At 57.8% G+C, this 111,710-nt stretch carries 113 protein-coding genes (2 of these 113 only partly in view); 50 read left to right on the top strand and 63 right to left on the bottom strand.

All coding sequences use genetic code 11. The annotated features are described in order from the left end of the window. On the top strand, positions 1-488 hold the 3' portion of the coding sequence (gene yghU, locus ACR0M2_RS04500) for a glutathione-dependent disulfide-bond oxidoreductase (RefSeq protein WP_170547978.1). Its footprint begins 391 nt before the window's first position; 488 of the gene's 879 nt are visible here — the last part of the coding sequence; its start codon lies off the left edge, out of view; the stop codon is at positions 486-488. Positions 489-534: 46 nt separating this feature from the next. Here the strand turns inward: yghU and ACR0M2_RS04505 are convergent, their stop codons facing one another. Continuing rightward, complete coding sequence (locus ACR0M2_RS04505) at positions 535-1,323, bottom strand: SseB family protein (RefSeq protein WP_170547977.1); 789 nt, start codon at positions 1,321-1,323, stop codon at positions 535-537. Next, the gene (locus ACR0M2_RS04510) at positions 1,316-1,903 is read right to left on the bottom strand and encodes a uracil-DNA glycosylase family protein (protein WP_170516559.1); all 588 of its coding nucleotides are present in this window, start codon (positions 1,901-1,903) and stop codon (positions 1,316-1,318) included. The genes ACR0M2_RS04505 and ACR0M2_RS04510 overlap by 8 nt, the downstream gene beginning before the upstream one ends. Before the next feature lie 233 nt (positions 1,904-2,136). Here ACR0M2_RS04510 and ACR0M2_RS04515 point away from each other — a divergent pair, with 233 nt between their 5' ends. From ACR0M2_RS04515 to ACR0M2_RS04530, 4 genes are read left to right on the top strand one after another with little or no spacing between them, the layout of a single operon-like run. After that, positions 2,137-2,796 carry an ABC transporter ATP-binding protein gene (locus tag ACR0M2_RS04515; RefSeq protein WP_170347894.1) on the top strand — a complete coding sequence of 220 codons (660 nt, stop codon included), beginning with the start codon at positions 2,137-2,139 and terminating at the stop codon, positions 2,794-2,796. Next, entirely contained in the window at positions 2,774-4,348 is a 1,575-nt protein-coding gene (locus ACR0M2_RS04520) for a KpsE/RkpR family capsule polysaccharide export protein (RefSeq protein WP_170347893.1), read from the top strand. Before ACR0M2_RS04515 ends, ACR0M2_RS04520 begins: the two co-directional genes overlap by 23 nt. Before the next feature lie 5 nt (positions 4,349-4,353). Further along, positions 4,354-5,187 carry a 3-deoxy-8-phosphooctulonate synthase gene (gene kdsA / locus ACR0M2_RS04525; RefSeq protein WP_170360482.1) on the top strand — a complete coding sequence of 278 codons (834 nt, stop codon included), beginning with the start codon at positions 4,354-4,356 and terminating at the stop codon, positions 5,185-5,187. A 14-nt stretch (positions 5,188-5,201) separates the two neighbouring features. Continuing rightward, positions 5,202-6,698, top strand: a complete 1,497-nt coding sequence (locus tag ACR0M2_RS04530) for a phosphomannomutase/phosphoglucomutase (RefSeq protein WP_480704131.1) — start codon at positions 5,202-5,204, stop codon at positions 6,696-6,698. A gap of 33 nt (positions 6,699-6,731) precedes the next feature. Here ACR0M2_RS04530 and ACR0M2_RS04535 read toward each other — a convergent pair whose 3' ends face one another. Continuing rightward, positions 6,732-8,690, bottom strand: coding sequence for an AsmA family protein (locus ACR0M2_RS04535; RefSeq protein ID WP_480704132.1), 1,959 nt, complete (start codon positions 8,688-8,690; stop codon positions 6,732-6,734). Positions 8,691-8,786: 96 nt separating this feature from the next. Here ACR0M2_RS04535 and rimO point away from each other — a divergent pair, with 96 nt between their 5' ends. Continuing rightward, complete coding sequence (gene rimO / locus ACR0M2_RS04540) at positions 8,787-10,175, top strand: 30S ribosomal protein S12 methylthiotransferase RimO (protein ID WP_480704133.1); 1,389 nt, start codon at positions 8,787-8,789, stop codon at positions 10,173-10,175. Between the two features lie 508 nt (positions 10,176-10,683). Here rimO and ACR0M2_RS04545 read toward each other — a convergent pair. Next, positions 10,684-11,040, bottom strand: a complete 357-nt coding sequence (locus ACR0M2_RS04545) for a diacylglycerol kinase (protein ID WP_480704134.1) — start codon at positions 11,038-11,040, stop codon at positions 10,684-10,686. A 131-nt stretch (positions 11,041-11,171) separates the two neighbouring features. Then, positions 11,172-11,360, bottom strand: a complete 189-nt coding sequence (locus tag ACR0M2_RS04550; protein WP_170347886.1) for a hypothetical protein — start codon at positions 11,358-11,360, stop codon at positions 11,172-11,174. A gap of 229 nt (positions 11,361-11,589) precedes the next feature. Between ACR0M2_RS04550 and ACR0M2_RS04555 the strand changes: the two genes are divergently transcribed. Then, complete coding sequence (locus tag ACR0M2_RS04555; RefSeq protein ID WP_480704135.1) at positions 11,590-11,832, top strand: CDGSH iron-sulfur domain-containing protein; 243 nt, start codon at positions 11,590-11,592, stop codon at positions 11,830-11,832. Here ACR0M2_RS04555 and ACR0M2_RS04560 read toward each other — a convergent pair whose 3' ends face one another. The 4 genes from ACR0M2_RS04560 to ACR0M2_RS04575 form a co-directional block, all read right to left on the bottom strand. Next, positions 11,833-12,093, bottom strand: a complete 261-nt coding sequence (locus ACR0M2_RS04560; protein ID WP_170347884.1) for a DUF6455 family protein — start codon at positions 12,091-12,093, stop codon at positions 11,833-11,835. A gap of 118 nt (positions 12,094-12,211) precedes the next feature. Then, the gene (locus ACR0M2_RS04565) at positions 12,212-12,463 is read right to left on the bottom strand and encodes a DUF6455 family protein (RefSeq protein ID WP_170374306.1); all 252 of its coding nucleotides are present in this window, start codon (positions 12,461-12,463) and stop codon (positions 12,212-12,214) included. A gap of 69 nt (positions 12,464-12,532) precedes the next feature. Then, a complete protein-coding gene (locus ACR0M2_RS04570; RefSeq protein ID WP_480704136.1) occupies positions 12,533-12,901 on the bottom strand; it encodes a YigZ family protein in 369 nt (122 codons plus the stop codon). Continuing rightward, positions 12,898-13,605, bottom strand: a complete 708-nt coding sequence (locus ACR0M2_RS04575; protein ID WP_480704137.1) for a M48 family metallopeptidase — start codon at positions 13,603-13,605, stop codon at positions 12,898-12,900. The genes ACR0M2_RS04570 and ACR0M2_RS04575 overlap by 4 nt, the downstream gene beginning before the upstream one ends. Before the next feature lie 122 nt (positions 13,606-13,727). Here ACR0M2_RS04575 and ACR0M2_RS04580 point away from each other — a divergent pair, with 122 nt between their 5' ends. Beyond that, the gene (locus ACR0M2_RS04580) at positions 13,728-13,976 is read left to right on the top strand and encodes a hypothetical protein (protein WP_170347880.1); all 249 of its coding nucleotides are present in this window, start codon (positions 13,728-13,730) and stop codon (positions 13,974-13,976) included. On the opposite strand, the gene ACR0M2_RS04585 is transcribed toward ACR0M2_RS04580, so the two are convergent. Further along, a complete protein-coding gene (locus tag ACR0M2_RS04585) occupies positions 13,964-14,239 on the bottom strand; it encodes a DUF167 domain-containing protein (RefSeq protein ID WP_480704138.1) in 276 nt (91 codons plus the stop codon). The genes ACR0M2_RS04580 and ACR0M2_RS04585 overlap by 13 nt on opposite strands. A gap of 138 nt (positions 14,240-14,377) precedes the next feature. Here ACR0M2_RS04585 and ACR0M2_RS04590 point away from each other — a divergent pair, with 138 nt between their 5' ends. Continuing rightward, complete coding sequence (locus ACR0M2_RS04590) at positions 14,378-14,956, top strand: nitroreductase family protein (protein ID WP_480704139.1); 579 nt, start codon at positions 14,378-14,380, stop codon at positions 14,954-14,956. Then, a complete protein-coding gene (locus ACR0M2_RS04595) occupies positions 14,956-15,651 on the top strand; it encodes an EI24 domain-containing protein (protein WP_480704217.1) in 696 nt (231 codons plus the stop codon). The genes ACR0M2_RS04590 and ACR0M2_RS04595 overlap by 1 nt, the downstream gene beginning before the upstream one ends. A gap of 3 nt (positions 15,652-15,654) precedes the next feature. Here the strand turns inward: ACR0M2_RS04595 and ACR0M2_RS04600 are convergent, their stop codons facing one another. Beyond that, positions 15,655-15,930, bottom strand: coding sequence for a DUF1467 family protein (locus ACR0M2_RS04600; RefSeq protein ID WP_170347877.1), 276 nt, complete (start codon positions 15,928-15,930; stop codon positions 15,655-15,657). 15 nt (positions 15,931-15,945) lie between these two features. Next, positions 15,946-16,350: a methylmalonyl-CoA epimerase gene (gene mce, locus ACR0M2_RS04605; protein ID WP_170347876.1), complete on the bottom strand. Its 405-nt coding sequence runs from the start codon at positions 16,348-16,350 to the stop codon at positions 15,946-15,948. A gap of 134 nt (positions 16,351-16,484) precedes the next feature. On the opposite strand from mce, the gene ACR0M2_RS04610 reads away from it, so the two are divergent. Beyond that, positions 16,485-17,201 (top strand): response regulator, encoded by a 717-nt coding sequence (locus ACR0M2_RS04610; protein ID WP_480704140.1) that lies wholly within the window; start codon positions 16,485-16,487, stop codon positions 17,199-17,201. Positions 17,202-17,421: 220 nt separating this feature from the next. Here ACR0M2_RS04610 and aspS read toward each other — a convergent pair whose 3' ends face one another. The 4 genes from aspS to ACR0M2_RS04630 form a co-directional block, all read right to left on the bottom strand. Further along, positions 17,422-19,197, bottom strand: a complete 1,776-nt coding sequence (gene aspS / locus ACR0M2_RS04615) for an aspartate--tRNA ligase (protein WP_170347874.1) — start codon at positions 19,195-19,197, stop codon at positions 17,422-17,424. Between the two features lie 78 nt (positions 19,198-19,275). Then, positions 19,276-19,947, bottom strand: a complete 672-nt coding sequence (locus ACR0M2_RS04620) for a CPBP family intramembrane glutamic endopeptidase (RefSeq protein WP_170347873.1) — start codon at positions 19,945-19,947, stop codon at positions 19,276-19,278. After that, on the bottom strand, positions 19,944-20,591 hold the full coding sequence (locus ACR0M2_RS04625) for an aminotransferase class IV family protein (RefSeq protein WP_480704141.1): 648 nt from the start codon (positions 20,589-20,591) through the stop codon (positions 19,944-19,946). The genes ACR0M2_RS04620 and ACR0M2_RS04625 overlap by 4 nt, the downstream gene beginning before the upstream one ends. After that, positions 20,546-21,673: an aminodeoxychorismate synthase component I gene (locus tag ACR0M2_RS04630; RefSeq protein ID WP_480704142.1), complete on the bottom strand. Its 1,128-nt coding sequence runs from the start codon at positions 21,671-21,673 to the stop codon at positions 20,546-20,548. The genes ACR0M2_RS04625 and ACR0M2_RS04630 overlap by 46 nt, the downstream gene beginning before the upstream one ends. A gap of 176 nt (positions 21,674-21,849) precedes the next feature. On the opposite strand from ACR0M2_RS04630, the gene carB reads away from it, so the two are divergent. After that, positions 21,850-25,194 carry a carbamoyl-phosphate synthase large subunit gene (gene carB / locus ACR0M2_RS04635; RefSeq protein WP_480704143.1) on the top strand — a complete coding sequence of 1,115 codons (3,345 nt, stop codon included), beginning with the start codon at positions 21,850-21,852 and terminating at the stop codon, positions 25,192-25,194. A 258-nt stretch (positions 25,195-25,452) separates the two neighbouring features. Then, the gene (locus tag ACR0M2_RS04640; protein ID WP_170347869.1) at positions 25,453-25,863 is read left to right on the top strand and encodes a VOC family protein; all 411 of its coding nucleotides are present in this window, start codon (positions 25,453-25,455) and stop codon (positions 25,861-25,863) included. A gap of 18 nt (positions 25,864-25,881) precedes the next feature. Here ACR0M2_RS04640 and ACR0M2_RS04645 read toward each other — a convergent pair whose 3' ends face one another. From ACR0M2_RS04645 to ACR0M2_RS04655, 3 genes are read right to left on the bottom strand one after another with little or no spacing between them, the layout of a single operon-like run. Beyond that, entirely contained in the window at positions 25,882-28,923 is a 3,042-nt protein-coding gene (locus ACR0M2_RS04645) for an efflux RND transporter permease subunit (RefSeq protein WP_480704144.1), read from the bottom strand. A 10-nt stretch (positions 28,924-28,933) separates the two neighbouring features. Next, positions 28,934-29,971, bottom strand: coding sequence for an efflux RND transporter periplasmic adaptor subunit (locus ACR0M2_RS04650; RefSeq protein ID WP_480704145.1), 1,038 nt, complete (start codon positions 29,969-29,971; stop codon positions 28,934-28,936). Next, positions 29,968-30,435: a MarR family winged helix-turn-helix transcriptional regulator gene (locus tag ACR0M2_RS04655; RefSeq protein ID WP_170347866.1), complete on the bottom strand. Its 468-nt coding sequence runs from the start codon at positions 30,433-30,435 to the stop codon at positions 29,968-29,970. Before ACR0M2_RS04655 ends, ACR0M2_RS04650 begins: the two co-directional genes overlap by 4 nt. 165 nt (positions 30,436-30,600) lie before the next feature. Here ACR0M2_RS04655 and ACR0M2_RS04660 point away from each other — a divergent pair, with 165 nt between their 5' ends. Both ACR0M2_RS04660 and ACR0M2_RS04665 read left to right on the top strand, forming a co-directional pair. Continuing rightward, positions 30,601-31,725, top strand: a complete 1,125-nt coding sequence (locus ACR0M2_RS04660; protein WP_480704146.1) for a beta-ketoacyl-ACP synthase III — start codon at positions 30,601-30,603, stop codon at positions 31,723-31,725. A 180-nt stretch (positions 31,726-31,905) separates the two neighbouring features. Further along, positions 31,906-33,165: a sulfotransferase family 2 domain-containing protein gene (locus tag ACR0M2_RS04665; protein WP_480704147.1), complete on the top strand. Its 1,260-nt coding sequence runs from the start codon at positions 31,906-31,908 to the stop codon at positions 33,163-33,165. A gap of 400 nt (positions 33,166-33,565) precedes the next feature. Here ACR0M2_RS04665 and ACR0M2_RS04670 read toward each other — a convergent pair whose 3' ends face one another. After that, positions 33,566-34,027: a hypothetical protein gene (locus ACR0M2_RS04670; protein ID WP_170347863.1), complete on the bottom strand. Its 462-nt coding sequence runs from the start codon at positions 34,025-34,027 to the stop codon at positions 33,566-33,568. Positions 34,028-34,383: 356 nt separating this feature from the next. On the opposite strand from ACR0M2_RS04670, the gene ACR0M2_RS04675 reads away from it, so the two are divergent. Further along, a complete protein-coding gene (locus tag ACR0M2_RS04675; protein WP_170360506.1) occupies positions 34,384-34,962 on the top strand; it encodes a thymidine kinase in 579 nt (192 codons plus the stop codon). Here the strand turns inward: ACR0M2_RS04675 and ACR0M2_RS04680 are convergent. The 5 genes from ACR0M2_RS04680 to ACR0M2_RS04700 all read right to left on the bottom strand — a co-directional run bounded on the left by ACR0M2_RS04680 (position 34,959) and on the right by ACR0M2_RS04700 (position 38,155). After that, the gene (locus ACR0M2_RS04680; RefSeq protein WP_480704148.1) at positions 34,959-35,909 is read right to left on the bottom strand and encodes a 2-hydroxyacid dehydrogenase; all 951 of its coding nucleotides are present in this window, start codon (positions 35,907-35,909) and stop codon (positions 34,959-34,961) included. The genes ACR0M2_RS04675 and ACR0M2_RS04680 overlap by 4 nt on opposite strands. Beyond that, a complete protein-coding gene (locus ACR0M2_RS04685) occupies positions 35,909-36,247 on the bottom strand; it encodes a tRNA-binding protein (RefSeq protein WP_170395442.1) in 339 nt (112 codons plus the stop codon). The genes ACR0M2_RS04680 and ACR0M2_RS04685 overlap by 1 nt, the downstream gene beginning before the upstream one ends. Continuing rightward, entirely contained in the window at positions 36,240-37,055 is an 816-nt protein-coding gene (gene proC / locus ACR0M2_RS04690) for a pyrroline-5-carboxylate reductase (protein WP_480704149.1), read from the bottom strand. The genes ACR0M2_RS04685 and proC overlap by 8 nt, the downstream gene beginning before the upstream one ends. Before the next feature lie 36 nt (positions 37,056-37,091). Continuing rightward, complete coding sequence (locus ACR0M2_RS04695) at positions 37,092-37,592, bottom strand: type III secretion system chaperone family protein (protein ID WP_170347858.1); 501 nt, start codon at positions 37,590-37,592, stop codon at positions 37,092-37,094. Between the two features lie 314 nt (positions 37,593-37,906). Then, entirely contained in the window at positions 37,907-38,155 is a 249-nt protein-coding gene (locus ACR0M2_RS04700) for an accessory factor UbiK family protein (protein WP_037308471.1), read from the bottom strand. 97 nt (positions 38,156-38,252) lie between these two features. On the opposite strand from ACR0M2_RS04700, the gene lgt reads away from it, so the two are divergent. Genes lgt through pgeF form a run of 3 tightly spaced genes read left to right on the top strand, consistent with a single transcriptional unit; the run spans position 38,253 to position 40,959 of the window. After that, the gene (lgt, locus tag ACR0M2_RS04705) at positions 38,253-39,140 is read left to right on the top strand and encodes a prolipoprotein diacylglyceryl transferase (protein WP_480704150.1); all 888 of its coding nucleotides are present in this window, start codon (positions 38,253-38,255) and stop codon (positions 39,138-39,140) included. Then, the gene (locus tag ACR0M2_RS04710; protein ID WP_480704151.1) at positions 39,137-40,204 is read left to right on the top strand and encodes a class I SAM-dependent methyltransferase; all 1,068 of its coding nucleotides are present in this window, start codon (positions 39,137-39,139) and stop codon (positions 40,202-40,204) included. Before lgt ends, ACR0M2_RS04710 begins: the two co-directional genes overlap by 4 nt. Further along, positions 40,201-40,959, top strand: coding sequence for a peptidoglycan editing factor PgeF (gene pgeF / locus ACR0M2_RS04715; RefSeq protein ID WP_226688770.1), 759 nt, complete (start codon positions 40,201-40,203; stop codon positions 40,957-40,959). The genes ACR0M2_RS04710 and pgeF overlap by 4 nt, the downstream gene beginning before the upstream one ends. Before the next feature lie 242 nt (positions 40,960-41,201). Here pgeF and ACR0M2_RS04720 read toward each other — a convergent pair whose 3' ends face one another. Next, entirely contained in the window at positions 41,202-41,615 is a 414-nt protein-coding gene (locus ACR0M2_RS04720; protein ID WP_480704152.1) for a hypothetical protein, read from the bottom strand. A 74-nt stretch (positions 41,616-41,689) separates the two neighbouring features. Here ACR0M2_RS04720 and ACR0M2_RS04725 point away from each other — a divergent pair, with 74 nt between their 5' ends. Next, on the top strand, positions 41,690-42,472 hold the full coding sequence (locus ACR0M2_RS04725) for a Hint domain-containing protein (protein ID WP_170360515.1): 783 nt from the start codon (positions 41,690-41,692) through the stop codon (positions 42,470-42,472). A 116-nt stretch (positions 42,473-42,588) separates the two neighbouring features. Here the strand turns inward: ACR0M2_RS04725 and ACR0M2_RS04730 are convergent, their stop codons facing one another. Further along, the gene (locus ACR0M2_RS04730; RefSeq protein WP_170360517.1) at positions 42,589-43,089 is read right to left on the bottom strand and encodes an Lrp/AsnC family transcriptional regulator; all 501 of its coding nucleotides are present in this window, start codon (positions 43,087-43,089) and stop codon (positions 42,589-42,591) included. Positions 43,090-43,315: 226 nt separating this feature from the next. Between ACR0M2_RS04730 and trxB the strand changes: the two genes are divergently transcribed. The 5 genes from trxB (at position 43,316) to ACR0M2_RS04755 (ending at position 49,364) form a co-directional block, all read left to right on the top strand. Continuing rightward, positions 43,316-44,257 carry a thioredoxin-disulfide reductase gene (gene trxB, locus ACR0M2_RS04735; protein WP_170547954.1) on the top strand — a complete coding sequence of 314 codons (942 nt, stop codon included), beginning with the start codon at positions 43,316-43,318 and terminating at the stop codon, positions 44,255-44,257. Positions 44,258-44,261: 4 nt separating this feature from the next. Beyond that, complete coding sequence (locus ACR0M2_RS04740; protein WP_480704153.1) at positions 44,262-44,720, top strand: RES family NAD+ phosphorylase; 459 nt, start codon at positions 44,262-44,264, stop codon at positions 44,718-44,720. Positions 44,721-44,789: 69 nt separating this feature from the next. Continuing rightward, positions 44,790-46,460: an adenylate/guanylate cyclase domain-containing protein gene (locus tag ACR0M2_RS04745; RefSeq protein ID WP_480704154.1), complete on the top strand. Its 1,671-nt coding sequence runs from the start codon at positions 44,790-44,792 to the stop codon at positions 46,458-46,460. A 216-nt stretch (positions 46,461-46,676) separates the two neighbouring features. Then, positions 46,677-48,395, top strand: a complete 1,719-nt coding sequence (locus ACR0M2_RS04750; RefSeq protein ID WP_170347849.1) for a bifunctional sulfate adenylyltransferase/adenylylsulfate kinase — start codon at positions 46,677-46,679, stop codon at positions 48,393-48,395. Between the two features lie 120 nt (positions 48,396-48,515). After that, a complete protein-coding gene (locus tag ACR0M2_RS04755) occupies positions 48,516-49,364 on the top strand; it encodes a hypothetical protein (protein WP_480704155.1) in 849 nt (282 codons plus the stop codon). Here the strand turns inward: ACR0M2_RS04755 and ACR0M2_RS04760 are convergent. From ACR0M2_RS04760 to ACR0M2_RS04775, 4 genes are all read right to left on the bottom strand, one after another. After that, positions 49,361-50,236: a hypothetical protein gene (locus ACR0M2_RS04760; RefSeq protein WP_480704156.1), complete on the bottom strand. Its 876-nt coding sequence runs from the start codon at positions 50,234-50,236 to the stop codon at positions 49,361-49,363. The two genes, ACR0M2_RS04755 and ACR0M2_RS04760, sit on opposite strands and share 4 nt — an antisense overlap. Further along, entirely contained in the window at positions 50,233-51,120 is an 888-nt protein-coding gene (locus ACR0M2_RS04765) for a PhzF family phenazine biosynthesis protein (RefSeq protein WP_170347846.1), read from the bottom strand. The genes ACR0M2_RS04760 and ACR0M2_RS04765 overlap by 4 nt, the downstream gene beginning before the upstream one ends. 109 nt (positions 51,121-51,229) lie before the next feature. After that, positions 51,230-51,454: a DUF1150 family protein gene (locus ACR0M2_RS04770; RefSeq protein WP_170347845.1), complete on the bottom strand. Its 225-nt coding sequence runs from the start codon at positions 51,452-51,454 to the stop codon at positions 51,230-51,232. A 5-nt stretch (positions 51,455-51,459) separates the two neighbouring features. Next, entirely contained in the window at positions 51,460-51,873 is a 414-nt protein-coding gene (locus ACR0M2_RS04775; RefSeq protein ID WP_170347844.1) for an Hsp20 family protein, read from the bottom strand. Positions 51,874-52,037: 164 nt separating this feature from the next. On the opposite strand from ACR0M2_RS04775, the gene ACR0M2_RS04780 reads away from it, so the two are divergent. Beyond that, positions 52,038-52,262, top strand: coding sequence for a YdcH family protein (locus tag ACR0M2_RS04780; protein WP_058280035.1), 225 nt, complete (start codon positions 52,038-52,040; stop codon positions 52,260-52,262). 91 nt (positions 52,263-52,353) lie between these two features. On the opposite strand, the gene ACR0M2_RS04785 is transcribed toward ACR0M2_RS04780, so the two are convergent. Next, on the bottom strand, positions 52,354-53,739 hold the full coding sequence (locus tag ACR0M2_RS04785) for an FAD-binding oxidoreductase (RefSeq protein ID WP_480635808.1): 1,386 nt from the start codon (positions 53,737-53,739) through the stop codon (positions 52,354-52,356). A gap of 161 nt (positions 53,740-53,900) precedes the next feature. On the opposite strand from ACR0M2_RS04785, the gene purE reads away from it, so the two are divergent. Together purE and ACR0M2_RS04795 are read left to right on the top strand one after the other, a co-directional pair. Beyond that, positions 53,901-54,389 carry a 5-(carboxyamino)imidazole ribonucleotide mutase gene (gene purE / locus ACR0M2_RS04790; RefSeq protein WP_170347842.1) on the top strand — a complete coding sequence of 163 codons (489 nt, stop codon included), beginning with the start codon at positions 53,901-53,903 and terminating at the stop codon, positions 54,387-54,389. Beyond that, complete coding sequence (locus ACR0M2_RS04795) at positions 54,382-55,449, top strand: 5-(carboxyamino)imidazole ribonucleotide synthase (protein ID WP_425081103.1); 1,068 nt, start codon at positions 54,382-54,384, stop codon at positions 55,447-55,449. Before purE ends, ACR0M2_RS04795 begins: the two co-directional genes overlap by 8 nt. A gap of 1 nt (position 55,450) precedes the next feature. Here the strand turns inward: ACR0M2_RS04795 and ACR0M2_RS04800 are convergent, their stop codons facing one another. From ACR0M2_RS04800 to ACR0M2_RS04825, 6 genes are all read right to left on the bottom strand, one after another. Continuing rightward, positions 55,451-56,602 carry an alpha-D-ribose 1-methylphosphonate 5-triphosphate diphosphatase gene (locus tag ACR0M2_RS04800; RefSeq protein WP_170408978.1) on the bottom strand — a complete coding sequence of 384 codons (1,152 nt, stop codon included), beginning with the start codon at positions 56,600-56,602 and terminating at the stop codon, positions 55,451-55,453. Continuing rightward, the gene (locus ACR0M2_RS04805; protein WP_170374245.1) at positions 56,599-57,372 is read right to left on the bottom strand and encodes an alpha/beta fold hydrolase; all 774 of its coding nucleotides are present in this window, start codon (positions 57,370-57,372) and stop codon (positions 56,599-56,601) included. The genes ACR0M2_RS04800 and ACR0M2_RS04805 overlap by 4 nt, the downstream gene beginning before the upstream one ends. Before the next feature lie 38 nt (positions 57,373-57,410). Continuing rightward, positions 57,411-58,253 (bottom strand): DMT family transporter, encoded by an 843-nt coding sequence (locus ACR0M2_RS04810; protein WP_480704157.1) that lies wholly within the window; start codon positions 58,251-58,253, stop codon positions 57,411-57,413. A gap of 189 nt (positions 58,254-58,442) precedes the next feature. Continuing rightward, positions 58,443-60,086, bottom strand: a complete 1,644-nt coding sequence (gene groL / locus ACR0M2_RS04815) for a chaperonin GroEL (RefSeq protein ID WP_170347837.1) — start codon at positions 60,084-60,086, stop codon at positions 58,443-58,445. Positions 60,087-60,140: 54 nt separating this feature from the next. Continuing rightward, positions 60,141-60,428 (bottom strand): co-chaperone GroES, encoded by a 288-nt coding sequence (groES, locus tag ACR0M2_RS04820; RefSeq protein WP_170347836.1) that lies wholly within the window; start codon positions 60,426-60,428, stop codon positions 60,141-60,143. Between the two features lie 151 nt (positions 60,429-60,579). Next, a complete protein-coding gene (locus ACR0M2_RS04825) occupies positions 60,580-61,254 on the bottom strand; it encodes a DUF2161 domain-containing phosphodiesterase (protein WP_170360541.1) in 675 nt (224 codons plus the stop codon). Between the two features lie 124 nt (positions 61,255-61,378). On the opposite strand from ACR0M2_RS04825, the gene ACR0M2_RS04830 reads away from it, so the two are divergent. From ACR0M2_RS04830 to ACR0M2_RS04865, 8 genes are all read left to right on the top strand, one after another. Next, on the top strand, positions 61,379-62,359 hold the full coding sequence (locus ACR0M2_RS04830; RefSeq protein WP_170360543.1) for a TraB/GumN family protein: 981 nt from the start codon (positions 61,379-61,381) through the stop codon (positions 62,357-62,359). Positions 62,360-62,468: 109 nt separating this feature from the next. After that, positions 62,469-63,389, top strand: a complete 921-nt coding sequence (locus ACR0M2_RS04835) for a manganese-dependent inorganic pyrophosphatase (RefSeq protein WP_170360545.1) — start codon at positions 62,469-62,471, stop codon at positions 63,387-63,389. Between the two features lie 127 nt (positions 63,390-63,516). Beyond that, entirely contained in the window at positions 63,517-64,593 is a 1,077-nt protein-coding gene (locus tag ACR0M2_RS04840; protein WP_170347832.1) for a DUF389 domain-containing protein, read from the top strand. A 106-nt stretch (positions 64,594-64,699) separates the two neighbouring features. After that, entirely contained in the window at positions 64,700-65,575 is an 876-nt protein-coding gene (locus tag ACR0M2_RS04845) for a TIGR01459 family HAD-type hydrolase (protein WP_170347831.1), read from the top strand. Between the two features lie 100 nt (positions 65,576-65,675). Continuing rightward, complete coding sequence (locus ACR0M2_RS04850; protein WP_058275996.1) at positions 65,676-66,119, top strand: MaoC family dehydratase; 444 nt, start codon at positions 65,676-65,678, stop codon at positions 66,117-66,119. Between the two features lie 275 nt (positions 66,120-66,394). Continuing rightward, positions 66,395-67,327 carry a bifunctional riboflavin kinase/FAD synthetase gene (locus ACR0M2_RS04855; protein ID WP_480704158.1) on the top strand — a complete coding sequence of 311 codons (933 nt, stop codon included), beginning with the start codon at positions 66,395-66,397 and terminating at the stop codon, positions 67,325-67,327. After that, on the top strand, positions 67,324-67,797 hold the full coding sequence (locus ACR0M2_RS04860) for a YcgN family cysteine cluster protein (protein ID WP_480704159.1): 474 nt from the start codon (positions 67,324-67,326) through the stop codon (positions 67,795-67,797). Before ACR0M2_RS04855 ends, ACR0M2_RS04860 begins: the two co-directional genes overlap by 4 nt. Beyond that, entirely contained in the window at positions 67,797-68,831 is a 1,035-nt protein-coding gene (locus ACR0M2_RS04865; RefSeq protein ID WP_480687067.1) for a threonine aldolase family protein, read from the top strand. The genes ACR0M2_RS04860 and ACR0M2_RS04865 overlap by 1 nt, the downstream gene beginning before the upstream one ends. Positions 68,832-68,843: 12 nt before the next feature. Here ACR0M2_RS04865 and ACR0M2_RS04870 read toward each other — a convergent pair whose 3' ends face one another. Next, positions 68,844-69,446: a DsbA family protein gene (locus ACR0M2_RS04870; protein WP_480687065.1), complete on the bottom strand. Its 603-nt coding sequence runs from the start codon at positions 69,444-69,446 to the stop codon at positions 68,844-68,846. A 108-nt stretch (positions 69,447-69,554) separates the two neighbouring features. Between ACR0M2_RS04870 and ACR0M2_RS04875 the strand changes: the two genes are divergently transcribed. The 3 genes from ACR0M2_RS04875 to ACR0M2_RS04885 all read left to right on the top strand — a co-directional run bounded on the left by ACR0M2_RS04875 (position 69,555) and on the right by ACR0M2_RS04885 (position 72,112). Then, a complete protein-coding gene (locus ACR0M2_RS04875) occupies positions 69,555-70,574 on the top strand; it encodes a ribose-phosphate pyrophosphokinase (protein WP_170347825.1) in 1,020 nt (339 codons plus the stop codon). 103 nt (positions 70,575-70,677) lie between these two features. Further along, positions 70,678-71,127: a ribose 5-phosphate isomerase B gene (gene rpiB, locus ACR0M2_RS04880; protein WP_480704160.1), complete on the top strand. Its 450-nt coding sequence runs from the start codon at positions 70,678-70,680 to the stop codon at positions 71,125-71,127. Between the two features lie 301 nt (positions 71,128-71,428). Further along, entirely contained in the window at positions 71,429-72,112 is a 684-nt protein-coding gene (locus tag ACR0M2_RS04885; protein ID WP_480704161.1) for a hypothetical protein, read from the top strand. A 61-nt stretch (positions 72,113-72,173) separates the two neighbouring features. On the opposite strand, the gene ACR0M2_RS04890 is transcribed toward ACR0M2_RS04885, so the two are convergent. From ACR0M2_RS04890 to ACR0M2_RS04920, 7 genes are all read right to left on the bottom strand, one after another. Beyond that, positions 72,174-72,524, bottom strand: coding sequence for an H-type lectin domain-containing protein (locus tag ACR0M2_RS04890; RefSeq protein ID WP_226688780.1), 351 nt, complete (start codon positions 72,522-72,524; stop codon positions 72,174-72,176). Between the two features lie 117 nt (positions 72,525-72,641). Beyond that, complete coding sequence (locus ACR0M2_RS04895) at positions 72,642-73,052, bottom strand: F0F1 ATP synthase subunit epsilon (protein WP_058280015.1); 411 nt, start codon at positions 73,050-73,052, stop codon at positions 72,642-72,644. 12 nt (positions 73,053-73,064) lie between these two features. Beyond that, on the bottom strand, positions 73,065-74,489 hold the full coding sequence (gene atpD / locus ACR0M2_RS04900; protein ID WP_170347820.1) for a F0F1 ATP synthase subunit beta: 1,425 nt from the start codon (positions 74,487-74,489) through the stop codon (positions 73,065-73,067). Positions 74,490-74,508: 19 nt separating this feature from the next. Continuing rightward, positions 74,509-75,384 carry a F0F1 ATP synthase subunit gamma gene (locus ACR0M2_RS04905; protein ID WP_058280013.1) on the bottom strand — a complete coding sequence of 292 codons (876 nt, stop codon included), beginning with the start codon at positions 75,382-75,384 and terminating at the stop codon, positions 74,509-74,511. A gap of 15 nt (positions 75,385-75,399) precedes the next feature. Further along, complete coding sequence (gene atpA / locus ACR0M2_RS04910; RefSeq protein WP_170347819.1) at positions 75,400-76,938, bottom strand: F0F1 ATP synthase subunit alpha; 1,539 nt, start codon at positions 76,936-76,938, stop codon at positions 75,400-75,402. After that, positions 76,939-77,499, bottom strand: coding sequence for a F0F1 ATP synthase subunit delta (locus tag ACR0M2_RS04915; RefSeq protein ID WP_170347818.1), 561 nt, complete (start codon positions 77,497-77,499; stop codon positions 76,939-76,941). 311 nt (positions 77,500-77,810) lie between these two features. Continuing rightward, positions 77,811-78,545 (bottom strand): methyltransferase domain-containing protein, encoded by a 735-nt coding sequence (locus tag ACR0M2_RS04920; protein WP_480704162.1) that lies wholly within the window; start codon positions 78,543-78,545, stop codon positions 77,811-77,813. A gap of 61 nt (positions 78,546-78,606) precedes the next feature. On the opposite strand from ACR0M2_RS04920, the gene gloB reads away from it, so the two are divergent. Together gloB and clpA are read left to right on the top strand one after the other, a co-directional pair. Further along, positions 78,607-79,374, top strand: coding sequence for a hydroxyacylglutathione hydrolase (gloB, locus tag ACR0M2_RS04925; protein WP_480704163.1), 768 nt, complete (start codon positions 78,607-78,609; stop codon positions 79,372-79,374). Positions 79,375-79,540: 166 nt separating this feature from the next. Continuing rightward, on the top strand, positions 79,541-81,865 hold the full coding sequence (clpA, locus tag ACR0M2_RS04930) for an ATP-dependent Clp protease ATP-binding subunit ClpA (RefSeq protein WP_170408964.1): 2,325 nt from the start codon (positions 79,541-79,543) through the stop codon (positions 81,863-81,865). A gap of 52 nt (positions 81,866-81,917) precedes the next feature. Here the strand turns inward: clpA and ACR0M2_RS04935 are convergent, their stop codons facing one another. The 4 genes from ACR0M2_RS04935 to ACR0M2_RS04950 form a co-directional block, all read right to left on the bottom strand. Further along, positions 81,918-82,448, bottom strand: a complete 531-nt coding sequence (locus ACR0M2_RS04935) for a phosphotransferase (RefSeq protein ID WP_480704164.1) — start codon at positions 82,446-82,448, stop codon at positions 81,918-81,920. 230 nt (positions 82,449-82,678) lie between these two features. Then, entirely contained in the window at positions 82,679-84,316 is a 1,638-nt protein-coding gene (locus tag ACR0M2_RS04940) for a peptidoglycan -binding protein (RefSeq protein WP_480704165.1), read from the bottom strand. Positions 84,317-84,319: 3 nt separating this feature from the next. Further along, on the bottom strand, positions 84,320-85,498 hold the full coding sequence (locus ACR0M2_RS04945; protein ID WP_170347812.1) for a biopolymer transporter ExbB: 1,179 nt from the start codon (positions 85,496-85,498) through the stop codon (positions 84,320-84,322). A gap of 69 nt (positions 85,499-85,567) precedes the next feature. Further along, a complete protein-coding gene (locus tag ACR0M2_RS04950) occupies positions 85,568-86,098 on the bottom strand; it encodes a gamma-glutamylcyclotransferase (protein ID WP_170374217.1) in 531 nt (176 codons plus the stop codon). A 67-nt stretch (positions 86,099-86,165) separates the two neighbouring features. On the opposite strand from ACR0M2_RS04950, the gene ACR0M2_RS04955 reads away from it, so the two are divergent. Beyond that, positions 86,166-87,167, top strand: a complete 1,002-nt coding sequence (locus tag ACR0M2_RS04955) for a DUF2125 domain-containing protein (RefSeq protein WP_170374215.1) — start codon at positions 86,166-86,168, stop codon at positions 87,165-87,167. Here ACR0M2_RS04955 and ACR0M2_RS04960 read toward each other — a convergent pair. The 4 genes from ACR0M2_RS04960 to ACR0M2_RS04975 all read right to left on the bottom strand — a co-directional run bounded on the left by ACR0M2_RS04960 (position 87,164) and on the right by ACR0M2_RS04975 (position 91,474). Beyond that, positions 87,164-87,994, bottom strand: a complete 831-nt coding sequence (locus tag ACR0M2_RS04960; RefSeq protein ID WP_480704166.1) for an extensin-like domain-containing protein — start codon at positions 87,992-87,994, stop codon at positions 87,164-87,166. The two genes, ACR0M2_RS04955 and ACR0M2_RS04960, sit on opposite strands and share 4 nt — an antisense overlap. After that, positions 87,991-88,911, bottom strand: coding sequence for a prephenate/arogenate dehydrogenase family protein (locus ACR0M2_RS04965; RefSeq protein ID WP_170374211.1), 921 nt, complete (start codon positions 88,909-88,911; stop codon positions 87,991-87,993). The genes ACR0M2_RS04960 and ACR0M2_RS04965 overlap by 4 nt, the downstream gene beginning before the upstream one ends. Then, the gene (gene hisC / locus ACR0M2_RS04970; RefSeq protein WP_170374209.1) at positions 88,908-89,993 is read right to left on the bottom strand and encodes a histidinol-phosphate transaminase; all 1,086 of its coding nucleotides are present in this window, start codon (positions 89,991-89,993) and stop codon (positions 88,908-88,910) included. The genes ACR0M2_RS04965 and hisC overlap by 4 nt, the downstream gene beginning before the upstream one ends. Before the next feature lie 65 nt (positions 89,994-90,058). Continuing rightward, positions 90,059-91,474: an aminotransferase class V-fold PLP-dependent enzyme gene (locus tag ACR0M2_RS04975; protein WP_480704167.1), complete on the bottom strand. Its 1,416-nt coding sequence runs from the start codon at positions 91,472-91,474 to the stop codon at positions 90,059-90,061. Between the two features lie 102 nt (positions 91,475-91,576). On the opposite strand from ACR0M2_RS04975, the gene ACR0M2_RS04980 reads away from it, so the two are divergent. Next, on the top strand, positions 91,577-92,038 hold the full coding sequence (locus ACR0M2_RS04980) for an Lrp/AsnC family transcriptional regulator (RefSeq protein WP_170360571.1): 462 nt from the start codon (positions 91,577-91,579) through the stop codon (positions 92,036-92,038). 124 nt (positions 92,039-92,162) lie between these two features. Here ACR0M2_RS04980 and rpsD read toward each other — a convergent pair whose 3' ends face one another. From rpsD to ACR0M2_RS04995, 3 genes are all read right to left on the bottom strand, one after another. Next, positions 92,163-92,783: a 30S ribosomal protein S4 gene (gene rpsD, locus ACR0M2_RS04985; RefSeq protein WP_480704168.1), complete on the bottom strand. Its 621-nt coding sequence runs from the start codon at positions 92,781-92,783 to the stop codon at positions 92,163-92,165. 203 nt (positions 92,784-92,986) lie between these two features. Further along, a complete protein-coding gene (locus ACR0M2_RS04990; RefSeq protein WP_480704169.1) occupies positions 92,987-93,364 on the bottom strand; it encodes a hypothetical protein in 378 nt (125 codons plus the stop codon). Between the two features lie 315 nt (positions 93,365-93,679). Continuing rightward, the gene (locus ACR0M2_RS04995) at positions 93,680-95,962 is read right to left on the bottom strand and encodes an adenosylcobalamin-dependent ribonucleoside-diphosphate reductase (protein ID WP_480704170.1); all 2,283 of its coding nucleotides are present in this window, start codon (positions 95,960-95,962) and stop codon (positions 93,680-93,682) included. 129 nt (positions 95,963-96,091) lie between these two features. On the opposite strand from ACR0M2_RS04995, the gene ACR0M2_RS05000 reads away from it, so the two are divergent. Continuing rightward, positions 96,092-96,523, top strand: coding sequence for a DUF1489 family protein (locus ACR0M2_RS05000; RefSeq protein WP_170347801.1), 432 nt, complete (start codon positions 96,092-96,094; stop codon positions 96,521-96,523). Here ACR0M2_RS05000 and hisG read toward each other — a convergent pair whose 3' ends face one another. The 3 genes from hisG to hisS are packed head-to-tail and all read right to left on the bottom strand — an operon-like array spanning position 96,524 to position 99,789. Beyond that, positions 96,524-97,213 (bottom strand): ATP phosphoribosyltransferase, encoded by a 690-nt coding sequence (gene hisG, locus ACR0M2_RS05005; protein WP_170347800.1) that lies wholly within the window; start codon positions 97,211-97,213, stop codon positions 96,524-96,526. It abuts the gene before it with no gap. Then, positions 97,210-98,298 carry an ATP phosphoribosyltransferase regulatory subunit gene (locus ACR0M2_RS05010; RefSeq protein WP_480687044.1) on the bottom strand — a complete coding sequence of 363 codons (1,089 nt, stop codon included), beginning with the start codon at positions 98,296-98,298 and terminating at the stop codon, positions 97,210-97,212. Before ACR0M2_RS05010 ends, hisG begins: the two co-directional genes overlap by 4 nt. A 3-nt stretch (positions 98,299-98,301) precedes the next feature. Continuing rightward, positions 98,302-99,789, bottom strand: coding sequence for a histidine--tRNA ligase (gene hisS, locus ACR0M2_RS05015; RefSeq protein ID WP_480704171.1), 1,488 nt, complete (start codon positions 99,787-99,789; stop codon positions 98,302-98,304). 126 nt (positions 99,790-99,915) lie between these two features. Here hisS and ACR0M2_RS05020 point away from each other — a divergent pair, with 126 nt between their 5' ends. After that, on the top strand, positions 99,916-100,110 hold the full coding sequence (locus tag ACR0M2_RS05020; RefSeq protein WP_170347797.1) for a SlyX family protein: 195 nt from the start codon (positions 99,916-99,918) through the stop codon (positions 100,108-100,110). 105 nt (positions 100,111-100,215) lie between these two features. Continuing rightward, positions 100,216-100,974 (top strand): SDR family NAD(P)-dependent oxidoreductase, encoded by a 759-nt coding sequence (locus tag ACR0M2_RS05025; RefSeq protein ID WP_480704172.1) that lies wholly within the window; start codon positions 100,216-100,218, stop codon positions 100,972-100,974. Between the two features lie 44 nt (positions 100,975-101,018). On the opposite strand, the gene ACR0M2_RS05030 is transcribed toward ACR0M2_RS05025, so the two are convergent. From ACR0M2_RS05030 to dnaE, 3 genes are all read right to left on the bottom strand, one after another. Continuing rightward, the gene (locus tag ACR0M2_RS05030; protein WP_170374190.1) at positions 101,019-101,387 is read right to left on the bottom strand and encodes a YmgD family protein; all 369 of its coding nucleotides are present in this window, start codon (positions 101,385-101,387) and stop codon (positions 101,019-101,021) included. A gap of 5 nt (positions 101,388-101,392) precedes the next feature. Further along, positions 101,393-101,614, bottom strand: coding sequence for a YMGG-like glycine zipper-containing protein (locus ACR0M2_RS05035; RefSeq protein WP_170347795.1), 222 nt, complete (start codon positions 101,612-101,614; stop codon positions 101,393-101,395). A gap of 85 nt (positions 101,615-101,699) precedes the next feature. Further along, positions 101,700-105,200, bottom strand: coding sequence for a DNA polymerase III subunit alpha (gene dnaE, locus ACR0M2_RS05040; protein WP_480704173.1), 3,501 nt, complete (start codon positions 105,198-105,200; stop codon positions 101,700-101,702). A gap of 343 nt (positions 105,201-105,543) precedes the next feature. Here dnaE and xdhA point away from each other — a divergent pair, with 343 nt between their 5' ends. The 4 genes in view from xdhA to ACR0M2_RS05060 are tightly spaced (each overlapping or abutting the next) and all read left to right on the top strand, a layout consistent with a single transcriptional unit that may run on beyond the window. Next, complete coding sequence (gene xdhA, locus ACR0M2_RS05045; RefSeq protein ID WP_480704174.1) at positions 105,544-106,905, top strand: xanthine dehydrogenase small subunit; 1,362 nt, start codon at positions 105,544-105,546, stop codon at positions 106,903-106,905. After that, on the top strand, positions 106,902-109,316 hold the full coding sequence (gene xdhB / locus ACR0M2_RS05050) for a xanthine dehydrogenase molybdopterin binding subunit (protein ID WP_480704175.1): 2,415 nt from the start codon (positions 106,902-106,904) through the stop codon (positions 109,314-109,316). The genes xdhA and xdhB overlap by 4 nt, the downstream gene beginning before the upstream one ends. After that, positions 109,316-110,251 carry a xanthine dehydrogenase accessory protein XdhC gene (gene xdhC / locus ACR0M2_RS05055; protein WP_480704176.1) on the top strand — a complete coding sequence of 312 codons (936 nt, stop codon included), beginning with the start codon at positions 109,316-109,318 and terminating at the stop codon, positions 110,249-110,251. Before xdhB ends, xdhC begins: the two co-directional genes overlap by 1 nt. Further along, on the top strand, positions 110,248-111,710 hold the 5' portion of the coding sequence (locus ACR0M2_RS05060; RefSeq protein ID WP_170347790.1) for an ABC transporter ATP-binding protein. It continues 55 nt past the right edge of the window; 1,463 of the gene's 1,518 nt are visible here — the first part of the coding sequence; the start codon lies at positions 110,248-110,250; its stop codon lies off the right edge, out of view. Before xdhC ends, ACR0M2_RS05060 begins: the two co-directional genes overlap by 4 nt.

Raw genomic sequence — 111,710 nt, forward strand, 5'->3', positions numbered from 1 at the left:
ATGCTTTCCTGCCGAAATCGGGTCAGGAACGCACCGAGGTGATGAACTGGGTATTTTGGCAGATGGGCAGTGCGCCATATCTTGGCGGCGGTTTTGGCCATTTCTACGCCTATGCGCCTGAGAAATGGGAATACCCAATCAACCGCTTCGCGATGGAGGCCAAACGGCAGCTGGACGTGCTGGACCGTCAACTGGCTGAAAACGCTTATATTGCAGGCGAAGACTATACCATTGCTGATATGGCCATCTGGCCCTGGTATGGCCAACTGGTGTTGGGCCGCCTCTACAGCGCCGCCGAGTTCCTGGATGTCGAGTCCTATAAAAATGTGATGCGGTGGGCCAAGGCGATCGACGCGCGCCCCGCTGTTCAGCGTGGCCGCATGGTCAACCGTGCGTTTGGTGAGCCGCATACGCAGCTGCACGAACGCCATGACGCAAGCGATTTCGACACCCGCACACAAGACAAGCTGGAAGCAGCAGCAGAATAGTCGCGACGCCCCGCGGTTCGTTGGATCGCGGGGCTTGCCTGACCACCTATTTCAAAATTGGTGGCTTATCCGGGTTACTGCCCGGCGTAACCTGTTCGATGACCCGCGCCTCGGGCTGTGGCAAGTCGAACCGTAACCCAACCCGTGCCAGTGCCGCTGATGCTGGATCATGCGGGCCAAAAAAACCAACATCCATCGCCCCAGCCTCGATCCCGGAAAAGGTCAGTGCCTCGGACGCGGCTTTGGCCAGTGCGGGCTCAGCCCCCTCAACCGCGCCGACAAAACCAAGAAGGTGGCCCATGCCGCCCTCTTCCGTCTTGGTCCCGACAAGAAACGCAGCTTCGGCCAAGCCGACGGCTGTGGCCAGTTTCGTGTCCAGCGCTGTCAACAGATCATCCGGCATGCCCTTTGGCGGCAGGAACTCTGCCAGACGTTGCTGTACCTCTTCTGGTGCATGTTCCAACGTGTTGGCCAGCCAGCCCAGCGCTTCGGCCGGGATCAGCATGGATGAAGGTGCGACCTCAAGGTTCAGACCCAGCCCGATCCCCTGCCCTGCCAGCATCGTCGACAGCACCCGCCCCGACAGCGCGACGTAAGGCACGGGACGTTCCGCAAATCGGGCCAAACGGTCGTGGCGATCAAAGGCCAGTACAAAGCGGCCATCCGCAACATCGAACAGCTCAGGCAAGATATTCTCGTCCTGCGCTTCTTCGGCCAGCAACAGAAACAGCTCAGAGTCTGCCAGGCGCTCAAAAAACCGCAGACGCGCCGCGTCATCCTGCGGATTGGCCTCCATCGTGGCATGGGCGGCGTCAAGCGCCGTGGCGTTAGTCATTCAAAACCTCTTGCACCCGCGCACGCAGAACCGGCAGCAGTTCAGCTTCGAACCACGGGTTTTTCTTTAGCCATGCCGTATTCCGCCAAGACGGATGAGGCAAGGGAAAGACGCGCGGCGCATGGTCTCGCCAGTTGCGCACGGTTTCGGTCACGGCCGTACGTACACCTAGGTGATATTTGTGCGCGTGCCCCCCGACCAGAACCGTCAGCGGTACCTCGCCTAACTCATCCATCACCCTGTCATGCCATGTCTTTCCGCATATGGGCGGCGGTGGTAGGTCGGCTTTACGCTCGTTATATCCGGGAAAGCAAAAGGCCATCGGAACGATCGACACGCGGGCGCGGTCATAGAATACGGCCTCGTCAATCCCCAGCCAGTCCCGCAGACGGTCGCCAGAGGGATCGGTGAACGGACGCCCCGAGGCATGGACCCGCGCGCCAGGCGCCTGCCCTGCGATCAACAATGGCGTACCAGACCGAAACCAGACCACCGGGCGCGGCTCATGCGCGGTAAACGTGGTCTGAAACCTGTCTGCGCAAATACGGCAGGCCTCAATTTCTTTCTGTAGCGAATTCATCAGATCGCAAGACTTCCTGCATCAAATTGGTTGACGGACAAAAGGAAAGATAGTCAACGGGCACCCCAAGGCCAACAGATGCAAAAGTCACAAAACCAACAGCACAGCGACGGTACGCATTGATCATTTGTTTCACAATTCGACATAATGTAGCCAACATGGACCAATAAATTTGTCGATGGTTTACCAACCTGGGCGGTGTACCAAACAAACGCCCGAGCAGCAGGCCGTGAATGCTTGAGTTTGAGAATGTCAGTAAGTCCTTTTGGACCGGGACCCGCCGCAAGGTGATCCTGGATCGGGTCTCGTTCCAGATCGAACTGGGCCGGTCGATTGGGATATTGGCCCCAAACGGCACCGGCAAGACGACATTGATCAACATGATGGCCGGGCTGGAAAAACCGGATGAGGGTGTGATCCGCAAATCCTGCCGCATCTCGTTCCCGATGGGGTTTTCCGGCGGTGTGGTCAAAAAGCTTTCGGCCCTGGAAAACGCCCGCTACATCGCCAAAATCTATGGAATGGATCCCGACTATGTCGAGGCGTATTGCAGCTGGCTGTGCAATCTGGGTGAGTATTTCAACCAGCCAATAGGGACCTATTCATCCGGTATGCGGGCTCGCTTTACCTTTGCCCTGATGCTGGCGCTAGATTTTGACATGTACCTGATTGATGAGGGCATGCCCTCATCCACGGATGTAGAATTCAACCGAAAAGCAGGTGACATCCTGCGAGAGCGTTTGCGGACAACCACACTGGTGATCGTGTCCCACAATCCCGACGTTCTTGAGAAATTTGCACAGCAGGCGGCCGTTCTATTGGACGGTCAGCTTTACATGTTCGACACCTTGGAAGAGGCACGACAGTTATATGACTACCAAACCCAAGGCTAAAAAATATCGCTGGCGCCGCAATCGTCAGGGCTCGGATTCCGCAGACGCACGGGCCGACGCGATTTCGCGCATCAGAAAAGCGACGCAACCGTCTGAGGCGGCAAATAACCCGTCTCCCTCGACCGATATTGAGGCGATCAAGCGCGAAGGGCTAACCGGTCGCCAACTGCGTGTGGCACGTCGTCTGGCCCAGAAAAACGGGCTTGCTGCAACGTCGGATTACGACGCGGTGCGGCTATTGCGTAAAAAGGGCATCGATCCTTTCGAACGTGCCAACTTGCTGGATCTGGCGGCCGAAAAAACAGGTTCGAATGATCAGGCAAAGGACAAGATCAAGATCCAGTTGCCGCAGACGATTTCGGACTCTTCCCAAGGCCTTACCGGTCCGGAGCTAACGCCAGCCGAGCGGCGAAATCTTGAAATCGGTGAAATTCAGAAGGACATCGCACGCCGCCGCAAACGCAAGCTGTTTGCGCTGTTTGCGCGTCTGGCAGCCTTTGTACTGCTGCCGACCCTGATTGTGGGCACCTATTTCTATCGGTACGCAACACCGATGTACGCCAGCGATTCCGCCTTTTCAATCTTGCAGGCAGACGGCGGCGGGGCGTCCTTTGGTGGGTTTCTTGCAGGCACTCAATTCGCCACTGCACAAGATTCCGTTGCCACGCAGGAATTTTTGGAATCCAAAGACGCGCTGGTGCGACTTGAGAACGACACCAATTTTTCCGAAATCTTCAAGCAGGATTGGATCGATCCGATTCAACGCCTGCCGCAGGATGCATCTCTTGAGGATACCTATAAGCTTTACAAGCGAATGATTACCATTGGGTACGACCCCAGCGACGGTATCATCCGGATGGAAGTTGCGGCACCAAGCCCCGAGATTTCAGTCGAACTTTCCAATCTTCTACTGTCCTATGCCGAGGAAACCATCAACGGTCTGACCGAATTGAAACGCGAAGACCAAATGCGCGATGCCCGGGCCGGTTTTGAATTGGCTCAGAACGAACGTCGAAAAGCTCAGGAGGAACTGATCGAGCTGCAGCTTCAGGGGGCGGTTTTGGACCCAGAAAACGTCCTCCTTGGCCTGCGCGAACGGATCAACGTAATCGAAATCGAGTTGCAGGAAAAAGAACTGCAGCTGGCCGCACTTTTGGACAACTTGCGCCCGAACCAAGCCAAAGTGGATGGTGTCCGTGCGGACATTCAACGACTTGAAGTTGCCCTGGCAGAACTGAACGCCGAAATGCTGGACGCATCAGCAGGCGAAAACTCGCTGGCGCGTTTAAGCGTGCGAATTCAGATGGCCCAGGCCGACCTTGTGGCTCGTGATTTGATGCTGCAAACCGCAATGGAACAGATGGAAACCACACGAACCGAAGCCAACCGCAAAGTGCGTTATCTGACGGTTTCAGTGAACCCGGTCGCCAGTGAGGAACCCAGCTATCCGCGCAAGTTTGAAAATACGATTTTGGCTTTCCTATTGTTTGCTGGTATCTACCTGATGATCTCGCTTACCGCGTCGGTCCTTCGTGAACAGGTATCCTCGTAAGACACATGAAACATGTAAAAATCTCCGATCTCACGGTCGGTAATGATCTGCCTCTGACGATCATTGCCGGCCCCTGCCAACTTGAAACCGCCGATCACGCCCAGATGATCGCTGGCAAAATGAAAGAGGCCTGCGACGCCGCCGGTGCTCAGTATGTGTTTAAAGGCTCGTTCGACAAGGCTAACCGCACCTCTGTAAACGCAGCTCCTGCACTGGGCCTCGACAAAGGTTTGGCGGTGCTGCAATCGGTAAAGGACAGCATTGGCGTGCCAGTCACCACGGATGTACATGAGAAAGAACAATGCGCGTCCGTTGCCGAGGTGTGTGACATCCTGCAAATCCCCGCTTTCCTTTGCCGTCAAACCGCCCTTCTAAAATCCGCAGGCGCAACAGGCGCGGTGGTCAACGTCAAAAAAGGTCAGTTCCTAGCCCCTTGGGACATGCAGAACGTCGCGGCCAAGATCGAAAGCACCGACAATCACAACATCATGCTGACGGAACGTGGTGTCAGCTTTGGCTACAACCGCCTCGTGGTGGACATGCAATCTCTGCCGGAAATGGCTCGCACCGGGTACCCGGTGATAATGGACGCCACCCACACTGTGGCTCAGCCCGGTGGATTGGGTGGTGCATCCGGTGGTCAGCGCGAATTTGCGCCCGTTATGGCACGCTCGGCTGTTGCCGTTGGTGTAGCCGGTGTTTTTATGGAAACACACCAAGATCCGGACAACGCCCCCTGTGATGGCCCCAACATGATCTATCTGGATCAAATGCCTCAATTGATTGACACATTGATGCGCTTTGATGCATTGGCCAAAGCCAACCCGATTCAGATTTAAGCAAGAGCGATAGTATGACCAAACCCATCCCCGAGGTGACTCCGAACACCTGGAGTTTTCTGCGCGACCCGATGATCAAACCCACCGGGTTTCGCGAATATGACGCCCGTTGGAAATACCCCGAAGAGATCAATCTGCCGGGCATGACGGCGCTGGGGCTGGGTTTGGGCACTCAGATGCGCAAGCGTGGAATCGCGCCTGTGATCGCGGTCGGCAACGACTATCGCGACTATTCGCTGGCAATCAAGAATGCGTTGATCCTGGGCCTGATGCAGGCTGGAATTCAGGTCAAGGATATTGGCCCGGCACTGAGCCCTATGGCCTATTTCGCCCAGTTCCATCTGGACGTTCCCGCCGTGGCCATGGTCACCGCCAGCCACAACCCGAACGGCTGGACCGGCGTAAAGATGGGCTTTGAACGCCCGTTAACTCACGGCCCGGACGAGATGTCGGAATTGCGCGACATCGTTCTGAATGGACAAGGCGTCCCCCACGAGGGGGGGTCGTACGAATTCGTGGACGGCGTGAAAGAAGCTTATATCGACGATCTGGTTGGTGACTTCAAAATGTCTCGGCCGCTGAAAGTTGTCTGTGCGACGGGTAATGGTACAGCGTCAGCCTTTGCGCCCGAGATTTTCGAACGGATGGGGGTCGAGGTCGTGCCCAGCCACAACCGGCTAGACTACACCTTCCCCAACTACAACCCTAATCCCGAAGCCATGGAGATGTTGCACGACATGGCCAACACCGTGAAATCCAGCGGCGCCGACATGGCGCTGGGATTTGACGGTGACGGAGATCGCTGCGGTGTTGTCGATGACGAGGGTGAGGAGATTTTCGCAGACAAGGTCGGCGTGATCATGGCCCGCGATCTGGCCAAGCTGTACCCCAATGCGACCTTTGTGGCGGACGTCAAATCAACCGGGCTGTTTGCCAGCGACCCCGAGTTGCAGGCCCACGGCGTCAAAGCCGATTACTGGAAAACCGGCCATAGCCACATGAAGCGCCGGGTTAAAGAAATCAATGCTCTGGCAGGGTTCGAGAAATCGGGCCACTACTTCCTGGCAGAGCCGATCGGGCGCGGCTATGACTGCGGCATGCGGGTCGCGGTCGAGATCTGCAAACTGATGGATCGCAACCCGGACAAAAGCATGTCGGATCTGCGCAAGGCGTTGCCAAAAACCTGGTCGACGCCGACGATGTCACCCTATGCCGCCGATACCGAGAAATACGACATTCTAAAACGGTTGGTGGACAAGCTGGTTGCCAAGGCCGATGCGGGTGAAACCCTGGCTGGCCGCGCGGTCAAAGAGGTCGTCACCGTCAATGGCGCCCGCGTTATTCTGGACAATGGCAGCTGGGGGCTGGTGCGGGCGTCCTCGAACACGCCAAACCTGGTTGTGGTCTGTGAAAGCAGCGAAAGCGAAGAAGAAATGCGCGCCATATTTGCCGATATCGACGCCGTCATCCGGACTGAGCCCGGCGTTGGCGATTACGACCAAACCATCTGATTTGGGATCGGGGCGCCTAAGGCGCCCCGCCCTTTAATTTCCGCCCAACAGTTTGAACAAGCCTTTCTTGGCCTCTTCTTCCAGCTTATTTTTCAAAGCATCCTCGACACTTTCACTGTCAGTCACTGCCGTACCCAGTTCATCACCCACTTTGTCCAGAACCTTTTGCTTGGCGTCGTCCTCAAGGTCTTTTAGCTGACCTTCGGCGGCGGCCTCGATCACTTTGGACAAATCGGGTTTGATCGAAGGGTCGCTCCACGGCCCGACAATCCGCACTGGAACCGAAAGACCCTGCCCCGAGTTGGCCCGCAGCGCGGTTGGGGTAAACAGATAGTCGATCCTGCGCGCGCCGATATTGACCTTGCCCGTCCCATCTGCACGGAAATTGTCCAGTGACATCAGCAGGTCGTTATTGGTCAGCACACCCTGATCAATGGTAAAACTGGCTGTCAGGCTGTTGAACACGGTTGTCCCACCCGAACCTTTGCCGCGCCCCATCAGGCGATCCAGATCAAAACCCGAAATCACGCCCTGCCCCACATTCAGATTGCCCGTGCCACTGAGGGATCGCATGATCTGGTCTTCGGTCTGCCCGACGCCTAGAAATTCAAACTCACCCGTTCCTGTACCCGTAAAACGCTCAATCTCCGCGAGGGTGGACAGGGCTTGTTGAACGTTCATGTTTTTCGCCTTCAGCTTACCGCCGACTGACAGGCCATTGCGGTTGTTGGCCACCACCTGCCCGTTAACCTGACCCGAGAACAAAGTGGCCGGGTTCATCTGCAACACAGCACGGGACCGGTCGAGTATCAGCGTCAGGTCGCTGGCTCCCAGTTCTATGTCGGGCAGGACAATGGACGAGGCCGTCAGGCGTATTTCCCCATTGGCCAGCGACAGGGCCGAGGCATCAATCGGGGCCTTGGACCACCCACTGTCGGGCGAGGACGCCGTTCCCGACCCACCCCCGCTCGACGCCGGCGCGTCATTGAAACGTGACAGGTCAATATCCCCACTCTTGAGCCGCGCGGTGATTTTCGGCGGATCCGAAATCTCGATATCCGTTTCTCCGGTAAAGCGGTTGTGGTCCAACTGCGCCACCATGTTGCGCAGTGAGATACGGCCTTCGCTGGTATAGGTCATCTGCCCAGACACATCGGCCTTGCGGCCCAATCCCAGCGGCACCCCGACACCCGCCTGTCCAAAAGCGGCCAGCATTTCCTCGGTGTTCCTGGTTTTGACCGCAAGCGCGCCGTCCATTTCTCCAGCAAGGTTGACGCGGCCATCGAACCCAACCTCGCCGCCCGGCGCGGTCAGAGCCAATTTCAAAGGTGCGACAGCCCCGGATGCATAGGTCGGCAGGTCCGGTATTTCGAGGTCAACTTTCACGTGGCCGCCCGGCACTGCCATCCGCGCCTCCATGACCATGGGTGAGGTCGGCCCCGGCCAGCTGGCCGACAGATCAACGTTTGAGAAGTTGAATTTCGTTGCGCCATTTTCGATGTAAACCAACTGTGCATTGGTCAGTTCCAGACGGTCCAGCGTCACGGCACCTTGCGGCGATGCAGATGACGCGCTGGTATTGCTTCCGGTCGTCGCCTGCGAGGCAACCGGAGCGCTTAATTCCCAATTGCCGCGTCCATCGGATAACTCGAGCCTCAAAACCGGATTATCCGCGACAACCCGCCTTATCCGTAAATCTCCGTTCAGCAGCGCCGAAGCATCCACGCCGACGGCAAGGCTTTCGGCGCTGAGCATCGGTTCGGACCCAGCCCAGGGTGCGTTGCCAAACGTGACAGGGCCGGTCTCCATCCCCAGAACGGGCCAGAACGACAGGTTCACCCCCCCCGACAATGTCAGGTCGCGCCCCGTTTCGCTTTTGACCTGTTCCGCCAGAATCGCCGCCAGCTTATCCCCCGGCATCAGCAATAAGGCGCCGATGACCAACCCGATTGCGGCCACGAATAAGAAGAGTATGCGCACCAGCCACTTCATTTTTCTGCTCTCCGCTTATTTGGCATGCGTTGAAAAGATCATCCAAAGCCCAGCCCGTATTTGCAAGAGGAAGCGTTCCCCACTATATGCCGCGCCATGAGCACGAACCCACCAAACCTCCGCCCTGACCTGGCGCCCGCCGCCCGGATGCCTGATACGCCACGTACCAACCAACCAACCATTGGTATGGTGTCGCTGGGCTGCCCCAAGGCCTTGGTCGATAGCGAGCGGATTTTGACCCGTCTTCGTGCAGAAGGGTACGGCATTTCGCCAGATTATTCCGGGGCCGATGCCGTAATCGTGAACACTTGCGGTTTCCTTGACAGCGCCAAGGCTGAGTCTCTGGACGCCATTGGCGAGGCTTTGGTAGAAAACGGCAAGGTCATTGTGACCGGCTGCCTGGGGGCCGAGCCCGACTATATCCGTGAACACCACCCGCGTATTATGGCCGTGACCGGGCCGCATCAATACGAACAGGTGCTGGATGCGGTGCATTCAGCAGTTCCCCCCGATCCTAATCCATTCGTTGATCTACTGCCCGCCGCCAGCGTGCAGTTGACCCCGCGCCATTACAGCTATCTCAAGATATCCGAGGGCTGTAACCACAAGTGCAAATTTTGCATCATCCCAGACATGCGCGGGAAACTGGCCAGTCGTCCCGCCCACGCCATATTGCGTGAGGCCGAAAAGCTGGTCGACAATGGCGTGCGCGAATTGCTGGTGATCTCGCAGGATACCTCGGCCTATGGGCTGGACCGGAAATACGATGTGAACCCGTGGAAGGACCGTGAGGTGCGCAGCCACATTACCGATCTGGCGCGTGAGCTGGGGCAGCTGGATGCCTGGGTTCGTCTACACTATGTCTACCCCTACCCGCATGTGCGCGAGCTGATCCCCCTGATGGCCGATGCCGGGTGCAACATCCTGCCCTATCTAGACATTCCGTTCCAACATGCCCACCCGGACGTTCTGAAACGCATGGCCCGCCCGGCGGCAGCAGCGAAAACACTGGACGAGATCGCAGCATGGCGCGCGACCTGCCCCGATATCACCCTGCGCTCGACCTTTATCGTCGGCTATCCCGGCGAGACCGAGGCTGAGTTCCAGACGCTTTTGGACTGGATGGATGAGGCGCAATTGGATCGCGTGGGATGCTTCCAATACGAAAACGTGGATGGCGCACGCTCGAACGATCTGCCCGACCATGTTCCGGCCGGGATCAAACAAGAGCGCTGGGAACGGTTCATGGAGAAGGCACAGGCGATCTCCGAGGCAAAGCTGGCCGCAAAGGTCGGCCAGACCATCGAGGTGATCGTGGACGAGGTCGATGGCGAAGCCGCCACTTGCCGCACCAAATCCGACGCGCCCGAGATCGATGGGAATCTGTTTATCGACGAAGGGTTTGAAACCCTCAACCCTGGCGACATCGTCTCGGTCGAGGTCGATGAGGCTGGCGAATATGACCTTTGGGGCAAGCTGACCTGATCCGGTAACCCCAGTTGGGCAAAGCGTGAGGCAAGTTTATTGGCGTTTTGCGCCAGACTCGCGGATTATGACGGGACATACCGCCTTATAGGAAGGAAGTTCCAATGTCCTGCCTACACCCCTTTGGCCTGAAATGCATAACGGTTATACTTGCTGCCCAACTTTATGCCGTTCCCGCTGTTGCGGACAACGTCCGCGCGGGCGGTTTCATAATTATTGGGTCCGAACCGCTGAGCCTGCACCTGCGCAGCAAACACCATGTGCAGCGATACTATGGCGCACCTAAAGTCTATCATCGGTCCAGCAAACACAAACATCAAACCAAGCCGAAAGTGTACCACCACAAGAGCAAACCCAAGGTTCATTACGTCAAACCGGTCAAACGACACCACCGGTCAAGGCAAGCGTTCAGCAACAAACATGCCTCGCCTTATTACCTTCCACGGAGTTACGGAATTCAAAACCGAGGATATCGCTATGGTATAAAACGGCGGAGGTATTGATGGCTTCAAAACAGGCTTAGAAGCCCGATGACCCAAGCCAATCCCGCTGCCAAAGCCGTTAACGCAACAGCAGCACTGGCGGCGTCCTTGGCCTGCCCCGCCAGTTTATTGTGATCGGTCGAGGTGTGATCGACAGCGCGCTCAATCGCGGTATTCAACAGCTCGGCCACCAAAACAAGCAGGCCAAATATCAGGATCAGGGCGCGTACCCCTTCACCGAGCGGCAAACAAACGGCCAAAGCAGCCGAGACCAGATTTGCCCAAACCCAGGCGCGGAACGAATACTCTTCACGCCAGGTCGCGACCAGCCCTTGCCAGCTCCAACGCGTTCGATCCTTGAGATGTGTAAGAAGGTTTCTCATCAGCCTTCAACTTTTCGGTGTACGGAACTGAAGCCGCATTGATTTATGGAGGGCAAGAAAAAACCGCCCCGAGGGCGGTTTTTTGTCGAGAATGTGCGGGCAGCCTTAAAAACGGGCCACCCGCGGTATAGTTATTGTGCGACCGGATTACAGACGGTCTGGCCTGCTTCTGTCGTGGCCAGCTCAGTTCCTGCCGGGCAGCTAGGTGTGCCGAATTTGTCGTACTCAGGCGTGATATAAACCGGCGCCGGTTCTTCCTGCTGCGAGCAAGCAGCCAAAACAAGGGCAAATGCACCAACGGCAGCAAATTTGAGTTTCATGTCCGTCATTCCTCTATTAATTTCCTGATATTGCCCAAGAATCCGGGGCCGGTCTCACAATACGACTTGAATGGCATATTTGCAACGAATTCGATCACGCGATCGTGAAGAAAGGCGAAACAACGCCGGTAACCCCCTCAGAAACAGCGGATTTATGAGCATAGGCTACCGATTTTCGCGTATCGCTCTACACTGGTAGACTGACATCAGCAAAAGACGGAGTAGCCACATGTCTGACAGCCCCACCATCGCGCAAAAAGGTCCCTTCCCGGTCGAGGTGATCGAAGGGAAAAGCTATTTCTGGTGTGCATGCGGCCGATCCAAGCGGCAGCCGTTTTGCGATGGATCGCACAAAGACACCGGGTTCGAACCGGTAAAGTACACGGCAGACAGCAGCAAAAAAGTCTTTTTCTGTGGCTGCAAACACAGCGGGAATCCTCCGCTGTGTGACGGGTCGCATTCGAATCTGTAATCAGGTCTTCAACGCGTTCAACAGATCAGCGTTGGCACAGAATTCGGGCGCAGTGTGGGCCTCGGATTGTTGTTCAGACAACCAGATGGCACATTGGTTGCTGCACTGCGATGCCCGGCAGCGTGTTACCAGTTCGGCATAGCGATCCGGTGTCAGCCGTTTCTCTGCCATTGCTTCGGTCAACGAGATTTTCATACATCGCGCCACCGAACGGGTTAGCCAAAAGTGTTTTTCGACATCCCCCAAAGAATTTCGCGCCATCAGTTTTCCTGCTTTGATCATGTTTTCAACACAGCAAACCGGTGTTGGTCTCTGCTAGTCTGTTGGTCACCTATCGCGTCCGGTGACCACTCTAATGCGGCATGAAACCTTCCTGTCGTTAAGGCTGCAGTTTTCGGAGCATTTCCTGATTGCGGCAGTATTCCGGCGTTTGGCCCGCCTGCGCGGGCTGCTGTAGGAAGCTCTGGCAATGATTGGGATTTGCACAGCCCGTACACCTCAGAACAGCATCGGAAAGCTGATCGATCGAAACATCACCTTCAATCGCGGATTGCTGCAGATCCACACCAAGTTTCGTAGCCATCTGATCCACAAGACCTGCATGGAATTTCAAGACTTCTTGATCGGGCATGAGAGGTCCTTTCCTGCCATCTGTCCGCAGCAGGATATCTCAGCCCTGTGCTTGGGCCTTTGACTCACATCAAGGCCCGGCGCCGATATGATCCAGATAGGTTCGGGTCGCGTCCTGCACGCGCCTAAATCGATCCCCACCCAGCTTTTTTCCGCCGTACCAGCGGGTGACGATGACCACATGACTGTCCAACCCGGCCCGTTCAAGCATCCTTAGAATCACCATGCCCGCACCGCTTTCCCCGTCATCGGCCTTCAACGCCCCGGTCGGCAAAATGGCCGCCCAGGTGTTGTGCGTGGCTTTGGCATAAGCCTTGTCTGACTTGAGCTCTTGCAAGACTGCATCAACATCGGCCCGCGTGCCAACAGCTGCGCCTGTTACCGCGTATTTCGACCCCCGGTCCGTCAGGATCACGCCCAGCCGTGTCAAAGCGGTCATTGCGTCAAACCCAATTGTCTTGCGGTTTCAAGAACGATCTGAACTCGGTCGGTATTTGGGGGGTGCGTTCCCAGAAACTGATCCCCCGGATCGGGAAGGCGATCAAAATATTTGGCGCCAATTAAAGGGTTGTATCCCGCGTTATGGGTGATGATCGTGCCCAGTTGGTCCGCCTCAAGCTCAAATGCTTTCACGTTCACCTGCACACCTAATTCGGCCCCCAATTTCTGCGTGCGTTCAAGGTCTTTGCCTTCCTCGCCATGCAGCTTGCCCAATTCGCTGAAGATTGCGGCACTTTCCTGGGCGTTTTTCGACTGCCGGGCGATGTGTCCCAAAACATGATGCGCTGCCTCGTGCCCCATGACGAAGGCCAGTTCATCGGGATTCTTCGCAGATTGGATCATCGAACGCGTGAATATGATTACCGGCTGATTGTCATCATCCAGAGTCTGAAAGGCATTTGCCGGTGCGCGCGGGTTCAGGTCGACCAATATCGTGAAATCGCAATTTTCGACCTTGGCCTGGCGCACACATTCGGCGCGGGCTTCGTCGCCGACCTGACGGCTGATATCCTGAAACGCGGCGGCGTCGACCTGAAATTCATTCGAATCCAGCGACCATTCATTTGCCGGTTGAACACGCAGAACACCAGCACTGCAGGCCGTCAGCACCAGAGGAAACAGCAAATAGATCAGACGGCGCATTTATATTCCTTTGAAACGGTGATCCCGTTTGAAAAACCATAGCGCGACACCTGGGGGACCGCCACCGTCGGATTGCACGGGAACGGGTTGCATTGCCGCCTTGCTCCCTGCACTCTGCCTATATGTTTTCGATTGAGCATGAATTCGACTCGACAGTCATTACTCTGGTGGACGAAGGCCCCAAACCTTTGCAAGAGGATGTCGTCATCAACAGCTTCGCCGAATGTGTGACGCTTGAGCAACTGGACCCACGCACAGACAAGATACAGAAAATAACTCTGTCTCCTGAGCAAGTCCGCGATCTGGCCGCTGCGCTGGATTTGCCGGAAGGGGTGTATCAAATTCACGAACGACCCAGTCAAGGCGCATAGACAAACAGCTTGTCCCGCGCAGTCTGCCCTTGTTTTAGGGTCAGCGTCGAAGGGGCCACCTGCATGGCCGTGGCCAGTATCCGGCGCACAGCTTCGTTGGCTTTGCCGTTTTCGGGCGGCACAGTGACCGTAATGCGGATTACGCCCTTGTCCATCGCGATGCTGTCCTTTGCGGCTTTCGGCGTGACCCGAACCGGAACCGCCGTGCCAGGGACGGCATGGGCGCTTAGGTCGGGTATGTCGCGCAGTTTTGGCCTGGCCATCTTTTCACCTCTTGTCTGTAAACACCCTTGCATGGGGCACCGGGGAATGAAAATGATCCGGCCGATCCAGCTGATTGCACTTGAAACGCGCCAGATACTCAACCAGATACAGACTGCTCATGTAAAGGAAGTTAACATATGTCCTTGAAAAACCCGGCTGCCCTGGAATTTCTGCAATCGCGCCGGTCTCGCCCTGCCAAAACACTGATTGCTCCGGCCCCGACGCGGGATGAGCTGTTGCCGCTTTTGACCGCCGCCGCCCGCAGCCCCGATCACGGCAAGCTGGAGCCGTGGCGCTTTATCGTTCTTGAGAAAGGCGCAATGCCGCGCCTGTCCGGGTTGACGCACGAGCGGGGCGTTGCCCTGGGCAAGACGCCCGAGGACATCGCAAAAGCGCAAAGCCAGTTTGACATGGGCCATCTGGCCGTTGCCGTGGTCGAGGTGCAGAAACCATCCGAAAAAATCCCGGCGATTGAACAGACCTATTCGGCTGGTGCTGTCTGTCTGGCCTTACTGAACGCGGCGCTTGCAGCGGGTTGGGGGGCGAACTGGCTGTCGGGTTGGCAAACCCATGATCCCGAGTTCTGCCGCCAAGCTTTTGACTTACAAGATAACGAGCGCATTGCTGGCCTGATCCACATTGCCACCGAAGGCACGGCCCCGCCAGAACGTCCGCGCCCGAATGTGGCAACGCTGACCGAATGGATCGTTGAATGATGATCCTCAACGCGTTTTTTGCGGCGCTTGGTCAGATTGGAGACCCCAAGTTCCGCGCAGTCATACTGCGTGGCATAGGTCTGACGGTCGCGCTGTTGATCGCGGCCTGCGCTGGTGCAATCTGGCTGATCAACAGGCTGTCCGGAGATGAGATTTCACTGCCTTGGATTGGCGCCGTGCCGTGGCTGAACGATGTACTGAACTACTCCGGCATTTTTGTGGTGTTGATACTGCCGGTTTTTCTGATGATGCCAGTCGCCTCGGCGATTACGTCTTTGTTTTTGGAAGAGGTCGCGCAGGCGGTCGAGGATAAACACTATCCCACCCTGCCCGCCGTTCCAGGCATCCCGTTCAACGAAGGGTTAAGGGATGCGGTTAGCTTCATGGGCGTGCTGGTTGTGGCCAACCTGCTGGCGCTGATCCTCTATGCGATGTTCCCACCACTGGCGCCGTTTATTTTCTGGGCAATGAACGGGTTTCTGCTGGGTCGGGAGTATTTCACGCTGGCCGCGATGCGAAGGATCGGGCGGGACGACGCGCGCAAGCTGCGCGCCAAACACTCCGCCACCATTTGGCTGGCCGGCACCTTGATGGCCATTCCGCTCTCGGTGCCGCTGGTGAATCTGGTGATCCCAATCCTCGGGGTTGCCACTTTCACCCATATCTATCACAAGCTGTCAGGTCTCTCGACCTGACGCTCAGTTCCGCGGTTCCAGTTGGTTCAGCCAGTCGAAATCGCGCACCGAGATCACACCAGAGATGATAATCCCGGCAATAACAGCCCAGAGCACCACCGAAATCCCGGTGGTGATCCACATCTTTTTTTTCATGTGATGCACTTCCGGCGCGCCCGCATGGGTGCCCGGAACGATATCACCCAGATCGCCTTGCGTTTTGATACGGATGGGCAACACAACCAACAGCGTCATGAACCAGATGACGGCAAACAATACCAATGCAGCAGTGATCGTCATGACAGCCTCGCTTGATTAAACCTGTTCTAGTTCGACCAGACAGCCGTTAAAGTCCTTGGGGTGCAAGAACAGTACCGGCTTGCCATGCGCGCCGATCTTCGGCTCGCCCGATCCCAGAACGCGGGCACCGGTTTCCTTTAAGTGATCACGGGCAGCGATGATGTCTTCGACCTCATAGCAAACATGGTGGATGCCGCCTGCCGGGTTCTTTTCCAGAAAGCCGTTGATCGGGCTGTTTTCACCCAGCGGGTACAGCAATTCGATCTTGGTGTTGGGCAGTTCGATGAACACTACGGTAACGCCATGATCGGGCTCATCCTGCGGCGCGCCGACCTTGGCGCCCAGTGCATTGCTATATTGCGCGGACGCGGCCTCAAGATCGGGTACGGCGATGGCGACGTGGTTCAGACGACCAATCATTGAACTCTCCTGTGTTCTGCGTTGCCGCGGTTATGGGGGCAGTTTGGCCAAAGAACAAGTGCGCCAAATTGCCGTTAACGCTGTGTTAGCCAGAAGTTCCTAGCTTAGGGCATCTGCTGATTAGGAGTTCTGCCATGGACGATTCGAGCCCCTTCGCCTCACCCGCGCAGCCGACGGCCACGCGGCCTCTGCTGGGTCAAACCATTCTGGTTGTCGAAGACAGCCGCTTTGCCTGTGACGCGATCCGGCTGATGTGCCTGCATAGCGGTGCGCGTATCCGGCGGGCGGATTGCCTGACCTCAGCCCGGCGCCACCTGCAGATCTATCGCCCTTCTGTCATTCTGGTGGATATCGGCTTGCCAGATGGGTCCGGTGCCGACCTGATTGCCGAATTGGCCGAAGCAACCCCACGTATCGGCGCCATTCTGGGCATGTCCGGTGACGATCACGGTCAGGAGGCTGCGTTGCAAGCAGGTGCCGATGGGTTTTTGAACAAACCCCTGAAATCACTTTCTCATTTTCAGCAGTTCATTCTGGAAAACCTGCCACAGGATCGTCGGCCCAACAACCTGCACGCCATTCGGGATGAGGTTATCCACGCGGACCCGATGGCCTATCAAGACGACATGGCGCATATCGCGGATGTGCTGGCCGGGCCGAACGATCATCGCACTTTCGATTATGCGGCCCAATTCCTGATCGGCGTTGCCCGGGATGCTGAGGATACGGTTCTGGCGGATGCCGCGCAGAAACTGGCCGAAACGCGCGCAGGCGGAGGACCAGTTACGGCGCTGGCCGCAAAGGTCGCCGGCATCGTTCAGGCGCGGTTGGAGCAGCGTGAGGCTATCTGAAATGGTGATCGCATATTTTCTGACATCCACGTTTCTGACTATCTGGGCCTATTCTCAAACCCGCACAACAGCCCGGAACATCCGTGTTGCACGCGGATCAAAGTCATGTCCGTTGACCAGTACTGGTGCAATACAGAATTTACCGCGGGGTTTTAACCGCAGGCTTGTGGCATCTGATCCAAAGAAAAAACCCGCCGCAAAGGCTGCGGCGGGCGATTGATCAATCCTGTGGGATGATCCGCAATCCCAATTCCATCAACTGATCCGAGGTCGGATCGGATGGCGCGTCCATCATTAGGTCTTCGGCGCGCTGGTTCATCGGGAACATCATGACTTCGCGGATGTTGGCCTCATCAGCCAATAGCATCACGATCCGGTCGATCCCCGCAGCACAACCACCGTGCGGCGGAGCGCCATAGTGGAAGGCGTTGAACAGCGCACCAAAGCGGCTTTTCACCTCATCCTCGCCATAGCCTGCCAGTTCAAAGGCTTTCAGCATGATCTCGGGCTTGTGGTTCCGGATCGCACCCGAGACCAGCTCATATCCGTTGCACGCCAGATCGTACTGATAGCCGCGCACGTCCAGAGGATTACCCTGCAGCGCCGCCATACCACCTTGCGGCATCGAGAATGGGTTGTGTTCAAAGTCGATGGTGCCGGTTTCTTCGTCCTGTTCGTAGATCGGGAAATCTACGATCCAGGCAAAGGCAAAGCGGTCTTTCTCGGTCAGACCCAGCTCCTCACCGATCACATCGCGCGCCTTACCCGCCACCTTTTCAAAGGCTTTCGGCTTGCCGCCCAGGAAGAACGCGGCGTCACCAACACCCAGACCCAGCTGTTGACGGATTGCCTCGGTCCGCTCGGGACCGATGTTCTTGGCCAACGGACCTGCGGCCTCCATGCCTTCGCCCTGATCGCGCCAGAAGATATAGCCCATACCGGGCAGACCCTCTTTCTGGGCAAAAGCGTTCATGCGGTCACAGAACTTGCGGCTGCCACCCGTCGGCGCAGGAATGGCGCGGATTTCGGTGCCTTCCTGCTCCAACAGCTTCGCGAATATCGCGAAGCCAGAATCGCGGAAGTGGTCGGAGACCACTTGCATTTTAATAGGATTGCGCAGGTCCGGCTTGTCGCTGCCATACCAAAGTGCCGCGTCCTTGTAGGAGATTTGCGGCCACTCCTGGTCAACCTTGCGACCACCGCCGAATTCCTCGAACACACCGGTCAGAACGGGCTGGATCGTGTCGAACACGTCCTGCTGTTCTACAAACGACATCTCAAGGTCAAGCTGATAGAAATCGGTGGGTGAGCGGTCGGCGCGTGGGTCTTCATCGCGAAAACACGGCGCGATCTGGAAGTATTTGTCAAAGCCCGACACCATGATCAGCTGTTTGAACTGCTGTGGGGCCTGCGGCAACGCATAGAACTTGCCCGGATGCAGACGCGAAGGCACCAAGAAGTCACGCGCGCCTTCCGGCGAGGACGCAGTGATGATTGGCGTCTGATATTCGCGGAACCCCTGATCCCACATGCGACGGCGCATGGACGCCACAACGTCCGAGCGCAGCGTCATGTTCTGCTGCATCGCCTCGCGGCGCAGGTCCAGATAACGATAGCGCAGGCGGGTTTCTTCGGGGTATTCCTGATCACCGAACACCATCAACGGCAGCTCATCAGCGGCGCCCAGCACTTCTAATTCGCGCACGTAAACTTCGATCTCGCCGGTGGGCAGTTTCGGGTTTACCAGCTCAGCGTCGCGCGCTTTGACAGTGCCGTCGATGCGGATACACCATTCGGACCGAACCTTTTCCAGCTCGGCAAAGGCGGCGCTGTCACCGTCACACAGAACCTGTGTCACTCCGAAATGATCGCGCAGGTCGATGAACAGCACGCCACCGTGATCTCGGACACGATGCACCCAACCGGACAGGCGGACGGTTTCACCGACATTGGCGGCGGTCAGAGCGGCGCAGGTGTGGCTGCGATAGGCATGCATGAAAATATCCCTTCGGGCGCAGAATTCGTCGCGCCGATACACCCTGTCAGGCATGGAAAGTCAAGGCAGGTCGCGCTGTCAAAACGGCCTTTGCACGTTGCCCGAGTAGAAATAGATACCCAGACCGGCGGCAAAGATGATGTTTCCCGCAATCGCGTGCAATAAGACCGCGTAGAAAAAAGATCCGCGTTTGCGATAGGCCCAGGTGAACAGCAACCCTCCGGCAAAGGTCATGACGGCGACGATCCAGCTCCAATACATCAGATGTGCCAGTGAAAACAGCGCAGCGTTCAGCAGATAGGCCGCGCGTCCGTTTGGCAAGATTTCGTGATAGCGGCGGAAGAACAGGGACCGGAACAAAAGTTCTTGCGGCAGGGCCGACAGCAATGGGTAACCAATCCAAATCACCAGAAGAAATTCGGGTCGATTTCGCAGTAGGAAAAACGCCGCCTCGGGTCGCATTGCCATCACAACCACGGCGCAAAAGATCGTCATGGCAAAGGTAAACAAAGCAACCTCGCGCCAGGACCAGTTGCGCCAGTTGTACCGCAGTTCAGCCCAGGCAAAGCCGGGTGTAATGTGCAGCAACACAATCCCGATGGCCGTGAAGGTGAATAATGACGGGAACATCCAGTCGGGTGGAAAGAATACCGCGATCAGCACCGGCGCAGCGATAAAAAACAATCCAAATTCCAGCCGCAATCGCAGATACGGCACCCCGCTGTCCGCCCAATCGGTTTGTTTGCTCACTGTATTGCCAACTCCGCCCGGATCAGGCCACGCAACGAATTTCCCATATAGAGTTTTTCTGCGTTTTTCAGGTCGGTCAAGGTCAGCGTGGCTTCGGTAACCTCTTTATTACTCAGTAATTCTTCGCGCAGAATGCCGGGTAGAACGCCGCTGGACAACGCAGGCGTTAGGCGACGGCCATCCGGCATATGCAGAAACAGATTGGTGATGGTGCCTTCGCACAACTCGTCGCGTTCGTTCAGAAACAGGACCTCGTCTATGCCATGAGGCAAAGTCGCCCGAGTGGTGTCGTATATGGCACGCTGTGTTGTTTTGTGCTGCAACCAGATGTCAGACGCGGTCAGGCGCGGTTCGGCAATGGCGATCCGCCAGATCGTCGGATTATCGGCCAATGCTCCGGTCGTTATATCCAGCTGACCACCTGCGGCCAGCGTCAGTCGACACCTAAGCGGCGATGAGCCACCCACGCCGTTCAACAGATCAATGGCGCGGTCCGCGTCAAAGGAAATCCCAAAGGCTTGAGCTGATCGGGCCATCCGGGCCAAGTGTTGATCTCGCCGTACAAACCCTTGCTCAGGCCGAAAGGCCAGCGTTTCGATTATGCGGAAGTCAGAATTAGCTGGTGGGCAAAGCGGGCTTTCCATAACGCTTCCTCGTATTCCGACGGGGCTGTGCTGTCCCAGACCAGGCCACCGCCCACGTTCAGAGTGGCTCTGCCATCCTCAACCATTAGCGTGCGGATCGCTACGTTGAATTCCGACCGGCCGTCCGGCGCGGCCCAACCGATGGCGCCGCAATAAATGTCACGGGGCCAGGGTTCCAAATCGGCCAAAATCTCCATCGCACGGATCTTGGGCGCACCGGTGATTGAACCACAGGGGAACAGCGCCATCAGGATATCGGACAGCTCGGCCCCCAAATGCAGCTGCGCCTGCACCAACGAGACCATCTGATGCACAGTCGCATAAGTTTCGACTTTGAACAGCTCGGGCACTTTGACCGATCCGGGCAGCGCAACACGGCTAAGGTCATTTCGTAGAAGATCGACGATCATCAGGTTTTCGGCCCGATTCTTTTCGTCAATCGACAGAAAGGCCCGGCGTCGCGCGTCCTCGGCCATATCATCGCTGCGAGGTTGCGTGCCTTTCATCGGGCGGGTTTCAATCCCTCGATCCGCATCGGTACGAAAGAACAACTCGGGCGAGCGGCTCAGCAGATCAGGCAAGCCGTCCTGCTGTACCAACGCGCCGTGACCCACCGCTTGCCCGGAAGCCAAAGAGGCATAGAACGCGGCGCTGTCGCCCTGGATGGTCAGGTCGATAGGAAAGGTCAGGTTGGCCTGATAGATATCCCCGGCCCCGATGGCGTCATGAACCTGTTGAAAGGCGCGCGTATACCGTGCCTCATCCCAGCGGGGCTCAAATCCGGTGACGCCACCAGCTGCCGAGGGAAGATCGCGTTGCACTAGGGCCTCATAAACGCCAAAGCACAGCAAAGGCAGACGGCGATCCGCGGGCAGTCGGTCAGCCAAGCGCGGCTCAAGCACATAGCCCAGCTCATAACTGGCATAACCGGCAAGCCACGCACCGTCGGCGCGCGCCTCATCCAGCGCCACCAGAGCCTGGGGCACGTCGTCCGGCTTGTCTGCACGGATCACACTGGCTGGCCGGTCGAAACTTGTTCCGGGTCCGGCTGGCCCCTGATCGAAACGAATACGCAATTGCATCCTCATTTGTCGTGCTGCGCGGTATAGAGAATACGACGGCAAGGGAAAGAGGGGAAAGCGGCAATTTCGTCACCGTTTCCGATACCCCTTGAACCTTTTCGCGCGGTCCCTATAACGCAGGACAATTTGGGCGCATGGGGGCGCCCTGACTCGCAGTTAACCGAAGGAACCAGGCCATGCCCAGAAGAACCGACATCCAGTCGATCATGATCATCGGAGCGGGGCCCATCGTCATCGGTCAGGCCTGCGAATTTGACTATTCCGGCGCACAGGCCTGTAAGGCGCTGCGCGAAGAAGGATACCGGGTCATCCTGGTGAACTCAAACCCGGCCACCATCATGACCGACCCCGGTCTGGCTGACGCCACTTATATCGAACCGATCACCCCCGAGGTTGTCGCCAAGATCATCGAGAAAGAACGCCCCGACGCCTTGCTGCCCACCATGGGCGGGCAGACCGGGCTTAACACCTCGCTGGCGCTGGAAGAGATGGGTGTGCTTGAAAAGTTCGGGGTCGAGATGATCGGCGCCAAACGCGACGCCATCGAAATGGCCGAAGACCGCGCCCTGTTCCGCGAGGCGATGGACCGGCTGGGGCTGGAAAACCCCAAGGCAACCATCGTGACCGCTCCCAAGCGCGACGACGGTTCCACCGATCTGGACGCCGGTGTGCAGATGGCGCTGGATGAGCTGGAAGAAATCGGCCTGCCCGCCATTATCCGCCCTGCCTTTACCCTGGGCGGCACCGGTGGCGGCGTGGCCTATAACCGTGAGGACTATATCCATTTTTGCCGCTCGGGCATGGATGCCTCGCCCGTCAACCAGATCCTCGTCGATGAAAGCCTGCTGGGTTGGAAAGAGTATGAGATGGAGGTGGTGCGCGACACCGCCGACAACGCCATCATCGTCTGCTCCATCGAAAACGTCGATCCGATGGGCGTGCATACCGGCGACTCGATCACCGTGGCCCCTGCCCTGACGCTGACCGACAAGGAATACCAGATCATGCGCAACGGTTCGATTGCCGTTCTGCGTGAGATCGGGGTCGAAACCGGCGGTTCGAACGTACAATGGGCGATCAACCCCGATGATGGCCGCATGGTTGTGATCGAGATGAACCCACGTGTGTCGCGCTCCTCGGCGCTGGCGTCCAAGGCGACCGGTTTCCCGATTGCGAAGATCGCGGCCAAGCTGGCCGTTGGCTATACGCTAGACGAGTTGGACAACGACATCACCAAGGTCACCCCGGCCTCGTTTGAGCCGACCATCGACTATGTCGTCACCAAGATCCCGAAATTCGCCTTTGAAAAGTTCCCAGGCTCCGAGCCCTACCTGACTACCGCCATGAAGTCGGTGGGAGAGGCCATGTCCATCGGCCGCACGATCCACGAATCGATGCAAAAGGCGCTGGCCTCGATGGAATCGGGTCTGACCGGCTTTGATGAGATCGAAATCCCCGGGCTTAACGTCGGTGTCTGGGAAGAAGCCACCGACAAGGCCGCCGTCATCAAGGCGATCAGCAAACAAACCCCCGACCGTCTGCGCACCATCGCGCAGGCCATGCGTCACGGTCTGACCGATGACGAAATCTTTGGCGTCACCAAATTTGACCCATGGTTCCTGGCCCGTATCCGCGAGATCATCGAGGCTGAGCGCGTTGTCCGCAAAGATGGCCTGCCGGTGACCGAAGACGGCATCCGCAAGCTTAAAATGCTGGGCTTTACCGATGCTCGTCTGGGCAATCTGACCGGCCGGGATGAGGACAACGTCCGCCGCGCCCGCCGCAATCTGGGCGTCAACGCCGTGTTCAAGCGCATCGACACCTGCGCCGCCGAGTTCGAAGCACAGACGCCTTATATGTATTCAACCTACGAAGCGCCCATGATGGGCGAGGTCGAATGCGAAGCGCGCCCGTCTGACCGCAAAAAAGTTGTCATCCTTGGCGGTGGCCCGAACCGGATCGGTCAGGGCATCGAGTTCGATTATTGCTGCTGCCACGCCTGTTTCGCACTAACCGAAGCGGGATTTGAAACCATCATGGTCAACTGCAACCCCGAGACGGTCTCGACCGACTATGACACCTCGGACCGGCTGTATTTTGAACCGCTGACCTTTGAACACGTCATGGAAATCCTGACGAAAGAGCAGGAGAACGGCACGCTGCACGGTGTGATCGTTCAGTTCGGCGGCCAAACCCCGCTGAAACTGGCCAACGCGCTTGAGGCTGAAGGTATCCCGATCCTCGGCACCACGCCGGATGCGATTGACCTTGCCGAAGACCGTGAACGCTTTCAGGCGCTGGTCAATGATCTGGGCCTGAAACAGCCCAAGAACGGCATCGCCTCGACCGATGAACAGGCGCTGGAGATTGCCGACGAGATTGGCTTCCCACTGGTCATCCGCCCCTCTTACGTTCTAGGTGGCCGCGCGATGGAAATCGTGCGCGATATGGAGCAGCTGAAACGCTATATCAACGAGGCTGTAGTGGTCTCGGGCGACAGCCCGGTTCTGCTGGACAGTTATTTGGCCGGTGCGGTTGAGCTGGATGTGGATGCCATTTGCGACGGTGAGGCCGTACATGTCGCTGGCATCATGCAGCATATCGAAGAGGCTGGCGTTCACTCGGGTGACTCGGCTTGTTCGCTGCCGCCCTATTCGCTGTCGAAAGAAATCCTGGATCAGATCAAGGATCAGGCGTTCAAGCTAGCCAAAGCTCTGAATGTCGTCGGCCTGATGAATGTGCAGTTCGCCATCAAGGATGGCGAGATTTATCTGATCGAGGTCAACCCGCGCGCCTCACGGACCGTACCGTTTGTCGCAAAGGCGACCGACAGTGCCATCGCATCGATTGCCGCGCGTGTCATGGCTGGTGAGAAGCTGGCGAACTTCCCGCAGCGCCCGCCTTATCAGGACGGTCAGGACACCAAGATCGCAGACCAGATGACACTGGCTGATCCGGACATGCCGTGGTTTTCGGTGAAAGAGGCGGTGCTGCCCTTTGCTCGTTTCCCCGGCGTCGACACTATTCTGGGTCCGGAAATGCGCTCGACCGGTGAGGTCATGGGCTGGGACCGCGACTTCCACCGCGCTTTCCTAAAGGCACAGATGGGTGCTGGTATGGTACTGCCGTCCTCGGGTCGTGCGTTTATCTCGATCAAGGATGCCGACAAGACCCCCGCGATGCTTGAGGCCGCGCAGGTTCTGACCGGGCAAGGTTTTTCTCTGGTGGCCACACGCGGCACCCAGTCCTGGCTGGCTGAACAGGGTGTAGCCTGTGATGTGGTCAACAAGGTCTATGAAGGCCGCCCTGACGTGGCTGACATGCTAAAAGACGGTCAGGTGCAATTGTTGATGAACACCACCGAAGGCGCACAGGCGGTCGAGGACAGCAAGTCCATCCGTTCAATCGCGCTCTATGACAAGATCCCCTATTTCACCACCGCGGCCGCCAGCCATGCTGCCGCGCTGGCGATCAAGGCACAGGCCGAAGGCGATGTTGAGGTGAAGTCGCTGCAGGGCTAACTCCCCTGGGGTGAAACCCGCGCATTTTGAACCAAACACACCGCGCCCGTTGACCCCGTGTCTTCGGGCGCGCATCTTTTTTGCAAACGAGCAGAAGGAAAACAAAATGCGCAGGTTTATGGTTCTCGCCGCTTTGATGACGCTTGCCGCGTGTGATGTGCCGCTGATCCCACTGATCTGACGCGAACCGCAGGGCCGTTTTCGCTTTCCCTGTGTTGTCGCGGGCAGCATGATGCTGTTCTGACAACCGGTGAAACCATGCGCCTTTACACCACATACGGAACCAATGACTTGTCCCGGGCCATCCGGTTCTATGACGCGATCTTTTCTGTACTGGATCAGCCGCGCCTTCCGGGTTGGTCAAAGGATCGCGCGGGCTGGGGAAACCATCCCGATGCCGGGACAGGGTTTTGGGTCTGTACGCCATTTGATGGTGAGGCGGCCTGCGTGGGCAATGGAACGATGATTGCTTTTCCGGCCAGCAGCGCAGCGCAAGTTCGGCGTTTTCACGTGGCAGGTCTGGAATTTGGGGGCACGGACGCAGGTGCGCCGGGCATTCGGGACTATTACGCGCCTGATTTCTATGTCGCCTATCTGCGCGACCCGGACGGAAACAAGCTATCCTGTTTTTACTATCATTATGATCCGGAAAAGGACCCGGGCGACTGAAACGCCGCCCGGTACCAGTCAGGCCTGTGCAACCTCGCGTTTTTCATCGCGTGCAAAGAACACCATGTAAAAGACCGGAGCCGCGACCATGGTCAGGATCGTGGCAAAGGCCAAACCGCCCATAATCGTCACCGCCATCGAGCGGAAGAACGCGTCCGTCAGCAACGGTGCCATCCCTAGTATGGTGGTGATCGCCGCCAGCATCACAGGGCGCAAACGCGAGACAGAAGCTTCGACAATCGACTCGCGCAGGGGCTTGCCGGTGGCGCGGACCAGATCAATCTCTTCGACCAGAACGATCCCGTTCTTGATCAGCATCCCCGACAGGCTCAGCAGCCCCAGCAGCGCTGTGAAGGTAAACGGCAGACCCGTCCCCAACAGCCCGATCACGACGCCGTTCACCGACATCGGCACCAACAGCCAGATGATGATCGGCTGGCGTATCGCGTTAAAGATCAACACTGAGATCAGCACCATGATCAGCAGGCTCAGGGGCAACTGACGTCCTAGGCTTTCGTTGGCCTCGCCAGCGTTTTCGAACTCTCCCCCCCATTCCATGCGATAACCGGGTGGCAGGTCCATGTCTTCGATGGCCGCGCGTACCTCAGAATGGACCTGTGCCGCCGTCATGCCGGGCGGGATATCAGCCCCGACGGTGATCGTCAGCACGCGGTCACGACGATGCACCAGCGTGTTGAGCGGCTTGTATTCGAACCCATCGACCATTTGCTCGATTGGAACGAACTTTTGCGATTCTTCTGAAAACACCACCTGATCGACGATCGAATAATCCCCGTCCGCGGGACGGCGTATGATGATGGGGATCAGACGGTCCCGCTCACGGAATTCTCCGGCGGTGATCCCGTCCGTGGAAAACTGCAAAGTCGCGGCAATATCTTCTCGGGACACACCTGCGGTCTGCGCCCGCTCGGTCGCATAGATCGGCTGCACTGCCAGCTCCTGCTCGCGCCAATCATGATAGACGTTCAGCGCATTAGGGGAAGCCTCGCGCATTTTCCACACCGCCTCATCGGCCAGCTGGCGCAATACCTTCGGATCACTGCCCGAGAACCGGGCTTGGATTGGGTCTCCGCCGCCCGGGCCGAAGATCAGGCGTTTGGTGCGGAATTTGCCCTCGGGGAATTGTGCCTGCCCAAACGCTTCCAAATCCGCCTGCAAAACCGGAATGTCATCCAGCGTTTCAGTGCGAATGATCATGTGCCCATAGCTGGGGTTTGGTTTTTCGGCCGAATAGGTCAACAGGAACCGAGTTGCGCCCTGCCCGACAAAGGTGGTGACAGACACGACATCGTCGCGCTCGGCCAGCCAGTCTTCGAAGACCGCCATATCCTCAGCCGTGCGTGCGATAGGCGTGCCTTGCGGCAGGTTGTAATGCACGAAGAACAGCGGTGTGTTCGAGTCAGGGAAAAACTGCTGTTTCACCAAACCAAAGCCTGCGAAACAGGCCACCGTCACCCCGACCAGCGCGGCAATCACCAGCCAGCGCATCCGCAAGGACCACCGCAGGATCGCACCGTAGACACGGAACATGATGCCGCCATAAGCGTCCACCTCGCCCTCTTTTCCCTGCTTGAAGAAGTAATGCCCCAGCATCGGCGTCACCGTCAGCGCCAGAACCCAACTAAGCAGCAGCGAGATACCAATTACCGCAAACAATGAGAACAGAAACTCACCCGTCGCATCCGGGCTGAGGCCAATACCGGCAAAAGCCATGATGCCGATGACCGTCGCCCCCAACAGCGGGATTTGCGTTTTCGACGCCGCCTCATCAGCCGCATCGCGGGAATTTTTACCGCGCAGCATGGCGATCTGCATTCCCTCGGCCACCACGATGGCGTTGTCCACCAGCATCCCCATCGCAATGATCAGGGCGCCCAGCGATATCCGCTCCATCTCGATCGAGAAGATCGACATGAACAACAGTGTCCCCACTACGGTCAGCAGAAGGGTCGAGCCCACGACCACCGCCGCGCGCCAGCCCATGAAGATAGCCAAAACCGCCACAACGATGCTGACTGACATGGCCAGGTTCACCAGAAAGTCGTTCGAGGCCTGTTCGACCACCACATGCTGCTGATAGATCGGCAGGATTTCGACCCCAAAGGGAATCTGAGGGTCCAACTCGGCGAATTTGGCATCGGCACGCTGGCCGACTTCGACGATATTCTCGGTCGACAGACCCGCGATGCCCAGCGTGAACGCCTCAGTCCCGTTGAACCGGATCATGACCTCGGGGTCGGTCTGACGGCCACGGAAGACGTGCGCCATGTCGAATAGGTTGATCACCTGCCCCTGCGACCCCAACGACAAACCGGCAATGGCAGAAACTGTATCTGACCCTTCGGCCGTCAGGATCGTGGTGCGGTCATTCTCAGTTCGGACCGATCCCGACGCATTAACCGAGTCCGCGTTGGCAATGGCCTCGTTGATGGACGGGATAGGTACGTTCTGGTTGACGGAAATGGCCAGATCGGGTTCAACAAAGATCGCCTCGTCCGGCAGGCCCATCACCTCAACATCCGCGACACCGGGAACGGTCAGCAATTCGCGCCGCAGAAAAGTGGATAACTCATGCTTTTCAGCGTCCGAAAACCCTTCGGCCGTGACAGCGTAAAACAGGCCGAACACATCACCGAACCCGTCATTCACCATTGGTTGGCTTACGCCCGATGGCAATGCACGCGATGCGTCGCGCACCTTGGCGCGCAGCTTGGTCCAAATTTCAGGCAGTTCTGTACCGTCATAAGTCGATTTGATCTCGACCTCGATCAGCGAAAATCCCGGTTGGTTGACCGAGGTGATCGTATCAACCTCGCCCATCTGCTGGATGGCAGATTCCAATGGTTCCGAGACCTCGAGCGCCACTTCTTCGGCTGTGGCGCCTGGGTATTGCGTTGCTATGACGGCATTCTTGATGGTGAAGGCCGGGTCTTCCAGACGACCCAGCGACAGGAAGCCCCAAATGCCCCCAAACAGGGCAATCAGGATGATCAGCCACGTATAGATCGGCCGGTCGATCGAGGCGCGCGCGATGTTCATCTGTTTGCCCTCAGTTCGCAAAGCCAGCAAAGCGGCGTACGGCCTGACCGTCGGTCAGCGCACTGCCGCCAGCGACAACGATTTCGTCACCGTCCGACAGACCGGTCAGCACTCGGACCTCGCCGGTCTGGGTGGGTTCGATGGTGACAGGTACGTATTGAACGGCGCCTTCGTCGGCGCCAACTGGCGAAAACACCATGACGCCCAGCGCTCCATCAGCGCCTGCAACGATGGCCGCGGCCGGAATGACGATACCGATCCGGCCATCCTCTACCTGAACAGTCACGGTCACGGACGAGCCCGGCAGGATTTGCAAACCCTCCGGCGGGGTCAGGCCGAACTGAATGCGGAAGGTCTGCCCCACGGTTGAGCTTTCGGCATCAAACTCACGAATCTGAAGGGGGAATACCTCGTCACTGGTCGGGAATTTCGCAGTGATCGCATAGCTTTCTTCCTGACCCGAACGCTGAAATAGAATCTCGGGCACATCGACTTCGATCCGCAATTCCGACATGTCGTGAATGCGCACGATGGGGGCGCCAGCTGACACGGTGGTAAAGGCTTCAACCGCCCGGCTGGACACTAGCGCGTCGAATGGCGCGGTCAGAGTCGCATGTTCAAGATCGTATTCCGCATCCCGCACGGCGATATCAGCCAGTTGCGCCTCTGTCTCCGCATCGTCCACGGCCACTTGGCTGGCGGTGGTACCCCGCAATCGAGACAAGCGAGCCACGGTTCGGTCCGCCTGATCCTTTTGCAGGACCGCGCGGTCGTACCGGCGCTGGAAAGGTGCTTGATCCAGCTGCGCGATCAACTCACCCTTGGGGATCACAAAACCTTCGGTCACCGGCATCTCAACAATCTGACCCGAGACCTGAAAGGCCAGATCAACGGTTTGTCGGGCGGCCACGCGCCCAAAGAACTGGCGTGAAAAGCCCGGTGCGGTTTCGCGCACCTGCATCAGCTTGACCGGCTTGGCGGTTTCTTGAGCCAGAACCGGTGTCGTCAGCGCGATCAGGGTCGCACTCAGAACAGAGAGGAGTTTCATTTCGTCAATCCCTCGGGAATTCCTGTTTTCAGGATGTTATCTCGGATTTTGCGCGCCAATCGCGCGAATTCGGCAGTTTCTTTTGCATCCAATCCGGATGCGCGGTGGAAAAGGTCACCGGCTTCGGACACCAGCATATTCCGGGCCTCTTCGCCCTGCTCAGTCAGAACCAGCAACCAGGCACGGCGGTCTTCGGGGTCACGTTCACGCGTCAGATAGCCAGCTTTTTCCAAACCGTCCGCCGTGGCGGTTATGGTCGAAGGGACACTCAGCATGTCGGCCGCCAGAACGCCCATACGCTTGGGTTGATCCAGTTTGATCAACATGTGGCATTCCGGATGGCTAAGTTCCGTTTCAATGCAATCGAACGCCTCTTCCAGCTTCCAGTACAGGGCATACACACCCATGATTGACTGGATTTCAGGGCTTAGGCGGCCAAGCCTGTCGCTTATGTTGTCTGGCATTGGGAGCTCCGTATGTCCGTGGCGTCATATACTTCAGATTATGAACCATTCAAGTTGTGAAGCAGTAATTTGACTGGTTTCGCTGCATTCCCTTGGGTCACCTTCTCTTGATCAAAACCCGCAGCGACTGCATTTTAAGCGGATTCGAAACATTCAGGACCCGCCATGTATACGCCCGCAATCACCGGCACCGGTGTTTTCACGCCCGAGAACGTCATCACCAACGCCGAGCTTGTCGCCGCCTTCAACGCCTATGCCGACACGCAAAACGCCAAGAATGCCGACGCGATTGCAGCGGGTGAGATTGAACCGATACAGCATTCGTCCGAAGAATTCATCCTTAAGGCATCGGGTATCGAGAACCGATATGTGATGGATAAATCCGGCGTGCTGGACCCAGACGTGATGCATCCCCTGCTTCGCCAACGCGGCGATGACGAACCCGGCATTATGACCGAGATGGCCGTGGACGCCTGCAAAAAAGCACTGGATCAGGCGGGCCGCAGTGCCGAGGATGTCGATCTGGTGATCTGCGCCGCGTCAAACCATGAACGTGCTTACCCCGCGATCGCAATCGAGATTCAGCAGGCATTGGGCATCGACGGCTTTGGCTTCGACATGAATGTCGCCTGTTCCTCGGCCACGTTCGGCATTCAGGCTGCAGCAGACATGGTCCGCTCGGGTTCGGTCCGGTCCGCGTTGGTGGTCAACCCCGAGATCTGTTCGGGTCACCTGGAATGGCGCGACAGGGATTGCCATTTTATCTTCGGGGACGTGGCCACGGCCACTCTGATCGAGCGGATCGAAAACGCGGCGGGCCCGCATTTCGAAATTCTCTCGACCCGCTGCGCCACGTCCTTCTCGAATAACATCCGCAACAATAACGGTTTCCTGCGCCGTTCGCGCCCCGATGGTGTGATCGACCGGCGAGACATGCAATTCATGCAGAACGGTCGCAAAGTGTTCAAGGAAGTGCTGCCGATGGTCAGCAAGCACATCTCGGATCACATGCAATCCGAAGGGGTTGGCAGCGGGGACCTGAAACGCTTGTGGCTGCATCAGGCCAACAAGACGATGAATGATTTCATCGGCAAAAAGGTTCTGGGCCGAGAACCGGAAGCCGGTGAGCAACCCAATATTCTGCAGGACTATGCCAACACGTCCTCAGCCGGATCGATCATCGCGTTTTCCAAGTACTCTGATGACCTGACAGACGGAGATGTCGGCCTGGTCTGTTCCTTCGGCGCGGGGTATTCGGTGGGGTCGGTGATCGTGAAGCGGCGCGGGTAACGGCCTGTATCCAGAACTTGCGCAGAGAGTGTTCAACCACCTGCTTTGAGCTCAAAGCTGAATAGCCCGGCGCTGCGGTGGTAACGGTAAGGCGCGGCGGCGGCAGTTATTATACTCGCACCTAGAAGCCCTCTATGTTGCGCTGATTGCCCTTGACGCTTCAACCTGGTTAGATCATCTATGCATCGTCGATTTTCCATCCTGGAACACATCGCCTACAAGGCTGGTATGAATGCGAGCAGCTACATGATTCTAGAAAGAACGATCTCAAAAGCCTTTGAAAATGTTCGTGCATCAAAGAATCTAAATCTTGTTTATCTGAATAATGCAAAATCGGGCTGCACCACCGTAAAAGAATGGCTAGAAACCGCATCGGGCGGGCGAATAAAAGAACTTAAAAAAGACTATCACAATGAAGAAAATGTATCCTTTGTACACTCTTTAAAAAAGGTTGATTGGATCGAAGACGCAACGGTCTTTTCCGTAGTACGGCACCCTCTAGATCGACTAGTTTCAGGTTACGAAAACAAGATCTTAAACCCAAATAAAACCAATAACGTCAGGATGGGATTCTGTAGGCGCTATGGGCTAGATCACGAGGCCGAAATTTCGTTTCCGACCTTTCTTGAATCAATAGCGTCAGATCCTTTTCCACACGAGCTAAACCCACATTGGCGACCACAACACGCCAATCTTGTATTTCCATTTATTGTGCCCAATTATATTTGCAGGCTTGAAAATCTGGCTGATGACTTCTCCAACTTTCTGCAATCAATTGGCAAATCCCATCTGGGTATTCCTGGGCACCTTCACAAAAGGAGGTCTTCTGGGCCGGAGAAAATGATGCGTCTCCGCAAGTATTTTGCAGACAAAGAGATTATGTCATTGGCTTGCGATATATATAAAATAGATTTTAGAGCTTTTTCCTACCGTCCAGAACTGGACGATAATCTCTTACCAGACTTTAGTCCAAAATACAGTTCACACAAACACCCACGCGCGGCCCGCCTCGCAAAGATTATTCGCGGCAACCAGAACAAAGCAGCTCAAACCCTTGTCGATGATCTTCGGTGTGTTTTGCGCGATGAAGTATTTCTAACAAACTCTAACCCTAAAACGGAAATAACTGATCCTCACGCTCTCAGAACAGACAATACCAAGCTTCAAATTGCGGGAATCGGATTAGATAGATTTGCAGCCTCTTCTGACAAAATTGACTTGGATATGACAAGCGCCGAAGAAAACTTATTGACGTCGCTTTATGAAAGCGCTCTGGGTTGCACCAACAAACTTCAGCATGAAAATGAAAAGCTTCAGCGTGAAAATGAAGAGCTTCAGCGTGAGAAAAAACAACTTATACGCGAAAAAGAACACGCCTACAGATACCCATGGAAACATCTGGGATCTGCGTGGAGATCCCGTTTCAAAAATGAAGACTAATAATTGTCAAGACCCTAGGGTCGACTAACCGGGTAGCGCGACAAGTTTGCTGGACGCTTGGGACGCAATTTTTTGAGTGGTTGAACAAACACGGGATGCAACCTCCTGATCATTCTTTGCTTTTTTCCGGAACAAAAAGGGTTAAGTGGGACGTTTTAGATACCGCTGCGGCGTCGATGCTGGCGTCCAAGGCACCCGATACCGGCATTTCGTTGATCCGTTATAATTACACTCCTACGCTGATTGGAGTGAGTACGAGCGCACTGAATTTCACCTTGTCTGACCGCGAAGGGTCTCAACATCCATGTGACAAATTCGTTCAAAGTTAGCTTTGTTACGCAATCCAAACGCTTGAACATCGTATCGACGGGCGCTCACATCGGAAGGTCAGCGTTCAGCCCTAGCTCACGCTTTCCTCTTCCAGATGCAGCTTCATCTCGATCAGCACCTGTTGCAGCAGGCTGGTTTCTTTCAGCAGGCGTTTGGCCTCGTTCACGGTGATGATGCCGTCTTCGATGGCGGCCTGATATTCAGTCATCAGCATGGCGAACCGCTGGCTCAACGCGATCACGTCCGAATTCACCCCACCGGTGCGCGGGCTTTCGGTGTTGCGACCGTCATACGACAGCGTGATGTTTTTCAGATCGGCCAGCGCCGAGGTCACATGCGGGTAGTTTGACACAGCCTCAAGCCGGGCCACGGCGTCCACGGGCATGAACCGGTCGGCGTGTTCGGCATTGTCTGAATAATACCGCCCCAGAGTCGCCTTGGATTTCCCGGTGATCTCACACGCGGATTCAATGCCGACGTCTTTGACCAACGCCTCTGTGTGCTTTTTCAGGTAGGCCCCGATATCTGCCATGTTTGTACCTTTGCTGCCTGTGCCCTCCACAACATCTACCACTGTGGGGGAAAGGGACAGGAAATTTCCCATATTCGATTCATAGTTGAAATGTCATAAATTGGCTATCCCTCAGATATGCAGGGGTTTTGTGAGTGAGTGGCGGCCGTTCCGGCCGGTAAAGAGTGATTGCGGGGCGCAATTTAAGCCTCGTTTGGTATAGGCCGCATGTTGGCCGACGGCGTCGCTGTTGTAGGCGCGGGGGATCCATCCCCTTTGAGCGTACGCTCTGTCCCTGCAATGACAACGGCGACGTCGCTTCCTTAACGGGTTTTGATGCCTTGCCCAGGCAGGTCTTGCCAATTAGACCCGGGTGCATGGCAAAGCTCTACTTCAATTATTCCACCATGAACGCGGGTAAATCGACCGTGTTGCTGCAAGCCTCGCATAACTATCGTGAGCGGGGCATGGACACCTATTTGATGACCGCTGCCCTGGATGGGCGCGCTGGTGTCGGGAAAATTGCGTCGCGGATCGGGATTTCCGCAGACGCTGATACGTTCACAACCGAAGATGACGTCTTTGCCATGATCCGAGCGCGGCTGGATCAGGGCAATATCGCCTGCGTTTTCATAGATGAGGCGCAATTCCTGACGGAAGATCAGGTCTGGCAACTGGCCCGTGCGGTAGATGACCTAAACGTGCCGGTATTGGCTTATGGGTTGCGAGTGGATTTTCAGGGGCGTCTGTTTCCGGGCTCAGCAGCACTGTTAGCTCTGGCTGATGAAATGCGTGAGGTGCGCACCATCTGCAAATGCGGGCGCAAGGCGACAATGGTGATTCGTCAGGATGAGAACGGCAACACCATCACCGAAGGTGCACAGGTGCAGATCGGCGGGAACGAGACCTATGTCTCGCTCTGCCGCAAACACTGGCGCGAGGCGGTCGGATCTTAGACCGGATTTGGCAGCGGCCGTCCCTCGACAAAGGCCGCCACGTTGTCCAGTGCCATATGGCCCATGTCGCTGCGCACTTCCTCGGTGGCTGTGCCAAGATGTGGTAACAGGGTCACGTTATCCATATCACGCAGCGCCTGCGGAACGGCGGGCTCGAATTCATACACGTCCAGCCCGGCGCCCGCGATCTGGCCGGACTGTAGGGCGGCGATCAGGGCGGTCTCGTCAATGACCTCACCGCGGGCGATGTTAATCAGAATGCCTGATGGGTTCATTGCCTCTAACACCTGTGCGTTGATCAGGTGACGGGTTTCAGCCCCGCCAGGTACGGCAGTCACGAGGAAATCGACCGACGCCGCCAAAGACGACAGGTCGGAGATATATTCAGCAGGAAACTCTACTTCCTTCGGGCTGCGTGACTGATACGCCACCTGCATCGCGAACCCGAAATGACAGCGCCGGGCAATGGCCTGACCGATCCGGCCCATACCAACGATTCCGACGCGCTTGCCGGTAACGTGGTGGCCCAGCATCTGCGTTGGATGCCATCCTTGCCAGTTGCCCGCGCGGACCAGCCGTTCGCCTTCGCCCGCGCGGCGGGCCGTGGACAGCAAAAGCGTCATTGCAATATCGGCCGTCGCATCGGTGACCGCGCCCGGCGTGTTGGTGACGGCGACACCGGCGGTGCGCGCGGCGTCTACGTCGATATGGTTGTACCCGACTCCGAAATTGGCCAACAGCTTGCAGCGGGGGTTGGGGGCATCCGCGAAAATCTGGGCCGAAAACTGGTCACCCAATGTGGGCACGACCACATCGAAGTTCCTTAGTGCGCGTAGCATTTCCTCGGACGTCATGGGCAAGGTGTTGCTACGGATTTCCACATCGAACGCGCGGCGAGCGCGGGCCTCGACGGAGTCAGTCATTGGGCGGGCAATTAGCAGTTTCATCAGTGCATCCGCCCGCCGATAGGAACTTCGCCATCCGGGCCGATCAAGACCACTTCACCGTTTTCATCGGGCAAGCCTAGTACCAGAACTTCAGACATGAACCGACCGATCTGGCGCGGAGGGAAGTTCACGACGGCCATCACCTGTTTGCCCACCAGCGTCGAAGGATCGTAATGCGCGGTGACCTGAGCTGAAGTTTTGCGCTCACCAATCTCATCCCCAAAATCGATCCACATCTTGATCGCAGGCTTACGGGCCTCTGGGTAAGGTTCGGCCCGGATCACCTCGCCCACGCGGATGTCGACCTTGAGAAATTCGTCGAATGTAATCTCACTCACGGGACAGCTCCTTAGATCGATCTGTCGCAGCTTTGACTGCACGGTGCAGCAGGTCGGGGAAACCTTCTTCCTCGTGCATCAGCACCTCAAGCGCGGCTTGGGTTGTGCCGTTAGGCGATGTGACATTGACGCGCAGTTGCGATGGGTCTTCTTCGGCCGCCATGGCCAATGCCCCTGCCCCGGCCACAGTGGATTTGGCCAGCTTCATCGCCAGCTCATATGGCAAGCCCTGTGCCTGACCAGCGGCGGCGAGCGTTTCAATCAGGTGAAAGACATAGGCCGGGCCTGAACCGCTGAGCCCGGTGACGGCGTCCATCTGCGCCTCATCTTCCAGCCGAACAGTCTCGCCGATGGCAGACAGCAGGTTTTCAGCCAATGCCACATCGGCGTCCGAAGCCTTCGCATTGCCGATAAGCGCCGTGATTCCCTGCCGGATTGCGGCTGGCGTGTTCGGCATGGCGCGCACGATCGGGGTGTCTTTGCCCAGAACGGCCTCGAAGGTGGCAATCGATGTCCCCGCTGCGATCGAGACAAACAGGCTGTTACCTCCGCCCAACGCTTTGATCGCAGGCAGCGCCTCGCCCATCATCTGCGGCTTGACGGCCACTAGTACCACGGCGGGGGCCTCGGGCAGCGGGGTGTTGATGTTGACGCCCTGCGCCTTAAGCCAGTCCGAGGGGTTAGGATCAATTACCCAGACCGCTGACGCAGGAAGGCCATGCTCTAACCATCCGGCGAGCATGGCCGATCCCATCTTGCCGCACCCCAGAAGAACCAGCCCCTGTTCGGCAACGCGTGACATGTCCATGATTGCCCCTCTCCTCATTCGGTTCGGGGCAAAGCTTTACGCGCGGCCGTAGGCCTCTGCAATGGCGACTTGTATCGCTTCTTCGGGGGTCCGATTGCCCCATGTGACCAACTGGATCGCCGGATAGTAGCGCTCGGCGCTCAGCACCGCGGCGCTGATCATCGTGTCGATCTGATCCGGGCTGGCCATCTGACCACCGGCCAGAACCAGACCATAGCGATAAACCATCAGCTTTTGATTGGCCCAGTACGTAAACGCCCCGGCCCAGCACTGATCATTCATCTTGTTCAGCAGTTCATACAGCTTGGCTTCGCGATCCGTTGGTGGCTCCATCTCGAACGAGCACACCATGCGCAGGGTTTCGTCATAGTTCGACCAGGCCAACGTGATCGAGTATGTGCGCCACTGCCCTTCGACGGCCATGGCAATCTGATCATCCCCGATCCGGTCAAAGTCCCAGTCGTGATGTTCAGCAATATGTTCAACAATATCGATCGGATGAAGGTCTTCTTCGAGAAACTGCTCGGAAAGGGCCATAATGCCACCTCACTAATCTCTAGCCTTTTAGGGGCTGGCAGCGCCCCAATGCTAGTTGCTTACTCTACAAGCCGGGGCCAACCCCGTCTGCCTGTACTAAATATGGTGCGATGCGAGATGGGTTCTGGCAACCCTATTTATTGGGGATAACAGCAATAAGTTGTGGACAGTCGGCAACGGCGATCAAAATATTGGCACGAATTGTAGCTTTGTCTTGATTAATCACTGCAGGGCGGCATGATGCACAACACCGCACAACCCAAGTTCGGATTGCGCGGCGGATAGCTTTAGCCAAAAATCAGATTGTTGGGGTGTTACTTGTCCAGCTTTGCCTCAAGCGCGGCTATGCGGGACTCCAACGCTGCGTTTTCTTCACGCGCTTTTTGGGCCATCGCGCGAACGGCGTCGAATTCTTCGCGTGTGACGAAATCCCGGTCGGCCAGCCAGCGGTCGATCATCGACTTCATCGCATTCTCAGCCTCTTCCCGTGCGCCCTGGGCCACGCCCATGGCGTTGGTCATCAGTTGGGAAACATCATCGAGGATCTTGTTGCGGGTTTGCATGGCTCTACTCCGAAATCGCGGTTGGTCTCTATATGGGGAATGATTACTCCGGGCTCAAGGTTGACTTGCCCTGCAAACCCCGGGCAATGAGACGCACATGCAGGCTGTTCTGAATTTCCCCGATCTGTCGCCCGAGTTGTTCTCGATCTCATTGTTTGGGATGGAGTTCGCCCTGCGGTGGTACGCGCTGGCTTATATCGTTGGCATTCTTATTGCTTGGCGGATGGGCATTGCAGCGCTGCGGCGCCCGACTCTGTGGCCCGACAAGACGCCCCCGATGAAGCCCGAACAGCTTGAGGATCTGATTACCTGGATCATCCTCGGCGTGATTCTGGGCGGGCGCCTGGGATTCGTGCTGTTCTATCAGCCCGCATATTACCTTTCGAACCCGCTGGAGATTCTCAAGGTCTGGCAGGGTGGCATGGCGTTCCATGGCGGGCTGTTGGGGGTAGTGATCGCCTCTTACCTATACGCGCGACGCCACCAAATCCCGGTTCTGTCCATGGCCGACCTGATCGCCCATACAGTGCCGCCAGGGCTATTGCTCGGGCGGTTGGCGAATTTCACCAACGCCGAGTTGTGGGGACGCCCTAGCGAATTGCCTTGGGCGGTGATCTTCCCCGAAGCGGCGGCGCAGGATTGCCCCGGTGTTGTGGCCGGGATGTGCGCGCGGCATCCATCACAGCTGTATGAAGCCGTGTTAGAGGGTCTGTTTCTCGGGCTTGCACTGCTGTGGCTCGCTTATCGACGCGGCGCGTTTCACAAGCCGGGCCTGATTATGGGCGTCTTTCTGGCAGGCTACGGTGCTTCGCGTTTCATTGTCGAATTCTTCCGGCAGCCCGACGCGCAGTTTATTTCGGCCGGGAATCCGCTGGGTCTGGCTTGGCACGTGGGCGGCTATGGTCTGACGATGGGCCAATTGCTGTCACTACCAATGATTGCCCTTGGCTTGTGGTTCGCCCTGCGTGCAAGATCGAAGGCATGAGCCTGCAAGATCATCTGCTGGCGCGTATTGCGCAGGACGGCCCGATGAGTGTGGCCGACTACATGACCGAATGCCTCCTGCACCCGACGCATGGCTATTACACCATCCGTGACCCTCTTGGCACGCAGGGCGATTTCATCACTGCCCCCGAGATCAGCCAGATGTTCGGAGAATTGATTGGCCTGTCCCTGGCTCAAAGCTGGATGGATCAGGGCCACCCCGAGCATTTTGTGCTGGCCGAGCTTGGACCAGGGCGTGGCACGTTGATGGCCGACATGCTGCGCGCCTCGTCCCGCGTTCCGGGCTTCAATGAGGCCGCCGAGGTCGTGCTGCTTGAAGCCTCGCCTGCTCTACGTGACGTACAAGCGCAGACTTTGAAGGATCATATCCCGCGCTGGATCGACTCGGTCGCCGACCTGCCCGAAGCGCCGTTGTTTCTGGTCGCGAACGAGTTCTTCGACGCCCTGCCAATACGACAGTTCCTGCGCGACCGCGATGGCTGGCGCGAGCGGTTGATTGGCCGCGATGGCACCGCGTTAACTTGGGGATTGGGTCCACATGCAGATCAGATCGCCCTCAAAGATCGGCTGAACGACACTGCTGATGGTGACCTGGTCGAACTGTGCACCGCTGCCATTCCCATCATTACCGTGGTTGCTGGGCGGATTGGCACCCATGGCGGCGCGGGGTTGATTGTGGATTATGGCGACTGGCATTCGCTCGGCGACACGTTTCAGGCACTGCAGGCACATGAACGCGCTGATCCTTTGGCCCAACCCGGTCAGGCTGATCTGACGGCACATGTGGATTTCGAACCACTGGCACTGGCGACCCGCGCCGCTGGATGCGCCCATTCGCGCCTGACACCACAGGGTGTATTTCTGGAGCGCTTGGGAATTGCCACCCGCGCACAAGCCCTTGCCGCGCCCCTCGGCGGGTCTGAGCTTGAAGCGATAATTGCCGCACATCGCCGGTTGACGCACCCCGATGAAATGGGAAACCTGTTCAAAGTGCTGGGCCTCTACCCCACCCCTTCCGCACCACCTCCGGGATTGGAGCCATGACCTTGGAAATTCTGACCTCTGATTTATTGGCCCCTGTGCGCCACGGTTTTTTCAGCCGACGCGGCGGTGCGTCATCGGGTATTTTTTCGGGCCTCAACTGCGGCTATGGCTCCTCCGATCAGACCGAAGCGGTCACGGTAAATCGCAAGCGCGTGGCGCAGGCGATGGACGTCACGCCCGAAGCCCTGGTGGGCATTCATCAGGTCCACTCTCCCACCGTTCTGACTGTCGACGCCCCGATCAACGGTGACAAACCAAAAGCCGACGCGGTGGTCACGGCAACCCCTGATCTGGCCCTGACGATTCTCACCGCCGACTGCCAGCCGGTCCTATTTGCCGATTCTGACGCGAACGTGATCGGAGCTGCGCATGCCGGATGGCGCGGCGCTTTGGATGGGGTGCTTGAGGCAACGTTGGACGCAATGGAGGCGCTTGGCGCCAAGCGGGAAAACATCGTGGCGGTAATCGGCCCTTCGATCTCGCAGGCGGCATATGAGGTCGGGCCGGAATTTCTGGATGAATTCGTCGCGGATTCTCCGAAAAACCTGCAGTTTTTTGCGAATGGAACGGGCGACCGACTGCAGTTCGACTTGCCTGCTTTTGGCCTTCACAGGCTGCGTCAGGCGGGGGTCGGACAGGCCGAATGGACACGCCATTGCACCTATTCTGACCCCGACAGATTCTACTCGTACCGCCGGTCAACCCACGCGAAAGAGGCAGATTACGGCCGCCTCATCTCCGCCATAAAACTTTAAGACTGGGCCCGAATTGCGGCGAAATCGCCGCTTTTTCGCCACAATTTTCCTATCTATTCGTGTCTCGACAATTTGATAATTATTGTCCGCTCTCAAGTGTTTATCTGCCGATTCTCCAGTAGAGCGCGACGCGATCAGAAAAGAGGAAATGCGAAACTTCATTTGTCCTGAATTCAATCCGGATCAGCCTTATCGCCGCCGTAATAAGCGGGCAGACTTAGGTGTGAGAGGAAAACGGGGCGTCAGTTCCCAAGCGAGCAGGACACAAAAATGAAGACGAGATCACGCTTTCTAAGCGCCGTACTTGTGGCCACCAGAGAGCAAAAACTGGAGATGCCGTGGAAACGGGTTTCCAGCAATTCGGTCAGAGTTGCGCGCCGCCTGGCGGCCCGACGCTGATGATGACTTACCCGCGAACCAAGCTGCCGGTTCCGGGGAATAAGACGCACAGCGGAGGGTGCTCCGATCCGGTGTGCGGCCTGCCGCCAATATTTGCGCGGCTCAATACCGGGGCGTGTGTGCGCTGGCAATTTCGCCTGCGTTTGTATGAGTTTGTCTGGGGGGTCATTGTGCTGACCAAAAATGTAGGAATTTCTTTCGCAAAAAGCGATCTGCGTTTCTGTCGCCTTGCGTGTCGCCGCTTTCTTCCAAGACATGGAAATAACCGATCAGGCTGGCCTGTACGGGGGTCTTGCCTGCCTGCGCGGTTTTCAGAGGGGACGGAATTGTAATGGCTATTCCAAATTCTTTATCACGCGCCGCCAGAAATGCTGTTGAAACCTCAGCATTGCTGCGCGAGGCGCCAAGACCGACCACACAACACAAGGCGCAGCTGCGGCGCTATGAGGTCAGTACGCTGATGAAAAACGGCGATGTGGTCCAGACCCGCCATATCGCACCTGCCCTGCCGATGTTCGAGGACGCGTTCTGCGCTTTTACCCGTGGGGCGTTGGTTGAAACAGAACTTGGCCCGATGGCGATCGAAGACTTGCTGCCTGGCGATACGGTCCTGACACAAGATGGAGTGTCGGAAACGGTGCTGTGGAAAGGGTCGGTCACCCTTATTCCTGGCCGCGTGGATTCGCGGGGCCGGACGCGCCCGTTAACGCGGATCATGGCCGACACATTCGGAATGCAAAAACCAATGTCTGGCGTGATCGCTGGCCCTGCTGCCCGGTTGCTGGGCACGCCCGCACATTTGCGGCACCTGCACGGTGACGGTCAGGTTCTTACACCGGTTAACGAATTTCAGGACGGCATGAGCGTCATTGAGACCCTGCCACCGACACCGGTTGAACTGTTTCATATCTGTCTGAAACGGCACTCGGTCATCCGGGTCGACGGTCTGCAATTCGAATCCTATCACCCTGGCATCAACGCTATTCGCAGGGTCAGCCGGTCCTTGCGGTCGGTTTACCTGAACCTGTTCGCGCATGTCGAATCGCTGAACGATTTCGGCCCATTGGTCATGCCGCGCGCGGGTGATGGCGAGGTGGATGCGATATCAGCCTAGTTCAATACAATTTCTGCAATGTGGGGGCAATATGCAGTTGTTACTTAGTTGGATGGTTTATGTGTCGGTGGCAGCGTTCCTGCCACCGGTGAAATCACACCCGAAATATCTGGAATTCAGGCCGTCCGGCCCATGCGTTCCTCGAGAACATCGAATGGCACGCCTGGTTCGTCTTTTGCGCCGCGAATAACAAGCGAAGTCTTGACGCTGGCCACATTCGGCGTGGTCAGCAGCTTGCCGGTAAGAAACTGCTGAAAACTGCTTAGGTCAGGCGCAACGCATTTCAGAATGAAATCAACTTCGCCGTTCAGCATGTGGCATTCCCGAACCAAAGGCCATTCGCGGCAGCGTTCCTCGAATGCGGTCAACTCGGCTTCGGCCTGACTTTCCAGACCGACCATGGCAAAGACTTGAACCTCAAACCCCAGCTCGCGTGAATTTACATCGGCATGGTAGCCGCGGATCAAACCTGATTCTTCAAGGGTGCGTACGCGCCGCAGGCAAGGCGGGGCAGAAATTCCCACACGTTTTGCCAATTCGACATTGGTCATGCGACCGTCTGCCTGCAATTCCGCCAGAATCTTGCGGTCAATCTCGTCCAGCCGTATCGCGACCATCAAATACTCCTGAATTTTTCGGTTGTTATATCAGCACCCGGCAGATGCGCAATAATCTTTCGTGAATGCGCAATATTGTTTATTTTCAATGTTCTTATTCAACCGTCATTTACCTAGCGTCTGACAAGCGTAAATCAGGAAGGGGCTTTAAGCGCGGCACAGGGGTCGCTATATCCATCCGCCAGGGGCCACGCGCCCAAATCAGGCAGATCGAGTTGGGGGTACCATGAGCGAGACACGTCACACCAAGGTTCTGATCATCGGATCGGGACCGGCCGGTTACACTGCGGGCGTATACGCAAGCCGCGCGATGCTTGAACCGATCCTGGTTCAGGGAATCGAGCCCGGCGGTCAGTTGACAACAACAACCGACGTCGAAAATTACCCCGGTTTCACCGAAGTTCAGGGCCCTGATCTGATGATCAAGATGCAAGAACATGCCCAAGCGATGGGGTGTGAGGTCATCGGCGATATCATCAGTGATCTAGACATCAGCAAACGCCCCTTCACCGCAAAAGGCGACAGCGGCAATATTTATACTGCGGACGCGGTCATTCTGGCCACCGGTGCGCGCGCTAAATGGCTGGGCCTGCCGTCGGAAGACAAGTTCAAGGGTTTTGGTGTTTCGGCCTGTGCAACTTGCGACGGCTTTTTCTATCGCGGACAGGAAATCGTGGTCATCGGTGGCGGCAACACCGCCGTGGAAGAAGCGCTGTTCCTGACCAATTTCGCCAGCAAGGTTACTCTGATTCACCGCCGAGACGAACTGCGGGCCGAGAAAATTCTGCAGGATCGTTTGCTGAAACACGAAAAGATCGAGCCGATGTGGTTCCACGAGTTGGAAGAAGTGATCGGCACCGATTCCCCACTGGGCGTCGAGGGTGTGCGCGTCAAGAACGTCAAAACCGGGGAGATCACCGAAGTTCCCTGTAAAGGCGTCTTTGTCGCCATTGGTCACGCGCCAGCAAATGAGCTGGTCAAGGACTCGCTGGAAACCCATATGGGTGGGTATGTGGTGACCAAGCCGGGCTCGACCGAAACCTCGGTGCCGGGTGTGTTCGCGGCAGGCGATCTGACCGACCACATCTATCGTCAGGCCGTCACCAGCGCCGGTATGGGCTGTATGGCCGCGCTGGATGCCGAGCGGTTCCTGGCGGAACAGGACTAGGCTAATGCTGGAGTTCTCCGGCCCGGTCTGGAGAATTCTGTTTCTCTCCCAAAGTGACGCCCCTTTGGCCCCTGCCCGGGCGCCCGAGGGGCGTTTTCATCATTCAGGGCAGATTGCTCTCTATGCCTCTCTCAGCGCCGAAGGCGCAGGGGTCGCCATTCAGCGGTATGTCTCGCCTGACGATCCGCCGCGGATATTGCAAAGAGGCCAAGTTGCTGGTGCAAGACTGGTCGATCTGAGGGGCCAGTCCGATGCGTCGATTATCTGGCAGGATATCCACGAAGAACGGGGCGTTTCACCGACATGGCGCTTCTCTGATCACGCCCGCGATACGGGTGCTGACGGGTTGATCTACAGCTCTCGGTCCCGACCGGAGCTAAGCCATATTGTGCTGTTCACTCTTGCGCCAACAATTATTTTCGCTGAAACCCAAGCAACTCCGTGGACACCGCCATTTACGTAACCATAACTTGACCCACTCGCGTCGCCGTACCAGACTCGGGAACACGCGCGGCGAATACAGGTGGCTTGATTGAAAAGCGTTTTATGGCAAGGCGGGTGGACAACCCGGCTTAGGATCATCAGCGGTCTTACCCTGTTCGCCTTTGCCTTCTTTCATTTCATCAATATCGGGTTGGGGCTGTTCCATACCGATTACCTGCACGGCATGCAGGATGGGCGCCACGCAGTTACCCGGCACAGTCTGGGCAGCGTGATCTTGTATCTGGCACTGTTCGTCCACCTTGGCCTTGCACTTTATTCCATTAGCCAACGCCGAACGCTACGCATGCCCTTCAGCACGGCCTTGCAGGTCATTCTGGGGCTGTTGATTCCGCTGCAACTGATCTCGCATATCGTGCAGACGCGCTATGCCCACGAAATCTATAACGTCAATGACGAGATGGGATACATCATCATTCTGATGTGGCCCAACTCGGCGATCTGGATGCAAAGCCTACTGTTGCTGGTGGTTTGGGTCCACAGTTGCATTGGGCTGCACATGTGGCTGCGACTGACCCGCTGGTGGTCCAGATGGGTGCCTTACCTGATCGGTCTGGCGGTATTTGTGCCCAGCTTTGCACTGGCTGGGTTGCTTACCGAAGGGCGCCGCATCTGGGCGGATTTTGCCGATCCGTTCCTGCGCGATCAATATATCGAACATTACAACTGGCCCACGCCCGAGGCCTTTCAGGTCATGTTCAGTGTCAAAGACAATGCGTTAATGGCCTTCTGGATCGCCTTGGGGGCCTCGCTGGCAGTATTTGCAATCCGCAAACTGTGGCGCCGCAGACACTCGGTCCGGGTCAAGTATGTCGATGGCCCCGAGGTCGTGGCCGAAAAGGGCATGACCCTGCTTGAGATTTCGCAGGCCAATGGCATTCCGCACACGGCCCTTTGCGGGGGCAAGGGGCGTTGCACCACCTGTCGCGTGATCATTGAGGATGGCGCGGATCAACTGCCCACCCCGGATGAGGTTGAAACCCGCAGCCTTGCCGCTGTCAGCGCCCCGATTGGCGCAAGGCTGGCCTGTCAGATACGGCCAACCGCCCCCCTCACTGCGTTTCGGATGTTCCGCTCTGATGGCAAGCGCGGACGAGCCCATGCCAGCCAAGGGCAGGAACGCAAGCTGGCGGTTCTGTTTCTCGATATGCGCGGGTTCACATCGCGGACCACGGGCCAGTTGCCCTATGACATCGTATTCCTGCTGAACCGTTTCTTTGATGCCATCGTCCCGGCAATTACGGCAGATGGCGGGGTGGTCGACAAATACATGGGCGACGGCTTGCTGGCCGTGTTCGAAACCCCGAATGCCAAAGACTCGGCCCGTGCAGGGCTGAAGGCCGCCGCCGATGTCAGCCGCGCGCTTGAGTATTTCAATCAACAGCTTCAAACCGAAGGCAGCCCCCGGATACGCATCGGAATGGGTCTGCATCTGGGCGATCTGGTACTAGGTGAAATCGGCGCTGCAGGCAGTTCTGCGCGCACCATCATCGGCGACGCGGTTAATGTGGCCAGTCGTCTTGAAGGCCAGACCAAGGCGCTTGGGGCGGAACTACTGGTCTCGGCCGAATTACTGCAGGCGGCTGGGTATGACGGCGATCTGTCCGGACTGCAATCGTTTGAGCTGCGCGGCGTGACACAACCGGTTTCCGCGCTGCCGGTGACGCGTGCTGCGGACCTTATGACGGACAAGGCCGCCTAGGAACGGATGTACTGAATTCACACGACAGGCGCGTGTCAGCGGGATACAAGTCGGGAAAAGCTGCGTCAGGCGAAAAATCCTTCCATTCCGGACAAAAACCGCGCATATCGTCCTTAATTTCGTGAATGTATATGGACTTCGCCCAGCAGCCGGGGCACATGCCCCATAAACACCCCTGAATCACCGATAAAACCGCACTGCGACAAGAGTATTCCTATGACGATGTTAAGCAACCTGGCTCCGATCTCTGAACTGTACGTTTCGTACGAGTCGGCGCAGAAATTGAAAGTGGAAGCTGCCGACCTGACCAGCTGGGACCTGAGCCCGCGTCAGATCTGCGATCTGGAACTGCTGATGAATGGCGGGTTCAACCCTCTCAAAGGGTTCCTGAGCGAAGCTGACTACGACAACGTCGTCGAAAACATGCGTCTGGCCGACGGCACCCTGTGGCCGATGCCCATCACGCTGGACGTCAGCGAAGACTTCGCTGAGACCATTGAACTGGGTCAGGACATTGCCCTGCGCGATCAGGAAGGTGTCATTCTCGGCACCATGACCGTGACCGACCGCTGGACCCCGAACAAAGCGCGCGAGGCCGAAAAGGTCTTTGGTGCCGATGACGATGCGCACCCGGCGGTGAACTACCTGCACAACGTGGCTGGCAAGGTCTATCTGGGCGGCCCCGTAGTCGGCATTCAACAGCCGGTTCACTATGATTTCCGTGGCCGCCGGGACACGCCGAACGAGTTGCGCGCCTATTTCCGCAAGCTGGGCTGGCGCCGCATCGTTGCGTTCCAAACCCGCAACCCCCTGCACCGCGCACACCAGGAACTGACCTTCCGCGCTGCGAAAGAGGCGCAGGCCAACCTGCTAATCCACCCTGTCGTTGGCATGACCAAACCGGGCGACGTCGATCACTTCACCCGCGTCCGCTGTTATGAGGCGGTTCTGGACAAGTACCCGGCATCGACCACCTCGATGTCGCTGCTGAACCTGGCGATGCGCATGGCTGGCCCGCGCGAGGCGGTCTGGCACGGCCTGATCCGCGCCAACCATGGCTGCACACATTTCATCGTTGGCCGAGACCACGCCGGTCCGGGCAAGAACTCGGCGGGTGAAGATTTCTACGGCCCCTATGACGCGCAGGACCTGTTCCGCCAGTTCCAGGATGAAATCGGCGTCGAAATGGTTGACTTCAAACACATGGTCTATGTGCAGGAACGCGCCCAGTACGAACCGAATGACGAGATCGCAGACAAGGACAACGTCACGATCCTGAACATCTCGGGCACCGAGCTGCGCCGCCGTTTGCGCGAAGGGCTGGAAATCCCCGAATGGTTCAGCTTCCCTGAGGTTGTCACCGAACTGCGCCGCACGTCACCGCCCCGCTCGGAACAAGGCTTTACCGTGTTCTTCACCGGTTTCTCGGGCTCGGGCAAATCCACCATCGCCAACGCGCTTATGGTCAAACTGATGGAAATGGGTGGCCGTCCGGTCACATTGCTGGATGGTGATATCGTTCGAAAGAATCTGTCGTCTGAACTGGGTTTCTCGAAAGAGCACCGCGACCTGAACATCCGTCGTATTGGTTATGTGGCTAGTGAGATCACCAAGAATGGCGGCATCGCCATTTGTGCGCCAATCGCGCCCTATGCCACCACCCGCCGCGCGGTACGGGAAGATATCGAACAGTTCGGTGCCTTCTGTGAGGTCCACGTGGCCACCAGTATCGAAGAATGCGAACGCCGTGACCGCAAGGGCCTGTACAAGCTGGCACGCGAAGGCAAGATCAAGGAATTCACCGGTATTTCCGACCCTTACGATGTACCGGCCAACCCCGAACTGAGCGTCGAGACCGAAAATGTCGATGTCGACAACTGCGCCCATCAGGTGCTGCTCAAGCTGGAAAGCATGGGTTTGATCGCCGCGTCTTAAGCGCAGGCAATTCCATTCAGGCGGCCTCCGACTTTCGGGGGCCGTTTTTTTGTAGGCACGATTGACAAGGCGCTGGCCAATTGGTGCATTTGCCTGACCTGATTTGGACGCAACACGCCTATGCCCTCTGACCTGCCCACCATAGCCAGTTTCTGGTTCGGATCAGAACTAAGCTGGCTAGAGGCACTGTGCATCCAATCCTATCTGGACCGAGGGCACCGGTTTATTCTTTTTGCCGGGCACGAGATCGAAGGCGTTCCCGCACGGGCCGAGCTGCGGCCCGCCAGTGACATCCTCTGGCCTGCACCATTTGATATGCCTGCCGCTGACCGGCGGCGCGTCGCGGTTTTTTCCGACATTTTTCGTCTGCGGCTGATGCAGAAAACCGATTTTGTCTGGGTGGATCTGGACGCCTATTGTGTCAGGCCCATTGCCTTTCCATCAGCGTATATCTTTGGACAGTCCCATACCGGAAATTTCCTGACCGGAGTGTTGCGCCTGCCAGCAGACTCGCAAACGCTGGCGCATATGCTGGACTTTGTGACCACAGCCAACCCGACCCAGCCCTGGCGGGGCGGTCCGCTGCACCGGCGCAACCGTCAACGCATCCGGGACGGAGAGACCTGGGGGATCGAGAGCCTGCCCTGGGGCAGTTCCGGCCCCAAAGCCTTTGCACATTTCCTGCGCAAGACCGACGAGGACAACCATGCCATGCAAGCGGAGGTGTTTTACCCTCTGTCCAAGCATGATCTGTGGAAATTGCACAACCCGTTCACCCCGACCGCACAGATTGAAGGCGACAAGGTTCATTCCGTCCACGTCTATGGTCATCAGAAACGGCTGATGGCGCAGAACACGGGCGGTTTGCCGGTGCGCGGATCGTATCTGCAGCGGCTATGCGATCGGCACGGGATTGACCCCGAGGCCCGTCCAATTCTGCAAGAAGGCTGGCTGGCACCCGCTGGTTAGTTCGGGCCCGCGTCTAGTTCAGCGCGCAAAAGGCGCACGGCTCTTCCCTCAAAATCCCCATATTCTGCTGCGTGTTGCTGGATCGCCTGCAGATGCGGCAGGCGCGCGGCGAAGTCCTTGATTGATGCGGATTGGATCGCGCGCTGAATATCCTCTTTGGTCTCGCACAGGATCATACCAGAGGTATCGAAGAAATCGCCGATATTCGGGCAACCCCAATAGATCGGGACCGAGGAGCACAAGATCGCATCCGTCAGCTTTTCCGAAAAGTAATTCTTCTCACGCACGTTCTCGATCACCACAGAATAGCGGTACGGCGCCAACCCGTCGGATTTGAGATCAAACGGAGTGTACCCCCGGCCCATGATATCAACATCTGCACCAGTTTCACGCACCCAGTCGATCACCGAATGGCGCAACTGATGCCCTACAAGATCGCGCTTAGCCGAAGCAATCAGCGAGCAGGATTTGGTTTTCTCAACCTTCAGGTCCTGCCAGTCGGGCACCATCGTCACGCCATACGGCAGGAACACTGCATTCGGGATGTTGTGTAGCAGCACGTCATGAAAGGTCAGCACCCGGAAGAATCGCCGCCATGTATATCGCAGCATCCGATCATGTTTGGCGTGAATGGCCGAAGGCTCGCCCATCATCAATGAAATCCGCGCGCGGGTGCCGCGACGCAAGCGCAGATGCACGGTCGAGTTCGGGTACATGATCAGGTGATCGGTGCGCTCCAGATCACCCACCGTCTTGCCGGTCAGGCGATCCGGGCACCCTTCGGGCCAGATCAGTTCGGACAGCGGGACCTTGGCCAGTTTTGGCCCCAGCCGATGCCCATATGGCAGGATGGCAATGGCAGGTCGTGTCATTGTGTTGTCTCGGGCAGATCAACCTGCCCCCGCATCAACACATGACCGCGCCCTGCGACTTTGATACCGGTCATCGCATCGGGTGGGCCAACGCGTGTGACAACAGCCTGACCGGGGCGGCCCATGTCATGGCCTTGTTCTGCGATGAAACTGTCTTTGGGCATTAACCCGTATTTCCACAGATAGGCCGCCATGGCACCGGTGGCCGATCCGGTGAACGGGTCTTCGGGCGGGCTGGGTGGCGCCATCAACAGGCGTGAGAACGTGTCGCCCGCATTTGTCGCGCCCTTCATCGTCACAAGGAACGGTTCCGCCATATCGGTTCCAGAAAATCCGGCCTTCGCGGCCACTTTGCGCAGTGCCTCAAGATCCAACTGTGCGGCGCGCAAGGCCTCGTGATCACGCAGAACCGTAATGCAGAACGGCAACCCGGTGGACACAAATTGCGGCGGTGAGATTATCGCATCCTCGGGCAGGCTAATGGCGGCCGCAACCAGATCGACGGGAACAGGATTGCCGAATTTCGGCGCGACCTGTGTCATTTCGATCTCGTCCCCGTTCAAACGAATCGAAACGATCCCCGCGCCTGTTTCCAACGTCAGTGCATCGCCTTCAACCAAACCACGGGACCGCATCGCCACTACAGTTGCAATTGTGGGGTGTCCGGCAAAAGGGATTTCCTTGCTGGCCAGAAAATAGCGCACCCGGATTTCGGCCACATCAGATGGTCCCGTGAACGTGCATTCAACCAGAGAGGTTTCGCGCACATAAGCAGTGCACACATCTTCGGGCAATTCAGCCCCGCCGTGAACCACGGCGCAGCCGTTGCCGCCAAAGGCGCGATCACTGAAGGCGTCTACCCAATCGAAATCGAACCAGCTCATCCGCAAAATCCCCTGATGCAGAGTAAATCAGCCGGGCATGTCATGCCGGTTCGTATGTGTCGCGCTTGTTGTTGGGATTGTCACGCCGAAAAATAACCGGCGGGGCCGTTCAGTGAACGGCCACCGGTGACAGATCGTGTTCACGGGCCAGGAAAAAGGCCATCTTACGATCTGTCACGAGCGCAAGCTGCTGGCCATCGGAATCGTGAACCGCGTACAACTGATCCAGATCGCCTGCCTTATCCCGGACATCGCGGGGCAGATCGGCAACATCGACGGTTTTCACATAAACGATGCGGTCGCCTTCGGCGTTATATTCAATCGGTGTATTCATAGCTCTTACCCCTTTTTTATGTTGATCGTTTGCACCACGGTCTCAGGCACGGCGCGGGTCAGGTCCACATGCAGCAGACCGTTCTCCATGATCGCCTCGCCCACCTCGACACCATCGGCCAGCACGAACATGCGCTGGAACTGGCGCGCGGCGATGCCGCGATGCAGAAAAATGCGCCCCTCGCTGTCGTCGCGTTGGCGCCCCCGGATCACAAGCTGGCGATCCTCGATTGTGATCGACAAATCTTGTTCCGCGAACCCAGCCACAGCCAGGGTGATGCGGTATGAAAAGTCCGAGGTCTGCTCAATATTATAAGGCGGGTAGCCTTCGTTACCGGCCTTTGCAGACCGTTCCAGAAGACGTTCCAACTGCTCGAACCCCAAAAGATGCGGGTATGAGCCAAGAGTAAGTTTTGACACGTATTTTCGTCCTTTATTGCCAAAGCGACGTGTGATGCGGCCCCGTTCCGGCAACCGCGTATAATAGAATATGGGTTTATGCCGTGATGTCCACAAGGTCTGGCCGGATAAACCCTGACACACTATCTTGTGTCACAAGCACCACAAAAGGCACTGAGTCGCTCATGAATGCGCCAACAGATCTTTCGATGAAAACAGATGAGGTTTTGCGGGTTGAACTGGAGGTTTTTCGCCGCCAACACCGTGATCTGGACGAAGCGATCGAGGCGCTGCAGTCCACCGGCACAGCCGATCAGTTGACGATTAAGCGACTGAAAAAGCAAAAACTTCGCCTGAAGGACATCATTCGTCTGATCGAGGACCGTTTGACGCCGGACATCATTGCCTGAAAACTCCACCACTCGGTTCACACGCACATTCAAGGCGCTTATGAACCGAGTTTTGCAGTGTTACGTCATATTCAAACGGATGACATCTGTTTCAAGGTGAAACATTTGCGTTTGCGCAGAAGAAATTGGTCGGATCGTATTTCCGCTTAACCTCTTTCATTTGATCAAGATTTTCACCGAATGCCGTCTCTATCGCACTGTCTTCATCGGCGCCCAGATAGTTCAGATAAGTTCCGCCCGTGGAATAGGGCGCAATTGCATCATGCATGGACCGCGCCCAGGCAATCTGATCCGCGTCATCCGCTGGATCAGTCCACAGCGGTAGTATCGCAATCAGATAGTCGTGACCGCGTTGCGCAAAGGCGTTGTCCCCATTTGATTTGGACTTTGCTGCGCCAGCGCAATGTTCGATCAGAATGCCCGAGCCGGGTATTGTCATCCCTTCAGATTGTGCAACGATCGTATCAATGGCCTCATCCGTCAGCGCGTTGAGATATGCAGATTTCCAGTAGTTCCGGCTGCCTGGCCCATAGGCCCCATCCAGCATGCTTTGTTTGGCGGGGAACGGCATCTCGTGCAAGTCGACGACCAAAGGTTCTCCGATCTCCGTCAGGGGTTGGATTGCCTGACGCCCAGCTTCCTTATCGTCTCCAATCCAACACGGCACCATAGCTGTTAGCGGCGTTCCATCCGGTCCCCACAGCAACCCCGCATAGACCGTCAGTTCATCAGGTGCCCGTGAAACGATATCCCGAAAACCTCGCAGCACTTCAGCGGCGTCGGCTCGGGGATATGCAATCATGCCCCCCAACACCGTAGACAGAGGATACGCCCTGTAAAGGAATGACGTCACGATGCCGAAATTTCCGCTGCCGCCGCAGATGCCCCAATAAAGGTCTGGATTCCTGTTCGCATTCGCAGTTCTGATCGAACCGTCCGCCGTTACGACTTCGGCCTCGATAACGTTGTCGCAGGTTGGCCCGTATTTTCGTGCCATCCAGCCGAATCCGCCACCCGTCGTCAATCCGCCAATACCTGTCTGCGATACGACGCCCAATGGCACAGCAAGGCCGTGAAGATGTGTTTCGCAGTCTACATCCCCCAACGTGGCCCCGCCCTGAGCGCGTACGGTTTGGGTTTCTGCATCAACATGGACCGCGCGCATGCAGGACAGGTCAATTACGAGGCCATCATCGCAGACGGCGCGCCCACCCACGTTATGACCGCCACCTCTTACCGATACCAGTATGTTGTTTTCAAACGCGAACCTGGCGGCCGCCGCGACATCGGCGGTGCCGTGGCACCGCAGTATTGCACCGGGATACTTGTCAACCAACGCGTTCCAAATACTGCGCGCACCGTCATACTCGGGGTCACCGGGCAAAATCAGTGCCCCGCGAATTTGCGATTTGAATGCCTCAATACTGTCCTGCGGCACGGCTTGGCCGTCCCGGTTTTTCAAAACTGTATCTGTCATGGGTACCTCCTCGGGAACCACTGTCCCGCGATCAAGTATACACTAATTCGAATGTATTTTCAGCAGGACGTCAGACGAGCCATACGGTCGCCAAACCACATTGCCTATGGGACCGATTTAGCTATAGTGCGCGCTCTTTCAGACGGCAGGGAAACAAGCGGATGAGTGATGTGAAAGTGGGGATCATCATGGGCAGCCAGTCGGACTGGCCCACGATGAAGGAAGCCGCGAACATTCTTGATGAGTTAGGCATCGCGTACGAAAAGCGGATTGTCTCGGCGCACCGCACACCAGACCGCTTGTGGGACTATGGCAAGACCGCCGCATCACGCGGGCTGCATGTGATCATTGCCGGGGCCGGTGGGGCCGCGCATCTGCCTGGCATGATGGCGTCGAAAACACGGGTGCCGGTGATTGGCGTTCCGGTACAGACGCGGGCCCTGTCGGGCGTCGACTCTCTGTATTCCATCGTGCAGATGCCCAAAGGGTTCCCTGTTGCCACCATGGCCATCGGCGCGGCCGGTGGTGCCAACGCGGGCCTGATGGCGGCCGGGATTCTGGCCTTGCAGGATGACGCTTTGGCGCAACGACTGGACGCATGGCGCGATGCACTGTCGGCGTCGATCCCCGAGGAGCCCGTCGATGAGTGACGCATTGCAAACGGGTGCCAGGATCGGAGTTCTGGGCGGCGGTCAATTGGGTCGGATGCTGTCCGTGGCAGCGTCTCGTCTGGGGTTTGTGACCCATATCTACGAACCCGGTGCCAACCCTCCTGCCGGCCAAGTGGCCGATCGCGTGACCACCGCCGCCTATGACGATATCGACGCGCTAAAGGCGTTTGCCGGGTCGGTAGATGTCATCACATATGAGTTCGAGAACATCCCGACCGAAGCGCTGGACCTGCTTGAAGCGCACTGCCCGATCCGTCCGGGGCGAGAAGCGCTGCGCGTCAGCCAGGACCGGTTGACCGAGAAGAATTTCCTGCAGGGGCTTAACCTGCAAACCGCGCCTTTCGCGGATATCACCGATCTGAACAGCCTGAATGCGGCGATCGAGCAGATCGGTACGCCCGCAATCCTGAAAACGCGCCGGTTTGGCTATGACGGTAAGGGGCAGGCCCGTCTGCGCGCACCCGAGGATGCCGAAGCCGCGCTGGCCGATATGGCCGGGGCACCCGCGATCCTTGAGGGGTTTGTGGAGTTTAGCCACGAGGTATCGATCATTGCGGCCCGCGGGCTGGACGGTCAGGTTGCCTGTTTCGATCCCGGTGAGAACATACACCGCGATGGTATCCTGCACACCACAACAGTCCCTGCCCGTCTGCGCCCGGCACAACGGACAGATGCCGTTCTGTTGGCCGCCAACATCCTAAACGCGCTGGATTATGTCGGCGTCATGGGCGTCGAACTTTTCGTGACGCCCGGCGGTCTGATCGTGAATGAGATCGCGCCACGCGTGCATAACTCGGGCCACTGGACGCAGAATGGCTGCGCCGTGGATCAGTTCGAACAGCATATTCGGGCCGTCGCAGGATGGCCTTTGGGAGATGGTCAGCGACATTCGGACGTGGTCATGGAAAACCTGATCGGAACGGACATGGACCGCGTGCCCGAACTAGCGCAGGAACGCGACGTGGCGCTGCATCTCTATGGCAAGGCCGAGGTTAAGGCAGGCCGCAAAATGGGGCATTTCAACCGCATTGCACGGTGAATCAGCCAACAAACCGCGCCGCAATATCACCTGACATATAGCTAACCCGCCCGCCAGCCAGCGTGGCGGCTACGCGGCGGGTTTCGGCATCCAGTATCACCAGATCGGCGCGCTGGCCGGGGGCCAGCTTGCCCCGATCCTGCAAACCAAGGACACGGGCGGGGCCGGATGACACCAGCGCCCAGGCCCCGGCGAAATCCACCAAGCCAGACTTCGCCACCATCAGCGCCGCGCGGCGCGGGCTGGGATAGTGATAATCCGAGGCCAACGCATCGCAATATCCCATCGTGATCAGGTCAAGCGCGCTGACATTACCCTTGTGCGATCCACCACGCACCACGTTGGGCGACCCCAAAATGATGTAATCCCCGGCGGCACGCGCGGCCTCGGCTGCTTCGAGCGTTTCCGGGAATTCCGAGATATGCGCCCCCCGCGCCCGCCAGTCGGCCCGTATTTGTGCAGTCGCGTCGTCATGGCTGCCCATGCGCACGTACTGTGAGTCCAATGCCGCACATAGCGTGTCCAGCGCCGCTGGCACTTCGTTACGACGGGCGTGCATGGACAACAGCATTTCAAAATGCGTGTCCGGGTTTCGCCCGGCTTTCAGTGCTTGGCCGGTCAGACGCGGCGGCTTGCGCCCCTCGGCCAGACGGTCATGCGGCAGGTGGTCGTTGAACACGACATAGGGCACCTGCCAGTCCGCGATACGGCCGGGCAGGTCCGCATAGTCATCCAGCATGTGTGTCTCGAACCGCAACTGAGGCATCAGGTCGGTCACGACGCGATCCTTGACCGAGGTTATGGCGCGAAACACCTGATCCGCGAATTCCGGGCCACGCACCCCACCCTCCCAACTGTGAAACTGGGCCAAAACGGCGGTAGTGATACCATTCGCAGCCAATTCAGCCTCGACCGAGAGAATGCCTTCGTCCATCTGCTTCATCGCCCCGCGGCGTGGCGCGATATGGCGTTCGAACCCATCCCCGTGCAGGTCGATAATGCCGGGCAAAACAAGATAGCCGGACAGGTCGATCTGTCGCCCGACCCGATCCGTTTGAATAATGCCATCCGCCAGAGACAGATCGGCGGGCACGAGGCCATGCTCCGGCAACAGCACCTCTGCACCGGTCAGGGTCAGATTCAATGCGGTCATTGCGTGGGCTCCGACTCGGGTTCCGAGCAATCCTGCCCGATACAGATTTCGTTGATGATATCCATGACGCCATCCAGCCAGGTGATCTGCGGATCGAATTGCCCGAATTCGATAAAATGCAGCGCCTGCGCCATGACGCGGGGATTGTTCATCATAAAAGTGTGCGTCACCGGAAGAACGATGTGATCCGTCATGCCGTCCACTTTTGTCGTTTCAATCGAGACCTTGCCGTCATCCTTGCCGTCGATCAGCGAGGAAAACAGCGGGTTCAGCGAGTTCTCACCCGCGATCACGCCCACCTCAAACTCAACGGATGGCAGGTTGCGCGGTATGCCCTCGGGGCCCGTGCCCAAGGCCAGCCCGGCGGGGCCATGCAGCATACCGAACACCTCATACGCGCCCAGTTCATCCACAAGCTGACTGCCCTGATTGGGCGGGCCGAGCATGACCACACGGCCCAGATTTTCCGGGTGATGGTCCTGCAACCAATAGCGCAGCAGGATGCCACCCATTGAATGCGCCACCACGTTCACGGTCTCATCACCACAGGCTGCGAAGGCGTCCGGCAATGTCTGGTTCGCCAGTTCAGGTATCGGCAAATCGGTCGAAGGATAGCCGGGTCGGACAACGGTGTACCCGTGCGCCTGAAACAGTTGTTCCATCACTGTGAAGGACGCCTCGGTCCGCGCCAGCCCGTGTAAAAGCACCACGCATTTAGCCTGGGCCACGGCGGGAACAAGGAAAAGAAACAGGGCAAGCAGATATCTCATAGCCGCCAGATAAGCGTTATCCGATTGCGTTGAAACCCCTAGCGCGGCTTCAGGCGCAGGACAGCCAGCGCGACGCCGCCCAGAACCAGCGCCGCGCCAAAGATCAGGCGCAAACTGGCGACTTCTCCCAACAACAAAACGCCAGCGAGGATGGCGATGATTGGTACGCTCAATTGCACTACCGCCGCCGTGCTTGGCGCCAGTTGCGGCAAAACCCGATACCATACGGCATAGCCCATCCCCGAGGTCACACCTCCGGAAAGGGCAGCTAGCAGGTAGCCAGCGCCACTCATCTGCCACCCCCCAACGGTCAGCATTAACGCTAGCGCAGTAACCGGCAGGGCTATAACGAAATTGGCCGCCGTTCCAGCAAGGGCGTCAGGCTCAAACCGCCCAACCAGCGAATAGACTGCCCATCCGACCCCGGCAGCTGTCATCAGAGCTGCGCCAATCGGGTCGACCTGTACTGCTCCGGACGGCCACAGGACATAGGCCAGCCCCATAAGGGCGATTGCCGCGCCCCCCATCTGTCGCGCAGTCGGAGCATTGCCGGTTAACGACGTCACTGCGAACATTGTGATCTGCACAACGCCAAACAGGATCAGCGCCCCAAGGCCCGCATCCAACGTCAGATAGGCGATGGAAAACCCAATCATATAGAGTGACAGCGATCCTGCTCCCGCCAACCTGCGCCGGTTACGCAATGGCAGACGACCTGACCTGAGCCAAACCAGACCGGTCAGCACCATTGCCCCGGACAACACGCGAATTATGGCAAACCCAGCAGGGTCGCTGGCCCCGCTGTCTATGGCCAGACGATTCAGGATCGAATTCGCCGCAAAGGCGCACATGGTCAGGGTGGTGAGCAGAAACAAACGCATATCAACCGCATAGCGGTATCGCGAGCGTTTGCACACTCACTTTCCAGCGCGGCGTAGTGGTTATAAGAAACGGGGCCGCCCAAAGGCGACCCCGTCAGTAAGTTCTATGGCGGTCCCTCTAAGCAATCTGGCCATAGGGCCAAGCGCTTGTCGGGATCGTCGGAATTCGCCGGGGCGAATTCGACGTGCTTACATCATGCCGCCCATGCCGCCCATGTCGGGCATGCCGCCTGCAGGTGCTGCGCCTTCTTTGGCAGGCTTGTCTGCAACCATTGCTTCGGTGGTGACCAGCAGGCCAGCAACCGATGCCGCATCTTCCAGAGCGGTACGGACAACCTTGGCCGGATCGATCACGCCGAACGAGAACATGTCACCATATTCTTCGGTCTGTGCGTTGAAGCCGAATGCTGCGTCAGCAGATTCACGGACTTTGCCCGCAACAACCGCACCGTCAACACCTGCGTTCTCGGCGATCTGGCGCAGCGGCGCTTCGATGGCTTTGCGAACGATGTTGATGCCAGCGTTCTGGTCAGCGTTTGCACCTTCCAGAGTTTCCAGTGCTTTACCGGCCTGAACCAGAGCAACACCACCACCGACAACAACGCCTTCCTGAACAGCAGCGCGTGTTGCGTTCAGAGCATCGTCAACGCGGTCCTTACGCTCTTTCACTTCAACTTCGGTCATGCCGCCGACGCGGATAACGGCAACACCGCCTGCCAGTTTGGCAACGCGCTCTTGCAGCTTTTCACGGTCGTAGTCGCTGGTGGTTTCTTCGATCTGAGTGCGGATCTGAGCAACACGTGCTTCGATCTCGGCTTTCTCACCAGCACCGTCGACGATGGTGGTTTCGTCTTTGGTGATCTCGATTTTCTTGGCGGTGCCCAGCATGTCCATGGTGACGGACTCGAGCTTCATACCCAGATCTTCCGAGATAACCTGACCGCCGGTCAGGATCGCGATGTCCTGCAGCATGGCTTTGCGGCGATCGCCGAAGCCCGGTGCTTTGACAGCAGCAATTTTCAGGCCGCCGCGCAGTTTGTTAACAACAAGAGTTGCCAGCGCTTCGCCTTCAACGTCCTCAGCAATGATCAGCAGCGGCTTTTGCGACTGGATCACCTGCTCGAGCAGCGGAACCATCGGCTGCAGCGAGGACAGTTTCTTTTCGTGCAGCAGGATCATGCAGTCGTCGAGTTCTGCGATCATCTTGTCTGCGTTGGTGACGAAGTAAGGCGACAGGTAGCCACGGTCGAACTGCATACCTTCGACAACATCGGTCTCGGTTTCCAGACCTTTGTTTTCTTCGACGGTGATGACGCCTTCGTTGCCAACCTTCTGCATCGCGTCTGCGATCTGCTGGCCGATTTCGGCTTCGCCGTTGGCCGAGATGGTGCCAACCTGAGCAACTTCTGCCGAGTCTTTGACTTCGCGCGAGGCGTCTTTGATGCCTTCAACAACCTTGGCGGTTGCCAGGTCGATACCGCGCTTCAGGTCCATCGGGTTCAGGCCCGCTGCAACCTGCTTCAGGCCTTCGCGAACGATTGCCTGCGCAAGAACGGTTGCGGTGGTGGTGCCGTCGCCGGCTTCGTCATTAGTGCGGCTGGCGACTTCTTTCACCATCTGCGCGCCCATGTTCTCGAACTTGTCTTCCAGTTCGATTTCCTTGGCAACCGATACACCGTCTTTGGTGATGCGCGGTGCGCCAAAGGATTTGTCCAGTACCACGTTGCGGCCTTTAGGGCCCAGGGTCACTTTGACAGCGTCAGCCAGGATGTTCACACCTGACAGCATGCGGTTGCGGGCATCGGTGTCGAACTTGACGTCCTTAGCAGCCATGTTGTTTCTCCTTGAGAAAATGTATTGGAATGAAGATCAGAGGAAGCGGGTCGCTTACTCGATGATCCCCATGATGTCGCTTTCTTTCATCATCAGCAGCTCTTCGCCGTTGACCTGAACCTCGGTGCCCGACCATTTGCCGAACAGGATCTTGTCACCGGATTTTACAGCCATTGCGATCAGTTCGCCGCTGTCCTTGCGTGCGCCTTCGCCGGTTGCAACGACTTCGCCTTCGCTAGGCTTTTCTTTAGCGCTGTCAGGAATGATCAGACCACCAGCGGTTTTTTCTTCGCTTTCGGTACGGCGAACCAACACGCGGTCATGAAGCGGTTTCAATGCCATCTTTGCAGCTCCTTGGGCTCAAAGTTTATTTATCCTCCCCTCGCCGGATGGCGAGGCGTTAGCACTCGGGTGATGAGAGTGATAACGACGCATAGCTAGGGGGTCGCAATCCCCGAGTCAACAAGCTGTGATCGATTTTTTGCAACCGGGCTCAGTCAGGCTGTTCCCAGCTGTAAGCCCAGTGTTTCAGACCGTCCTGCCCGGCGGCGGTCAGGTCGTAGACGCCCTTTTCCACCTTACCGAACCAACCGTAGTGATTGTCGCGCATCAGGCGAGTGGCCTCAGGAACACCGGTTGCCTTGGCGACTTCGGACCCTTTGGTTGCCCCACATTCCGCCAGATGTGCCGCGCATTTCAGGGCGTCCTGACGATAGGCCGTGACGATCCCGTGTCGCGTGGCGCCGCCTGCATTGGGATCGCCTTCTAGCCGGTCGAACTCACGCAACAGTCGTGCAGTCTTAGCCTTGGACTTGCGCGGTGCGTACGGGCCGGGATCACATTGCACCTCGACCTTGCCATCGGCCCGCACGGTGATCAGCCCCAACCCCAGCCGGCGACACAACGCCAGATTGTCCTTCAGCGCCCGACGCGCGCTGCGGCCTTTGGGCTTGCACACCCCGATGTAAACCTGATCCGTCACTTTCAGCCGTGTGATCGCCTGATGGAACAATGCCAGCGAAAACCGCAGCTTAAGCTCGACGATGACCGGTTCTTCGCCATCCCGCACGGCCACGATATCAGCCGCGCCAACCTCGCCTTTGACGGAATAGCCCTGACGCTCTAACAGCGCCTTGATGGGGGGATAGAGATCCTGCTCGCGGTTCATGTTTGCATGCTATGCGATTTGCGGCGGAATGCCAGACGCCAGGCGCAGCTTTCCAATCGGCCTTGCACCCATTCACCTGCCGAGGCAGTGTTTCAGCAACTCTGATTTCAAAGGAAATTTCCACATGCGCATTATTCTGCTGGTGATCTGCCTGTTGCTGCCCGTCACGGTTCACGCAGCTTGCGAGGGGCGCGATCTAAAGGGCGAATTGTCACCTGCAGCCCACGCCGAGCTGAAAGAAACCCTGACCAACGTCCCATTTGCAGAAGGCAACCACTGGATCGCAACAAAGGGCACAACGGTGCTGCACCTGATAGGCACGATGCACCTGAACGATCCGCGCATGGATGCAATTGTCGCAAACCTGACGCCAACACTCAGCCAAGCCGATGCATTTTATTTCGAAGTAACCCAAGACGAGATGAAGGCCTGGGAAAAGGAACTGGCTCTGGACCCGAGCCCGATCTTGATTACGTCCGGCCCCACCTTGATTGACCTGCTACCCGAAGAGGCTTGGACAACCCTGTCTTCCGCCCTAGCCGAACGCGGCATACCCAGTTGGATGGGAGCGAAAATGCGCCCCTGGTTTCTGGGCATGACTCTGGCCATGCCTACATGCCTACTTCAGGACCCGAACGCCAATCATGGGCTGGATGCGCGTCTGACCGTTTTAGCTGAAGATCAAGGCATCCCTCAATTTTCGCTGGAGAGCATTGAGGAACTGATGACCATGTTTGAAATCCACTCGATTGAGGAACAGGCGGAATCGCTAGCGCGGTGGGTCAATTCGTACGAAACCAGCGACGACCAGCTGGCCACCATGACAAACTCATATTTCGAGGAAAATCACGCACAATCCATCGAACTAGGCCGTATTTTGGCGCGAGAGCATTCTGGCATGTCGCCCGAAGTGTTTGACGAAGAATGGCAGGCGTTCGAACAGCACTTACTGGTCGGGCGAAACAACAATTGGATGCCGAGAATTCTGGACATTCAAGATCAGACCGCCGTGATCGCAGTGGGTGCTGGACATCTAGGCGGCGCGCATGGATTGCTGAACCAATTGCAGCAGGCTGGATATATATTGACCCGCGCGCCATTCTGATCGTGCTCGGCGAAAGACAGACCAACCGTCGCAGCGAGGATTCTGCCGGGTGACAACCCCGGCGGACCGCCCTATAAGGCGCGCAAATTATCATCCTCAGGACGCTGACATGACAACCCTTGTATTTGGCCACAAATCTCCCGACACCGACTCCACAGGCTCACCGATCCTGTGGTCGTGGTACCTGAACGAAGTCAAAGGCGAACAGGCCGAGCCCGTTCTGCTGGGCGAGCCCAACACCGAAGCCGCGTTCATGCTGCAGCGCTGGGACCTGCCCAAGCCGCGTATCATCGACGACGTCGAAGCCGACGCACCGGTTGTCATCGTTGACACCAACAACCCGGCCGAACTGCCCGCCAGCATCAACAGTGCCGATATCCAAGCCATCATCGACCACCACAAGCTGGTCGGCGGCCTGGAAACCAAAGGCCCGATCGACATCACCGTGCGCCCGCTGGCCTGCACCGCCACCATCATGGTCGACCTGATGGGCGACGACGCAGCCAAGATGCCCGACGCCATCAAAGGCGCGGCGCTGACTTGCATCCTGTCGGATACTTTGGAGTTCCGCTCGCCCACCACCACTGCGCATGATCGCGAAGTGGCCGAGAAACTGGCTGCTGAACTGGGCCTGGACGTATCGGCTTATGCCGCCGACATGTTTGCGGCAAAATCGGATGTATCGTCCTTCACAGACGCCGAACTGATCCGCATGGACAGCAAGGAATACGAGGTCGACGGCACCAAATTCCGCGTCTCTGTTCTGGAGACCACCGCACCGGGCGTTGTGCTGGACCGCAAGGCCAGCCTGGCGGACTCGATGGTCAGTGTGGCCAGCGAGGACGGCGTCGATCAGGTGCTGCTGTTCGTGGTCGACATTCTGAACGAAGAGGCCACTCTGCTGGTGCCGAACGATCTAGTCAAAGGCGTGGCCGAGAAAAGCTTTGGCGCATCGGTCAACGGCGACGCCGTGGTTCTGCCGGGCGTCATGAGCCGCAAAAAACAGATCATTCCGAACCTCAAGGTCTGATCTTTAGATCTTTCCAAAGAAAAGGCGCCCAAGTGGGGCGCCTTTTTTTGTTGAGGCATAGGATTTGCGCGATCCGCTTCCATTGCTACTCTGGTCAGGAGAGCAAGTAGCGGATCAGTTCCGACATATGAGTACACGCAAGTTCAGCACCACCCGAGACATCCTGCGGTTTGAAGGCAAGGACAGAGCAGCCTATTGGCGGCGCTTTGCGATGCTGCTGACCCTATCGGTTGTGATCGCTACGATGGGCATGCTTCGCGATTCAGGCGCGGTGGTGATTGCCGCAATGCTGGTGGCGCCGCTGATGGCCCCCATATTGGGCGTGGCGGCGGCTATGGTCATGGGGTGGCTAGGGCGTGCGTTCTATCTGGCTCTGATTGTCTGCGGTGCGGCCATTCTTTGCGTTTTGCTCGCGTGGCTCTTGGTCTATGTCGCAGATGTCCCGCGCGGCATCCTGATCCCTGATCAAGTCTTGGCCCGGACCGACCCCGGAACCGAGGACCTGATTGTCGCTCTGGCCGCAGGCGTCGCCGGTGCATACGTGCAAATCAACCGTTCCGAAGCCAGCTTGCTGCCCGGCGCGGCCATCGGCGTGTCACTGGTGCCGCCCCTGTCCGCCTCGGGCGTTCTGCTGTATTTCGGCGAACCTGGCGAGGCGTATGAGGCCGGGTTGTTGTTCGCCACCAACCTTGGCGCGATCATCCTGTCCGCCTGCGCGGTTTATATCGTGTACGCGGCCCGCTCGATGGTCTTCAGCAAAGGTCGCCGGAAACTGAACTTTACCGCCAGTGTGACTGTGACATTGGCCTTTCTGGCTCTTGTCGTTTTGCAGTTGGGCAAATCCACCTATAATCGCTATCTCGAAACCCGAACCGAAGCTCAGGTCGCACAAGCCATCCGCGATTGGGCAGACCCGGTGTCGGTCGAGGTCATCCGCATTGACGTAAACGCCAAACGCAAGCAGGCAGATATCTGGCTGATCGTCGACCTGCCGATTGAAGCGGCTTACAAAGTCTCCTCGGTCGCTGGATTGCTGCCAGAAAGCCTGCGCGAGACACCTTTGGTCGAAATCCTTCAAGATCAACTGGGTCCAGGCTATCTGGTGGTGGTGCGGTTCCAAAACAGGATTGGCGCGCAAGTCATTCTGGGCACCGATGCCGTCCAGCAGGCGCCGGATGTCGACGAGATCAGCGAAGAAAACTGACCGACACAGCCATTTAACGGCGGCAATTGGCATTGCGGGATGGTCAAAGCCCGTCAGCTTTGCAATAGCTGACGCAACCTTGCATTCAACTCGCCCGAGGTCCTCAATGACTCAGATCGTCCACGCCCTGTCCGACATATCCGACCGCTACAAAGCACTGTTCGTTGACCTTTGGGGCTGTGTTCACAACGGCATCACCGCCTTCCCCGAGGCCGTCGCTGCCCTCAAAGCCTATCGTGCGAAAGGCGGGATTGTCGTGCTGGTGACGAACTCTCCAAAACCCCGCGCGGGCGTTGCCCAACAATTGGTGCAATTCAACGTCCCTGAAGATGCCTATGACACCATCGCCACCAGCGGCGATTCTGCGCGGTCGGCGATGTTCCGGGGCGCCGTCGGGGAAAAGGTCTATTTCATGGGCGAATGGCAGCGCGATGCGGGGTTCTTTGAGCCGCTGAAAATACTGCACCACCCGATCCACATCGAACGGGTCCCGCTGGATGAGGCCGAAGGGATCGTCTGTTGCGGTCCATTTGATCCGATGGCGGACCCGTCCGTCAACCGCGCGGATTTCCTCTATGCCAAGCAAAAGGGCATGAAGCTGCTGTGCGCCAATCCCGATATTGTGGTCGACCGGGGCGAGGTGCGCGAATGGTGTGCCGGGGCGCTGGCCAAACTGTATACCGAGATGGGCGGCGAAAGCCTGTACTTCGGCAAACCCCACCCGCCGATCTATGATCTGGCCCGCCGTAGGCTGCAAGAACTGGGCCACGACATCCCCGATGGCGACATTTTGGTGATCGGTGACGGCCCCCATACCGACATTCTGGGCGGCATGGGTGAGGGGATTGATTCTCTGTTTATCTCGGGTGGATTGGCTGCTGCAGAAACAAAAACTGAGCATCATCCGCACCACGAATCGCTAACTGACTACATCGCAAGGGAAAATATAAATCCCACCTATACAATCGGTCGCCTGAGATAAGCAGAAAAGGCTTGATTTTCTGCGCTTGCGAAGTAATAAAGTTGCCGAACACGGGCAACATTGATCCTTTTGTTGCTCAACGGATTCTAGTGAGGGCGACATGTTGGACAATCTTCCGCGCGGCACGATCTGTATTGAAGACATCGAAATGGGCATGACCCGTCACCTGCGCAAAGTGGTGACTGACGAAGATATCGAGATGTTTGCGCAGGTTTCGACCGACCGGAATCCGGTGCATCTGGATGATGACTATGCCCGCGACACGATCTTTGAGGGGCGCATCGCCCATGGGATGCTGACGGCGGGCCTGATCTCGGCCGTCATCGGCGAACAACTGCCCGGCCACGGCACCGTGTATATGGGTCAGTCGCTGAAATTCCTGGCCCCCGTGCGCCCCGGTGACATGGTCTATGCCGAGGTCAAAGTGATCGACATCGACTTTGCCAAGCGTCGGGTGAAACTGGATTGCCACTGCGCCGTAGATGGCAAAAAGGTTCTGGTCGGCGAAGCAATGGTTCTGGCCCCGTCGCGCAAGTTCGACTGATCCAAAGCACAGCTTTACCAGCCTTGTTTCGTTGACAATTACGGACCGCGAATCGTTTCGACAGCCCCGTTAGTGGTGCAATTCCAAACCACAGTAGAACCTAGCCAAGCTGGATGCAGACAGAAACGCAATGCGTTGGCACTCCGCAAAGGACCGCTTAATTGTTGGATGTGTTGAACCGGGGCTGGCTTCGACGGTTTAGGGTCGGCTTGCCTGTACCATTTCGGCTCAATCAGATGCTTGAACCCGAACCGCAGTCCCGTTAGGCAGATGCTATGCGCATCATCCGTGACTTTCAGTTCATCGAGCCTCAGGACCGCGGCGCCAGCGTGGCGATCGGGAATTTTGACGGCGTCCACATCGGCCACCAGTCTGTGATCGAACTGGCCCGCAATGCCGCACCGAATGCGCCCTTGGGGGTGATGACCTTTGAGCCGCACCCACGCGAGTATTTCGCACCCGCAGCCCCGCCTTTTCGCCTGATGCGCTGCAATGCCCGTGCGCACCGGCTGGAAAAGCTGGGTGTCAAGAAATTGTATGAACTGCCCTTCAATTCCGCCCTTGCCGGGCTGACTCCGAAAGAATTCGCGTCGAACGTGATTTGCGATGGGTTGGGCCTGTCGCATGTGGTTGTCGGTGCTGATTTTTGTTTCGGCAAGGGGCGCAGCGGTACGGCGGATGATCTGGTTCGGTTCGGTCAACAAATGGGCTTTGGCGTCACCATCGCACCTTTGATGGAGCGGTCCGAGAATATCGTGTCGTCCACCGCGATCCGTACAGCGCTGACCGAAGGCCGCCCTCGCGATGCGGCAACCATGCTGGGCCATTGGCATCGGATCGAGGGTCCGGTGATCGGCGGCGAACAACGTGGCCGCGAGTTGGGCTTCCCGACCGCCAACATGTCCATCGAAGGTTTGCACCCGCCAAAATTCGGCGTCTACGCGGTGCTGGTCGATGTGTTGGACGGCCCGCATCAAGGCAGCTATCAAGGCGCGGCCTCGGTCGGGACGCGGCCAATGTTTAAGGGCGAAGTGCCGAATATCGAAACCTTCCTGTTCGACTTTTCAGGCGACCTTTATGGTGCGACCCTATCGATTGGTCTGGTTGAATATCTACGACCTGAATTGACCTTCGACGGGCTGGACGGGTTGATTGCACAAATGAACTCTGATTGTGACAAGGCCCGAACACTGCTGGCGACGCTATGACCGCCGATCCTATTGATCGCACTGGCCTGAGCCCCCGGTTCTGGGAACGCAAACCCCTAGCCAAGATGAACGAGCAAGAGTGGGAGGCGCTTTGCGACGGCTGCGGCAAGTGTTGTCTGAACAAGCTTGAAGACGAAGACACAGGCGAGGTGGCCCTGACCTGCGTCGCCTGCCGTCTGCTGGATGATGAGACCTGCCGCTGCACCCAATACGATATCCGCCACCAGTTCGTGCCGGAATGTATTGTGATGAAGCCCGACAATATCGACGATCACGCCTATTGGCTGCCACAAACGTGCGCTTACAGGCTGTTGTGGGAAGGGAAACCTCTTTACGACTGGCACCCATTGATATCAGGTACAGCGGACAGTGTTCACGCTGCCGGAATCTCGGTTCAGGAGCGCACGGTGTCCGAGTTCGAAACACCCATCGAAGAATGGGAAGACTATATCATCGAGGAGCCCAGCTGATGTATTTTGCCTCTGACAATTCCGGGCCAGTTCATCCGCAGGTCATGACCGCTTTGAACGAAGCAAATCAGGGCTATCAGATGGCCTATGGGGCCGACACACTGATGAATGAGGTGCGCGATCGAATTCGCGGCATCTTTGAAGCGCCCGGTGCTGCGGTGTATCTGGTAGCCACCGGAACGGCGGCAAACTCGCTGGCTCTGGCTACGTTGGCACAGCCATGGGAGACGGTGTTCTGTTCGCCCGTCGCCCATATCCACGAGGATGAATGCAACGCGCCGGAATTCTACAGCGGCACCAAGCTGACGTTGGTACCCGGCGGCGACAAGATGGATCCCGAAGCGTTGCGCCGTTCCATTCTGGCAGAAGAAACCCGCGGTGTGCATGGTCCGCAACGCGGACCGGTTTCGATCACCCAGGTGACCGAGCGCGGCTCGGTCTATTCGCTGGAGGAGTTGCAGGCATTGTGCGGCGTAGCAAAGGAGTTTGACCTGCCCGTCCACCTGGATGGAGCTCGGTTCACAAACGCTTTGGTCGCGCTGAACTGTTCTCCGGCCGAAATGACGTGGAAAGCGGGCGTCGATGCGGTCAGCTTTGGCGGCACCAAGAACGGTTTGATGGGGGTCGAGGCAGTTGTCTTCTTTGACGAATCCAAAGCCTGGGAGTTTGAACTGCGGCGCAAGCGCGGTGCGCATCTGTTTTCAAAACATCGCTATCTGTCCGCACAGATGGCAGCCTATTTGCAGGATGACCTGTGGTTGACTATGGCACGTAAGGCCAACGCCAATTGTGCCCACCTGGCCGACGGCCTGCGCGCCAAGGGCGCGACTTTCCTGCACGAGCCGCAGGCCAACATGGTGTTCGCCCAGTTTTCCCGCGCCCGGCACAAGCAACTGCATGAGGCCGGGGCGATCTACCACCTTTGGGGGGCCGAACTTGACGGGGCAAGTGACGAAGAGACGCTCGCCTGCCGTCTGGTCTGTGACTGGTCGATCAGCAGCGACGATATCGACCGTTTCCTCGACCTGCTTTGACTGGCATGCCGGTCAACCCTTGGCCTCGGTCAGGTGCCGGTCCAGATCATCCAAACGGTCCTGCCCCCAAAACCGCTGGCCATCCTCAGTAATGTAGAACGGCGCGCCAAAGACGCCACGTTCAACGGCCTCTTCCAGATTGGCGGCATAGGTTTCGGCACCGACCAGCAGGCCACTGTCTGCCAGATTTGGGTCAAAGCCCGCCTGCGTCAGGCAATCGCGGATCACATCATCCTGTGCGATGTCTTTTTCCTCGGCCCAACAGGCCCGCAGCAAAGACTGGACCAACTTACCTACATCCCCTGCCCCATCCTTCATCGCTGCAATCACCGCATAGGACGACGGCGCCATATTGGTCGGCCAATACGCCGGTTGCAGATTGAATTCTATTCCCAGGTTCTTGGATTGGCGCAGCAGTTCCTGCGCCCTGTATTCATTGCGCGACGGGTGGCGATCTTTTGGCGGCGTTCCCCCCGTACGCCCGAACAGCGCCATGATATCCAGCGGTTTGTAATTGATCGTCGCGCCATGCTTGGCCGCGACCTCCTCCAGCCGCTCACCTGCCAAATAGGTGAATGGCGAAATTGTCGCAAAATAGTAGTCAATCCGGGCCATGTGCACTTTCTCCGCTGCGTTACCTTTGCTGGACGGTAAGGCCATGCTAAGCGGTGTCAACATCACGAATCTGTCACATTTGCCATTGCTGCCCGGGGACCTCAGCCGATGCCGACACTCAACGAACCCAAGCTTATCGCTGGGAACGCAAATCTTCCGCTTGCCGAATCCATAGCTCGCCGCATGAGCCTGTATCGCGGCGTCGATCAGGGTCTGGTCGATGCGAGAGTTGAACGGTTCAATGACGGCGAGATTTTCGTCGAAGTGTTCGAAAACGTGCGTGGCGAGGACATGTTCATCGTCCAGCCAACCTCGAACCCCGCCAATGACAATCTGATGGAGCTGCTGATCATTGCCGACGCGCTGCGCCGGTCATCGGCCCAACGGATCACCGCTGTTATCCCCTACTTCGGTTATGCCCGACAGGACCGCCGCACCAAGGCCCGCACGCCGATCAGCGCCAAACTGGTGGCCAACATGCTGACCGGTGCAGGGATCGAGCGGATCCTTACCATGGACCTGCACGCAGCGCAGATTCAGGGGTTCTTCGATATGCCGGTCGACAACCTCTATGCCTCGCCAATCTTTGCACTGGATGTAAAACACCAGTTCAAGAACAACCTGGATGAACTTATGGTTGTCTCGCCCGACGTGGGCGGTGTGGCCCGTGCACGTGAACTTGCCAAACGCATCAGCGCTCCCTTGTCGATCGTTGACAAACGACGCGAAAAGGCTGGCGAAGTGGCAGAAATGACCGTGATCGGCGATGTCAAAGACAAGATTTGCCTGATCGTAGACGACATGTGCGACACTGCCGGCACGTTGTGCAAAGCGGCTCAGGTACTGATGGATAACGGTGCGAAAGAGGTTCACTCTTACATCACACACGGCGTCATGAGCGGCCCGGCAGTCGAACGCGTAACCAATTCGGTAATGAAGTCGTTGGTGCTAACCGACACGATCCAGCCAACCCCAGAGATCGCAAAAGCCAAGAACATCCGCATCGTACCAACGTCTCCGATCTTTACGCAGGCGATCCTGAATATCTGGAACGGTACCAGCGTGTCGTCGCTATTCGAAGACAAGACCTTGATCCCGATCTACGAGTCTATGTACCACATGGACTAAGTTTGGATCGGGCGGTCCTTTTGGGCCGCCCTTCCCTGTGCAGGCCTCCGCGCCCGCGACCAACCTGCCACGAAAATCAGCGTGGTTATCTGTGGAAAGTCCCATGACAGTCAACAAACGCATCGTTCTCTCCAGTGACCACGCAGCCATTGACCTGCGTCAGGCCGTTGCCGCCCATATTGCTGCAAATGGCTGGGAAGTGGTGGACATCGGCCCCACAACTCCCGAAAGCACGCATTACCCCAAGCACGGCAAAGCCGCCGCGCAGGCCGTAGCCTCGGGCGATTGCCTATTGGGAATCGTTCTATGCGGCACCGGTCAAGGCATCATGATGGCCGCCAACAAAGTCCCCGGCATCCGTTGTGGTGTTTGTTCCGACGCGTTTTCGGCCCGGATGATCCGCCAGCATAACGATGCCAACATGCTGTCCATCGGTGCGCGCGTTGTGGGTGAAGGTCAGGCGTTGGATATCGTCGATGCCTTTCTGACCGCCGAATTTGAAGGCGGCCGTCACGCGACCCGTGTGGACATGATTGAGGGAAATGAGGCCTAGAGCAGCATTTCACGCCACTTCAGACCACCGCAATCCTGGCAACGCCCGCTTGCAGAGCTTGGTTGGACCGTGTCTGGAACACGTCAATGCATGTCGGCGAAACAACTTTATGAGCGACCTGTGCCTTAGCGCTACGAATGTTGTCAAACGTAGAAAAGTTCAGACGTCCCACACCCAATTATGTTGCGGCTCCTTTCTTGGCCTCGGCGCATCAATTGCGCTGACGTCGGACCAATTTTCAACACATTGCCCTGGCAAAAAACCTACAAGCACTAACTGATAGAGTTTCAGAACTCGACCCATGTCCAACACAAGCTTTCAAGACCGCATTCAACGCATCAACGCCAATAACCCTCAAGCAACCTCTGACCTTTCGCAAAAAGTAACAAAAGCTCCATCACTCCGACCAAATCACTGGAAGGTCCTTGTCGGCATACTGTTTTTGAGTGTCGGCCAACAAGCAGTAAAACAGGCGAACGAAAGTTACGAGGTTATAAAGCAAAGCTATGGGATCGGTGCCGCAGCCGGGCTGGGTGTTGCGGGGGTGTTCGCGTTAGTGGCTGGCTGTATCCTTATGTACCGCGGCATTTTGGCTGGTAACAAACAGCGGAACAAGGCGATCTCGGACGCCTCCGAAACGGGAGGGCGTCGAAAGCGTATTACGTCAAACAGGGCTCGGACCATATGTTCCATAGTAGGCTTCAGCTTTGGCGCCATTGCCACATTTTACCTTATTACAGGCAAAATCGCCCTCTCGATGGATACCGAGAGTGCCCGAGAGTACGCCCTTGGGGCCAGCGTGATTATGATTGGTCTCCCTATGCTTTCTCTGCTCATAGGATTTATCGGACTTTTCGTGCGTGGTTTTGCCTTGGGTCGTGTTCCCGTCTTTTGCGTGCTTGGAGCCGTCATAACGATTTGCGCCATAATTCTGAGCGGTGCTAATCCTTACGAGTGGAACTGGTTGTTTTCCAGACTACACTGATTATCCCGAAAAGCGCGCAGCATGTTTTTCAAACCACTTCCTGGCTCAGGCGTTGAATCAATCACGAGATATCCCAGTCATCCTCATGTGCGACCTCACCAATGGCCGTCCATGTCACCCGTATCCGGGCAATTCGCGTATCCGACCAGGTTCGGAATACGGCAACAAAGCCCTCAGGTGTAATGTCCGCAGTCGTCACCTCGGCACGTAGCGCCGAGGACGTGTCCACATCCCATAAAGACACCCCAATTTGAACCACCGGTGCGGTTCGAAATGACTGACTGAAGAGGATCGCAGACCGCCGTTCGCGTGGCCCCTCGCCCGTCCACATATCGCCGCCATCAGCGAAATCGGAAAACAGCACTGACTCGCCTTGGTCGATACCAATAGGGTGGGTTCGAAAAGTCTTCATTGTTGATGTCTTTGTCTTTGTATTCCTTACACCTATCCTGCGGCCTCGGCAAAATCACGACAAAAAAACGGCCCCGCGCAGGCGGAGCCGTTAAAATTCACAAGAATTGCCAGAGCCTTACAGGCTCATATGCGTTCCAAGGGCTTCCATGTCGGCCAGCAACTTGGCAGCGTCGTCAACGATGGACTGATCATCGCCTTCCTTCGCTGCCTCGTGCGACGCGCGTGCCTCGGCGATCAGATCGTCCAGGTGTGAGCGTGTCACTTCGGCAACCGGGATCGCCTTTTCGGCCAGAACCGACAGGCCATCGCCATTGATCTGAGCAAACCCACCGGTGACCAGGTATTCGCTGGACCCTTCAGGTGCTTCGACCTTCAGGATGCCCGGGCGCAGCGTGGTGATGGTGGGGGCATGGTCGGGCATTGCCGTCATGTCCCCGTCCGCGCCGGGAATCTGGACCGCCGTCGCGCTGAGCGAAGCAAGGCTCCGCTCGGGGCTGACGAGGTCGAATTGCATCGTGTTTGCCATCAGGGATACTCCTTAGGCGGCTTCTGCGGCCATCTTTTCCGCTTTGGCGATCACTTCGTCGATGCCGCCAACCATCAGGAAGGCCGCTTCGGGCAGGTGATCGTATTCGCCAGCCACAACGGCCTTGAACGACGCGATGGTGACATCCAGAGGAACCTGAACGCCCGGCGAGCCGGTGAAGACCTGCGCCACGTCGAACGGCTGCGACATGAAGCGTTCGATCTTACGGGCACGGGCCACGGTCAGTTTGTCCTCTTCCGACAGCTCGTCCATGCCAAGGATGGCGATGATGTCCTGTAGCGACTTGTAGCGCTGAAGGATCTGCTGAACATCGGTCGCAACCTGATAATGCTCTTCGCCAACGATGGCCGGGTCGAGCAGACGCGAAGTCGAGTCGAGCGGGTCAACCGCAGGGTAGATACCCTTTTCCGAGATCGCTCGGTTAAGAACGGTAGTCGCATCCAAGTGAGCGAACGAGGTTGCCGGCGCAGGGTCGGTAAGGTCGTCCGCAGGCACGTAGATCGCCTGCACCGAGGTGATCGAGCCCGACTTGGTCGAGGTGATGCGTTCCTGCAGGGCACCCATGTCAGTGGCCAGTGTCGGCTGGTAGCCCACCGCCGAAGGAATACGACCCAGCAGAGCCGAAACCTCGGAACCCGCCTGCGTAAAGCGGAAGATGTTGTCGACGAAGAACAGAACGTCGGTACCGGACTGGTCGCGGAACTGCTCGGCCAGGGTCAGGCCGGTCAGAGCAACACGCGCACGCGCTCCGGGAGGTTCGTTCATCTGACCGTAAACCAGGGCCACCTGCGATTCCGACAGGTTGTCCGGCTTGATAACATTCGATTCGATCATCTCGTGGTACAGGTCGTTCCCTTCACGGGTCCGTTCACCAACACCCGCGAACACCGAGAAGCCCGAGTGCACTTTTGCGATGTTGTTGATCAGTTCCATGATCAGAACGGTTTTACCAACGCCGGCGCCGCCGAACAGGCCGATCTTACCGCCTTTGGCGTAAGGGGCCAGCAGGTCCACAACCTTGATGCCGGTGACCAGAACTTCCGACTCGGTCGACTGTTCTGCAAAGGTCGGTGCAGGCTGGTGGATGGCGCGGGATTCGGTTGCCTCAACAGGGCCCTTCTCGTCGATGGGATCGCCAACGACGTTCAGGATGCGGCCCAGGGTGGCGTTACCAACCGGAACCGAGATCGGCGCGCCCATGTCGGTGACTTCCGCGCCACGAACCAGACCTTCGGTCGCGTCCATCGCGATGGTGCGGACAGTGTTTTCACCCAGGTGCTGGGCAACTTCCAGAACCAGACGCTTGCCGTTGTTTTCGGTTTCCAGCGCGTTCAGAATTTCAGGCAGCTGATCTTCGAAGTGCACGTCGACGACGGCCCCGATGATCTGTGTGACTTTGCCTTTTGCATTCGCCATATTGTTGTCTCCGGTTTTCTTACAGCGCTTCGGCGCCGGAAATAATTTCAATCAGCTCGTTGGTGATCACGGCCTGACGCGAGCGGTTGAATTGGATCGTCAACTTGTCGATCATCTCACCCGCGTTGCGTGTCGCGTTGTCCATTGCGGACATCCGTGCACCCTGTTCAGACGCTCCGTTTTCGAGCAGGGCCGAGAAGATCGCGGTTGCAACCCCCTTGGGCAGCAGGTCGGCCAAGATGGCCTCTTCGCTGGGCTCGTAGTCGAAAACAGCACCGCTATCGTCACCCTCGGTTTCCTCGAACGAGGCGGGGATGACCTGCTGTGCCGTCGGGATTTGGGTCACAACGTTGACGAACTTCGAATAGAAGATCGTGGCAACGTCGAACTCACCCCCGTCAAAGCGCGACAGGACGTCCTTCGCGATGTCTTGCGCATTGGTGTAACCCAGACGCTTGACCTCGCTCAGGTCGATATGTCCAACGAACAGATCGCCAAAATCACGCTTCAGCGCGTCGCGGCCTTTTTTGCCGACGGTCAGAACTTTGATCGTCTTGCCTTTGGCGCGCAGCTCGTCCGCCTTTTGGCGGGCCAGCTTGGCGATGTTCGAGTTGAAGCCGCCGCACAGGCCGCGTTCAGCTGTCATGACAACCAGCAGATGGACATCATCACTGCCCGTACCACGGAGCAGCTTGGGGGCGCTGTCGCTGCCCCCGACCGACGCCGCCAGCCCCGCCATCACGGCATTGAACCGTTCGGCATAGGGGCGCGAGGCTTCGGCAGATTCCTGGGCGCGGCGCAGTTTTGCAGCCGCGACCATCTGCATGGCCTTGGTGATCTTGCGGGTCGATTTGACCGACTCGATCCTGTTTTTAAGGTCCTTAAGATTTGGCATATGCCCGCCTCTCCCTTAAGCGAAGGTTGCGGCGTATTCGTCCAGCGCAGCCTTGATCTTATCGGAAGCGTCACCCTTGATCTTGGGATCTTCGTCCGTGATCCACTGAAGCAGATCCGCGTGCTTGCCACGCAGGTGCGCCAGCAGGCCAGCTTCGTAACGGCCAACATCGGACACGTCGATCTTGTCGAGGTAACCGTTGGTACCGGCGAAGATGACGCAGACGATTTCAGCATTGGTCAGCGGCGAGTACTGCGGCTGTTTCATAAGCTCGGTCAGACGCGCACCACGGTTCAGCAGCTGCTGGGTCGCGGCGTCCAGGTCGGAACCGAACTGAGCAAACGCAGCCATTTCACGGTACTGAGCCAGTTCCAGTTTAACCGGACCGGCAACCGACTTCATCGAGTTGGTCTGAGCCGAAGAGCCCACACGCGAAACCGACAGACCGGTGTTCACAGCAGGACGGATACCCTGGTAGAACAGTTCGGTTTCCAGGAAGATCTGGCCGTCGGTGATCGAAATCACGTTGGTCGGAATAAACGCCGAAACGTCACCACCCTGAGTTTCGATAACCGGCAGAGCAGTCAGCGAGCCCGCACCGAAATCCTCGTTCAGCTTGGCCGAACGCTCCAGCAGGCGCGAGTGGAGGTAGAAAACGTCGCCAGGATAGGCTTCACGTCCGGGCGGGCGGCGCAGCAGCAGCGACATCTGACGATAGGACACAGCCTGCTTAGACAAGTCATCATAGATGATCAGCGCGTGACGGCCATTGTCTCGGAAGTATTCGGCCATCGCGGTTGCAGCGTAGGGTGCCAGGAACTGCATTGGTGCCGGGTCGGACGCGGTTGCGGCCACAACGATCGAGTATTCAATCGCACCGGATTCTTCCAGCTTCTTCACCAGCTGCGCAACGGTCGAACGCTTTTGACCGATGGCAACGTAAACGCAGTACAGTTTCTTCGACTCGTCGTCGCCTGCTGCGTCATTGTACACTTTCTGGTTCAGGATCGCGTCCAGAGCAACGGCAGTTTTACCGGTCTGACGGTCACCAATGATCAGCTCACGCTGGCCGCGGCCAATCGGGATCATCGCGTCAACCGATTTCAGGCCGGTTGCCATCGGCTCGTGAACCGACTTACGCGGGATGATGCCTGGTGCCTTAACGTCTGCGACGCCACGCTTGGTTGCGTTGATCGGGCCTTTGCCGTCCAGCGGGTTGCCCAGACCGTCAACAACACGGCCCAGCAGCTCGTCACCGATCGGAACGTCCACGATCGAGTTGGTGCGCTTGACGGTGTCACCTTCTTTAATGTCACGGTCGGAACCGAAGATAACGACACCGACGTTGTCGCTTTCCAGGTTCAGCGCCATGCCCATGATGCCACCGGGGAATTCGACCATCTCACCGGCTTGTACGTTGTCCAGGCCGTATACACGGGCAATCCCGTCACCGACGCTTAGCACGCGGCCAATCTCGGCCACTTCGGCTTCCTGACCAAAATTCTTGATCTGGTCCTTCAGGATTGCAGAAATCTCTGCAGCTTGGATTCCCATTTATCCGACCTCTTTCATTGCATTCTGTAGGGAGTTCAGCTTCGAACGGATCGAGCTATCGATCATTTTCGAGCCCACTTTAACGACAAGACCGCCGATGAGGCTTTCATCAACGGTCGCATTGATTGTCACGGTCTTGCCCACACGCTCGGACAGCGTTTTGGACAGTTTATCCAGTTGGGTCTTGGTCAACGCCTTGGCCGAGGCGACATCGGCGGTCACTTCGCCGCGTTCGTCTGCCAGCATGTCGCGCAGTACCTGCACCAGTTGCGGAATAACAAACAGGCGGCGCTTTTCGGCCATCAGACCCAGCGTGTTGCGCAGGATGGTATGCAGACCCATCTTGTCGGCAATCGCGGTAATCGCTGCTTCCTGTTCGGCGCGGGATACCAGCGGCGATGCAATCAGGTCGCGCAAGTCGGCGCTTTCGCCCAAAGCTGCTGCCAAATCGTTGATGCCGGTTTCCAGACCTGCAAGGTCATTATTCTCTTTGGCGATCTCAAAGATCGCGGTGGCATAGCGTTCAGCAATGCCAGTGGAAATCGAAGCTGGTTCGGACACGTCCACCCTTCCGATATTTGAGGCCCCGATTTTGAGTAGCGGCCGCTACCACGGGGGCGTGAGGAAACCCCGCCCAGACGGCCGGGGATCAAAATCACCGGGGATGTAGCAGAGCCGAACCAAGCTAGCAATATATTATCACGGCAAGCACTTTATCCACAAAATGTTTTGTTTCAATTACTTACGGAGGGTGCGACCCTTTTATCCGGCTGGAAGGCAGGAAAAATGTTACGAAAGTGTAGGTTTTTGCGATTCCTGTGACCTATTTCCCGCAAATTCGGGCGTTGAAACGTCCCAAATCGACACAAGAATTATGCTGGCTTCAACAGTCCATCTAGCGCCTTGATCGGGCGACGTTCGGTATCTTTTGTGACGGTGCCGCTGGGGGGGCGGATGTGCTTGGTGACCTCTACCATCAGCACGCCCCCGGCCATCACCGTTGGCATGCGCTGACCGGTTTTTTCGATCAGACTGCCCGATTTCAACCAGAACCGGCGAAACGATGGCGGCATATACAGGGCCGAGCAGTGGCCTTCGGGAATGAAGTGATGCGCCTTGAGCTGGCTCTCCAACTGCGACGCCGAATACGGGCGCCCGAATCCAAAGGGCGTTCGATCTGATCGCGACCACAGCCCGGCCCGGTTCGGCACAATGAAAATCGCGCGCCCTCCTGGTCCGAGAACCCGCCAGCATTCGTTCAGCAATTCGCTGGGCTGGCCTGAGGTCTCCAACCCGTGCATCACGACCAATTTGTCTACGTGCCCGGTTTCAATGGGCCAGAGTGTTTCTTCGGTCAGCACTGAGACATTGGGCATACCGGCAGGCCAGGGCATGACCCCCTGCGGCCCCGGCATCAAGCCGATCACCCGGCGTGCATCTGCCAGATATGGCCGCAAAAGTGGCACCGCGAAGCCAAAGCCTACTACGGTCTGACCTTTGGCCTCGGGCCACAACTGCGTCAGCCGTCCACGAATAGCGGCCTGCGCGGCACGGCCCAATGTGCTGCGGTAGTAGAAATTCCTCAGATCCTGCACATCAAGATGCATTGCGGACACCCGGTCAATCGGCTTAGCTGGGCGCAGTCTAGCAACGAAAGGGCAAAAGGCCATGCCTCTTGAGATCGTAACCATCCCCTGTCTCAGCGATAATTATGCTTTTCTGGCGCATGACGCCACCAGTGGCCAGACCGCCCTGATTGACGCCCCCGAAGCTGGGCCGATTCTGGCAGAACTGGACGCCCGCGGCTGGACTCTAAGTCACGTGTTGCTGACCCATCATCATTGGGATCATGTCGACGGGCTGACCGGTATTCTGGAAAAACACTCCCCTACGGTCTTCGGTGCCGCTGCCGACGTCCACCGCCTGCCCCCGTTGAACCAACAAGTGGCCGAGGGCGACTCGTTCGAGATTGGCGGCGAACCGGTGCAGGTTTTGGATGTGTCGGGCCATACAGTCGGCCACGTTGCATTTTACATGCCGCAAAGCTCTGCTGTTTTCACCGCTGACAGCCTAATGGCCCTGGGCTGCGGTCGCCTTTTCGAGGGGACCGCGCCGCAGATGTGGGAGTCTCTTTCCAAGTTGGCCGCACTGCCTGACGAAACAATCGTGTACTCGGGTCACGAATATACGCAATCCAACGCCAATTTCGCCACTACGGTCGATCCGGGCAATGCCGCACTGCAGCAACGCATGGCGGATATCGACACCGCCCGCGCCGCCGGAAAACCTACGGTTCCCTCGAGCCTGGCGCTGGAAAAGGCCACAAACCCGTTCTTGCGTGCCACTGATGCGTCGATTCAGGCCAATCTGGGTATGGAAAACGCCGAACCGGCTGCAGTATTTGCCGAAATCAGGGCTAGAAAAGACCGCTTCTAATGCCTATTTCGCCCTCTTCACGGCCACGGTCACAGGAAATGTGACTGTCAAGTGAAAGAAAACCCTTGAAGCCGGGCCACGATCAACCAAACTCTATTAGTATGAGGACATGGTTGAACCGGGGCCACATCCTGCCCCTTTCGACCCAAGATAGAGGAGCACCCGCGTGCCTTCATTCTCGAGCACTTTAGAACAAGCCATCCACGCGGCCCTTGCGGCTGCGAATGAACGGCGACATGAATTTGCAACGCTGGAACATCTGCTGCTGGCGCTGCTGGAAGAACCCGACGCCATCCGCGTCATGAAAGCCTGCAGCGTCGATCTGGAAGAATTGCGCAGCACTTTGGTCGAATTCATCGACGAAGACCTGTCCAATCTGGTCACCGACATTGATGGGTCCGAGGCCGTACCAACCGCCGCTTTCCAGCGCGTGATTCAGCGCGCCGCGATCCACGTGCAAAGTTCGGGCCGCACCGAAGTGACCGGAGCCAACGTACTGGTCGCTATCTTTGCTGAACGCGAAAGCAACGCGGCCTATTTCCTGCAAGAACAGGACATGACGCGCTATGACGCGGTGAATTTCATCGCACACGGTGTGGCCAAAGATCCGGCATATGGCGAAAACCGCTCAGTTTCCGGCGCGGATCAGGTCGAGGAAGAGGCTCAATCCAGCACCACTGATGGTGATCAGAAAGAAAGCGCGCTGGGGAAATATTGCATCGATCTGAACGCCAAGTCGCGTGCAGGCGATGTCGACCCCCTGATCGGTCGCGCCGACGAGGTGGAACGCTGCATTCAGGTGCTATGCCGTCGCCGCAAGAACAACCCGCTGCTGGTGGGTGACCCGGGCGTGGGCAAAACCGCCATTGCCGAGGGTCTGGCCCACAAGATCGTGGGCGGCGAAGCCCCTGATGTGCTGTCGAACACCACCATTTATTCGCTGGATATGGGCGCGCTGCTTGCGGGCACCCGCTATCGCGGTGATTTCGAGGAACGGCTGAAAGCAGTCGTGACGGAATTGGAAGATCACCCCGACGCTGTGCTGTTTATTGACGAGATTCACACCGTGATCGGTGCCGGTGCGACTTCGGGTGGCGCGATGGATGCGTCGAACCTGCTGAAACCTGCCCTGCAGGGCGGCAAGCTGCGCACCATGGGCTCGACCACTTATAAAGAGTTCCGTCAACATTTCGAAAAAGACCGCGCGCTCAGCCGCCGGTTCCAGAAGATCGACGTGAATGAACCTTCGGTCGAAGACAGCGTAAAAATCCTGCGCGGTCTGAAACCCTATTTTGAGAAGCATCACGAGATCAAGTACACTGCGGATGCGATCAAAACCGCCGTAGAACTGTCGGCGCGCTATATCAACGACCGCAAACTGCCAGATAAGGCCATCGACGTGATCGATGAGGCCGGTGCCGCACAGCATCTGGTCGCAGAAAGCAAACGCCGCAAGACCATCGGTGTGAAAGAGATCGAGGCCGTCGTTGCCAAGATCGCGCGCATTCCGCCCAAAAACGTCACCAAGGACGATGCGGAGGTTCTGAAAGATCTGGAAACTTCGTTGAAACGGGTGGTGTTTGGTCAGGACGAAGCTATCGAGGCGCTTTCCAGCGCAATCAAGCTGGCCCGTGCTGGTCTGCGCGAACCAGAAAAACCCATCGGCAACTATCTGTTCGCTGGTCCAACCGGTGTGGGTAAGACCGAAGTGGCCAAACAGTTGGCAGATACGTTGGGCGTGGAACTGCTGCGCTTTGACATGTCGGAATATATGGAGAAACACGCAGTCTCCCGTCTGATCGGTGCCCCTCCGGGTTATGTCGGGTTCGATCAGGGTGGTCTGCTGACTGACGGCGTCGACCAGCATCCGCATTGCGTGCTGCTGCTGGATGAGATCGAAAAGGCCCACCCGGACGTGTTCAACATCCTGCTGCAGGTGATGGACCACGGGGAGCTGACCGATCACAACGGCCGCACGGTGAATTTCCGCAACGTGGTTCTGATCATGACGTCGAACGCGGGTGCGCAGGAACAGGCCAAGGCCGCCATTGGCTTTGCCCGTGACCGCCGCGAGGGCGAGGATACCGCTGCGATCGAACGCATGTTCACGCCGGAATTCCGCAACCGTCTCGACGCCGTAATCTCATTCGCACCTCTGCCGAAAGAGGTCATCCTGCAAGTGGTCGAGAAATTCGTCCTGCAGCTTGAGGCGCAATTGCTGGATCGCAATGTGACCATCGACCTGACACCCAAAGCCGCCGAATGGCTGGCCGACAAGGGTTATGACGACAAGATGGGCGCGCGTCCTTTGGGCCGCGTGATCCAGGAACACATCAAGAAACCTCTGGCCGAAGAACTGCTGTTCGGCAAGCTGGCCAAGGGTGGTGTGGTCCGTGTCTCGGTCAAGAAGGGCGAGTTGAACCTGGAAATCTTTGGCCCCGATCAGCCGCGCATTCCGGGGGACAAGCCCCCGCTGCTGACCGCGGATTGATTGCATCGTAATTCAGAAAGAAACCCGCCTTCATTGGCGGGTTTTTTTATGTTTATTTGGTGCGCTGCGGATGCGGGCTGTGAATATACTCTGATCGACGGCGCCGTAAAGCGCGATAGGCCGACAGAAAGACATGAGCATAACGCAGCCCGTCGAAACTCTGAGACAAAGCGGACAACAACGCGATTCCAACGTCCCTGGCTTTGCGAATGCGCCCGGCCCTGGTTTGCACGAAATATTCGAAATCAATGAAACGAATTCGCTGCCCGTCCCAGCACATATCCCGAAAAGCCGGGCGCCCATGGGCTAGGTCGATTGAATGCAAGCGTGCCAACGCTTGCCCCGCCGCATGACATGCCTTTTCTTTTTCCTCAGCGGTCAAAGAGTTAGACTTGCAGATGTCAGTCAGACTGGCGCCAGCATCTTCAAGCACAAAGTAGTCCGTACCTTCGGTCACAATTGCCGGGACTGGCACACCGCTGTGCCACAGGAAATGATGTGAACACCGGTCCCGGTCGAACGCCATATTCGGAGTTCCCTTTACCAGCCAAAGCAGAGGCGCAGACCGCTCAATGCGCTTCATCCAAAACGGGGTTCCTTTTAAGGTCTCAAACCGGGCCACACGCCGATGAGGTGCTTGCAGGGCTTCATCAACCGCGCTTTGCAATTCAACTGCCAATTTGTTCAAATCCGTACCTGCTCAACCTATGGTGCAGATATAGGGGCATCACACTCGCCTTTCACCCAGCGCGAGCTAAAATTGCGGCGGATCGAAGCCACTTTCGTCTGCCTGAAAAAGCCCATTGTAGCGATTTAACGCTCAGTCAATTTCAACTCGATCCTGCGGTTCTGGGCGCGGGCTTCGGGGGTATCGGCGGGATTGACAGGCTGGAACTCACCAAACCCGTTGGCGGCCAGCCGGTTCGGCGGGATACCCAGCGCTTCGACCATGTATCGCACCACCGAAAGCGCCCGGCCCTGGCTGAGTTCCCAATTGTCGCGATACCGGCCCGTCCCGGCCAGAGGTACGTTGTCCGTGTGGCCATCGACACGGATGACCCAGTTCAGACCCTCGGGAATTTCTGCCGCTACACTGCGCAGGATATTGGCCACCTTGGCGACCTCTTGCTGCCCGACCGGCGACAAAACAGCCGAACCCGTATCGAACAGTACTTCGGATGAGAAAACGAATCTGTCCCCTTCGATCCGTACGCCCTCTTCATCGCCTAAAACTTCACGCAAACGGCCGAAGAACTCGGAACGGTAACGCTGCAGGTCCTCGGCCTGTGCTGCCAGTTCTTCGGCCTCGGCCTCTAGGCGAACGCGCTCGGCCTCTTCCAGCAGTCGGCGGCGACGTTCTTCCGAGGCGGCCCGCGCCAACGCTGCATTCAGGTCCTGACCCAGCGTCTGGATACGAATATCGGCGGCCGCATTGCGCTCCTGATAGTCGTCCAGCAACGCCTGCAACCCACCCAATTGTTCGCGCAGTGCCGCCATTTGCTGATTGAGCAATGCCGTTTCGCGCTGCGCTTTTTCCGAGATCGCCTGCTCATTCGACAGCGTATCACGCGCAACGGCCAGCAAGGCCGCGCGTTCTTCGGCCAATGTGCGTTGTTCCTGCGCTTCTGCCTGAGCCTCGGTTCGAGCTGCCAAAGCCGCCTCAAGCTGGGCTCGCAATTCTTCTGCGTTCAAGGCCCCAAACTGCCGTTCCAATTCGGCTTTTGCAGCCTGTGCAGCGGCCAACAGTGTCAAGGTCTCTTCAGCCTCTTTCCGCTGCGCTTCCAGCGCCAAGGTCATGGCCGTCAGTTCAGCATCCGCGTTCAGCAATCGGTTGCGCAGATTTTCGGCGGCGGCGGCCTCAGCCAGCTTGGCAGCCTCTTCGGTGCTCAGTTGTTCTTCTAGCTCAGAAATCCGCGTGGACTGCGACGCATCGCTTTGTTCCAGATCAGCAACCAAGGCTTCCAGCGCCTCGCGTTGCGCTGCAGCCAGACGCGCGGCTTCGGTCTGTTCATCGATCTCAGCGCGGCTTTGCGCCAAGGCCAGATTCAACGCGCCCTGCTCATCAACCAACTCGGCGATTTGACCCTGTGCACGCTCCTGCTCTACCAGCAGGGCCGCGACCTGAGCCTCAAAATCGGTCAGTTGGATCTGCGCTTGCACCAGTTCGTTCTCTACCTGCGACAGAGTCGAGTTCAACACACCCAACCGCGCTTGCAACCGGCTGTTTTCCCGTTCTTCCAGCCCCAACGCTCCGGCCAGCGCAGCAACCTCATCCGACAAGGCGGTCAGTTCGTCCTCTTGCCCGGAAATAGTCTCACGCAGCACAAACTGCACGACCATGAAGATCGTCAGCACAAATGTCAGCACCATCAGGAGCCCGGTGATCGCATCCACGAAACCGGGCCAGACCGAACCTTGAAACCGTTGACCGGTGCGTCGGGACAGAGCCATGGATTACTCTCCTTCCGGAGCAGTACGCACGGCGCCTCGGGGTAAGGTAAGGGCTTTGACCAGCAATTCGATATCCTTGCGCAACTCGCTCATGCTTTCCTGACGGCCAGCCGAGATTTCTTCGAGAATACGAAGCAACTGCACATCCATCGAGCGCAGGCGCATACGGCTTTCGGCGTCTATCCCGTCTCCAGCGCCCTGTTCGCGCATGTGATCCAGCAGGGCGTCCTGCCCAAGCGCAACCCGTTCCAAGGCAGCTGTCACGCCCTCGGTATCGGACTGTCGCACGTTCATTTCGCCGATCGAATCCGCCAATTGGCCCAGTTTGGACGACACCGCAGCGCGATCAGCCTCTTGCGCTGAAAACAGATCCTGCAGCGCGTTCATCTGTTCGGACATGGCATCCAATACTGGCGTCAGAACCGCCAGTTCAGCGCCACCTTCATCGCTGGCCCCGAAGCCAACGCGGGTGATCGAGGACAACCATTCCTCAAGCTCGCGGTAGAACCGGTTCTGTCCATGGCCCGCAAACAATTCCAGCAGACCAACGATCAGCGAGCCAGCCAGACCCAACAACGAAGACCCGAAGGCCACGCCCATGCCCTGCAGCTGCGATTCCAGCCCGACCATAAGGCGATTGAACACGGCCAGCCCCTCTTCACCTTCCTGCGGGTTAAGGCTGCGGATTGTGTCCACGATGGCGGGAACCGTGGTGGCCAGCCCGAAGAACGTACCCAAAAGACCCAGATAGATCAGGACGTTGGTGATATAACGGGTGATCTCACGTTCTTCCTCGACCCGTTCTGCGACTGAATCCAGAATGGACCGTGTCGAGGTTGAGCTGATCTGAGACCGCGCGCCCCGTTCGCGCAGCAGGGATGCCAACGGTGCCAGCAATTGCGGTGTGCGGGCATCTTCGCGCACAACACCGCCCACAAACGCCTCGATCCATCGGACAGAGCCGATCAGTTGGGTCACCTGAAAAAAACAGGCGAAAACACCGATGATGAACACCAAGATAATAAAGCCGTTCAGGTATGGGTTGGCCTCAATCACCGGCATCACATAGGGCAAGGCCATAAAGACGCCCAACCCGGCCAGACCTATTGCGACCAACATCATCACAATCTGTCGAATGGGATGCGAGAAATGAGGTCTCGCGCCCTGATGTGCCTGCGCCATGCGCGTGGTTCCCGGTTTTTGCCTGCTCTACGCTGAATCTAGCGAACTTATACCGGTGACGCCAAGGGTTTATGCGGTGATATCACGCACACGTTGCGCCAACCACTCAAGATCGGGGTCGCGCAGGTCGATCTCGGCCAAATGTTCGGCGGTGTTATAGAGGTATTCGGTGTTTGGCCCCCGCCCGCCGACCGCATGGGCGATTATCTGGGCCTGCTCTTCCAGAGGGATACCGCCGCAATACTGCACATGATGGGCGTCGATCACGTAAGTCACGGCATTCACAACCTCGCCGCTGTCCAGGTGCAGGTCCAGCATTTTCTCGACATAGGCCGACGAGATCAGCTCGCGCTCGCGCAATTCATGCAGGGTGCGGTCTTCGTGTCCTGCCTCAACCGCCAGAGCCAGCCCCTTGCAATTGGCGTCGGCCTGTTCGTCCAGCGCCAGAACCAGACCAGGATGGTCTTCAGTACCGCGATGGTGGATCGAGCTCATGCAAAAGGACCGCGCATAACCGTTCAGTGTGGCGCGTTCGCTGCGGGCCACCGGAAAACCCGGATTCCACAGCAGCGATCCATATCCGAAAACCCACATCGTCATAGCACTGGTCCTTGCCCGTTTGCGTCTATAAACATCAATTCCGAGGTGGGAAAAAGGGCGAACTGCCATGCGCGGTCTGATACGGGTAATCATTTTCATCGCTGTAATCTGGAGCGTCTATTGGTTCGTCGCCGGCTTCGGCCTGCGCAACGCGATCACCACATGGTTTGACAAACAGCAGGAACAGGGCTGGCAGGCTGATTTTTCAGACGTTGAAACTGCCGGGTATCCACTGAACCACATGACGCGCCTGAATAACCCGGCGCTGGCCGATCCGGTCAATGGCACCGCCTGGAGCGCGGACTGGATCGAATTCCAAAGCCCGGCAATCTGGCCTGGTCGACAAGTGCTGCGTTTTGCCGGCACACCGCAGCGCCTGTCCTATTTCGACCAGACCGCAACCATTCAGGCCACCGACCTGCAGGCCGAACTGGAACTGCAACCCGGCGTGGCGCTTATGTTGGAAAAGATGGCTCTGACTGCCGGGCCGTGGTCGATCACCGATGATTCCGAGGCTTTGGCCGGGGGCAACACATTGGCCCTTGTGATGGAACAGACCGCCACCCCCGAGGCATATGTGATCAGCGCGCAGGCAGACGGCTTCACCCCCGGCGATGACCTGCGCGAACTGATGCGTTCGGCCACTACCCTGCCGCAAGCGTTTGAAACGCTGGAGCTGGACCTGACGGCCACTTTCGACAAGGCATGGGATCGATCCGCGCTGGAACAAAGCAGACCGCAACCGGTTAAGCTGGACTTGCGCCTGGCTGAAATGAAATGGGGCGCGCTGCGCCTGTTCGCAACCGGAGAGCTGGACGTAGACCCGCAGGGCATTCCCACCGGAGAAATCGCGATCCGGGCCGAAAACTGGCGCGACATGATCGCCATGGCCAATGCAGCGGGCGCCCTGCCCGATCAGGCGGTGGACCCAGTGACAACGACTCTGAATTTTCTGGCAGGGCTCGGTGGCAACCCCAATGCGTTGGACGTGCAACTGAATTTCCGTGATGGGTTTGTCGCCTTGGGCCCTATCCCTTTAGGCCCCGCGCCGCGTCTGATCCTGCGTTAACGGCAGTACGGCCCGCGACGATGGCGTGCCGTATCCAGGTGGAAATGATCGCGATGATACCGGTCCGCATTCGGCCCCAGAACCGTGCCAAACGGGCCGCACGCACCGCGCCAGACTTTGGTCAGCTGACGTTTTGACGGGTTCTTTCGCCAGCCTTTCAGAACGGTCACGACCTCTCCGTCTGCCATTTTAAAGCCCGAGATGTCGATTGCCCGGCCTTTGCCGTGTTCTGAAATTCTGGCCCCTTTTTGATTGTTTCGGGTCCGACAGGCGTAATGGGCAGCAATCTGAAGCTCGGCCACCGGACCGCGCCGTTTGAAGGTGGGTTTGACCGTTTTGTCGACCCATTTGTTCAACGCTATCGCCGTACCGCAATCCATCGTCGACGGGCGGCTGAGTACCACACCTGAAACCGATGTGATTTGCACAGCATCCTTGATGCCGCAGGCCTTGATACGACCGGGCACATTTCCGACAGGCTTGCCCTGAATAGCAATATCCCCACAGACCGAAGTTTTGCGCAGTTTGCGTTTCTTGAACAACGCCTCCTGTTCCAATTCCTTGGGCCGTAGATACGGCATCAACGAGGTATCCGGCCCCAGCAACGGCAATTCCGAGGGGCGCGCTGCCACGGCTAAGACCTGCGGCGACTCAGGGCGCAATACAGGCCGTGTCTTCACATTGGGCAACGGGCTGGCAAAAGCCAGAACAGCGGTCGTTGCGGGCCGCGCCATAGGAACGAGCGACTGTTCAGGAGGCGCCGCGTTGGACACTGTGGCGCAGACCGCCAAATATCCAATCGCAAGGAACCTCCAGCCGCGTTTCATGGGTTCGCCTTTCCCCGTCCGAAATCAGGCGCATCCGTATCCTGCCCCGCATCGATAATCCCACGCCGGATCGCGCGGGTACGAGTGAAATAGTCAAACAGATGTTCGCCATCGCCGGTGCGAATAGCACGTTGCAGCGCAAAAAGCTCCTCGGTAAAGCGCCCGAGGATTTCCAGGGTCGCGTCCTTGTTGGTCAGGAACACATCGCGCCACATGGTCGGGTCCGACGCCGCGATGCGGGTGAAGTCCCGAAAACCAGCGGCCGAATACTTGATGACCTCGCTATCGGTGACGCGGCGCAGATCGTCTGCCACGCCAACCATCGTGTAAGCAATCAGGTGCGGCGCATGTGAGGTCACGGCCAGAACCAGATCGTGGTGGTCCGCGTCCATCTCATCCACATTCGCGCCCATTCCTTCCCAAAGCGCACGCAAACGGGCGATTGCGTCCGGGTCCGAACCTTCAACCGGCACCAGCAGACTCCAGCGATTATCGAACAGTTCGGCAAACCCGGATTCGGGGCCGGAATGCTCGGTCCCTGCCAGCGGGTGCGCCGGTATGAAATGCACTCCTTCGGGAATATGGGGTGAGACCGCCTCTATCACGTGCCGCTTGACCGAGCCCACATCGGTCACTGTCGCGCCCGGTTTCAGGAGCGGTGCGATTTCTTGCGCGACCGTCCCCATTGCGCCGACGGGTACGCAAAGCACTACCAAATCCGCACCCTCAACCGCCTCTTGCACCGTGTCACAGACGCGGTCGCACAGGCCTATCCGACGGGCAGTATCGCGTGTGGCCTCGGACCGGGCATAGCCGGTGACCTCACCCGCAAGGCCCGCGCGTTTGATGGCCCAGAACATGGACGACGCAATCAGGCCCAGCCCGATCAGTGCGACGCGGTCGTATACCTGGCTCATGCGGCGCCCCCTTTGAATGCGGTGATGGCCGCAACGACACGGCGGCATGCCTCTTCATCGCCCACGGTAATCCGCAAGGCGTTGGGCAGGTTGTAACCCGCCACACGGCGCACGATCAAACCCTGCGTCTTGAGGTAATCGTCACATGCCTCGGCCTCGGCCTGATCGGTGAAACGGGCCAGTATGAAATTGGTGCAAGACGGGTCTGTAGGCACGCCAATCTTGGCAAGTTCTTCCGAAAGCCAAACGCGCAGCCGGGCGTTTTCGCCGTGACAGAAGGTCAGGTAGTCGTCGTCTTTCACCGCCGCTTCGGCCGCAGCCAACGCGGTCAGAGACAGGTTGAACGGCTGGCGCACACGATTCAGCACGTCGATGATCGATTGCGCGGCAAAGCCCCAACCGACCCGCATCCCGCCCAGCCCGTAGATCTTGGAAAACGTACGTGTCATGATGACGTTTTCAAACCGATCCACTAAAGACGCACCACCATCGAACCCATCGACGAATTCTGCATAGGCTCCGTCAATGACCATCAGACAGCTTTGCGGCAAAGCTTCGGCCAACCGCACAAGGTCCGCCTCGCCGATCATAGTCGAGGTCGGATTGCCCGGATTGGTGACAAACACGATGCGCGTTTGCTCGGTAACCGCGGCAAGGATATTGTCCACATCCACGTGACGATCCCGTTCCGCCACCATGACCGGCGTTGCCCCGGCCATACGGGCGATAATCGGGTACATGGAAAACCCGTGCTCGGTGTAAATGACCTCATCCCCCGGCCCGGCATAGGCTTGCGCCACGAATTGCAGCACCTCGTCACTGCCCACACCGCAGATGATCCGCGCGGGGTCCAGCGCGTGACGTTCCCCGATCGCGGCACGCAGGCTAGCGTGGTCGGTGCTGGGATAACGATGCAAGGTCACGGCACTGTCGCGCACCGCCTCAATCGCCTTGGGACTGGGCCCGAACGGGTTTTCGTTAGAGCTGAGCTTGATCACATGCTCGACCCCGGCCACATGCGACTGGCCGCCCTGATACAGCGCGATGTCCATAATGCCGGGTTGAGGGGTGATCTTGGTCATAAGAGGCTCCGTTAATTGGAGCCTCTCATACCCGTCTCAACGCGTTGAGAAAAGCGGCAATTCCGTCACGCCGCTTTGAAGCGGGCCGTTGCCGGGTCAGCGTTGTAGAATGGCACGAACTCTTCGGTCCGGTGGGACAGGTCATTAACACTGTCGATGATGAACTGAACAGTCTCTTCGCTCATCAAATACGAGAAGTTCAGCCGCACCCAGCCGGGTTTCTTCATCTCTTCCCCCGCGGACAGGGCCGCGTGCAATTCATCCGAGGTTGCGCGGTCGATCCCCAGAAGACGGTGCGCATATGGCCCCGCACAGGCACAGCCGCCGCGCGCCTGAATGCCATAAATATCGCTAAGCATCCGGGTGAACAGTTGCTGATGAACAGGCTGGCCAGAGTTATCCCGCACAAGGAAGGAATAGATCGGCAGGCGATGCGGGTTATCGACGCCCAGCAAGGTCAGGTTCGGGTTATCACCCCACCCGTCCAGCGCCATACGGTTAAACTGCGCCTCTTTTTCGGCGATCTCATCAGTGCCGACAACATCCTTGACGACAAAGGCCAGCGCCGCGCGGATGTCTCCGACCACGTTGGGTGTTCCGGCCTCTTCGCGCGTGGCTAGGTCCTCGCTGTAGTCGTGCCGCCAGGGCGAAACAAAACTGACCGTGCCACCACCGGGCCAACTGGGGCATGTGCGGCGCACGGCGGTCTGATTGACGATCAGAACACCCGACGCCCCCGGCCCGCCCGGAAACTTATGCGGAGACACAACGATAGCATCCTTGCGCGCATCCTCTGGCCCCATGTCCATCGGCAGATAAGGACCACCGCCTGCGTAATCCCAGACCGAAACGGCGCCATGCGCCTTGAGCAGTCGGGTGATCGGATCCGGGTCGGTAATGATTCCGGTTACATTCGACGCAGCCGAAAACGACCCGATGATCAGATCCGATGCAGCATTGTCGATCAGAACCTGCTCCAGCGCCGCCAGATCAACCCCACCTTCAATAGCTTCAGGAATCTCGATCACCTGTGCCTTGCTTTCACGCCACGGCAAAATGTTCGAATGATGCTCGTACGGCCCAATCAAAACGACCGGCCGGTCAGCCGCATCCACACCCAACAAGCTGACCAGCCGGTTCAGACCCGCAGTAGCGCCGGACCCGGTGAATATCACCGCGTCTTCTCCCCTCGCGCCAACGATGCGGGCAATCTCTGCACGCGCCTCGCGGCGCAACCGAGTCATGTATGAACCGCAATAGGAGGCCTCGGTGTGGCTGTTGGCATAAAAAGGCAGCACCTGTTCGGTGACAAAATCCTCAACCTGCCGCAGCGCACGGCCCGAAGCGACGTAATCCGCATAAACCAGCGGCACGTCCCCATGTAGACCCGGGATCAGAACGTTCTCTCCGATCAGCCCGTCGCGCAGGCTTGAATTGCGAGTGGTGGACAGGATGTCTGCGCGAAATTTGGACAGGGTCATGGCATAGTCTCCGTATTGCCCTACCAATGTGATTGCTTTTGCCTGAGTAAACTTCACCGTTCTTTTGATAGATTTTCAATAATTTGTGTCATATGATCAGGAATGGTGGAAAAAATAGATCAAATTGATAAACGCATCCTGCGTGAGCTGCAAACAGACGCGACCTTGTCCCAACGCGAACTGGCCGATCGGGTCGGGCTGTCGCAGAACGCCTGTTGGCGGCGGTTGAAGGCACTGAATGAGGATGGCGTGATTACCGGCTCAACCGCACGGATCGCACGGGAGAAGCTGGGGCTGAGCCTTGTGGTTTTTGTTATGCTGCGCACCCGGCATCACTCGGCCGAGTGGTTGCAGGCATTTCGCAGCCACGTACTAACCATCCCCGAAGTGGTGGATTTCCACCGGATTGGTGGCGACTATGACTATCAGTTGAAGGTCGTGACCGAGGACATGGCGTCATATGACAAGGTCTATCAACGCCTGATCGAAAAAGTCGAACTGGACAGCGTGACCTCGTATTTCGCGATGGAAGCAATCGCCGAAGGTCGCCCCTTGCCGATCTGATCCGCTTTTTCATATGGCCAAAAATACCTCGGGGGAGTCGCGCATCGACTGGGGCAGAGCCCCTACAAACAAAAAAAGACCGCGCTGAAAGCGCGGCCCTTTAAATTTTGCGTCTCGGCGAAGATTAGTTCTTCGCGTAGAATTCGACGACCAGGTTCGGCTCCATCATGACCGGGTACGGCACATCGCCCAGACCCGGTGCGCGCACGAAAATCGCGGTCATTTTCGAGTGGTCCGCGTCGATGTAGTCAGGCACATCACGCTCAGCCAGAGCAACAGCTTCCAGAACAACAGCCAGCTGCTTGGACTTGTCGCGCACTTCGATCACATCACCTTCTTTGACGCGGTAGCTGGGGATGTTGACCCGCTTGCCGTTCACTTTGACGTGGCCGTGGTTCACGAACTGACGTGCGGCAAACACAGTCGGGACGAACTTGGCGCGGTAAACAACAGCGTCCAGACGGCGCTCCAGCAGACCGATCAGGTTTTCACCAGTATCACCGTTCACACGGACGGCTTCTGCGTAGATGCGGCGGAACTGTTTCTCGGTCAGGTCGCCATAGTAACCTTTCAGCTTCTGCTTGGCGCGCAGCTGCAGACCGAAGTCCGACAGTTTACCCTTGCGGCGCTGACCGTGCTGGCCGGGGCCGTATTCGCGGCGGTTGACCGGGGATTTCGGACGACCCCAGATGTTTTCGCCCATCCGGCGGTCGATTTTGTGCTTGGCAGACGTGCGTTTGGTCACGGCTGATCTCCTTCTTAAGGTCGAGGTCCAGACGGACCACTATGAAGGGCGTTGTCCTCTTGAGGTTTCCCCCATGACAGGCATCCCCTTGCGGGGGCCACCAACACCAATGAAGCCGCGCTTATATCCGCGAAACTGGCAGAGTCAACACACCATGCCATGCAACATTGGAATTTCCATTGAAATCGAGGTTTACCTGCGGGTCAGTCAGCTCTGCGTCCGACAGAAACCGCCCTCTGCTGATCTTGATCATCCAGGACCGGAGTGGATCGGGATGGGAACGCTATGACAGTCTCATCCATCCCGGTTGCTTCGTTCCCCTGGCCCGCAGATTCGGCGACTTCACTAATCCAGAAATCCTGATCCCGCTCCGGGCAATCCCCTTCGAAGACCAGCATCGGGGCTGATTCGCCAGCAACTGGGAACAACGCCGCTGTGAAAGTTTGCGCACCGTTGGTCAACACAAGCAGGCCACTCGCTTCCTCTGAAAGGTTTTGAACATGCGCGCAATGGCTCAGCGTCGCTAAGTCGGAACCAATGTCTTCGGCTACTTCCAGCATCTGCACAGAGGAATTCTTCAAAAATCGTGCCTGTCCGCGCCACGACCAGGCAGCTCCGACGCTCAAAAAGGACAAGGGCGCTGCCTCAAGTCCATCGATTTCCGTCTGCCTCCAAAAAATGGCTATACGACCGCTTTGTCCGGTTCTCATATTACCGCCTGTACCCTTAAACCCATCACTGCGTACTGGGCTACCCTTATCAACGTAAATTAAGGCGGAAAAGAGACGTTAATGTATTGTTAACGAAATTGTGGCCTTTGAGATTCAACTATTGACTTCCGGAGGGGTATTTTCCCGCCAGAATCGATCAACTTTTGTTGATTTAGGATTTCTAACTCAGCCACACTTGGAATGCCCGCAACTGCGGCAGGTCATGCAACCTTCGATCATCACCATATCGAACTGACCACAGGACGGGCAGGCTTTGCCGCGTGGCGCATCCATGTTGACCACCTGCGCCTGAGGGTCGGATTTCAGCCCCATGCCTTCCCCTTCAAGAAAGCCGATATTGATCAGGTGCTGCTCGATCACGCCACCAATCGCGGCCAGGATCGACGGGATGTATTTGCCCTGAACCCAGGCTCCGCCGCGCGGGTCAAACACAGCCTTCAACTCTTCGACCACAAAGGACACATCCCCGCCCCGCCGGAATACGGCCGAGATCATCCGGGTTAGCGCCAGCGTCCAAGCGTAGTGTTCCATGTTCTTCGAGTTGATGAACACCTCGAACGGGCGACGCCGGCCGCCGATGACAATGTCATTGATGGTCAGATAGATTGCGTGCTCGCTATCGGGCCACTTCAGTTTATAGGTCGACCCCTCCAACGCCTGCGGACGATCCAAAGGCTCGGACATGTACACGACTTCGCCTCCATCGACCTCATGCGGCGCAGCGGCGCTTTCGCCCGGCGCAGTGTCGGCACTTTCCGAAACGGTCAGCACCGACCCGGTCACGTCATTCGGTCGATAGGTGGTGCAGCCTTTGCACCCCTGATCCCACGCCTGCATGTATACATCCTTGAACGCGTCAAAGCTGATGTCCTCGGGGCAGTTGATCGTCTTGGAAATCGAACTGTCGATCCATTTCTGCGCCGCGGCCTGCATCTTGACGTGATCGGACGGTGGTAGCGTCTGCGCATTGACGAAATAGTCGGGCAATTCCGCGTCCCCGAACTTATCACGCCACATCTGCACGGCATAATCCACCACCTCTTCCTCGGTGCGCGAGCCGTCTTTCTGCAGAACTTTGCGCGTATAGGCATAAGCAAAGACCGGCTCGATTCCCGATGACACGTTCCCAGCGTAAAGGGAGATCGTCCCCGTGGGCGCAATCGAGGTCAGCAATGCATTGCGGATGCCATGTTCACGGATCGCATCGCGCACATCCTCGTCCATTTGCTGCATCGTGCCGCTGGCCAGGAATTTCTCGGCATCGAACAGGGGGAACGCCCCTTTTTCCTTCGCCAAGTCCACCGACGCCAGATACGCGGCGCGGGCGATCGCGTGCAGCCAGCGCTCGGTCTGACGCGCCGCCTCGTCCGAGCCATAGCGCAGGCCCTTCATCAACAATGCATCGGCCAGACCTGTCACACCCAGCCCGATGCGGCGTTTGGCTTGCGCTTCGGCCGCCTGCTCCGGCAGCGGGAATTTCGACGCGTCGACCACATTGTCCATCATGCGTACGGCGGTGGCGACCAGATCCTGCAATGCGCCCTCATCCAGGTGTGCCGCATCCTCGAAAGGTTCAGCTACCAATCGCGCAAGGTTGATCGAGCCCAGCAGACACGCGCCATATGGCGGCAGGGGCTGTTCACCACATGGGTTGGTGGCGGCGATGGTTTCCACATAGCTCAGGTTGTTGGCCTGGTTGATGCGGTCGATGAAGATCACGCCCGGCTCGGCATAGTCATAGGTGGCCTGCATGATCTTGTTCCACAGATCGCGCGCCTGAACGGTGTGATAGACCTTTTCACCAAAGACCAAATCCCACGGGCCGTCGGCTTTGACGGCTTCCATGAAGGGGTCGGTCACCAGCACCGACATATTAAACATGCGCAGGCGGGCCGGGTCGGATTTGGCTGTGATAAACTGTTCGATATCCGGGTGATCGCAGCGCATGGTGGCCATCATCGCACCCCTGCGCGAACCCGCCGACATGATAGTGCGGCACATCGCGTCCCACACATCCATGAACGACAACGGCCCCGAGGCATCGGCGGCCACCCCATGCACATCAGCCCCACGTGGGCGGATGGTCGAGAAATCATAGCCGATCCCCCCACCCTGCTGCATGGTCAACGCAGCCTCTTTCAGCATGTCAAAGATACCGCCCATGCTGTCGGGAACGGTTCCCATGACAAAACAGTTGAACAGGGTCACCTGCCGTGCAGTACCTGCGCCCGCAGTGATACGACCTGCGGGCAGGTATTTGAAATCTTCCAGCGCTTCAAAGAACTTATCTTCCCAATGCCCCTGATCTTTTTCCACTCGTGCCAAATCGCGGGCAATGCGCCGCCAGCTGTCTTCGACTGTCTGGTCGATCGGTGTGCCATCCGCCTGTTTGAAGCGGTATTTCATGTCCCAGATCTGCTCGGCGATGGGGGCGGCAAAGCGGCTCATTGGTGATTCCCTGTACTGAAAGAGGTATCCAGACTATCCTAAATCACACGTCCACCACAACACCTTGATGACGCCGGTCATCAGGCTACAATATAAAGGTGGGCCTTGGGACGACTCTGTGGGAAAGCTGTGGATAAGTACGTAAACCTGATAAAACTCTCGGTCGGATCGGAAAGTGTAGACACGCTGATCGCGTGGCAGGACAGCCGTAAACCGCTGTACGAGGATGGTTGCCCGCGCCATGTCACCCGCATGTGGCCCAAGCGCGAGGCCGAGATTTTGAACGGCGGGTCAATTTATTGGGTGATCAAGGGTGTAATCCAATGCCGTCAGCGCATCCTGCGGCTGGATGAGGTGCGCGGTGAGGACGGCATCCGCCGTTGCGCCATCGTGCTTGATCCAGAGGTGCACCGTACGCAAACCGCTCTGAAGCGCCCGTTTCAGGGCTGGCGCTATTTGAAACCCGAAGACACCCCTGCCGATCTACCACAAGGGCGCGAGCAGGACGACGCCCTGCCCGATGATTTGAACCGCGCGCTGGCCGAAATCGGAGTGCTTTGATCAGGTCAGGTGATCCAGTAACTTGGATAGAACCGCTTTGTCATCGGCTGAATAGTTGGGCACCCTGCTGCGCCACAGTGTCGCCTGCGACCGTAAGATCACTCCGTCCGACAGAATCTTCAGGTGATTGGCGCGGAGTGTTTCACCCGTCGAGGTGATATCGGCAATCGCTTCGGCCGTTTCATTCATCACCGTGCCTTCGGTCGCGCCCTGGCTATCCACCAAGGTGTAATCGGCGACGCCCGCATCGGTCAGAAACTCGCGCACCAGCCGGTGGTACTTTGTGGCAATCCGCAAGCGGTGACCGTGGGTTTTGCGAAAGGCCGCCGCAGCGGCGTCCAGATCATCCAGCGTGTCGACATCCACCCAGCAGGCCGGTGTCGCAATGATCAGGTCAGCCTTGCCGAAGCCCAGCTGCGATACCTCTTCCACCTGCTGTTCCCAGCGCGGCAGCTTTTCCTGCACCAGATCAATACCGGTCACGCCCAGATGAATACGCCCAGCCGCCAGTTCGCGCGGAATTTCCCCTGCAGACAGCAGAATCAGCGATACGCCCTCAATCCCTTCGACCTTGCCGGCATATTCCCGGTCCGAACCACTGCGCGACAGGGTAATGCCGCGCTTTTCAAACCACGAGAAGGTTTTCTCCATCAACCGGCCCTTCGAGGGCACGCCCAGTTTCAGGCTCATTGCGCGCCCTCCTCGATTTCCAGGATCAGGTCAGGGCGCAGCACGCCACCCACAGCAGGGATTTCAGCGCCATTGCCCAATTGCCGGGTCAGCGCATCATACCGCCCGCCTGTGGCAACCGGAGGAAGGTCCGGGCGTCCCTCGGCATAAAAGCCAAAGACGAACCCGTCGTAATATTCCATGGAAGTACGGCCATAGGCTGCTTCGAAGTCCAGCCGCTCGACATCGACGCCACGCGCCTGCAATGCGGCCACGCGTGTCTCAAGACGGTCCAGCGCCGGGGTAATCTGCGGCAGGTCTACCGCCACATCGCGCAGTTGCTCTAACGCAAAAGGCATGGTTTCGCGCACGTTGAGCAAGGTTTCCAACCCGCCTAGTTCGCTGTCGGAAATCGGCGGGGTGTCGCGGTCTTCGCGCAAGGCTTCGATCCGCGCCTCAATCTCGCTTGCGCGGCGTTTGCCGATCATCGGCACATCCATGGCCAGCGGGTCCTGGGAATCCAGCAAGGCATCACGGCCTTCTGGCACCGGCTTGCGCCCTGCAAACCGATCCAGCAGATTGCGGAAACGACGCGGATGCCACAGGTGCCGCATCAGGGCGGCCTTGCGGCGATCCGTGGTGCGCAGGCCCTGAACCGCAGCCATCAGGATACCAATATCGCCGGTCGCCGCACGCAACGGCAGCCCGCGCAGCTGAAGGGCGAACAGCGAAAAAACCTCGGCATCTGCGCCCGAGGGATCGTCGCGGTCAAAGACCTCGTACCCCACCTGAATGTATTCGTTTGATCGATCCGGGTCGTGTTCCTGACGCCGGAACACTTCGCCTGAATAGGTGTAGCGCGCGGGTTCAGCCCCATCGCTCATGTGCATCTGCACGACTGGCAGCGTGAAATCTGGGCGCAACATCTGTTCGCCGCGCAGCGCATCCGAGGTCACATAGGCGCGGGCACGGATATCTTCGCCATAGAGGTCCAGCAGCGTTTCGGCTGGTTGCAACAGGGGCGGGTCGACGACCTGTGCGCCAGCGGCCTCGAACCGGACCCGCATCATCGCGGCGCGGGCTTGTATCTGGGAACGGTTGGCCATGGATCAGTCCTGACTGTCCAGAATTTCGCGCACCTTGGCGACCAGATCGCCACGCGGCACTTCAAACTGGCTTGGGCGTTCTTTCCATTCCTCCAGCGTGGCGCTTTCGGCGATCTTCGCACCCAGGATCAGGTCTTTGATCTGTATGATGCCATTGGCCTTTTCATCGCCGCCTTCAATCACCGCGATCGGAGAGTTCCTCTTATCCGCATATTTCAGCTGATTGCCAAAGTTCTTGGGATTGCCCAGATAGACCTCGGCCCGGATGCCAGCATTGCGCAGCTCGGCCACCATGGTCTGATAGTCGGCCATCCGATCCCGGTCCATGACAGTCACAACGACGGGGCCTGTCGCCTGCGCAGCGATCCGACCCTTTTCGCGCAACGCGGCCAGCAAACGGTCGACGCCGATGGAAATACCGGTCGCAGGCACTTCCTGCCCGGTAAATCGCTTGACCAGATCGTCATAGCGACCACCGCCAGAGACCGACCCGAACTGCCGCTTGCGGCCTTTCTCGTCGAAAATCTCAAAGGTCAGTTCGGCCTCATACACCGGCCCGGTATAGTAACCGAGGCCACGCACGACTGAAGGGTCAATCTCGATCCGATCCGCACCGTAGCCGCCCGCATCCAGCAACGCGCCGATCTGTTCCAGTTCGGCAATACCATCGGCACCGATCTTGCTGTCACCGACAGCAGCACGCAGGTTGGCCAATGTCCCAGCGGTGTCTGCGGCTTTCGAAGTCAGGAAAGCAATCACTGGTTCAGCCTGAGCGTCGCTGAGGCCCACGCCGTCGATAAACGCCCCCGAGGCATCCAGACGGCCTTTGGTCAGCAACTCGCGCACGCCCTGCTCACCCACCTTGTCGAACTTGTCGATGGTGCGCAGGACATTGTCGCGGGCAGCAGCGTCTTCGCCCAGACCCATCGCCTCAAGCACGCCGTTCAGAACTTTGCGGTTGTTGACCCGTACCAAGTAGTCGCCGCGCGGGATGCCCACGGTTTCCAGCGTGTCCGACAACATGGCGCAAATCTCGGCATCGGCCGCCATCGAGGCCGTACCCACAGTATCCGCGTCACACTGATAAAACTGACGATAGCGTCCCGGACCCGGCTTTTCGTTGCGCCATACCGGGCCCATCGCATAGCGGCGATAAGGTGTCGGTAAATCATTGCGGTGCTGCGCATAGACTCGGGCCAGTGGCGCGGTCAGGTCATAGCGCAGGGCCATCCAGTCGCCCTTGTCATTCTCGTCCACTTCCTGCCACGCGAACACACCCTCGTTCGGGCGATCTACGTCGGGAAGGAACTTGCCCAGCGCCTCAACGGTCTCAACCGCGCTGCTCTCTAAGGCATCGAAACCATATCGATGATAGACGTCCGCAATAGCCCGCAGCATCTCGGTGCGCTGCGTGACTTCCTGGCCGAAATAGTCGCGGAACCCTTTTGGCGTTACTGCCTTGGGGCGGGGCTGTTTCTTGGGCTTGGCCATGTGGGGCGTCCTTGGGCGTTTAGTGTTCCGCGCGCGGTCTATCCCATGGCCCGCATCGGGGCAAGGCGCGCTTTCGCTGGCCTTGGGCCTCACGTGTCGCTATGACCGGCAAAGAAGGAGTCCCCCATGCAGCATCTGGAAGAGCAGATCGCCCATCTTACCCGCACGGTCGAAGAACTAAACACGGTTGTCACTCGCCAGCAATCCGAGATCGACCGCCTGACCCGCCGGGTCGAGATGCTGATGCGCCGCGAAGGCGAACGGGCGCAGGAAGGATCAGGTGGTGTTGTGTTCGGAGACGAACGTCCGCCGCACTATTGAGCGCTTTTTGTGTACCCCCTTTATCAAGAGGCTGAAGTTCTATTTCTTCAGTCTCATTGGTGAAACGGGTTGCATTCACAGCAACCAAATAACCGGAGAAAATTAATGGTCAAAAAACTCGCTCTGGTTACCGGTGCCGCGCGCGGTATTGGGCTGGCTACCTCAAGACTGTTTCTCCAGGACGGGTGGCACGTTGCGATGGTCGATCGTGATGCGGAAGCATTGACCGAGGCGGCGAGCAATCTTGATGGCACGATGCCGATTGTTGCCGATGTTTCAGATCCAGATCAGGTGGACGATACAATACAGGCCGTTATATCGAATTTTGGACGAATTGACGCCGTGGTGAACAATGCGGGTATCGCCGAATTTGGACCAATCGAGCAACACGACTTTGCGGTGTGGCGCCGCGTCATGGAAACCAATCTTGACGGTGTGTTTCTGGTTTCACAGGCTTCAATTCCAGCCCTTCGCGAAAGCCGGGGCTCTATTGTCAATATCGCCTCGATCTCGGGACTGCGGGCCAGCACCCTACGTGTTGCGTACGGCACTTCAAAAGCTGGCGTCGTCCACCTGACCAAACAGCAAGCCGCAGAATTGGGAGAATACGGGATTCGAGCCAATTGCGTCTGTCCCGGCCCGGTTCGTACCAAGCTGGCGATGGCCGTTCACACACCCGAAATCATCAACGCGTATCATGACGCCATTCCGCTGAACCGTTATGGTTCGGAAGAAGAGATCGCTCAGGTGATCTTATTTCTTTGCTCGGACAAGGCCAGCTATGTAACTGGCCAAGTGATTGCGTCCGATGGCGGGTTCGAGAGCACTGGCGTCGGGCTGCCCGCACTGCGGTCACCCGACTGAATTCTCAATCCTGAAATCTGGTCAGAGATATGGAAAACCGTTGATCACAGACCCAGCGTTGTTTTCACTGCGTTGTCGACCACCCCGCCCAAGAGGGCATGCTTATCCGCGGCGCAGCCTTCCGACAGTGCGGCTATGAAAGCTTCACGCAGTTGGGCCTTTTCTTCGTCCGTGGTCGCGTGATCTTCGATATTGATCTGGCGATTATAGAGGGACAGAGCCGTCATCTTACCAACAACCTCTACAACAAAGGCTTCATCCCCGTCCGCCTCCTCGGCAATCGAGGCGCAGGTATAGTGCATCACAGGCAATGCGTCCTGCACCATCTGTTCAGCCGCATCATCGGCCATCGCCACGCTCGGAGACACCAGGATTGCGGCGCAAACAAGCATTCTGAATCTAACAAACCGCATCACAATCACTTCCAGTTATGTCCGATAATGGCCCCGGCCACACCACCGATGGCTGCACCCTTGCCGTCGCCGATCAACGCGCCTACGCCCGCGCCGATCAAAGCGCCTTCGATCGTTTGCTTTTTCTTCTTGTCATCCTTGTCATCTGCCAGCGACCCGGACGCCACCGCCAGTGACGCAGCGGCTGCCAATGCAAATGTTCTGAACCCAATAGCTGTAATTGCCATAGCTGTGCCCTCCTGTGACACACCCCGAAACGGAGCATAAGTCCAGCCTAGCGGCGCAAAAACACTGTGGCAACAAAAGGGTGGGTCAGATTTCCTCGACCATGGTGACGCCATCCAAAGATTTAATGGCCCCCTTGATCTGCGGATTGATTGGGAAATCCTGTCCCAGATCCATCTCAACATCCCCCGGCAGACCGGGATCCAGCAGACAGATGTGGATCGGCCCTTTGGCCGCGCGCTTGGCTGCACCAGCCGCGTCTTCTAGAACCTTGGCGACCGTCGGAAGCACCTCGGGGACGTCAACAAATATTCGCAACCCCGTTGCGCCTGCTTCGGCAACTACAGAATCAACCGGCCCAACAGAATTCGCAAGCAACTTGAGCTGATCGGATTCCATTTCGGCTTTGACGGTCAGCACCACTTGCGATCCGGTCTCTAGAAACTCGCGCGATTTCTCCAGGGTTTCCGAGAACAGCGTGACCTCGTACGCCCCACTTGGATCAGACAATTGCGCAAAAGCAAAGCGGTTGCCCTTGGCCGATTTGCGTTCCTGACGCCCAGACACCACACCGGCCATCTTGGCAATAAACGGACCCGAGCGCGCCTGTTGCGTCACCTCATCCAATGTCATGACCTTCTTGCGTTTCAGCGCGGGCATGTAGTCGTCCAGCGGGTGACCGGACAGATAGAAACCGATGGCTTTGAACTCTTCGCTCAGGCGTTCTGCAGGCAGCCAGTCCGGCGTCTGCGACAGGCGGGGTTCGGGTAGATCATCGCCAGCCTCACCGAACAATGATACCTGGTTCGAGTTCTTTTGGTCGTGGATCGCCGCCGAGTATTGTACCAGCGGATCAAGGCTTTCGAACACACGGCGGCGGTTTTTGTCAAGCTGGTCGAATGCTCCGGCCCGCGCCAGCATTTCAAGCGGGCGTTTGCCGACTTTCTTCAGGTCCACCCGGCGGGCAAAGTCGAACAGGTTGACGAATGGCTTATCGCCTCGGCCATCAACCACGAGGGTCATGGCCTCGGCGCCCACGTTCTTGAGCGCGCCCAGCGCATAGACCAACTGCCCGTCGACCACATCAAAGGTTGACAGGGATCGGTTCACGCAGGGCGGCACGTAGGGCAGCTCTAACCCCTTGCGAACCTCTTCGAAATACACGGCCAGTTTGTCGGTCAGATGGATATCGCAGTTCATGACACCCGCCATGAACTCGACCGGGTGGTTCGCCTTCAGCCAACCGGTTTGATAGCTGACCACCGCATAGGCAGCGGCGTGGGACTTGTTGAAACCATAGTTGGCGAATTTTTCCAACAGGTCGAAAACCTCAGAGGCTTTCTTGGCATCCACGCCATTCTCACCCGCGCCCTTTTCGAATTTGGGGCGTTCGGCATCCATCGCCTCTTTGATCTTCTTACCCATCGCGCGGCGCAACAGGTCCGCGCCACCAAGGCTGTACCCAGCCATCACCTGCGCGATCTGCATCACTTGTTCCTGATAGACGATGATGCCTTGGGTTTCCTCAAGGATGTGGTCGATCAGAGGATGTACGGATTCAATCTTTCGAAGCCCATTCTTGACCTCGCAGTAGGTGGGGATGTTTTCCATTGGCCCCGGGCGATAGAGCGCCACAAGCGCCACGATATCCTCAATACACGTGGGCTTCATGCGTTTCAGCGCATCCATCATCCCCGACGATTCCACCTGGAACACCGCTACGGTTTTGGCGGCTGAATAGAGCTTGTACGTCGCTTCGTCATCCAGCGGGATAGCGTTGATCTGGTTTTCGGCCCCCTCGGCGGGCTCATACAGTTCCGTGCTATCGGCGGCGATGTGCAGGGGTCGCCCGGATTTGAAGATCAGATCCATCGCATTCTGGATTACGGTCAGGGTTTTCAGACCCAAGAAGTCGAACTTGACGAGACCGGCCTGTTCCACCCATTTCATATTGAATTGGGTTGCAGGCATATCCGAACGCGGATCTTGATACAGCGGCACCAGCGCGTCCAGCGGACGGTCCCCAATCACTACCCCCGCCGCGTGGGTCGAGGCGTTCCGCAACAGACCCTCGACCTGCTGGCCATAGGTAAGCAGCCGGTCCACGACCTCTTCACTGCGGGCCTCTTCGCGCAGGCGGGGTTCGTCTTTCAACGCTTTTTCGATGGAGACGGGTTTGACACCCTCGACCGGGATCATCTTGGACAGACGATCCACCTGGCCATAGGGCATCTGTAACACTCGCCCGATATCGCGTACAGCGGCCTTGGACAGCAAGGCACCAAAAGTGATAATCTGCCCAACCCTATCGCGGCCGTATTTCTGCTGCACGTAGCGGATCACCTCTTCACGGCGGTCCATGCAAAAGTCGATATCGAAGTCGGGCATAGAAACCCGTTCGGGGTTCAGGAACCGTTCGAACAACAGTGAATAACGTAGCGGATCAAGGTCCGTGATGGTCAGAGCATAGGCCACCAGCGAGCCCGCACCCGAACCCCGCCCCGGCCCCACCGGGATGTCTTCGTCTTTCGCCCATTGGATAAAGTCAGCAACGATCAGGAAATAGCCGGGAAACCCCATGCCTTCGATTATGTCCAGTTCGAAATCCAGCCGTTCCTGATATTCCTCGGGCGTCACCGCATGCGGGATCACCGCCAAACGTTTTTGCAGACCCTCATTGGCGATGCGGCGCAATTCGGCGACCTCGTCATCGGCGAATTTCGGCAGGATCGGGTCGCGGCGATAAGCCATGAAGGCGCATCGTTTGGCGATTTCCACCGTATTCTCGATCGCCTCGGGCAAATCGGCGAACAGTGTCACCATTTCCTGCTGCGACTTGAAGTAATGCTGCGCAGTCAGACGGCGGCGCCCGTCCTGCTGATCGACATACGCCCCTTCGGAAATACAGATCAGCGCATCATGGGCCTCGTACATGTCCGAGGTGGGAAAAAAGACATCATTGGTGGCGACCAGCGGCAGGTTCTTGGCATAGGCCATTTCGACATGCCCACGCTCGGTCAGGTGTTCGGCCTCGGGCTGACCACCCTCGCCCGGATGGCGTTGCAACTCGATGTAAAGACGATCAGGGAACATGCCCGCCAGCCGATCCACCAAAGCCTCAGCCGCCGGGCGTTGGCCTTGCTGCAGTAACATACCCACCGGCCCGTCCGGCCCACCTGTCAGGCAGATCAGGCCGTCCGAGTGCTGTGCCAGTTCTTCCAAAGTGACTTGCGGAAGCTGTCCGCCCTTGTCCACATAAAGACAGGAGCTCAGCTTCATCAGGTTCTCATATCCGACCTCGGACTGCGCCAGCAGCACCAGCGGAGCCGGGATTTTCGGCTTTTCACCTGGCTGCGCATGCACATAGGTCAGATCAACCTGGCACCCCATAATCGGTTGCACCCCTGCCCCGCTTGCGGTGACCGAAAACTCCAAAGCCGAGAACATGCTGTTGGTGTCGGTCACGGCGACGGCTGGCATCTCCATTTTTTCGCATAATGCGGGCAGTTTTTTTAGCCGTACGGCGCCTTCCAGCAGGGAATATTCGGTGTGAACGCGGAGGTGAATGAATCGTGTGGTGCTGCTCATACCACCTACGCTATCCCAGCCAGCGGCGCGACAAAAGCGGGAACCGATGCTTTTGAAAGCTTAAAAAATCAAAAACGATTGTTCGGTTTTTACAGAAGGTGCTTCGGGCAGAAATTCGTTGGATTGACAGAAAACAGTTTAATTTCAGATGCCTGAATATTACAGAAACCCGGTGTTTTTTCGCAAATCGGTCCTAATGGTACATCATATAGGCAGTTTTTCTTGCCAGATAACCTGCCCTGTTTCTAACATCTAATGGCAAGCTTTCCGCCCGCCACTCTTTCTACGTCGCATCGAAGGAGGGCCACAGGGGCGCAACCGGGTAAGGCGACGGGTTTCTCGAATGGATATCACGTTTCTTCTGAACGGAGAGACAGTGGAACTGGCGGATGTCGATCCGACAGCGACCCTGCTGGATTGGCTACGCGAGGATCGGGGCCTGACCGGTACCAAGGAAGGCTGCAACGAAGGTGATTGCGGGGCTTGCACCGTCATGGTCACGGATGAAGGCGGCGCCAAGGCGCTGAATTCCTGCATCCTGTTTTTACCGCAACTGCACGGCAAAGCGGTTCGTACCGTCGAAGGTGCAAGCGGCCCAAATGGCGAAGCCCATCCGGTGCAGCAGGCCATGGTTGATCTGCATGGATCGCAATGCGGCTTTTGCACCCCCGGTTTCGTGATGTCGATGGTTGCCAGCCATTCGAGCGGGGCAAAGGATCATGACACGCAGTTGGCGGGGAACCTTTGTCGCTGCACCGGATACGCCCCGATCATCCGCGCGGCCAAAGCCGCCGAAGAACACCCCGTGCCCGTCTGGGTCAAGGACAAACCTGTTTCTACACCTGCCACGATACCCATGCTGCCGGACTCCTCTGACGAATTGGCCGCGGTCTATGCCGAACGCCCAGATGCCACTCTGGTCGCGGGCGCAACCGATGTAGGGCTGTGGGTCACCAAGCAATTGCGCGATCTTGATCCGGTGATCTTCCTGAATCGCTGTGACGATCTGAAAGACATTACAATAACGGACGATGAAATTCGTTTTGGGGCCATGGTCGATATGAACCGCATGGGCGAGGCGCTGACCGATTTGCACCCCTCGTACGCCGAGATGATCCGCCGATATGCCAGCGTTCAGGTGCGCCACGCGGCCACCGTCGGCGGCAACATCGCCAATGGCTCCCCCATCGGGGACAACCCGCCCGCGCTGATTGCCCTGAACGCCACCCTGCATCTGCGCAAGGGCAACGACCGCCGTTCGATACCGCTGGAGGAGTTCTTCATCGACTACGGCAAGCAGGACCGCAGCCCCGGCGAGTTTGTCGAGGCCGTCAGCTTCCCACGTCAGGCGGATCGCCTGAAGGCTTATAAGATCAGCAAACGGTTCGATCAGGATATCTCGGCCGTGTGTGGCTGTTTCAACATCACCGTTTCAGATGGTGTCGTCGACCAGGCGCGCATCGCCTTTGGCGGCATGGCCGGCGTCCCAAAACGCGCCACTCAAGTCGAGGCCGCGTTGAACGGGAATCCATGGACACGTGAAACGGTGCATACTGCGATGCTGGCCTTTGACGATGACTTTACACCAATGACGGATATGCGCGCCTCGGCCACCTATCGGCTTGAGACGGCCAAGGCGCTGCTGGAAAGGTATTACCTTGAAGATCAGGGCCACGTGACCAACGTGCTGGGGGTGTCGGCATGAGCGTGACAAAACCCCTCCCCCACGACGCAGCGCCGCTTCATGTGTCCGGCACCGCCCGCTACGTAGATGACATTCCGACGCCCAAGGGAACGCTTTATCTGGCGTTCGGTATGAGCCCGATTGCCAAGGGCAAGATCACCGCGATGGATTTGTCCGCTGTCAAAGCAGCCGAAGGCGTCGAGATGGTCATGACGGCCGAAGACCTGCCTTTTGCCAACGATGTCTCGCCCTCTATCCATGATGAGCCGCTGCTGTCTGACGGCACCGTTCACTATATCGGCCAACCCGTTTTTCTGGTGGTCGCCACCAGCCATCTGGCCGCCCGCAAGGCCGCACGGCTGGGCAAGATCGACTATGACGAAGAAACCCCAATCCTGACGGTCGAAGAGGCGCTTGCTGCCAATAGCCGGTTCGAGGAAGGCCCGCGCATTTATGCCAAGGGCGACGCGGATGCGGCTATTGCGGGCGCGACCCATGTGATCGACGGGGGCTTTGAGCTCGGCGGGCAGGAACATTTCTATTTGGAGGGTCAGGCGGCCTTAGCCGTGCCGAACGAAGGTGCGGATATGCTGGTGCATTCCTCAACACAGCACCCGACCGAGATTCAGCACAAGGTTGCTGACGCTTTGGGCGTTCCGATGCACGCCGTCCGGGTCGAAACCCGCCGCATGGGCGGAGGGTTCGGCGGCAAGGAAAGCCAGGGCAACGCGCTGGCCGTGGCCTGTGCCATTGCCGCGCGTGTAACCGGCAAGGCCTGCAAGATGCGCTATGACCGCGACGATGACATGGTCATCACCGGCAAGCGCCATGCGTTCCGGATTTCGTATCGCGCAGGCTTTGATGAGCATGGTCATATTCAGGGCGTGTCCTTCCTGCAATACGCCATCTGCGGCTGGGCGCAGGACCTGTCCCTGCCTGTCGCTGACCGTGCCATGCTGCATTCGGATAATGCCTATCTGCTGCCTAATGCGCGGATTGAAAGCCACCGGCTGAAAACCAACACCCAATCCGCCACCGCCTACCGCGGATTTGGCGGCCCGCAGGGTATGATCGCGATTGAACGGGTCATGGACCATGCCGCTTATGAATTGGGTCTGGACCCGGTCGAGCTGCGCCGCCGGAACTATTACGACCCTGCCCATCCGCCAACCATGGAACCTGAACATCTGGCAAGGCGTCCGTTGGAACGCGTCGATCCGCATGAGGATCTGACAAGTCTTGGCGCTGTTGAGCAGGTTGAGACCGCTCCGCCCGTGCGCCCGGTGCCGGAAGGCGGCAATACAACGCCCTACGGCATGGAAGTCACCGATTTCGAACTGCACGGCATGACCGAAGCGCTGCTGAAATCCAGCGATTATGCCGCGCGCAAGGCGGCTATCGCGGCGTGGAACGCCGAAAACAGCGTGGTTAAGAAAGGCATCGCCTTCTCTCCGGTGAAATTCGGGATATCCTTCACACTAACCCACCTGAATCAGGCGGGTGCGCTGGTGCATGTGTATCAGGACGGTTCGGTCCACTTGAACCATGGCGGCACAGAAATGGGCCAGGGCCTGTTCCAGAAAGTCGCGCAGGTTGCAGCCTCGCGCTTTGGCATTCCGCTCGAGTTGGTAAAGATCACCGCCACAGACACGGCCAAGGTGCCGAATACCTCTGCCACGGCCGCGTCTTCGGGCAGTGACCTGAACGGCATGGCGGTGAAGGCCGCGTGCGACACGATCCGCGATCGGATGGCCGACTATCTGGCCGAACGGCATCAGGCTGATCCGTCCAGCGTTACCTTCACGGATGGCCACGTCTCGGTCGGCGAAGAACGCTATACCTTTGCCGAAGCCGCTGCATTGGCGTATCAAGGGCGCATCAGTCTGTCTGCAACCGGGTTCTATAAGACGCCTAAGATCGAATGGGACCGGATCAAGGGCCGGGGCCGCCCGTTTTACTACTTTGCTTATGGTGCTTCGATCACCGAGGTTGCCGTCGACACATTGACCGGAGAGAACCGCATTCTGCGCACCGACATCCTGCATGATGCGGGTGCGTCGCTGAACCCGGCACTGGATATCGGGCAGGTAGAAGGTGGCTATGTGCAAGGCGCAGGCTGGCTGACGACCGAAGAACTGGTCTGGGACGGCAAGGGCAACCTGCGCACGCATGCACCGTCAACCTACAAAATCCCCGCCTGTTCAGACCGACCCGACATTTTCAACGTCGCACTCTGGGATGGTGAGAATCGCGAGGACACGATCTATCGCTCAAAAGCGGTGGGTGAGCCGCCCTTTATGTTGGGAATTTCCGCCTGGCTGGCACTGTCCAACGCGGTGGCGGCCTGTGGAGACAGCTATCCGGCACTGGATGCGCCTGCCACGGCCGAAGAAGTCTGGCGCGGCGTTCAAAGGGTGAAGGGAGGCATCTGATGGGATTCGACCTGGAGGCTTTGAGGGAGGCGGTCAAAACCCACGGAAAAGTAACTCGGGTGGTCATCGCGGCGATCAAAGGGTCGTCCCCACGCGAAGTTGGGGCCGCTATGCTGGTTTGGAAGGATGGGCAAAGCGGTACAATCGGGGGTGGCGTACTTGAATACGAAGCAGCCCAGGCCGCACGAACCCAAATCGTATCCTCGCGCCTGACGCATCATGCGCTTGGCCCAGACATGGGGCAGTGCTGCGGCGGCGCGGTCTCGTTGTTTAGCGAAGTCTTTGACGCAAACGCGGTGGACGCTCTGGACGATACGGTCATCGCAAGAACGGCGGCGGGAGGTGACATGCCCCTGTCCGTCAAACGCCTGCTGGCGGCTGCGCGCGGTCAGGGTATCGCGCCCGATCCGCAACTGATCGACGGCTGGATGGTTGAACCGGTACACAAACCGGCCCGCAATCTGTGGATCTGGGGTGCAGGTCATGTCGGCCGTGCACTTGTGGATGTGCTCGCACCACTGCCCGATCTGGCAATCACATGGGTCGACACTGCACCTGAGCGTTTTCCGAACACGGTTCCAAACGGAGTAACAGTGGTTCCGGTCGCAAAACCGGCCGAATTGGTGCGCCACGCGCCGACCAATGCCGAACATCTTGTGCTGACTTATTCACACAATCTGGACCTGGAGCTGTGCAACCGGCTGCTTTCACACGATTTCCGCTTTGCGGGGCTGATCGGCTCGGCTACGAAATGGGCGCGATTCCGGTCTCGGTTGGCAGCGCTGGGGCATATGCCCGAACGAATCAACCGGATCACCTGCCCAATCGGCGACCCCGGTTTGGGCAAACACCCGCAAATGATCGCCGTTGGCGTTGCAGCAGACCTGCTGCGTCCCACGCGGCAGAACGAATTGAAGAAGGACCTGAGCGCGTGACCACTCCACTACTAAGCTTACAAGGTTTGACCAAGGCCTATCCAGGCGTCGTGGCCAATGATCAGGTGTCCTTTGACATCGGTGAGGGTGAAGTTCACGCCCTGCTGGGCGAAAACGGCGCGGGTAAATCCACGCTGGTGAAAATGATCTATGGGCTGGTGAAGCCCGACAGCGGCACAATGCTGCTGCGCGGTCAGGCGTTTGCGCCACCGGAACCCCGCGCCGCACGAGCCGACGGTATCGCGATGGTGTTCCAGCACTTCTCGCTGTTTGACGCGCTGAACGTGGCCGAAAATATCGCGCTGGGGATGGAGAACCCGCCGCCGATGGGCGATCTGGCCTCGCGTATCCGCGAAGTGTCGGAAACCTATGGCCTGCCGCTGGACCCGTTCCGCACCGTTGGCGATCTATCCGCCGGCGAGCGTCAGCGGGTCGAGATCATCCGCTGCCTGTTGCAGGACCCCAAGCTGCTGATCATGGACGAGCCGACCTCGGTTCTGACCCCGCAAGAGGTTGAGATCCTGTTCGAAACACTGAACAAATTGCGGTCCGAGGGCACCTCGATCCTGTATATCTCGCACAAGCTGGAAGAAATTCGCACGCTTTGCGACCACGCCACCATTTTGCGTCTGGGCAAGAACGTAGGTGAGTGTGTGCCGTCTGAAACCTCGGCGCGGGACATGGCCGAGATGATGGTCGGCTCAACCTTGCAGACACCGGAACGCTCGGGGCGTGAATTTGGCGAGGTAGCGCTGGATGTCAGCGGGCTTTCAGTTCCGTCGCCCTCGGAATTTGGCACGGCTTTGAAGAACGTTCACATGACGGTCCGTAAGGGCGAAGTTCTTGGTGTCGGCGGCGTGGCTGGCAACGGTCAGGATGAACTGCTGGGCGTGTTGTCCGGTGAAATCCAGACAACAGCAGATGCCATCAAGTTCAACGGCCAGCCGATCGGCAAACTGGGGCCGACGGCCCGACGCAAGCTTGGCGTGCTGACGGCACCCGAAGAACGACTGGGCCATGCTGCTGCCCCGGACATGAGCCTGACCGAAAACGCTTTGCTGACCGGTTCGGTGCGCGAAGGTTTGGAAAGCAACGGCTTTCTGAAGTGGTCAGAAACCAAAAGTTTCGCCGAGAAAATCATCAGCGCCTTCGACGTCCGCACGCCGGGGCCCGAAAATGCGGCGCGGTCATTATCAGGCGGCAACCTGCAGAAATTCGTGATCGGACGCGAGGTGTTGCAGAACCCTGACGTTCTGGTGGTGAACCAGCCCACCTGGGGCGTGGACGCGGCGGCGGCAGCCTCGATCCGGCAGTCCATTCTGGACCTGGCGGCTAAAGGAACCGCAGTCATCTGCATTAGCCAAGATCTAGATGAATTAATGGAAATCTCGGACAGCTTTGCCGCCCTCAACGAAGGGCGTCTGAGCGCGCCGCGCCCAACCACCGGCCTGACCGTGGA

The sequence above is a fragment of the Ruegeria sp. BE10 genome, assembly GCF_056538905.1.

Coding starts and splice junctions, on each gene's coding strand:
- ACR0M2_RS04505 (WP_170547977.1), bottom strand. CDS start 1,323: ATGACTAACGCCACGGCGCTTGACGCCGCCCATGCCACGATGGAGGCC.
- ACR0M2_RS04510 (WP_170516559.1), bottom strand. CDS start 1,903: ATGAATTCGCTACAGAAAGAAATTGAGGCCTGCCGTATTTGCGCAGAC.
- ACR0M2_RS04515 (WP_170347894.1), top strand. CDS start 2,137: ATGCTTGAGTTTGAGAATGTCAGTAAGTCCTTTTGGACCGGGACCCGC.
- ACR0M2_RS04520 (WP_170347893.1), top strand. CDS start 2,774: ATGACTACCAAACCCAAGGCTAAAAAATATCGCTGGCGCCGCAATCGT.
- kdsA (WP_170360482.1), top strand. CDS start 4,354: ATGAAACATGTAAAAATCTCCGATCTCACGGTCGGTAATGATCTGCCT.
- ACR0M2_RS04530 (WP_480704131.1), top strand. CDS start 5,202: ATGACCAAACCCATCCCCGAGGTGACTCCGAACACCTGGAGTTTTCTG.
- ACR0M2_RS04535 (WP_480704132.1), bottom strand. CDS start 8,690: ATGAAGTGGCTGGTGCGCATACTCTTCTTATTCGTGGCCGCAATCGGG.
- rimO (WP_480704133.1), top strand. CDS start 8,787: ATGAGCACGAACCCACCAAACCTCCGCCCTGACCTGGCGCCCGCCGCC.
- ACR0M2_RS04545 (WP_480704134.1), bottom strand. CDS start 11,040: ATGAGAAACCTTCTTACACATCTCAAGGATCGAACGCGTTGGAGCTGG.
- ACR0M2_RS04550 (WP_170347886.1), bottom strand. CDS start 11,360: ATGAAACTCAAATTTGCTGCCGTTGGTGCATTTGCCCTTGTTTTGGCT.
- ACR0M2_RS04555 (WP_480704135.1), top strand. CDS start 11,590: ATGTCTGACAGCCCCACCATCGCGCAAAAAGGTCCCTTCCCGGTCGAG.
- ACR0M2_RS04560 (WP_170347884.1), bottom strand. CDS start 12,093: ATGGCGCGAAATTCTTTGGGGGATGTCGAAAAACACTTTTGGCTAACC.
- ACR0M2_RS04565 (WP_170374306.1), bottom strand. CDS start 12,463: ATGCCCGATCAAGAAGTCTTGAAATTCCATGCAGGTCTTGTGGATCAG.
- ACR0M2_RS04570 (WP_480704136.1), bottom strand. CDS start 12,901: ATGACCGCTTTGACACGGCTGGGCGTGATCCTGACGGACCGGGGGTCG.
- ACR0M2_RS04575 (WP_480704137.1), bottom strand. CDS start 13,605: ATGCGCCGTCTGATCTATTTGCTGTTTCCTCTGGTGCTGACGGCCTGC.
- ACR0M2_RS04580 (WP_170347880.1), top strand. CDS start 13,728: ATGTTTTCGATTGAGCATGAATTCGACTCGACAGTCATTACTCTGGTG.
- ACR0M2_RS04585 (WP_480704138.1), bottom strand. CDS start 14,239: ATGGCCAGGCCAAAACTGCGCGACATACCCGACCTAAGCGCCCATGCC.
- ACR0M2_RS04590 (WP_480704139.1), top strand. CDS start 14,378: ATGTCCTTGAAAAACCCGGCTGCCCTGGAATTTCTGCAATCGCGCCGG.
- ACR0M2_RS04595 (WP_480704217.1), top strand. CDS start 14,956: ATGATCCTCAACGCGTTTTTTGCGGCGCTTGGTCAGATTGGAGACCCC.
- ACR0M2_RS04600 (WP_170347877.1), bottom strand. CDS start 15,930: ATGACGATCACTGCTGCATTGGTATTGTTTGCCGTCATCTGGTTCATG.
- mce (WP_170347876.1), bottom strand. CDS start 16,350: ATGATTGGTCGTCTGAACCACGTCGCCATCGCCGTACCCGATCTTGAG.
- ACR0M2_RS04610 (WP_480704140.1), top strand. CDS start 16,485: ATGGACGATTCGAGCCCCTTCGCCTCACCCGCGCAGCCGACGGCCACG.
- aspS (WP_170347874.1), bottom strand. CDS start 19,197: ATGCATGCCTATCGCAGCCACACCTGCGCCGCTCTGACCGCCGCCAAT.
- ACR0M2_RS04625 (WP_480704141.1), bottom strand. CDS start 20,591: ATGGAAAGCCCGCTTTGCCCACCAGCTAATTCTGACTTCCGCATAATC.
- ACR0M2_RS04630 (WP_480704142.1), bottom strand. CDS start 21,673: ATGCAATTGCGTATTCGTTTCGATCAGGGGCCAGCCGGACCCGGAACA.
- carB (WP_480704143.1), top strand. CDS start 21,850: ATGCCCAGAAGAACCGACATCCAGTCGATCATGATCATCGGAGCGGGG.
- ACR0M2_RS04640 (WP_170347869.1), top strand. CDS start 25,453: ATGCGCCTTTACACCACATACGGAACCAATGACTTGTCCCGGGCCATC.
- ACR0M2_RS04645 (WP_480704144.1), bottom strand. CDS start 28,923: ATGAACATCGCGCGCGCCTCGATCGACCGGCCGATCTATACGTGGCTG.
- ACR0M2_RS04650 (WP_480704145.1), bottom strand. CDS start 29,971: ATGAAACTCCTCTCTGTTCTGAGTGCGACCCTGATCGCGCTGACGACA.
- ACR0M2_RS04655 (WP_170347866.1), bottom strand. CDS start 30,435: ATGCCAGACAACATAAGCGACAGGCTTGGCCGCCTAAGCCCTGAAATC.
- ACR0M2_RS04660 (WP_480704146.1), top strand. CDS start 30,601: ATGTATACGCCCGCAATCACCGGCACCGGTGTTTTCACGCCCGAGAAC.
- ACR0M2_RS04665 (WP_480704147.1), top strand. CDS start 31,906: ATGCATCGTCGATTTTCCATCCTGGAACACATCGCCTACAAGGCTGGT.
- ACR0M2_RS04670 (WP_170347863.1), bottom strand. CDS start 34,027: ATGGCAGATATCGGGGCCTACCTGAAAAAGCACACAGAGGCGTTGGTC.
- ACR0M2_RS04675 (WP_170360506.1), top strand. CDS start 34,384: ATGGCAAAGCTCTACTTCAATTATTCCACCATGAACGCGGGTAAATCG.
- ACR0M2_RS04680 (WP_480704148.1), bottom strand. CDS start 35,909: ATGAAACTGCTAATTGCCCGCCCAATGACTGACTCCGTCGAGGCCCGC.
- proC (WP_480704149.1), bottom strand. CDS start 37,055: ATGGACATGTCACGCGTTGCCGAACAGGGGCTGGTTCTTCTGGGGTGC.
- ACR0M2_RS04695 (WP_170347858.1), bottom strand. CDS start 37,592: ATGGCCCTTTCCGAGCAGTTTCTCGAAGAAGACCTTCATCCGATCGAT.
- ACR0M2_RS04700 (WP_037308471.1), bottom strand. CDS start 38,155: ATGCAAACCCGCAACAAGATCCTCGATGATGTTTCCCAACTGATGACC.
- lgt (WP_480704150.1), top strand. CDS start 38,253: ATGCAGGCTGTTCTGAATTTCCCCGATCTGTCGCCCGAGTTGTTCTCG.
- ACR0M2_RS04710 (WP_480704151.1), top strand. CDS start 39,137: ATGAGCCTGCAAGATCATCTGCTGGCGCGTATTGCGCAGGACGGCCCG.
- pgeF (WP_226688770.1), top strand. CDS start 40,201: ATGACCTTGGAAATTCTGACCTCTGATTTATTGGCCCCTGTGCGCCAC.
- ACR0M2_RS04720 (WP_480704152.1), bottom strand. CDS start 41,615: ATGTCTTGGAAGAAAGCGGCGACACGCAAGGCGACAGAAACGCAGATC.
- ACR0M2_RS04725 (WP_170360515.1), top strand. CDS start 41,690: ATGGCTATTCCAAATTCTTTATCACGCGCCGCCAGAAATGCTGTTGAA.
- ACR0M2_RS04730 (WP_170360517.1), bottom strand. CDS start 43,089: ATGGTCGCGATACGGCTGGACGAGATTGACCGCAAGATTCTGGCGGAA.
- trxB (WP_170547954.1), top strand. CDS start 43,316: ATGAGCGAGACACGTCACACCAAGGTTCTGATCATCGGATCGGGACCG.
- ACR0M2_RS04740 (WP_480704153.1), top strand. CDS start 44,262: ATGCTGGAGTTCTCCGGCCCGGTCTGGAGAATTCTGTTTCTCTCCCAA.
- ACR0M2_RS04750 (WP_170347849.1), top strand. CDS start 46,677: ATGACGATGTTAAGCAACCTGGCTCCGATCTCTGAACTGTACGTTTCG.
- ACR0M2_RS04755 (WP_480704155.1), top strand. CDS start 48,516: ATGCCCTCTGACCTGCCCACCATAGCCAGTTTCTGGTTCGGATCAGAA.
- ACR0M2_RS04760 (WP_480704156.1), bottom strand. CDS start 50,236: ATGACACGACCTGCCATTGCCATCCTGCCATATGGGCATCGGCTGGGG.
- ACR0M2_RS04765 (WP_170347846.1), bottom strand. CDS start 51,120: ATGAGCTGGTTCGATTTCGATTGGGTAGACGCCTTCAGTGATCGCGCC.
- ACR0M2_RS04770 (WP_170347845.1), bottom strand. CDS start 51,454: ATGAATACACCGATTGAATATAACGCCGAAGGCGACCGCATCGTTTAT.
- ACR0M2_RS04780 (WP_058280035.1), top strand. CDS start 52,038: ATGAATGCGCCAACAGATCTTTCGATGAAAACAGATGAGGTTTTGCGG.
- ACR0M2_RS04785 (WP_480635808.1), bottom strand. CDS start 53,739: ATGACAGATACAGTTTTGAAAAACCGGGACGGCCAAGCCGTGCCGCAG.
- purE (WP_170347842.1), top strand. CDS start 53,901: ATGAGTGATGTGAAAGTGGGGATCATCATGGGCAGCCAGTCGGACTGG.
- ACR0M2_RS04795 (WP_425081103.1), top strand. CDS start 54,382: ATGAGTGACGCATTGCAAACGGGTGCCAGGATCGGAGTTCTGGGCGGC.
- ACR0M2_RS04800 (WP_170408978.1), bottom strand. CDS start 56,602: ATGACCGCATTGAATCTGACCCTGACCGGTGCAGAGGTGCTGTTGCCG.
- ACR0M2_RS04805 (WP_170374245.1), bottom strand. CDS start 57,372: ATGAGATATCTGCTTGCCCTGTTTCTTTTCCTTGTTCCCGCCGTGGCC.
- ACR0M2_RS04810 (WP_480704157.1), bottom strand. CDS start 58,253: ATGCGTTTGTTTCTGCTCACCACCCTGACCATGTGCGCCTTTGCGGCG.
- groL (WP_170347837.1), bottom strand. CDS start 60,086: ATGGCTGCTAAGGACGTCAAGTTCGACACCGATGCCCGCAACCGCATG.
- groES (WP_170347836.1), bottom strand. CDS start 60,428: ATGGCATTGAAACCGCTTCATGACCGCGTGTTGGTTCGCCGTACCGAA.
- ACR0M2_RS04825 (WP_170360541.1), bottom strand. CDS start 61,254: ATGAACCGCGAGCAGGATCTCTATCCCCCCATCAAGGCGCTGTTAGAG.
- ACR0M2_RS04830 (WP_170360543.1), top strand. CDS start 61,379: ATGCGCATTATTCTGCTGGTGATCTGCCTGTTGCTGCCCGTCACGGTT.
- ACR0M2_RS04835 (WP_170360545.1), top strand. CDS start 62,469: ATGACAACCCTTGTATTTGGCCACAAATCTCCCGACACCGACTCCACA.
- ACR0M2_RS04840 (WP_170347832.1), top strand. CDS start 63,517: ATGAGTACACGCAAGTTCAGCACCACCCGAGACATCCTGCGGTTTGAA.
- ACR0M2_RS04845 (WP_170347831.1), top strand. CDS start 64,700: ATGACTCAGATCGTCCACGCCCTGTCCGACATATCCGACCGCTACAAA.
- ACR0M2_RS04850 (WP_058275996.1), top strand. CDS start 65,676: ATGTTGGACAATCTTCCGCGCGGCACGATCTGTATTGAAGACATCGAA.
- ACR0M2_RS04855 (WP_480704158.1), top strand. CDS start 66,395: ATGCGCATCATCCGTGACTTTCAGTTCATCGAGCCTCAGGACCGCGGC.
- ACR0M2_RS04860 (WP_480704159.1), top strand. CDS start 67,324: ATGACCGCCGATCCTATTGATCGCACTGGCCTGAGCCCCCGGTTCTGG.
- ACR0M2_RS04865 (WP_480687067.1), top strand. CDS start 67,797: ATGTATTTTGCCTCTGACAATTCCGGGCCAGTTCATCCGCAGGTCATG.
- ACR0M2_RS04870 (WP_480687065.1), bottom strand. CDS start 69,446: ATGGCCCGGATTGACTACTATTTTGCGACAATTTCGCCATTCACCTAT.
- ACR0M2_RS04875 (WP_170347825.1), top strand. CDS start 69,555: ATGCCGACACTCAACGAACCCAAGCTTATCGCTGGGAACGCAAATCTT.
- rpiB (WP_480704160.1), top strand. CDS start 70,678: ATGACAGTCAACAAACGCATCGTTCTCTCCAGTGACCACGCAGCCATT.
- ACR0M2_RS04885 (WP_480704161.1), top strand. CDS start 71,429: ATGTCCAACACAAGCTTTCAAGACCGCATTCAACGCATCAACGCCAAT.
- ACR0M2_RS04890 (WP_226688780.1), bottom strand. CDS start 72,524: ATGAAGACTTTTCGAACCCACCCTATTGGTATCGACCAAGGCGAGTCA.
- ACR0M2_RS04895 (WP_058280015.1), bottom strand. CDS start 73,052: ATGGCAAACACGATGCAATTCGACCTCGTCAGCCCCGAGCGGAGCCTT.
- atpD (WP_170347820.1), bottom strand. CDS start 74,489: ATGGCGAATGCAAAAGGCAAAGTCACACAGATCATCGGGGCCGTCGTC.
- ACR0M2_RS04905 (WP_058280013.1), bottom strand. CDS start 75,384: ATGCCAAATCTTAAGGACCTTAAAAACAGGATCGAGTCGGTCAAATCG.
- atpA (WP_170347819.1), bottom strand. CDS start 76,938: ATGGGAATCCAAGCTGCAGAGATTTCTGCAATCCTGAAGGACCAGATC.
- ACR0M2_RS04920 (WP_480704162.1), bottom strand. CDS start 78,545: ATGCATCTTGATGTGCAGGATCTGAGGAATTTCTACTACCGCAGCACA.
- gloB (WP_480704163.1), top strand. CDS start 78,607: ATGCCTCTTGAGATCGTAACCATCCCCTGTCTCAGCGATAATTATGCT.
- ACR0M2_RS04935 (WP_480704164.1), bottom strand. CDS start 82,448: ATGAAGCGCATTGAGCGGTCTGCGCCTCTGCTTTGGCTGGTAAAGGGA.
- ACR0M2_RS04940 (WP_480704165.1), bottom strand. CDS start 84,316: ATGGCTCTGTCCCGACGCACCGGTCAACGGTTTCAAGGTTCGGTCTGG.
- ACR0M2_RS04945 (WP_170347812.1), bottom strand. CDS start 85,498: ATGGCGCAGGCACATCAGGGCGCGAGACCTCATTTCTCGCATCCCATT.
- ACR0M2_RS04950 (WP_170374217.1), bottom strand. CDS start 86,098: ATGACGATGTGGGTTTTCGGATATGGATCGCTGCTGTGGAATCCGGGT.
- ACR0M2_RS04955 (WP_170374215.1), top strand. CDS start 86,166: ATGCGCGGTCTGATACGGGTAATCATTTTCATCGCTGTAATCTGGAGC.
- ACR0M2_RS04960 (WP_480704166.1), bottom strand. CDS start 87,994: ATGAAACGCGGCTGGAGGTTCCTTGCGATTGGATATTTGGCGGTCTGC.
- ACR0M2_RS04965 (WP_170374211.1), bottom strand. CDS start 88,911: ATGAGCCAGGTATACGACCGCGTCGCACTGATCGGGCTGGGCCTGATT.
- hisC (WP_170374209.1), bottom strand. CDS start 89,993: ATGACCAAGATCACCCCTCAACCCGGCATTATGGACATCGCGCTGTAT.
- ACR0M2_RS04975 (WP_480704167.1), bottom strand. CDS start 91,474: ATGACCCTGTCCAAATTTCGCGCAGACATCCTGTCCACCACTCGCAAT.
- ACR0M2_RS04980 (WP_170360571.1), top strand. CDS start 91,577: ATGGTGGAAAAAATAGATCAAATTGATAAACGCATCCTGCGTGAGCTG.
- ACR0M2_RS04995 (WP_480704170.1), bottom strand. CDS start 95,962: ATGAGCCGCTTTGCCGCCCCCATCGCCGAGCAGATCTGGGACATGAAA.
- hisG (WP_170347800.1), bottom strand. CDS start 97,213: ATGAGCCTGAAACTGGGCGTGCCCTCGAAGGGCCGGTTGATGGAGAAA.
- ACR0M2_RS05010 (WP_480687044.1), bottom strand. CDS start 98,298: ATGGCCAACCGTTCCCAGATACAAGCCCGCGCCGCGATGATGCGGGTC.
- hisS (WP_480704171.1), bottom strand. CDS start 99,789: ATGGCCAAGCCCAAGAAACAGCCCCGCCCCAAGGCAGTAACGCCAAAA.
- ACR0M2_RS05020 (WP_170347797.1), top strand. CDS start 99,916: ATGCAGCATCTGGAAGAGCAGATCGCCCATCTTACCCGCACGGTCGAA.
- ACR0M2_RS05025 (WP_480704172.1), top strand. CDS start 100,216: ATGGTCAAAAAACTCGCTCTGGTTACCGGTGCCGCGCGCGGTATTGGG.
- ACR0M2_RS05030 (WP_170374190.1), bottom strand. CDS start 101,387: ATGCGGTTTGTTAGATTCAGAATGCTTGTTTGCGCCGCAATCCTGGTG.
- ACR0M2_RS05035 (WP_170347795.1), bottom strand. CDS start 101,614: ATGGCAATTACAGCTATTGGGTTCAGAACATTTGCATTGGCAGCCGCT.
- dnaE (WP_480704173.1), bottom strand. CDS start 105,200: ATGAGCAGCACCACACGATTCATTCACCTCCGCGTTCACACCGAATAT.
- xdhA (WP_480704174.1), top strand. CDS start 105,544: ATGGATATCACGTTTCTTCTGAACGGAGAGACAGTGGAACTGGCGGAT.
- xdhB (WP_480704175.1), top strand. CDS start 106,902: ATGAGCGTGACAAAACCCCTCCCCCACGACGCAGCGCCGCTTCATGTG.
- xdhC (WP_480704176.1), top strand. CDS start 109,316: ATGGGATTCGACCTGGAGGCTTTGAGGGAGGCGGTCAAAACCCACGGA.